This is a genomic window from Prochlorococcus marinus str. MIT 1013 (assembly GCF_027359395.1).
GTDB classification, from domain to species: Bacteria; Cyanobacteriota; Cyanobacteriia; order PCC-6307; family Cyanobiaceae; genus Prochlorococcus_B; species Prochlorococcus_B marinus_E.
Map to the genome: position 1 here is coordinate 1 of NZ_CP114778.1, position 115,343 is coordinate 115,343.

110 protein-coding genes and 2 tRNA genes (1 of these 112 running past the window's edge) are annotated in these 115,343 nt (G+C 34.8%); 61 read left to right on the forward strand and 51 right to left on the reverse strand.

Features of this window, described 5'->3' with window-relative positions:
• Positions 1 to 165 precede the first annotated feature (165 nt).
• Positions 166 to 1,560: a chromosomal replication initiator protein DnaA gene (gene dnaA, locus O5633_RS00005; protein WP_269609944.1), complete on the forward strand. Its 1,395-nt coding sequence runs from the start codon at positions 166 to 168 to the stop codon at positions 1,558 to 1,560.
• Between the two features lie 34 nt (positions 1,561 to 1,594).
• Here dnaA and O5633_RS00010 read toward each other — a convergent pair whose 3' ends face one another.
• Positions 1,595 to 2,836, reverse strand: coding sequence for a glutathione S-transferase family protein (locus O5633_RS00010; protein WP_269609945.1), 1,242 nt, complete (start codon positions 2,834 to 2,836; stop codon positions 1,595 to 1,597).
• A gap of 41 nt (positions 2,837 to 2,877) precedes the next feature.
• Between O5633_RS00010 and gorA the strand changes: the two genes are divergently transcribed.
• Positions 2,878 to 4,239 carry a glutathione-disulfide reductase gene (gorA, locus tag O5633_RS00015; protein WP_269609946.1) on the forward strand — a complete coding sequence of 454 codons (1,362 nt, stop codon included), beginning with the start codon at positions 2,878 to 2,880 and terminating at the stop codon, positions 4,237 to 4,239.
• Between the two features lie 13 nt (positions 4,240 to 4,252).
• On the opposite strand, the gene O5633_RS00020 is transcribed toward gorA, so the two are convergent.
• Positions 4,253 to 5,347 carry a calcium/sodium antiporter gene (locus O5633_RS00020; protein WP_269609947.1) on the reverse strand — a complete coding sequence of 365 codons (1,095 nt, stop codon included), beginning with the start codon at positions 5,345 to 5,347 and terminating at the stop codon, positions 4,253 to 4,255.
• Between the two features lie 148 nt (positions 5,348 to 5,495).
• On the opposite strand from O5633_RS00020, the gene pyrC reads away from it, so the two are divergent.
• The 6 genes from pyrC (at position 5,496) to O5633_RS00050 (ending at position 8,642) form a co-directional block, all read left to right on the forward strand.
• Positions 5,496 to 6,560: a dihydroorotase gene (gene pyrC, locus O5633_RS00025; RefSeq protein WP_269609948.1), complete on the forward strand. Its 1,065-nt coding sequence runs from the start codon at positions 5,496 to 5,498 to the stop codon at positions 6,558 to 6,560.
• A 141-nt stretch (positions 6,561 to 6,701) separates the two neighbouring features.
• A tRNA-Leu gene (locus tag O5633_RS00030) sits at positions 6,702 to 6,788 on the forward strand.
• Entirely contained in the window at positions 6,788 to 7,060 is a 273-nt protein-coding gene (gene ndhL, locus O5633_RS00035; RefSeq protein ID WP_269609949.1) for an NAD(P)H-quinone oxidoreductase subunit L, read from the forward strand. Before O5633_RS00030 ends, ndhL begins: the two co-directional genes overlap by 1 nt.
• A gap of 3 nt (positions 7,061 to 7,063) precedes the next feature.
• Positions 7,064 to 7,396, forward strand: coding sequence for a DUF3007 family protein (locus tag O5633_RS00040; RefSeq protein WP_269609950.1), 333 nt, complete (start codon positions 7,064 to 7,066; stop codon positions 7,394 to 7,396).
• An 83-nt stretch (positions 7,397 to 7,479) separates the two neighbouring features.
• On the forward strand, positions 7,480 to 8,280 hold the full coding sequence (gene trpA, locus O5633_RS00045) for a tryptophan synthase subunit alpha (protein ID WP_269609951.1): 801 nt from the start codon (positions 7,480 to 7,482) through the stop codon (positions 8,278 to 8,280).
• A 92-nt stretch (positions 8,281 to 8,372) separates the two neighbouring features.
• Entirely contained in the window at positions 8,373 to 8,642 is a 270-nt protein-coding gene (locus tag O5633_RS00050; RefSeq protein WP_269609952.1) for a YciI family protein, read from the forward strand.
• Here the strand turns inward: O5633_RS00050 and O5633_RS00055 are convergent.
• From O5633_RS00055 to hisIE, 5 genes are all read right to left on the reverse strand, one after another.
• Entirely contained in the window at positions 8,618 to 8,989 is a 372-nt protein-coding gene (locus O5633_RS00055) for a c-type cytochrome (RefSeq protein ID WP_269611360.1), read from the reverse strand. The genes O5633_RS00050 and O5633_RS00055 overlap by 25 nt on opposite strands.
• Positions 8,990 to 9,002: 13 nt before the next feature.
• Positions 9,003 to 9,335: a hypothetical protein gene (locus O5633_RS00060; RefSeq protein ID WP_269609953.1), complete on the reverse strand. Its 333-nt coding sequence runs from the start codon at positions 9,333 to 9,335 to the stop codon at positions 9,003 to 9,005.
• Positions 9,332 to 9,697, reverse strand: a complete 366-nt coding sequence (locus O5633_RS00065) for a YkvA family protein (RefSeq protein WP_269609954.1) — start codon at positions 9,695 to 9,697, stop codon at positions 9,332 to 9,334. The genes O5633_RS00060 and O5633_RS00065 overlap by 4 nt, the downstream gene beginning before the upstream one ends.
• A 2-nt stretch (positions 9,698 to 9,699) precedes the next feature.
• Positions 9,700 to 10,623: a sigma-70 family RNA polymerase sigma factor gene (locus tag O5633_RS00070; protein WP_269609956.1), complete on the reverse strand. Its 924-nt coding sequence runs from the start codon at positions 10,621 to 10,623 to the stop codon at positions 9,700 to 9,702.
• 457 nt (positions 10,624 to 11,080) lie between these two features.
• Positions 11,081 to 11,725, reverse strand: a complete 645-nt coding sequence (gene hisIE, locus O5633_RS00075) for a bifunctional phosphoribosyl-AMP cyclohydrolase/phosphoribosyl-ATP diphosphatase HisIE (protein WP_269609957.1) — start codon at positions 11,723 to 11,725, stop codon at positions 11,081 to 11,083.
• 77 nt (positions 11,726 to 11,802) lie between these two features.
• Between hisIE and O5633_RS00080 the strand changes: the two genes are divergently transcribed.
• The gene (locus tag O5633_RS00080) at positions 11,803 to 12,273 is read left to right on the forward strand and encodes a 6-carboxytetrahydropterin synthase (protein WP_269609958.1); all 471 of its coding nucleotides are present in this window, start codon (positions 11,803 to 11,805) and stop codon (positions 12,271 to 12,273) included.
• 45 nt (positions 12,274 to 12,318) lie between these two features.
• On the opposite strand, the gene clpB is transcribed toward O5633_RS00080, so the two are convergent.
• From clpB to O5633_RS00125, 9 genes are all read right to left on the reverse strand, one after another.
• A complete protein-coding gene (gene clpB, locus O5633_RS00085) occupies positions 12,319 to 14,910 on the reverse strand; it encodes an ATP-dependent chaperone ClpB (RefSeq protein ID WP_269609959.1) in 2,592 nt (863 codons plus the stop codon).
• 383 nt (positions 14,911 to 15,293) lie between these two features.
• The gene (petE, locus tag O5633_RS00090) at positions 15,294 to 15,644 is read right to left on the reverse strand and encodes a plastocyanin (RefSeq protein WP_269609960.1); all 351 of its coding nucleotides are present in this window, start codon (positions 15,642 to 15,644) and stop codon (positions 15,294 to 15,296) included.
• Between the two features lie 54 nt (positions 15,645 to 15,698).
• Positions 15,699 to 16,685, reverse strand: a complete 987-nt coding sequence (locus O5633_RS00095) for an NAD-dependent epimerase/dehydratase family protein (protein WP_269609961.1) — start codon at positions 16,683 to 16,685, stop codon at positions 15,699 to 15,701.
• Complete coding sequence (gene hemE, locus O5633_RS00100) at positions 16,682 to 17,740, reverse strand: uroporphyrinogen decarboxylase (RefSeq protein ID WP_269609963.1); 1,059 nt, start codon at positions 17,738 to 17,740, stop codon at positions 16,682 to 16,684. Before hemE ends, O5633_RS00095 begins: the two co-directional genes overlap by 4 nt.
• Before the next feature lie 161 nt (positions 17,741 to 17,901).
• On the reverse strand, positions 17,902 to 20,169 hold the full coding sequence (gene glgB, locus O5633_RS00105) for a 1,4-alpha-glucan branching protein GlgB (protein WP_269609964.1): 2,268 nt from the start codon (positions 20,167 to 20,169) through the stop codon (positions 17,902 to 17,904).
• 56 nt (positions 20,170 to 20,225) lie between these two features.
• On the reverse strand, positions 20,226 to 21,803 hold the full coding sequence (locus O5633_RS00110; protein WP_269609966.1) for a CocE/NonD family hydrolase: 1,578 nt from the start codon (positions 21,801 to 21,803) through the stop codon (positions 20,226 to 20,228).
• Positions 21,804 to 21,812: 9 nt separating this feature from the next.
• Positions 21,813 to 22,082, reverse strand: coding sequence for a hypothetical protein (locus tag O5633_RS00115; RefSeq protein WP_269609967.1), 270 nt, complete (start codon positions 22,080 to 22,082; stop codon positions 21,813 to 21,815).
• A gap of 62 nt (positions 22,083 to 22,144) precedes the next feature.
• Entirely contained in the window at positions 22,145 to 22,543 is a 399-nt protein-coding gene (locus O5633_RS00120; protein ID WP_269609968.1) for a DUF4332 domain-containing protein, read from the reverse strand.
• Positions 22,536 to 23,075: a Ycf51 family protein gene (locus O5633_RS00125; RefSeq protein ID WP_269609969.1), complete on the reverse strand. Its 540-nt coding sequence runs from the start codon at positions 23,073 to 23,075 to the stop codon at positions 22,536 to 22,538. The genes O5633_RS00120 and O5633_RS00125 overlap by 8 nt, the downstream gene beginning before the upstream one ends.
• Positions 23,076 to 23,142: 67 nt before the next feature.
• Here O5633_RS00125 and O5633_RS00130 point away from each other — a divergent pair, with 67 nt between their 5' ends.
• The 4 genes from O5633_RS00130 (at position 23,143) to O5633_RS00145 (ending at position 29,543) form a co-directional block, all read left to right on the forward strand.
• Complete coding sequence (locus O5633_RS00130) at positions 23,143 to 27,090, forward strand: translocation/assembly module TamB (protein WP_269609970.1); 3,948 nt, start codon at positions 23,143 to 23,145, stop codon at positions 27,088 to 27,090.
• 147 nt (positions 27,091 to 27,237) lie between these two features.
• Positions 27,238 to 28,554 (forward strand): glutamate-5-semialdehyde dehydrogenase, encoded by a 1,317-nt coding sequence (locus O5633_RS00135; RefSeq protein WP_269609971.1) that lies wholly within the window; start codon positions 27,238 to 27,240, stop codon positions 28,552 to 28,554.
• Entirely contained in the window at positions 28,551 to 28,940 is a 390-nt protein-coding gene (locus O5633_RS00140; RefSeq protein WP_269609972.1) for a dihydroneopterin aldolase, read from the forward strand. Before O5633_RS00135 ends, O5633_RS00140 begins: the two co-directional genes overlap by 4 nt.
• Positions 28,941 to 29,543 (forward strand): esterase/lipase family protein, encoded by a 603-nt coding sequence (locus O5633_RS00145; RefSeq protein ID WP_269609973.1) that lies wholly within the window; start codon positions 28,941 to 28,943, stop codon positions 29,541 to 29,543. It abuts the gene before it with no gap.
• On the opposite strand, the gene O5633_RS00150 is transcribed toward O5633_RS00145, so the two are convergent.
• Genes O5633_RS00150 through O5633_RS00180 form a run of 7 tightly spaced genes read right to left on the reverse strand, consistent with a single transcriptional unit; the run spans position 29,540 to position 38,781 of the window.
• On the reverse strand, positions 29,540 to 31,651 hold the full coding sequence (locus O5633_RS00150; RefSeq protein WP_269609974.1) for a M3 family metallopeptidase: 2,112 nt from the start codon (positions 31,649 to 31,651) through the stop codon (positions 29,540 to 29,542). The genes O5633_RS00145 and O5633_RS00150 overlap by 4 nt on opposite strands.
• Positions 31,652 to 31,667: 16 nt before the next feature.
• Positions 31,668 to 33,221 (reverse strand): NAD(P)H-quinone oxidoreductase subunit 4, encoded by a 1,554-nt coding sequence (locus O5633_RS00155; protein ID WP_420063639.1) that lies wholly within the window; start codon positions 33,219 to 33,221, stop codon positions 31,668 to 31,670.
• 57 nt (positions 33,222 to 33,278) lie between these two features.
• Positions 33,279 to 34,226 carry a homoserine kinase gene (gene thrB / locus O5633_RS00160; protein ID WP_269609975.1) on the reverse strand — a complete coding sequence of 316 codons (948 nt, stop codon included), beginning with the start codon at positions 34,224 to 34,226 and terminating at the stop codon, positions 33,279 to 33,281.
• A gap of 11 nt (positions 34,227 to 34,237) precedes the next feature.
• Positions 34,238 to 35,281: a glucokinase gene (locus tag O5633_RS00165; RefSeq protein ID WP_269609976.1), complete on the reverse strand. Its 1,044-nt coding sequence runs from the start codon at positions 35,279 to 35,281 to the stop codon at positions 34,238 to 34,240.
• 23 nt (positions 35,282 to 35,304) lie between these two features.
• Positions 35,305 to 37,230, reverse strand: coding sequence for a threonine--tRNA ligase (gene thrS / locus O5633_RS00170; RefSeq protein WP_269609977.1), 1,926 nt, complete (start codon positions 37,228 to 37,230; stop codon positions 35,305 to 35,307).
• A 6-nt stretch (positions 37,231 to 37,236) separates the two neighbouring features.
• Positions 37,237 to 38,250 carry a tryptophan--tRNA ligase gene (gene trpS, locus O5633_RS00175; RefSeq protein WP_269609978.1) on the reverse strand — a complete coding sequence of 338 codons (1,014 nt, stop codon included), beginning with the start codon at positions 38,248 to 38,250 and terminating at the stop codon, positions 37,237 to 37,239.
• Positions 38,251 to 38,781, reverse strand: coding sequence for a hypothetical protein (locus tag O5633_RS00180; RefSeq protein WP_269611362.1), 531 nt, complete (start codon positions 38,779 to 38,781; stop codon positions 38,251 to 38,253).
• Between the two features lie 230 nt (positions 38,782 to 39,011).
• On the opposite strand from O5633_RS00180, the gene O5633_RS00185 reads away from it, so the two are divergent.
• The 5 genes from O5633_RS00185 to O5633_RS00205 all read left to right on the forward strand — a co-directional run bounded on the left by O5633_RS00185 (position 39,012) and on the right by O5633_RS00205 (position 44,278).
• Entirely contained in the window at positions 39,012 to 40,379 is a 1,368-nt protein-coding gene (locus tag O5633_RS00185; RefSeq protein ID WP_269609980.1) for a YcjF family protein, read from the forward strand.
• Positions 40,380 to 40,453: 74 nt separating this feature from the next.
• Positions 40,454 to 41,425, forward strand: coding sequence for a metal ABC transporter substrate-binding protein (locus O5633_RS00190; protein WP_269609981.1), 972 nt, complete (start codon positions 40,454 to 40,456; stop codon positions 41,423 to 41,425).
• 35 nt (positions 41,426 to 41,460) lie between these two features.
• A complete protein-coding gene (locus O5633_RS00195; protein WP_269611363.1) occupies positions 41,461 to 42,222 on the forward strand; it encodes a metal ABC transporter ATP-binding protein in 762 nt (253 codons plus the stop codon).
• On the forward strand, positions 42,215 to 43,087 hold the full coding sequence (locus tag O5633_RS00200; protein WP_269605073.1) for a metal ABC transporter permease: 873 nt from the start codon (positions 42,215 to 42,217) through the stop codon (positions 43,085 to 43,087). The genes O5633_RS00195 and O5633_RS00200 overlap by 8 nt, the downstream gene beginning before the upstream one ends.
• 12 nt (positions 43,088 to 43,099) lie before the next feature.
• Positions 43,100 to 44,278 (forward strand): DUF4336 domain-containing protein, encoded by a 1,179-nt coding sequence (locus O5633_RS00205; protein WP_269609982.1) that lies wholly within the window; start codon positions 43,100 to 43,102, stop codon positions 44,276 to 44,278.
• Here O5633_RS00205 and O5633_RS00210 read toward each other — a convergent pair.
• The gene (locus tag O5633_RS00210; protein WP_269609983.1) at positions 44,275 to 44,619 is read right to left on the reverse strand and encodes a DUF760 domain-containing protein; all 345 of its coding nucleotides are present in this window, start codon (positions 44,617 to 44,619) and stop codon (positions 44,275 to 44,277) included. The two genes, O5633_RS00205 and O5633_RS00210, sit on opposite strands and share 4 nt — an antisense overlap.
• A gap of 63 nt (positions 44,620 to 44,682) precedes the next feature.
• Positions 44,683 to 45,249, reverse strand: coding sequence for a signal peptidase I (gene lepB / locus O5633_RS00215; protein WP_269609985.1), 567 nt, complete (start codon positions 45,247 to 45,249; stop codon positions 44,683 to 44,685).
• Between the two features lie 63 nt (positions 45,250 to 45,312).
• Here lepB and menD point away from each other — a divergent pair, with 63 nt between their 5' ends.
• From menD to O5633_RS00235, 4 genes are read left to right on the forward strand one after another with little or no spacing between them, the layout of a single operon-like run.
• Positions 45,313 to 47,109, forward strand: a complete 1,797-nt coding sequence (menD, locus tag O5633_RS00220) for a 2-succinyl-5-enolpyruvyl-6-hydroxy-3-cyclohexene-1-carboxylic-acid synthase (protein WP_269609986.1) — start codon at positions 45,313 to 45,315, stop codon at positions 47,107 to 47,109.
• A 13-nt stretch (positions 47,110 to 47,122) separates the two neighbouring features.
• Positions 47,123 to 48,016, forward strand: a complete 894-nt coding sequence (menB, locus tag O5633_RS00225; RefSeq protein WP_269609988.1) for a 1,4-dihydroxy-2-naphthoyl-CoA synthase — start codon at positions 47,123 to 47,125, stop codon at positions 48,014 to 48,016.
• A gap of 48 nt (positions 48,017 to 48,064) precedes the next feature.
• Positions 48,065 to 49,528 (forward strand): glycogen synthase GlgA, encoded by a 1,464-nt coding sequence (glgA, locus tag O5633_RS00230; protein ID WP_269609989.1) that lies wholly within the window; start codon positions 48,065 to 48,067, stop codon positions 49,526 to 49,528.
• Positions 49,529 to 49,572: 44 nt separating this feature from the next.
• Positions 49,573 to 50,970 (forward strand): UDP-N-acetylmuramoyl-tripeptide--D-alanyl-D-alanine ligase, encoded by a 1,398-nt coding sequence (locus tag O5633_RS00235; protein WP_269609990.1) that lies wholly within the window; start codon positions 49,573 to 49,575, stop codon positions 50,968 to 50,970.
• 14 nt (positions 50,971 to 50,984) lie between these two features.
• Here O5633_RS00235 and glmU read toward each other — a convergent pair whose 3' ends face one another.
• Genes glmU through O5633_RS00255 form a run of 4 tightly spaced genes read right to left on the reverse strand, consistent with a single transcriptional unit; the run spans position 50,985 to position 56,227 of the window.
• Positions 50,985 to 52,325: a bifunctional UDP-N-acetylglucosamine diphosphorylase/glucosamine-1-phosphate N-acetyltransferase GlmU gene (glmU, locus tag O5633_RS00240; protein WP_269609991.1), complete on the reverse strand. Its 1,341-nt coding sequence runs from the start codon at positions 52,323 to 52,325 to the stop codon at positions 50,985 to 50,987.
• Positions 52,326 to 52,361: 36 nt separating this feature from the next.
• Positions 52,362 to 53,261 carry an MnmC family methyltransferase gene (locus O5633_RS00245; RefSeq protein ID WP_269609993.1) on the reverse strand — a complete coding sequence of 300 codons (900 nt, stop codon included), beginning with the start codon at positions 53,259 to 53,261 and terminating at the stop codon, positions 52,362 to 52,364.
• 12 nt (positions 53,262 to 53,273) lie between these two features.
• Complete coding sequence (gene aroA / locus O5633_RS00250) at positions 53,274 to 54,608, reverse strand: 3-phosphoshikimate 1-carboxyvinyltransferase (protein WP_269609994.1); 1,335 nt, start codon at positions 54,606 to 54,608, stop codon at positions 53,274 to 53,276.
• Positions 54,609 to 54,661: 53 nt separating this feature from the next.
• Positions 54,662 to 56,227: a UbiD family decarboxylase gene (locus O5633_RS00255; RefSeq protein ID WP_269609995.1), complete on the reverse strand. Its 1,566-nt coding sequence runs from the start codon at positions 56,225 to 56,227 to the stop codon at positions 54,662 to 54,664.
• Positions 56,228 to 56,291: 64 nt separating this feature from the next.
• On the opposite strand from O5633_RS00255, the gene O5633_RS00260 reads away from it, so the two are divergent.
• From O5633_RS00260 to sds, 5 genes are read left to right on the forward strand one after another with little or no spacing between them, the layout of a single operon-like run.
• The gene (locus O5633_RS00260) at positions 56,292 to 57,020 is read left to right on the forward strand and encodes a 2-phosphosulfolactate phosphatase family protein (RefSeq protein ID WP_269609996.1); all 729 of its coding nucleotides are present in this window, start codon (positions 56,292 to 56,294) and stop codon (positions 57,018 to 57,020) included.
• Positions 57,021 to 57,049: 29 nt separating this feature from the next.
• Positions 57,050 to 57,874 (forward strand): carbon-nitrogen hydrolase family protein, encoded by an 825-nt coding sequence (locus O5633_RS00265; RefSeq protein ID WP_269609997.1) that lies wholly within the window; start codon positions 57,050 to 57,052, stop codon positions 57,872 to 57,874.
• Entirely contained in the window at positions 57,874 to 58,959 is a 1,086-nt protein-coding gene (locus O5633_RS00270; protein ID WP_269609998.1) for an N-acetylmuramoyl-L-alanine amidase, read from the forward strand. The genes O5633_RS00265 and O5633_RS00270 overlap by 1 nt, the downstream gene beginning before the upstream one ends.
• A gap of 2 nt (positions 58,960 to 58,961) precedes the next feature.
• Entirely contained in the window at positions 58,962 to 59,759 is a 798-nt protein-coding gene (murI, locus tag O5633_RS00275; protein ID WP_269609999.1) for a glutamate racemase, read from the forward strand.
• A 22-nt stretch (positions 59,760 to 59,781) separates the two neighbouring features.
• Positions 59,782 to 60,753, forward strand: coding sequence for a solanesyl diphosphate synthase (sds, locus tag O5633_RS00280; RefSeq protein ID WP_269610000.1), 972 nt, complete (start codon positions 59,782 to 59,784; stop codon positions 60,751 to 60,753).
• A 1-nt stretch (position 60,754) separates the two neighbouring features.
• Here the strand turns inward: sds and O5633_RS00285 are convergent, their stop codons facing one another.
• Positions 60,755 to 61,435, reverse strand: coding sequence for an HAD family hydrolase (locus tag O5633_RS00285; protein ID WP_269610001.1), 681 nt, complete (start codon positions 61,433 to 61,435; stop codon positions 60,755 to 60,757).
• Positions 61,436 to 61,527: 92 nt separating this feature from the next.
• On the opposite strand from O5633_RS00285, the gene acs reads away from it, so the two are divergent.
• Positions 61,528 to 63,504, forward strand: coding sequence for an acetate--CoA ligase (gene acs, locus O5633_RS00290; RefSeq protein WP_269610002.1), 1,977 nt, complete (start codon positions 61,528 to 61,530; stop codon positions 63,502 to 63,504).
• A 2-nt stretch (positions 63,505 to 63,506) separates the two neighbouring features.
• Here the strand turns inward: acs and O5633_RS00295 are convergent, their stop codons facing one another.
• Positions 63,507 to 64,232, reverse strand: coding sequence for a DUF1350 family protein (locus O5633_RS00295; protein WP_269610003.1), 726 nt, complete (start codon positions 64,230 to 64,232; stop codon positions 63,507 to 63,509).
• A 139-nt stretch (positions 64,233 to 64,371) separates the two neighbouring features.
• On the opposite strand from O5633_RS00295, the gene O5633_RS00300 reads away from it, so the two are divergent.
• The 10 genes from O5633_RS00300 to O5633_RS00345 all read left to right on the forward strand — a co-directional run bounded on the left by O5633_RS00300 (position 64,372) and on the right by O5633_RS00345 (position 73,290).
• A complete protein-coding gene (locus O5633_RS00300) occupies positions 64,372 to 65,217 on the forward strand; it encodes a 3'-5' exonuclease (RefSeq protein WP_269610004.1) in 846 nt (281 codons plus the stop codon).
• Positions 65,218 to 65,326: 109 nt separating this feature from the next.
• The gene (locus O5633_RS00305; RefSeq protein WP_269610005.1) at positions 65,327 to 65,614 is read left to right on the forward strand and encodes a hypothetical protein; all 288 of its coding nucleotides are present in this window, start codon (positions 65,327 to 65,329) and stop codon (positions 65,612 to 65,614) included.
• Positions 65,615 to 65,742: 128 nt separating this feature from the next.
• Positions 65,743 to 67,014 carry a histidine--tRNA ligase gene (gene hisS, locus O5633_RS00310; RefSeq protein ID WP_269610006.1) on the forward strand — a complete coding sequence of 424 codons (1,272 nt, stop codon included), beginning with the start codon at positions 65,743 to 65,745 and terminating at the stop codon, positions 67,012 to 67,014.
• A gap of 21 nt (positions 67,015 to 67,035) precedes the next feature.
• Positions 67,036 to 68,439 (forward strand): nucleotide sugar dehydrogenase, encoded by a 1,404-nt coding sequence (locus tag O5633_RS00315; protein WP_269610007.1) that lies wholly within the window; start codon positions 67,036 to 67,038, stop codon positions 68,437 to 68,439.
• 92 nt (positions 68,440 to 68,531) lie between these two features.
• On the forward strand, positions 68,532 to 68,759 hold the full coding sequence (locus tag O5633_RS00320) for a hypothetical protein (RefSeq protein WP_269610008.1): 228 nt from the start codon (positions 68,532 to 68,534) through the stop codon (positions 68,757 to 68,759).
• Positions 68,760 to 68,809: 50 nt separating this feature from the next.
• Positions 68,810 to 69,148 carry a TIGR02450 family Trp-rich protein gene (locus O5633_RS00325; RefSeq protein WP_269610010.1) on the forward strand — a complete coding sequence of 113 codons (339 nt, stop codon included), beginning with the start codon at positions 68,810 to 68,812 and terminating at the stop codon, positions 69,146 to 69,148.
• A gap of 101 nt (positions 69,149 to 69,249) precedes the next feature.
• Positions 69,250 to 69,492, forward strand: a complete 243-nt coding sequence (locus O5633_RS00330; protein WP_269610012.1) for a hypothetical protein — start codon at positions 69,250 to 69,252, stop codon at positions 69,490 to 69,492.
• 586 nt (positions 69,493 to 70,078) lie between these two features.
• Positions 70,079 to 71,131 (forward strand): chlorophyll a/b binding light-harvesting protein, encoded by a 1,053-nt coding sequence (locus O5633_RS00335; protein WP_269610013.1) that lies wholly within the window; start codon positions 70,079 to 70,081, stop codon positions 71,129 to 71,131.
• A gap of 447 nt (positions 71,132 to 71,578) precedes the next feature.
• Complete coding sequence (locus tag O5633_RS00340) at positions 71,579 to 72,970, forward strand: sodium/glutamate symporter (protein ID WP_269610014.1); 1,392 nt, start codon at positions 71,579 to 71,581, stop codon at positions 72,968 to 72,970.
• A gap of 62 nt (positions 72,971 to 73,032) precedes the next feature.
• Entirely contained in the window at positions 73,033 to 73,290 is a 258-nt protein-coding gene (locus O5633_RS00345; protein WP_269610015.1) for a hypothetical protein, read from the forward strand.
• A gap of 25 nt (positions 73,291 to 73,315) precedes the next feature.
• Here the strand turns inward: O5633_RS00345 and O5633_RS00350 are convergent, their stop codons facing one another.
• Positions 73,316 to 74,023, reverse strand: coding sequence for a glutathione S-transferase (locus tag O5633_RS00350; protein ID WP_269610016.1), 708 nt, complete (start codon positions 74,021 to 74,023; stop codon positions 73,316 to 73,318).
• A gap of 149 nt (positions 74,024 to 74,172) precedes the next feature.
• Here O5633_RS00350 and O5633_RS00355 point away from each other — a divergent pair, with 149 nt between their 5' ends.
• Positions 74,173 to 74,733, forward strand: coding sequence for a GIY-YIG nuclease family protein (locus O5633_RS00355; RefSeq protein ID WP_269610017.1), 561 nt, complete (start codon positions 74,173 to 74,175; stop codon positions 74,731 to 74,733).
• Positions 74,734 to 75,110: 377 nt separating this feature from the next.
• On the opposite strand, the gene O5633_RS00360 is transcribed toward O5633_RS00355, so the two are convergent.
• The gene (locus O5633_RS00360; protein WP_269610018.1) at positions 75,111 to 75,824 is read right to left on the reverse strand and encodes an SDR family NAD(P)-dependent oxidoreductase; all 714 of its coding nucleotides are present in this window, start codon (positions 75,822 to 75,824) and stop codon (positions 75,111 to 75,113) included.
• Positions 75,821 to 77,107: a lycopene beta cyclase gene (gene crtL, locus O5633_RS00365; RefSeq protein WP_269610023.1), complete on the reverse strand. Its 1,287-nt coding sequence runs from the start codon at positions 77,105 to 77,107 to the stop codon at positions 75,821 to 75,823. The genes O5633_RS00360 and crtL overlap by 4 nt, the downstream gene beginning before the upstream one ends.
• A gap of 298 nt (positions 77,108 to 77,405) precedes the next feature.
• Here crtL and O5633_RS00370 point away from each other — a divergent pair, with 298 nt between their 5' ends.
• Complete coding sequence (locus O5633_RS00370) at positions 77,406 to 78,428, forward strand: SDR family NAD(P)-dependent oxidoreductase (protein WP_269610025.1); 1,023 nt, start codon at positions 77,406 to 77,408, stop codon at positions 78,426 to 78,428.
• 7 nt (positions 78,429 to 78,435) lie between these two features.
• Here O5633_RS00370 and O5633_RS00375 read toward each other — a convergent pair whose 3' ends face one another.
• The gene (locus O5633_RS00375; RefSeq protein ID WP_269610026.1) at positions 78,436 to 79,452 is read right to left on the reverse strand and encodes a mechanosensitive ion channel family protein; all 1,017 of its coding nucleotides are present in this window, start codon (positions 79,450 to 79,452) and stop codon (positions 78,436 to 78,438) included.
• A 65-nt stretch (positions 79,453 to 79,517) separates the two neighbouring features.
• The gene (locus O5633_RS00380; protein WP_269610027.1) at positions 79,518 to 80,126 is read right to left on the reverse strand and encodes an isochorismatase family protein; all 609 of its coding nucleotides are present in this window, start codon (positions 80,124 to 80,126) and stop codon (positions 79,518 to 79,520) included.
• Positions 80,127 to 80,263: 137 nt separating this feature from the next.
• On the opposite strand from O5633_RS00380, the gene O5633_RS00385 reads away from it, so the two are divergent.
• Positions 80,264 to 80,728: a Fur family transcriptional regulator gene (locus O5633_RS00385; protein ID WP_269611365.1), complete on the forward strand. Its 465-nt coding sequence runs from the start codon at positions 80,264 to 80,266 to the stop codon at positions 80,726 to 80,728.
• Between the two features lie 10 nt (positions 80,729 to 80,738).
• Here the strand turns inward: O5633_RS00385 and arsS are convergent, their stop codons facing one another.
• Positions 80,739 to 81,683, reverse strand: coding sequence for an arsenosugar biosynthesis radical SAM (seleno)protein ArsS (arsS, locus tag O5633_RS00390; protein WP_269610028.1), 945 nt, complete (start codon positions 81,681 to 81,683; stop codon positions 80,739 to 80,741).
• A gap of 88 nt (positions 81,684 to 81,771) precedes the next feature.
• The gene (stpA, locus tag O5633_RS00395) at positions 81,772 to 82,965 is read right to left on the reverse strand and encodes a glucosylglycerol 3-phosphatase (RefSeq protein WP_269610029.1); all 1,194 of its coding nucleotides are present in this window, start codon (positions 82,963 to 82,965) and stop codon (positions 81,772 to 81,774) included.
• A gap of 169 nt (positions 82,966 to 83,134) precedes the next feature.
• Here stpA and O5633_RS00400 point away from each other — a divergent pair, with 169 nt between their 5' ends.
• From O5633_RS00400 to O5633_RS00420, 5 genes are read left to right on the forward strand one after another with little or no spacing between them, the layout of a single operon-like run.
• Positions 83,135 to 84,676 (forward strand): hypothetical protein, encoded by a 1,542-nt coding sequence (locus O5633_RS00400; protein WP_269610030.1) that lies wholly within the window; start codon positions 83,135 to 83,137, stop codon positions 84,674 to 84,676.
• Positions 84,677 to 84,686: 10 nt separating this feature from the next.
• Entirely contained in the window at positions 84,687 to 85,850 is a 1,164-nt protein-coding gene (locus tag O5633_RS00405) for a phosphotransferase enzyme family protein (RefSeq protein WP_269610031.1), read from the forward strand.
• A 55-nt stretch (positions 85,851 to 85,905) separates the two neighbouring features.
• Complete coding sequence (locus O5633_RS00410; protein WP_269610032.1) at positions 85,906 to 86,601, forward strand: hypothetical protein; 696 nt, start codon at positions 85,906 to 85,908, stop codon at positions 86,599 to 86,601.
• 53 nt (positions 86,602 to 86,654) lie between these two features.
• Positions 86,655 to 87,980 carry an O-acetylhomoserine aminocarboxypropyltransferase/cysteine synthase family protein gene (locus tag O5633_RS00415; protein WP_269611366.1) on the forward strand — a complete coding sequence of 442 codons (1,326 nt, stop codon included), beginning with the start codon at positions 86,655 to 86,657 and terminating at the stop codon, positions 87,978 to 87,980.
• 22 nt (positions 87,981 to 88,002) lie between these two features.
• On the forward strand, positions 88,003 to 88,896 hold the full coding sequence (locus tag O5633_RS00420; protein WP_269610033.1) for a homoserine O-succinyltransferase: 894 nt from the start codon (positions 88,003 to 88,005) through the stop codon (positions 88,894 to 88,896).
• Between the two features lie 46 nt (positions 88,897 to 88,942).
• Here O5633_RS00420 and O5633_RS00425 read toward each other — a convergent pair whose 3' ends face one another.
• Positions 88,943 to 90,214 (reverse strand): FAD-binding protein, encoded by a 1,272-nt coding sequence (locus O5633_RS00425; protein WP_332299687.1) that lies wholly within the window; start codon positions 90,212 to 90,214, stop codon positions 88,943 to 88,945.
• An 85-nt stretch (positions 90,215 to 90,299) separates the two neighbouring features.
• On the opposite strand from O5633_RS00425, the gene O5633_RS00430 reads away from it, so the two are divergent.
• Together O5633_RS00430 and O5633_RS00435 are read left to right on the forward strand one after the other, a co-directional pair.
• Positions 90,300 to 91,313 carry a sirohydrochlorin chelatase gene (locus O5633_RS00430; protein WP_269611368.1) on the forward strand — a complete coding sequence of 338 codons (1,014 nt, stop codon included), beginning with the start codon at positions 90,300 to 90,302 and terminating at the stop codon, positions 91,311 to 91,313.
• 387 nt (positions 91,314 to 91,700) lie between these two features.
• Positions 91,701 to 91,973 carry a DUF2811 domain-containing protein gene (locus O5633_RS00435; RefSeq protein ID WP_269610034.1) on the forward strand — a complete coding sequence of 91 codons (273 nt, stop codon included), beginning with the start codon at positions 91,701 to 91,703 and terminating at the stop codon, positions 91,971 to 91,973.
• Here the strand turns inward: O5633_RS00435 and O5633_RS00440 are convergent.
• A complete protein-coding gene (locus O5633_RS00440; RefSeq protein ID WP_269610035.1) occupies positions 91,963 to 93,606 on the reverse strand; it encodes a GMC oxidoreductase in 1,644 nt (547 codons plus the stop codon). The two genes, O5633_RS00435 and O5633_RS00440, sit on opposite strands and share 11 nt — an antisense overlap.
• A gap of 342 nt (positions 93,607 to 93,948) precedes the next feature.
• Here O5633_RS00440 and O5633_RS00445 point away from each other — a divergent pair, with 342 nt between their 5' ends.
• Both O5633_RS00445 and O5633_RS00450 read left to right on the forward strand, forming a co-directional pair.
• The gene (locus O5633_RS00445) at positions 93,949 to 94,422 is read left to right on the forward strand and encodes a pentapeptide repeat-containing protein (RefSeq protein WP_269610036.1); all 474 of its coding nucleotides are present in this window, start codon (positions 93,949 to 93,951) and stop codon (positions 94,420 to 94,422) included.
• Between the two features lie 5 nt (positions 94,423 to 94,427).
• Positions 94,428 to 96,524 carry a hypothetical protein gene (locus O5633_RS00450; protein ID WP_269610037.1) on the forward strand — a complete coding sequence of 699 codons (2,097 nt, stop codon included), beginning with the start codon at positions 94,428 to 94,430 and terminating at the stop codon, positions 96,522 to 96,524.
• Between the two features lie 37 nt (positions 96,525 to 96,561).
• Here the strand turns inward: O5633_RS00450 and O5633_RS00455 are convergent, their stop codons facing one another.
• Together O5633_RS00455 and O5633_RS00460 are read right to left on the reverse strand one after the other, a co-directional pair.
• Entirely contained in the window at positions 96,562 to 96,732 is a 171-nt protein-coding gene (locus O5633_RS00455) for a hypothetical protein (protein WP_011295219.1), read from the reverse strand.
• A 335-nt stretch (positions 96,733 to 97,067) separates the two neighbouring features.
• Positions 97,068 to 97,154, reverse strand: a tRNA-Ser gene (locus tag O5633_RS00460).
• Between the two features lie 200 nt (positions 97,155 to 97,354).
• Here O5633_RS00460 and O5633_RS00465 point away from each other — a divergent pair.
• A complete protein-coding gene (locus O5633_RS00465) occupies positions 97,355 to 97,549 on the forward strand; it encodes a hypothetical protein (RefSeq protein WP_011293625.1) in 195 nt (64 codons plus the stop codon).
• 52 nt (positions 97,550 to 97,601) lie between these two features.
• On the opposite strand, the gene O5633_RS00470 is transcribed toward O5633_RS00465, so the two are convergent.
• Together O5633_RS00470 and nrdJ are read right to left on the reverse strand one after the other, a co-directional pair.
• Positions 97,602 to 97,865, reverse strand: a complete 264-nt coding sequence (locus O5633_RS00470) for an RNA recognition motif-containing protein (RefSeq protein ID WP_269610039.1) — start codon at positions 97,863 to 97,865, stop codon at positions 97,602 to 97,604.
• A 160-nt stretch (positions 97,866 to 98,025) separates the two neighbouring features.
• Positions 98,026 to 100,362 (reverse strand): ribonucleoside-triphosphate reductase, adenosylcobalamin-dependent, encoded by a 2,337-nt coding sequence (gene nrdJ, locus O5633_RS00475; RefSeq protein WP_269611369.1) that lies wholly within the window; start codon positions 100,360 to 100,362, stop codon positions 98,026 to 98,028.
• Between the two features lie 112 nt (positions 100,363 to 100,474).
• On the opposite strand from nrdJ, the gene O5633_RS00480 reads away from it, so the two are divergent.
• Genes O5633_RS00480 through O5633_RS00490 form a run of 3 tightly spaced genes read left to right on the forward strand, consistent with a single transcriptional unit; the run spans position 100,475 to position 103,606 of the window.
• A complete protein-coding gene (locus O5633_RS00480) occupies positions 100,475 to 101,158 on the forward strand; it encodes a class I SAM-dependent methyltransferase (RefSeq protein ID WP_269610040.1) in 684 nt (227 codons plus the stop codon).
• 36 nt (positions 101,159 to 101,194) lie between these two features.
• The gene (locus O5633_RS00485) at positions 101,195 to 102,862 is read left to right on the forward strand and encodes a peptide chain release factor 3 (protein ID WP_269610041.1); all 1,668 of its coding nucleotides are present in this window, start codon (positions 101,195 to 101,197) and stop codon (positions 102,860 to 102,862) included.
• Between the two features lie 54 nt (positions 102,863 to 102,916).
• Entirely contained in the window at positions 102,917 to 103,606 is a 690-nt protein-coding gene (locus O5633_RS00490; protein WP_269610042.1) for a CPP1-like family protein, read from the forward strand.
• Positions 103,607 to 103,610: 4 nt separating this feature from the next.
• Here the strand turns inward: O5633_RS00490 and hslO are convergent, their stop codons facing one another.
• Positions 103,611 to 104,510 (reverse strand): Hsp33 family molecular chaperone HslO, encoded by a 900-nt coding sequence (gene hslO / locus O5633_RS00495; protein ID WP_269610044.1) that lies wholly within the window; start codon positions 104,508 to 104,510, stop codon positions 103,611 to 103,613.
• A 16-nt stretch (positions 104,511 to 104,526) separates the two neighbouring features.
• A complete protein-coding gene (locus O5633_RS00500) occupies positions 104,527 to 105,153 on the reverse strand; it encodes an ABC transporter ATP-binding protein (RefSeq protein ID WP_269610045.1) in 627 nt (208 codons plus the stop codon).
• 115 nt (positions 105,154 to 105,268) lie between these two features.
• On the opposite strand from O5633_RS00500, the gene O5633_RS00505 reads away from it, so the two are divergent.
• The 3 genes from O5633_RS00505 (at position 105,269) to O5633_RS00515 (ending at position 107,296) form a co-directional block, all read left to right on the forward strand.
• Positions 105,269 to 105,718 carry a DUF3531 family protein gene (locus O5633_RS00505; RefSeq protein WP_269610046.1) on the forward strand — a complete coding sequence of 150 codons (450 nt, stop codon included), beginning with the start codon at positions 105,269 to 105,271 and terminating at the stop codon, positions 105,716 to 105,718.
• A gap of 6 nt (positions 105,719 to 105,724) precedes the next feature.
• The gene (locus tag O5633_RS00510; protein ID WP_269610048.1) at positions 105,725 to 106,489 is read left to right on the forward strand and encodes a 16S rRNA (uracil(1498)-N(3))-methyltransferase; all 765 of its coding nucleotides are present in this window, start codon (positions 105,725 to 105,727) and stop codon (positions 106,487 to 106,489) included.
• Positions 106,490 to 106,552: 63 nt separating this feature from the next.
• On the forward strand, positions 106,553 to 107,296 hold the full coding sequence (locus O5633_RS00515) for a TIGR00297 family protein (RefSeq protein ID WP_269610050.1): 744 nt from the start codon (positions 106,553 to 106,555) through the stop codon (positions 107,294 to 107,296).
• 5 nt (positions 107,297 to 107,301) lie between these two features.
• Here O5633_RS00515 and O5633_RS00520 read toward each other — a convergent pair whose 3' ends face one another.
• Genes O5633_RS00520 through O5633_RS00540 form a run of 5 tightly spaced genes read right to left on the reverse strand, consistent with a single transcriptional unit; the run spans position 107,302 to position 112,380 of the window.
• Entirely contained in the window at positions 107,302 to 107,949 is a 648-nt protein-coding gene (locus O5633_RS00520; RefSeq protein WP_269610051.1) for a GDSL-type esterase/lipase family protein, read from the reverse strand.
• Positions 107,950 to 107,973: 24 nt separating this feature from the next.
• Positions 107,974 to 109,524: a PhnE/PtxC family ABC transporter permease gene (locus O5633_RS00525; RefSeq protein WP_269610052.1), complete on the reverse strand. Its 1,551-nt coding sequence runs from the start codon at positions 109,522 to 109,524 to the stop codon at positions 107,974 to 107,976.
• Positions 109,525 to 109,530: 6 nt separating this feature from the next.
• A complete protein-coding gene (locus O5633_RS00530; RefSeq protein ID WP_269610053.1) occupies positions 109,531 to 110,265 on the reverse strand; it encodes an ATP-binding cassette domain-containing protein in 735 nt (244 codons plus the stop codon).
• Complete coding sequence (locus O5633_RS00535; RefSeq protein WP_269610054.1) at positions 110,262 to 111,173, reverse strand: putative selenate ABC transporter substrate-binding protein; 912 nt, start codon at positions 111,171 to 111,173, stop codon at positions 110,262 to 110,264. The genes O5633_RS00530 and O5633_RS00535 overlap by 4 nt, the downstream gene beginning before the upstream one ends.
• 28 nt (positions 111,174 to 111,201) lie before the next feature.
• Complete coding sequence (locus O5633_RS00540; protein ID WP_269610055.1) at positions 111,202 to 112,380, reverse strand: pyridoxal phosphate-dependent aminotransferase; 1,179 nt, start codon at positions 112,378 to 112,380, stop codon at positions 111,202 to 111,204.
• Between the two features lie 91 nt (positions 112,381 to 112,471).
• Here O5633_RS00540 and O5633_RS00545 point away from each other — a divergent pair, with 91 nt between their 5' ends.
• The 4 genes in view from O5633_RS00545 to O5633_RS00560 are tightly spaced (at most 53 nt apart) and all read left to right on the forward strand, a layout consistent with a single transcriptional unit that may run on beyond the window.
• On the forward strand, positions 112,472 to 112,885 hold the full coding sequence (locus O5633_RS00545; protein ID WP_269610056.1) for a lactoylglutathione lyase: 414 nt from the start codon (positions 112,472 to 112,474) through the stop codon (positions 112,883 to 112,885).
• Positions 112,882 to 113,448, forward strand: a complete 567-nt coding sequence (locus O5633_RS00550) for a uracil-DNA glycosylase (RefSeq protein WP_269610057.1) — start codon at positions 112,882 to 112,884, stop codon at positions 113,446 to 113,448. The genes O5633_RS00545 and O5633_RS00550 overlap by 4 nt, the downstream gene beginning before the upstream one ends.
• A 49-nt stretch (positions 113,449 to 113,497) precedes the next feature.
• On the forward strand, positions 113,498 to 114,721 hold the full coding sequence (gene ispG, locus O5633_RS00555) for a (E)-4-hydroxy-3-methylbut-2-enyl-diphosphate synthase (RefSeq protein ID WP_269610058.1): 1,224 nt from the start codon (positions 113,498 to 113,500) through the stop codon (positions 114,719 to 114,721).
• 53 nt (positions 114,722 to 114,774) lie between these two features.
• A protein-coding gene (locus tag O5633_RS00560) for a S41 family peptidase (protein ID WP_269610060.1) crosses the window boundary here: on the forward strand, positions 114,775 to 115,343 show its 5' portion. It continues 736 nt past the right edge of the window; only the first 569 of its 1,305 coding nucleotides appear in the window; it begins with the start codon at positions 114,775 to 114,777; its stop codon lies off the right edge, out of view.

Below are 115,343 nucleotides of genomic sequence, written 5' to 3' on the forward strand. Positions count from 1 at the left end.
ATTTTTCTCTTTAAAAAATAAATCTATATTTGCTTTCATTTTTCTAATCCATAGCGGCAATTGCTTTTTGGGCTATTACGACTGGATTTTTACAATTGGATTCCCAAATTTTACAATGACTGATTAACGTTTTTAGGTAAAATCATATTCCATCAGTTAACGCCTGTGCCAACTCGGAATGAGCTATGGAATAAGGTGCAGCAATTACTGCAAGAGAATTTAAGTAAGCCTTCTTATGAAACATGGATACGCCCAGCTGAATTTTTTGATTTCAAAGATGGCTGCTTAACATTGCTTGCTCCAAATAGCTTTTCAAGTGATTGGTTAAGGAAAAATTATTCTCATACAATTGAAGAGATTGCATCAGAAATATGTGGCAATAAAGTTAAAGTTTATATAAAAGTTAAAGAAGAATTCTCATCAAACAAAAGCAATAAGAAAAAGCCTTTTTCAAATCTAGAAAATAATTCGATTGTTGCTAGAGATAATTCAGAGGTGAAATCAAAGCAAGCCCCATTAAAAAAGATTTTACCTGGTTTGAATCTTAGATATGTTTTTAATAGATTTGTTGTAGGTCCCAATAGTCGAATGGCGCATGCTGCAGCAATGGCAGTAGCCGAGTCTCCTGGCCGTGAGTTTAATCCATTATTTATTTGCGGTGGAGTCGGCTTAGGTAAGACTCATCTCATGCAATCTATTGGTCATTACAGATTAGAAATAGATCCAGGTGCAAAGGTTGCATATGTTTCTACCGAGACTTTTACGAATGATTTAATAGTTGCGATCAGAAAAGATGGAATGCAAGCTTTTAGAAATAGGTATAGAGAAGCTGATTTGATATTGGTTGACGATATTCAATTTATAGAGGGGAAAGAATATACACAGGAGGAATTCTTTCATACTTTCAATGCTTTACATGAGGCAGGGAGGCAAATTGTTCTTACAAGTGACAGACCTCCAAGTCAAATACCTCGTTTGCAAGAACGATTGATTTCAAGATTCTCTATGGGACTAATTGCAGATATCCAAGCCCCCGATTTAGAAACGAGAATGGCAATATTACAAAAGAAAGCTGAACATGAAAGGATGCGGCTGCCAAGAGATTTGATTCAGTTTATAGCTGGAAGATTCACTTCTAATATTAGAGAGTTAGAGGGAGCGTTTACTCGTGCTGTCGCATTTGCTTCTATAACTGGGTTGCCAATGACAGTCGAATCAGTAGCACCTATGTTGGATCCTACAGGACAAGGAGTTGAAGTTAAACCTAAACAAGTCTTGGAAAAAGTAGCCGAGGTTTTTGGAGTCACAGAGGAAGAAATGCGTAGTCCTAGTAGACGTAGACCTGTTAGCCAGGCAAGACAGGTTGGCATGTATCTAATGCGACATGGTACTGATTTAAGTCTTCCTCGTATTGGAGAATCTTTTGGTGGTAAAGATCATACAACTGTTATGTATGCCATTGAACAAGTAGAAAAGAAACTTTCAAGTGATCCACAATTAGCAAGTCAAGTTCAAAAAGTAAAGGATCTTCTTCAAATCGATTCAAGGAAACGTCGTTGAATTTGAATATTATAGTGAGAGAAATTTTATTTTTTTAATTAAATTGTATAGGATTTTGATCTAGTCTATTTCTCGTAGGTATTATAGGACCTTGATCACTACCATCAAGACTAGCTGTGCGTTCAAGAGCTTGCCTAAGCAATCTCCCTGATAATAAAGGCATATCTCTAGGGACTGAAATTCTATCTCGGAGATATCGTAAAGCAGAGGCACTATTCTCCTCTGGAGGACAATTTTCTTTTGAAATTAAAGAAGTTAAGGCTGCTCTCAATGGCTGATCAAAAAATTTATTTTTCATTGGACTAACAGCAATGATTCTTTCTTTATGTTTAATTACTCTTTCTAAAGCTAGTGCTTCAAATCTTTGTTCTGATCTTTCAGCAACTTTGAAATCTATTAACTCTAATTCTCCTAATCCAGAACCGATGTCAATTTCATGAGCAAATAATTTTTGGTTTGTATTTGAATAAGTAAAGCAACCTCCCATTTGAGGAGGTAAATCATGGGCATGAGTGTGAAAATCTCCTTGAGTTCCTCTGTATTCCTCAAGTCTTTCAAGATTTTTAAGCCATGTATTTATTGAAGGGTGCTCCTCTCTTAATGAATATCCTTTGTAGTAAGCCAATGAGGCATTCATTCTTTCAACATATGGAATAAAAATAACATCTGCTGACCCAGGCTTTTCACCATTTTCTGTTGAGATTGGTGTGAGCCATCCTGAAGCATTCTTTTGTAGTTCTTCTTCAAATTTTTTTGCAACATTTTTGAAATTCTCTTTCTTTTGTTCTTCTTGGGCTTGGAAAAGAGAGTTACGACATAACCAATTACACCATGATGCGAATAATTCTCTTTCTAGTCTTCTATGTTCTAAAACTTTCTTTTCATTTAGCGATTGACCTAAAGGTCCATATATTTCCTCTAACACAAATAAGATTTCATCGCTTTCTGTGATTACGTGATTTTCAATTTCTATTGCAGGGAGCATTCCTGAGGGTACTTTTTTTAAATACCATCTTTCTTTGTCTCCATAGCAACGCATTGTGACTTTTTTAATCCGGTAAGGAATTTTCTTAAGCTCTAACCAAAGCCATACTTTTTGGCAATAAGGACACCAAGCATGATTATCTCTGTAAAGAGTAACAATTGCCTCGGATGTATTTTTATTAAAAAGACGAAATGAGGCATATGGATTATTCAACCCGTTGATTTGATCAATTGGATCAGACGCATATATTGCTAATTCTTCCCAACTCATTGCATTTCTGGTTGGATTCATTTATTTCAACGAGAATAAGGGAATAATACTAGGTTGCAAAATTGAAAAGGTCTTTTGATTTAATTGTCATTGGGGCAGGATCCGGTGGATTGGCTGCAGCAAAGAAAGCAGCCAGTTATGGAGCATCCGTAGCGATCGTCGAAGGTGATCTTGTTGGAGGAACATGTGTGATAAGAGGTTGTGTTCCTAAAAAATTATTAGTGTGTGGGTCTTCTCTCTTAGAGAGTTTGTTTGCCGCACCATCTTATGGCTTTGATTTTGATAATTTAAAGATCAAGTCAGAGGTTTTGTTAGCGAATGTTCGAAAGGAAGTGCGAAGGCTGAATGAATTACATGAGAATTTTTTAAATAAGGCTAATGTTGAGCTTTTTAAAGGATGGGGTGAGTTTAGAAATTCAAATTGTATTTCTATAAAAAATCGAAAAAATGGAGAGACTCTAAATGAACTTTATGGCGAAAGAATTCTTATTGCAGTAGGGGGGAGACCTAAACGACCAAGTATCGATGGAGCATCTCTAGGTTGGACAAGTGATGATATGTTTCTTCTTAAAAGCTTTCCGAAAAAAATTACAATTGTTGGCGCAGGCTATATTGCTTGCGAATTTTCATGCATATTGAAGGGATTAGGTGTTGAAGTTATTCAATTAGTAAGAGGTGATCGAATTTTGAGAGGATTTGACTTCGAACTTTCTTCAGCATTAACCGAGGCAATGAAAAATAAAGGAATCAACCTAAGATTTGGTGAGAATGCTTCTTCAGTAAAAGGAACTCCTGGATTTTTAACTATAAAAACAAATACAGGTAAAGAGCTTGACTCGAATGGATTGCTTTTTGCTACTGGTAGAGAGCCATTCTTAGAGGGGTTGAAGCTAGAACAAGCGGGCATAGAAATTCTTGAAAATAAAATTAAAGTTGATAGTGAAAGTAAAACAAATATTTCTAATATATTTGCTATTGGAGATGTAACTGACAGGATCAACTTGACACCTGTCGCAATTGATGAGGGTAGAAAGTTTGCTGATAGGAATTATGGCGCATCGGATCGTAAGGTTAACTATGATTTTGTTCCTTATGCTGTATTTAGTCAGCCTGAGATAGCTTCTGTGGGCATAACTGAAGAGAAGGCTATCCAATCGATTGGTAAAAATAACATTAAAGTATATAGATCAATATTTAGACCCTTATCTAAATCATTGCCAAAGACTGGCTCTAAATGTATTTTAAAGCTAATAGTTGATAAAAATAATAATAAGGTTTTAGGATGTCATATGATTGGTGAAAATGCATCTGAGATTATTCAGATGGCATCAATCTCACTAATGCTAGGAGCTAAAAAATCTGATTTTGATAATACAATGGCATTGCATCCTACAATAGCCGAGGAATTCGTGACAATGAGATAATTTTATACAGGCATTAGTTATTAGAACTTTTTCTTAGCCTTAACCAGTAAGCAATTGTCTTATATATAATTATTAATATTGATAATGAGATAGCTATAAAAACTAATTCTTTGAATTCTGAATGTAAAGTTGGTAGAGTTAGAGGTATTATTTTATCTGCAATGTAAAGCATATACAATCCTACTAAAACTCCACCTTCTCCTCTACTTATTATTCCTTTTGTCCAGAAAATTGGCATGCACGCAAGTGTAGTAATTACCATGATAGGAATATCCTTAGTTATTAGTAAATTCTCAACCACTAAACCACTGCCTCCAGATAATATAGAACAGCTACCTAAAACTAGTAATTGATTTAATAAACAGCTTCCAATTACGTTGCCTATTGCTAGATCAGTTTGACCACGAATAGCGGCCACTAATGAAGTGATTAACTCAGGTAAAGAGGTGCCCAGCGAAACTACCGTTAACCCAATGATAGCTTCGCTTACCCCTAATAATCCTGCAATTGTAGTTGCGCCTTCTATTAACAGCCGTGATCCAAGAGTTAGCAAGAAAATACCACCTAATAATTTCATGCCTGCATTTAATAAACTTGTTGAGTCTTTTTCTATATTGATTTCTGGCTCTGCTTCTTGGGTCTTTTGAGGTTCCTCTCTTGCTGTGCGAATTTCCCAAGTGGTATTAATTACTAGCGCAACTATCAAAGCTATTCCAAATTGCCAAGTTATCAGCTCTGAAGCGGCCATCCCCCAAACGGCAGTTGAGACTGCTAAAAGAAGAGGAATGTCTCTCCTTACAAGACGACTTTCAACTCTTAAAGGTCGTAAAAGTGCACTTCCTCCGAGAACCACCATCACATTGAAAATATTGCTGCCAACAATGTTGCTCAAAGCTAGACTATCTGATCCAGAGAGGGAGGAGTTAACACTCACAAATAGTTCAGGTGCACTTGTCCCGAGAGATACTATCGTTAAACCAATAACTAGTTGAGGGATCCGAAGGATTAAGGCTAAAGCTACAGATCCTTGAATAAAGAACTCTCCACCGCTAAAAAGTAAAAGTATCCCAGTAATAAGCTCTAAAAATGACAATAATATTGATGACATAATTGAGTAATTTATTGAAAAACTAAATTAGTGAATTAATTTATATTATTTCCATTTGGTATTATCCTAATATCTTAGCCCTTTATCGATACTTGAAGACTTATAGATCAAGGTTGCATAAGATATACATTGAAAAAGCTTTAATCCTGTGATTGCTTCTGTTAATCAAATCTCATTATTAAAGCCGGATGATTGGCATCTGCATTTGAGAGATGGAAAGATTCTTAAAGGTGTTTTAAGTCATACAGCAGCTGTGTTTTGCCGTGCAATAATCATGCCTAATCTTGATCCGCCAATAACTACTTTAAACCAAGCACAAGAGTATAAAAAAAGAATTATCCAGTCTATTCCTGAAGGTGTTTCTTTTACCCCATTAATGACAGCATATCTTACAGATGATATGTCTGCGGAGGTCTTAGAGAGAGGCTTTAGAGAAGGTGTCTTCCATGGGGCAAAGCTCTATCCAGCTAATGTGACAACTAATTCCTCTTATGGAGTTACAGATATAAGTAAAATCGACAATTTATTTGAGACGATGGAAAGAATTGGTATGCCATTATTGATTCATGGAGAAGTGACCGATTTCAATGTTGATGTATTTGATAGAGAGGCTGTTTTTATTGAACGTCACCTTGAACCATTATTACGAAGATTTTCATCACTTAAAGTAGTTTTAGAACACATCACGACCATCGATGCAGTTGACTTTGTAGAAAACAGTGAGTTTGATATAGCCGCTACAATCACACCTCATCATCTACATATTAATCGAAACGCAATGTTCAATGGTGGGTTAAGGAGTGATTTTTATTGCTTACCCACAGCTAAACGTGAAATTCATCGTATTGCACTAAGACAAGCGGCTACTAGCGGTAAACCTTGCTTTTTCCTTGGAACTGATTCAGCACCTCATACCCGTAGATTTAAGGAAAGCTCATGTGGATGTGCAGGAATCTTTAATGCCCCTTTCGCTTTGGAAAGCTATTTAAAAGTTTTCGAAGAAGAAAATGCGCTAGATAGGTTTGAAGCCTTTTCAAGTATTAATGGAGCAACTTTTTACGGATTACCTTTAAACACAGAGAGAATAACTTTAGTTAAAAAAAATATTTCCGTACCTCAAATGATTGACGTTGGACTAAGGGGTGACCCCAATGATTTTGTAAAACCATTTCATTCAGGAGAAACTCTTAAATGGGCAATAGGAGATGCTTAGTGAGATTGGTGAATGATTCCTCCAATAATTATTTAACTCTAGATATTCTTAAGAGTACTGATTTAAGCACATACGTTTACGCTAATATATAAATGGCTTAGAGTTGAATCTCTAGCATTGTGACAATCCTTGCTATCACTGGGGAGTGTGGCGGAATTGGTAGACGCACCAGACTTAAAATCTGTTGGCCGCTTTTTGGCCGTGGGGGTTCAAGTCCCCCCACTCCCATGATGTTATCTATCTTGATTGTGTGCTTAATCCCTTTTGGATTAATGGGAGCTGTTAATCCGATAATTACATTATCTGCCTATGCGGTATTAGGAGGGATGTATTTATTGGTGGCTCCTTTATTTCTTTTTTATTGGATGAATAATCGTTGGAATGTTATGGGAAAGTTAGAACGACTTTTTATATATGGACTTGTGTTTCTTTTCTTTCCAGGAATGGTTTTGTTTGCACCGTTTCTTAATTTAAGAATGAATGGAAAAGAGGAGTCTTGAACTTTGACAAGAGCACAGGTTTTTCAAATAGGTTTGATTGTTTTTGTTTTAGGCGGCTTGGGATATGAAGTGTTTCAGTTACTTGGATTTGAATCAATATCAGCTGGTATTGCTGCACAGTCAATATTAATTTTAATTATCTTTGCATGGACAGCTTCTTACCTTTTCAGGGTTTTTTCTGGAAATATGACTTTTATGGAGCAACGTAAAAGATATAGAGAGGCTTATGAAAAATTGACTGATGAAAAAATCAGAGAAAAGTTTGAGGCTATGACGGATGAAGAAAAAATTGAATTACTAAAAACTGTTGAGGAAGAAAGTATTGAACAAACTTAAGTTTTAATTACTAAATCTCAATAATTTCTTACTCTTAGGGATACAAAAATGATAAAAAAGATAGATACCCAAGACTTAGAACATTGAAAAGTACAAATATCAGTAGGTCTTTTACCAAAATTAAAAAGGAGAAAAGAATTGCATTAATGCCTTTCCTTATGGCAGGTGACCCTGATTTGGAAACTACAGCAAAGATTTTGTTAGAACTTCAGGCAAATGGTGCTGACATGATTGAGCTAGGCATTCCATACAGTGATCCTTTAGCAGATGGACCGATTATTCAATTAGCAGCTTCTCGAGCTCTATCTACAGGAACTTCTCCTGACAGGGTTTTTAAAATGTTGTCTGAATTGAGAGATCAATTGACAATACCAATAATTTTATTTACTTACTCAAATCCACTTATTAATAAAGGTATGGAAGAATTTTGCTTGCAAGCTTCGAAAGTAGGTGTTTCAGGACTTGTCGTACCAGATCTTCCTTTTGAGGAAGCAGAAAAACTTTCTGATATAGCTGAATCTAAGGAAATTGATTTGGTTTTACTTGTTGCTCCTACAACCCCCAAGGATCGAATGAAAAAAATAGCAGAGACTTCTAATGGATTTACTTATCTTGTAAGTGTTACTGGGGTAACTGGAGAAAGGTCGTCATTAGAGGATAATGTAGGATCTCTTGTGCAACAACTAAAAGATTCTTCATCCAGTCCAATTGCTGTGGGTTTTGGAATTTCAGAAGTAAAACATATTGAACAAGTTAAGGAATGGGGCGCTGATGGCGCAATTGTTGGTAGTGCTTTAGTTAAAAGAATTGCTAATGCCTCGATCGAAATGAAAGTCGAAGAAGCTGGTTCTTTTTGTAGAGAACTAAGAGCCGCAACTAATTAATATTTTTTTAAATAGCAACAGATCAAGCTGAATATTGAATTTTTTTCTATGTTTTATCTTTAGAAGTATTGTCTTTATTTAACTTGAAAGCCATGGATCAATTTGTCCTTTGGGGGTCTTACTGTGAAGATGCTCTAATAAAGAGAACACCTTTTAGGGAAGAGCATCTTCAAAGGCTCTCATTACTTAAGGAAAAAGGTATATTAATAACTTTAGGACCGACAAAATGTAATAGATATGTTTTTGGCATATTTAAATCTGGGGACGTTGAATATATAAGAAGTCTTATCAAAGAGGACGTTTACTGGAGAGAGGGGATATGGACTGATTTCGAAATTTACTCCTGGACCCAAGCTTTTTGAGCTTGGTCCCAGATCCAATTGGCTACAATTTTATCGCCATTATCTCCTAGCACATCTTCATAACCACTCATTATTCCTACCCCTTGTCTTGCTATCTTCGCTATAGCTTCTGGATTGTTAATTCCATTACGCTTTAATGATGAAATCTTCAAATTCTTTGATCTTCTGATTATGTTCCCGCCATTAATGTGACATCCAGCACAGTTGTGTTTAAAAAGATTTCCCCCTAAATCTGCTTCAATAGCATTGAGCTCTTTTGGCAAACTTAAATATAAAAATGTGCAACAAAAAGTAATTAAAAAAAACGCTCTTAATTTTATGAAAAAAAAATTCAAATTTTTTTTAATAGTTTTGTAAAAATCATTTATTGAAATTAATTTTTGAAAGATCCTCACAAATTTCGTCAAGAAGATCAAGTTGTCCAGAAGAATTTAATTCAAAGCTCTTCTTTGTTTTCCGTTCTTCACCGTTTGTCCATAACTCTTCAACTTCACAAAGTCGATTAGCAATTTTTGGAATTCCACCAGAGTTAAAATCTTTTTTTAAAGATTCAATTAAAGTTGGCATTCTTGCTGAAGAGAGATTAAGAGTTTGGCAAAGTTCTGATTGTGTTCTACCAGTCTGCTTCAACCAATCTTTGATAAGAAGTATAAGATCTTTTTCAATGTCTTTTGACCAGCGCTCTTTGCTCATAGAGGAAACCATTTATCTAGCTTATATCTTGCTCTGTATTTCATCTCTGGAGTGATGTGATGTCGCCAAAGACTAATTACAGCGGTTAGAGCGACAAGATCATCGCTAAAACCTGAGGCAGGAATGAAGTCGGGAATTAAATCAACAGGAACAATTAAATAAGTAAGTGCTCCCATTATGGATATTCTCACTTGGGGAGGAGTTGAGTTGTCAAGGATGAGTTCAAATCCTTCTAAAGCAGGCTGTGCAATGACTCTGCCTGCTCTTAATAAGATTTTTTTAAGTACTCCCTCATCGATGACAGAACTTTCAAGTACTTCTGCTTCAAATACTTCTTTGTTTGAGTTTCTTGAACTAACCACAATTAAATACTTGTCTCTAAAAGCCCACTTTGAATCCCTGTCTTTCTCAATTTCCTTAATGCGCGTTGTACAACTTGTCTGCAATATTCCCTGCTGCAATTCATTTGTCTTGCTACTTCTGCTAACGTCCTCCATTGGTTAGATCCATCTAGGCCAAATCTAAGACTTAGTATCGTTCTCTCCTTAGGCGTGAGATTTGATTTATCCAATAAGGACCAAGCAGAAGCACTTCTTTCTGCTAATTCGGCTAGTTCCATAGGAGGAACTTCCTCACTTGGAAGAATATCAACGAGCTCTGATGGATCTGCTTTTGATTTGACTGCACCTTGCAAACTTACTGTGATACTTCTCAATTCGCATGCAAGTAATTCTTCTACTTCCTCTATAGGGATTTTCATTTGTATTGCTATTTGGTTAGTTGAGGGATGAACTCCAAGTTCTTGCATTAGTCGAGACTTGGCAGCACGAAGTTTTGTTAGCTTTTCATTTATGTTTACAGGAATTCTTATAGTTCTACTTTGTGTTGACAGCGCTCTATTTAATCCTTGCCTAATCCACCAGTAAGCGTAAGTTGAAAATCGATGACCTCTTTTGGGATCGTATTTCTCAACAGCTCTTGTTAAACCTAAGGTACCTTCTTGAATCAAATCAAGAAGGTCAAGACCTTTACCTTGATATCGTTTAGCCAGGTTCACAACAAGCCTCAAATTTGCTGTGATCATTTGATTCTTGGCACGCTCACCTGATTTAAGTTTTTTCTTTTCTGCGCTTGAATATTCGCATGCGGGCCCATTACCTCCTGCTCGTTGGCAGCGTTCATTAAGTGCAACCATTGCTTGCACTTCTCTACCCATGGTGAGCTCTTGCTCTGGTGTGAGCAATTCGTGTCTTCCTATCTCTCCAAGAAAGTCGCTTAATGAACTCACGATTTTTTCCTCCTTGTATTAACAACCTAGAGAGAAATTGTTTACTTTCAATAGGCGTAATAAAGTGTTCGGAATTTATTATTTATCCTTTATATATTCTTAATGCCTTTACTAGGTCAATTAAGTCAAAAGAAGTTTTTTTATTTTTCACTGGCCACCATTAAAATGCGTTTAAATAAATTATTTTTTAATAAAAAAATCTAAAAACCCACTGATGTCAATAAGATCTTTAAAGTAGTTTCGTGATCTATAAAACGCTTTGAGGATTTTTTAGTCTTGTAAAATTATTTTTAAGCACTACTCCTGATTTTAGGTAAACGATAAATTACAAAAGATTTAAGAAAATCGGTTGATTTGTTTTTTTCTCTTTCAAGACTTTTTATTAATTTAATCCTTTGTCTTTTACTAAAGAAACTTATTTATAAGTAAAAAAATAATATGAGCGTTGGTTCTTTTTCTATTGATTTCTTCTGGGAGCGCCTCTTCTTTTTACTAAAACTTTCAGAACGTCTTCCCAGGAAACATTTTGATGGGCTAAAGAAACTTGCATATGGAAAAGTAGATCTGCAGCCTCATTAGCAACTGAAATAGGATTTTTATCTTTACAAGCCATAATAAATTCGGCTGTTTCTTCGCCTATCTTTTTTAGGATTTTATTATCGCCTTCCTTTAGAAGAGTATTTGTATAGCTTCCCTCCTCAGGATTACTCTTCCGACTTTCTATGACTTTGAATAATTCACTACAAGCATCAGATGGAGGGTAAAGAACGTTTTCATTTGTTTCTAAATCTTTAAAGAAACAACTTCTTTTTCCTGTATGGCATGCGATTGAACCAATTTGCTCAATTGATAAAAGTATTGTATCTGAATCGCAATCAGTCCTGATTCCTTTCAATTTTTGAAAATGTCCGCTCGTTTTCCCTTTGTGCCAAAGTTCTTTCCTTGAACGACTCCAATAGTGAACTTCACCCGATTCTAATGTTTTTGTAATGGATTCTTTGTTCATCCATGCCATCATTAAAATTGAGCCATCGACCCAATCTTGCGCTATAGCTGGGATCAAGCCGTTTTGATCAAAATGAAGATTATCTACAAAAAGCATTTTTAATTAAGCTAATTAGGCTTTTTAACTCTAATTATTTAAATTTAATCCTCTATTGGTTTTTTATTCATCTTTTTATGACGATTAAAGATATTCCATTTAATTGTTCAAAGCATTTTAAAGACTATCCATGCTCTCATCGTCAATGGAAGCATAAAGGACACTGTCGTTATGTTCATGGATACAGTCGAAGCTTTACCTTTTGCTTTGCTTCAAAAAAACTTGATAAAAATGGCTTCGTTGTCGATTTTTCAAGTCTGAGAGCTTTGGAAGAGCAGTTAAAAGATCATTTTGATCATACTTTCCTAGTTAATTTTGATGATCCTCTTCTTGAAACATGGAAAGATCTTCACTCTAAAGAAGTACTAGATCTTAGAGTTATGAATAATGTTGGTATGGAATCAACTGCTGAATTAGTGTGGGGATGGGCTAATGATTTATTATTTTCAAGAGAGAAAGGTAGATCTTGCTGTTGGAAAGCAATAGCACATGAAAATGATGTTAATTCAGCTAGTTATACCTTCCTTCCTGAGTGGTTCAATCCTTAATTCGGTAAGACTTCTTGTTGAAATAAATCTGATGTTTCTAGTTTTTTAGTTGAAAATTAATTTTGATTCTTTTTTTTCAATCTTTATAGTGCTTCCTTCTTTATATTTGCCTTTAAGAATATATTTTGCTATTTCACTTTCTAATTCTTTTTGAATAACTCTTTTTAAGGGCCTAGCACCATAGCTTGGGTTGTATCCAATTTCAATAATCAATGATAGGACATTATCATCAATTTCAAGCTCGATTCCTTTATCTTCTAACCTTTCTCTTAAACGGTTTAATTGTAAATCGACTACTTTAAGTAGAGTTTCTTTTTTAAGTGGTTCAAAATTAATTATTTCATCAAGCCTGTTTAGGAACTCAGGCCTGAAATTCGATTTCAGTTCTTGATTAATAAGTTCATCAATATTTGTCGACGGATTATTAGTTACATCATTTTCAGAGATTAATTCGCTTCCTAAATTACTTGTGAGAATAATAATAGTGTTTTTGAAATTTGTTGTTCTTCCTTGTCCATCAGTTACTCGACCTTCGTCAAGTATCTGTAGCAATACATTGAAAACATCTTTATGTGCTTTTTCAATTTCATCGAAGAGCAAAACGCAATAAGGTTTTCTTCTGATTGCTTCTGTTAATTGTCCGCCTGCTTCGTAACCAACGTAACCAGGAGGAGCACCAATTAAGCGACTTATCGAGTGTTTTTCCATATATTCAGACATGTCTATTCTAATTAGTGCATTTTCACTATCAAAAAGTTGAGAAGCCATAGCCTTAGATAATTCAGTTTTACCGACGCCTGTCGGTCCTAAAAATAAAAAACTTGCTATTGGTTTATTTGGATCACTAAGTCCTGTTCTTGACCTTTGTATGGCAGATGATATGGATTGGACGGCTTTATTTTGACCAATAACTTTTTTATGAAGCTCAGATTCAAGATTGAGTAATTTTTCAATTTCAGTTTGAGCAAGTCTTTTAACTGGGATAGATGTCCACTTTGCAATTATTTCAGCTACATCATCGGCTACAACCTCCTCTCTCAAAAGTGATTTCTCGGCATTTTGAGAGGAATTTTTTAAATTAAGTTCTTTAGATTTTAAATTTTGTTGATAATTCACAAGGGTGCCGTATTCAAGTTCAGCAGCCTTATTGAGGTCATAATTCCTCTTTGCTTTTTCTATTTCTAGTTGTACTTTCTCTATCTCTTCTTTAATTTTTGAAATTTCTTCGATTGATTCTTTTTCTTGTTCCCATTTCTTGTTTACTTCAATTTGATTTTTTGTTAATAATGTTAGTTCTCTAGTAATTAATTCGAGTCTCTCCTTACTTGCATTGTCTGACTCACCTTCCAAAGATAATTTCTCCATCTCAAGTTGGATGATTTTTCTATCAATCTCATCAATTTCTTCTGGTTTTGATGTTATTTCCATCTTTAAACGTGAGGCTGATTCATCTATTAGATCAATAGCTTTATCAGGTAAAAACCTTTCGGGTATATACCTATCACTCAAAATCGCCGCAGCTATTAGAGCATTATCAGATATACGAACACCATGATGGACTTCATATCTTTCTTTTAGTCCACGTAAGATCGAAATCGTATCTTGGACTGAGGGTTGTTTTACAAGTATTTGTTGAAATCTTCTTTCCAGCGCAGGATCTTTCTCAAAATTTTCTCTATGTTCAATAATGGTTGTTGCTCCAATACATCTCAGTTCACCTCTAGCAAGCATTGGTTTTAGGAGATTACTAGCGTCCATTGCACCACCACTCGCTCCTGCTCCGACGACAGTATGTATTTCATCGATGAACAAAATTATTTTTCCTTCTGAGTCGGTTACATTTTTTAGAACTGACTTAAGTCTCTCTTCAAATTCACCACGTAATTTTGCACCTGCTATTAGTGCTCCCATGTCTAGGGAAATTAGTTGACGGTCTTCAAGGGAGGTAGGAACATCTCCGTTGATAATTCTTTGTGCTAGACCTTCAATAATTGCTGTTTTACCCACGCCAGCTTCCCCAATTAATACTGGATTATTTTTAGTTCTACGGCTAAGTATTTGAATAGTTCTTCGGATTTCCTCATCTCTTCCAATTACAGGATCTAATTTCCCCTCTCTGGCGGCAGAAGTAAGGTCTAGGCCGTACTTTTGCAGTGCTTCGTAGCTATTTTCAGCATTTTTCTGGGTCACTTTTTTGTCACCTCTAATAGCATTTATAGCCTCAAGAAGGCTTTTTTTGTGTATTTGATTTTGTTCAAATAACCTATAACAAACCCTCTCGTCATCAAATAGGGAAATCACTAAATGTTCGCTTGAAATGAAATCATCTTTGAATGATTGTTTAATATTTTTTGCTCTTGAAATTGATAAAGATATGTTTTTGCCAAAGAAAATTGATTCTTGGGCCTTCAGCATTTTTGGTTGGTTCTTTATAAAATCTTCTATTTCTGTGAGTAGAATTTTTATTTTTCCGCCCGATCTTTCTATTACTTTTATTGCAATTTCGTTTTTCTTTAGAAGAGACCAAAGAAGATGTTCAGTTTCTAAAGTCTGATGTTTTTTAGTTAATGCGAAATCTTTTGCATCAATGATTCCTTGCCAAGCGCAGTTAGTAAATTCATCAGGATTTACCTTCATCCTTAAAAATAATTGCCTTTTTAATACTATTCAAGTCTGTTGATTATATAAATATAAGAAAACCGACCTTTTTACTTGGTAAAATAAATTAGTCAGATCACTTTAAGTTTTTGTAACTAATAAGTTGAATTTTAATATCTAAGTTTGATCTGCTTTAGACCTATTATTTATATTGATTAGCGGCTTTCTCTAAATTAAAATGCTCACTCTGATTGCTAATCAATACTTTTTCGCAAATAAGAATAAATCCTTTGATGTTTAAAATTGCTATAATTTCTCTTCAGAAAAAGATTATGCTAAAAGCTTTTGATTGAATTCTTAAATATATTTTTTCAAAAAAAAAGATGGGGAAATCCCATCTTTAATAAATTCCTTTTGGAGATTTAGTTGACTACGACTTTTCCAACCATTCCTGCACCCCTGTGAGGCTCGCAGTAAAAGTCGTATGTTCCAGCTGTGCTAAAAGTTCTTTCCCAAGACTCTCCAGGAGCAAAAGCTAAATCTGGATGACTTAGAGCATCATTTCCGTCAAAAACGGCATTATGAGGAGCAAGTTTGTTGTTTACAAACTTTACGGTGTCACCAGCGCTTATGTTTAGGGTGCTTGGTTCGAAAGCAAGCATTCCTGCATCGGTGCCAAGCTTAACTTCAACAGTTGAAGCATTCACATTTGATACACCAATTACAAGGAATGCAAAGAAAGCAAATAAAGCTGTTGAAATAGAACGAATCATGAAATTAATTCTTCTCTTTTTTTAATTTTACTACTTTAGCTTCTGTTTGCCATTTTAGTGTTTAGTTAAACCAGAATTATGTAAAACTTGACTTAGAGTTTTGGCATAGCTGATACCTCCAAAGGTTTCAGGAGAGGTTACGGGCTCATGTATAAAGTGTTTTTGTCTAAGACTAAATCTATCCCAGTTTGTAATTTGAATTGGGAGTAATGTAGTTAAAAGTTCAACAAGCCAAGTCCAAAGTGGGATTTGAGGGACTTTACTCATCCCTTTCCATCTTAGAAGCGTCTGAATTACTACATCGATACTTATATAAGGTTGCCCTAAAACGAATTTTTTTATTTTAGTGCCAGTAACAAGTTGTGTAGGTTTGAAATTAGAGGTTGCTAGATGCCCGCAAATGAAAGCAATATCTGCTGCGTGAATAAAATGAAACCTTGAGAATAATTTTATCCATCTTGCTAGCCATATCCATTTCAATGCATCTCTAAGGCCTTTGGTCAGATAACTAGTTGGAAATTTACTTTTACCGTCTAAACGACCGCCAAAAACTAGTGTTGGGAAAACAGCTATGATCTTCGTTGCAAGCTGATGAGATTCAAGCTCTTTGAGGCATTGTGCTTTCGTTTGTATGTACTCTGTTCCATAGGTAAAAGCTTCGGGTAACAAATTTAAGTTTCTATCAAGAACACTTGCAGTTGAGAAATAAATAATTTGTTTGATATTGGAAGGATTTAGTAAGTCGAGCAAATTTTTTACTGCATCAATGTTTACTTCTTTCGCTCTTTTAGGATCACCCCAAGCAGTTGCAGTATGAATAACTCTGTTGACTTCTGAAAGTTCTTTCTTGAACTTATTTGATTGTCTCAAATCTCCAACTAAAATTTTAATCCTTGGGTTTTCTAAATTTATTGAAGTTATTTTTTTTGGATCTCTAACCCATAAAAATAATTCTGAACTTGAGTTTTCGATTAGCCAATTTACTATGTATTGTCCAACACATCCACTTGCACCAGTGATCAGAATTATTTCGTTTTTCAAGATGAAACTTTTATAAGTTCATTGACATTTTTACCAGCCTCGAAAAATACTCTTGCATTGTCTTCTGGCGTCCCAGGAAGTATTCCATGACCAAGGTTAAGAATATGTTTTCTACCTTTAGCTTTTTTGACGACATCAACAATTCTTGATCTAATCGCATCAGGAGTACCAAACAAAAGTCCTGGATCAACATTTCCTTGAACTCCTACTGCTTGAGGCAGCCTTTTTAGTCCATCCGCCATGTCAACAGTCCAATCTAAAGAGACTATATCTACTCCAGTTTGTCCCATCCTTTCAAGCACTCCAGCACTGCCAGAGATATATAAAATCATGGGTGTATCTGGATGTTTTTCTTTTACTAAATTGACTACCTTTTGTTGATAAGGTGCGGCAAACTCGTCATAATCTTGTGGACTTAATTGTCCTGCCCATGAATCAAACATTTGAACTACTTGGGCCCCAGATTCAATTTGATAGGACAAATAGTTTGCAATTGATTCCGCAAAGTGATTTAAAAGTTGATGCAGTAGTTCTGGTTCTTGGAATGCCATTGACTTAATAACTGCATAATTTTTGCTGCTTTTCCCTTCTACAACATATGCAGCAAGAGTCCAGGGAGCTCCTACAAAACCGAGAACTGCAGCTTTATTTCCAACGCTTTCTCTTAGCCTCCCAAGAACTTCACCAACAAAAGACATGCTTTCTTCTGGTTGCAGAGGCTTTAGGTCTTTAACCTGCTTTAGGCTTCTTATTGGGTCATTTATCAAGGGTCCTTTACTTTCAACGATGTCAAAGTTAATTCCCATTCCAGGAAGAGGAGTCAAGATATCTGAAAAAAGTATTACTCCATCTGGTTGAAAAGCTTTGAAAGGTTGCATTGAAATTTCATAAGAAAGATCGGGGTTTTCGGATCTTTCCCTGAAACTTGGATGGTTATCACGCAGGTCGCGATATACCTTCATGTATCTTCCCGCTTGGCGCATCATCCAAACAGGGGGCCTTTCAACATTCTCTCCGCGAGCGGCACGAAGTAGTAAAGGAGTAGTTTCGTTCATTATTTTGTCCTTTTATTCGAAAAACTTACATGAAGCAGTAACTTGAAAATCATGAAATACGTTCTCTGCAAAAGTTCGTCATACCTTTTGAATTTTTACATCCAGACGACAGTTGAAATTAGGTTATGAGGCAAGGTTGAAACATTTCTATTCGAGGAAGCTTAATTCTTCTTGGATTTATGCTTTAGAATCAGAACACTTAGAGGAGGAAGGCAAAGATCTATAGAATTTTCATAGCCATGTATGGTGTATAAATCTGTTGATTTTCCTCCCATATTACCTAGATTTGAACCTCCATATTGACTCGCATCTGTATTAAAAATTTCTTCATAGAATCCATCAACAGGCACGCCTATTCTGTAATTTGAATGGTCTTGAGGGGTAAAGTTTGCCACTATTACTAACCACTCTCCATCAGTTTTTTCTCTTCTCATAAAACTGATTACTGAATTTTTATTATCATCGCAATCAATCCACTGGAATCCGTATTCGTCAAAATCATTTCTCCATAAAGCAGGTTCTTTTTTGTATAAGGTATTTAAATCATCTACTAATTTCTGTATTCCTTTGTGAGGTTCATGATTTAAGAGATCCCATTGCAAATCATCCCAAACATTCCATTCTTGACGCTGCCCAAATTCCATTCCCATAAATATTGTTTTTTTACCTGGATGTGTCCACATATATGCAAGTAAGGCTCGTGTATTAGCATACTTCTGCCAGTCGTCACCTGGCATCTTATGTAGGAGATGACTTTTTCCGTGAACAACTTCATCATGGCTTAAAGCAAGCATAAAGTTTTCGGTAAAGTTATAACAAATGGAGAAAGTAATGTTGTTTTGATTGAATTGTCTAAACCAGGGGTCAATTTCAAAATAATCGAGCATATCGTGCATCCAACCCATGTTCCACTTGAGATTGAAACCAAGTCCATCTATGTCAGTTGGTTTAGTTACCCCAGTCCATGTAGTTGATTCTTCTGCAATGGAAAGTGCACCTGGAAAATGTTGAAACAGAACGTGATTAGCCTGTTGTAGAAATCTGACTGCTTCAAAATTTTCATTCCCTCCATTTTCATTAGGTATCCATTCACCCTCAGGACGAAGATAGTCTTTGTAAAGCATTGAGGCAACTGCATCAACACGTATTCCATCTATATGAAATTGATCAAACCAGAAAATTAGATTTGCAACTAGAAAATTACGAACTTCATTTCGACTGTAATTGAAGATTAAGGTTCCCCATTCTTTATGCTCTCCAATTCTGGGATCTGAATGCTCGTAAAGATGGCTGCCATCAAAATAAGCAAGTCCATGCTGATCTTTAGGGAAGTGGCCCGGAACCCAATCGAGAATGATTCCTATTCCTTCTTTGTGGCATGAATCAACGAAGGCTCGAAACTCATCTGGTGATCCATATCTACTAGTAGGTGCATACCAACCAGTTACTTGATACCCCCATGAGCCATCAAAAGGGTGCTCTGAAATTGGCATAAGCTCGATATGAGTGAAGCCTCTCTCTTTGACATAGGGAATGACCTTATTTGCTAACTCTTTATAAGTAAGCAATCTTGAGCCAGGCTTCATATCTGCGGCTGGAACAGGGGCTCTATGATCTCCGTTTGAGTTGATAAATGGATCGTCTGAGGAAGCATGCATCCAGCTTCCTAAATGCATTTCATAAACCGATATTGGTTGCGCTAAAGGATCTCTATTGTCGCGATTGGATATCCAAGACTGATCATTCCATTGAAATGAATCGATTTTTGATATGACTGAGCTTTTTGCAGGCCTTACTTCATGTTGAAAACCATAAGGGTCGGCTTTCTCATAGCAATGTCCTTTTTCAGTCCTGATTTCATATTTGTATAAATCTCCCTCACTTAGACCAGGTATGAATAGTTCCCAAATTCCCCCTAGACGTTTTTGCATAGGGTGATGTCGGCCATCCCATGAATTGAGATCACCAATAAGGGAAACGCTTCTTGCATTAGGCGCCCATAAGCAAAACATAACTCCTTGCTTATTATCTATTTCAGTGAGGTGAGCACCCATTTTTCGCCAGATGTGATGGTGATTTCCCTCCGCGAAAAGATGTCTATCAATTTCACCCATCCACTCTTTTCGGAAGCTCCAAGGATCATTTTGAACATGTTCAATGCCTCCTCTCTGTACTTTTACTTGATAATCAGTACCGGGATCTTTTTCGGTAACTCCTTCAAAGATCCATTCGTGATTTGGATTTTGTAGCTGGATTTTTGTTCCTTGTATTATCAGTTCAACTGCACTTGCCTCAGGCATCCATATTCGAATTATCCATTTATCTTTAAACGGTTGAGGACCAAGAATAGAAAAAGGATTTTCATGTCTGCATTCAGAAAGTCTTTGTCCGTCATCTTTCAAAGAATCTAGAAGAATAGAGACGGTCATGACTTATCGCTTAAATAGCTAGTAAGCTTAATCCTATGCAAGTAAATATTGAACCCCTAAGAGGAAATAAGTGATTCAAATTTAAGTTTTGAATTTAAAAGTAATAGTGAAATTGTAGTCACTAGGCAGTTAGGGCTAGGTTCTGCGCACAAATATTGACTCTGACCAGGATTTATTCCAATTGCTGGCCATCCTGATCCTGAGATTGAAATTCTTAAGCGATCTCCTTCTTTAAATGTTGCCAGAATCGGTTGAAGTCTGATTTGTTTAGCGCTTTTTATGCCTTTATCACAATTAGCAATTCTGAGAACACCAGTAGAAAGTTGAGTGGCAGTATTCTCAACCGCAGTAGGAATTATTGATAATGCAACAAACAGATCAAAACTTTCTCTGTCGCACTTGGTTTCTAAAAAAAGATTTGGAATACCTTCCAGCCTGAGATTATTCAAAATAGGATCTGATGTAAATACTGCGACATCAGGTCGAATATCAAGATTATACCTGTTCGCTTCACCCGCAGTATCACTGAGATGTCCTCCGATTGCTGGTATTGGTCTCCATGGGTCGTGAACTAAATTCACTTCACTATCGGATTCTAAATCAGAATAAGGGACTAGGCGTCCTTCAAGATGACTTGTTGCGGCTAAACCTTCGCTAAGAAGATTCCATGTAGGAGCTTTATTTTGAACCGAAAGTTCCCAACTCTTAGTGGTTAGATTCCATAGATTGATTTGAGGGAAATCAATCTCTTTGTTTTTTTCTTTTAAATGAGAATCAAAAAAATCTAACTGGGTACGTTGTACACCCTCCCACCATTGAAGATGAGTAGCAGGACCAATTAGTAATTTAGGATTGCCTCCTGTCTTTTTAGATTTCTCAAAAATATCTAAAATCCCTTTCAAATGAGGATCCCACCAACCCCCAATTAGGAGCAAAGGTTTTTTTAACCAGCTATCTAATGGCTCATGGGTTTTCCATTGAGGAGTTTTGCTAGACGAAAGATTTAGCCATTTATATGCCATCCCTTCTGGATCATTCTTTTTGAGTAAATAATGACCGTTATATAAGTATTTTTTCGATTCAAGATTTTCACGGATTTCGTGCCAAGCTGTCCAATTTTTCTCTCTTTGTGCTTTTTGGGCGGCTAATTGCAAACCCCATCCAATTCCCAAGTGCCACCAAAACGCTCCTCCTTCACAACTCCAATGTTCATTCTCTGAAAGACCTGTCATTGCAGGAATAATGCAATCAGGTGGAGGAGTACCTTCCTCCGCAATGAGTTGTGTTAAGCCTTGATATGAAAAACCGTATGTGCCTAGTAGGCCATTGCATTCAGGCAAGGATCGAACCCAATTGTGAGTTTGACTAGTGTCTGAAGCTTCTTGACTGAAACCTGAAAACTCTCCTTCAGACCCACCTTGACCTCGTACATCTTGTATGACGACTAGATAGCCCTTACTAGCCCACCAAGATGGATGAGCATACGTAATTGTAGAAGCAATTTCTCTTCCATATGGCTGGCGCATAAGTAAGACAGGCCATGGACCTTTTCCCTGAGGCGACCAGATTCGAGATTTTAGTAATGTTCCGTCTCTAAGTTTTAAGCCTTCGTCCCTGTATCTTATAGAATTCATTACTTTGTCTTAAAAAGTTTCTGGGCAATAAAGACCTCTTACGTACATAGAAAGGATCTCAGCATCAACTTCGCTTATATTTTTTTGAATTGAAATTTTCTGAATAGATTGTTGTGAACCAGCTGAAATATTTTCTTTATTTAATTCTCTGAAACTTTCGCAAATAGACTTTGCTTCATCGGGATTCCTTTTTACAACCTCAAGAAGTCTTGATTGAGCCATTGCACCTTGACTAATTCCAAATGATGTAAATATTAAAGTGATTAGTAAACCATTCATTTTCGTTAGTTTACCTAGTTTTTTTTTAATTATATTCTATTACCTAATTGTTCTTGGGTAAATTAAATAATGCTTTTTTTCGCTTTCTCTATTAAAAAGTGGGCTTTTTTTAGATCTATTATTGGAATTCTTCCTGTTCGAAGAATTCTTTCAAAGCGTCCAGTCTTTTGAACTAGCTCTTGAGGAGTAAGTCGTGAAATGGCCTTGTTGGTAATTAATCCTGAGTGCATCAGCAAGGCTGCTTCGTTGAGTTGAATATCTAAAGTACATATAAAATACGCTATACATTTAAGTCTTTTTAGATTGCGAACACTACCTAGACTTCCATAGATTAGATGATTTATTTCTTCATCGCTGATAGATAATAAAGAATCCCATGTTTTTATATTATTTGATAAAAGTATTTTTTCTTCTTGATAAAATGTTTTAGGAAGATCTTTCAATAATGAGTTATTATTCATCAGTCTCTAATAAAGTGATTTCTTCAATTTCAGCATTATTTGATAAATATTCACTTGCAGAATAATTCCTGTCTGGTAATTCTATTATCTTTGATTCTTTTAAATCATTTATTAATTCACCTAGAACAATTGGTTTACTTATTCCATCACCAGCTGATTCTATCTTTCTTAGCCTGACTTTGACCTGAGCGCCATTTCTTCCTCCCCCTTTCAAATTACCAGCTATTTGTAACAATGTTGGTTTTACAGCTTCTTTAGGGAAATCATTTGATGCTTGAGCAACAACTAAATCAAATCCATTGTCATAAACAATAGGAGCATATTTGTAACCTTCGACATTAAGCGGAGGAGAATAACTTTGCTCAAAGGCCCAGCAACTAGCAGATAGTAAAAGTGTGAAAATTGTTGTCCCAGTTAGTCGGAATTTAATTCCCCAATTAAATAAATAAGCCAAAACAGTCAAGACGCCAAGTCCTGAGCCTCCCCAGGCTAGCCATTTTGTAACATCTTGGATAACTTCAATAATAGACATAGGCTGGTTTCTCCTGAATTGATTCTTTATAGTTTGTTAGCTCCCCCAAGTTTGAGAAACAATTTTCATGGGAGATGAGTGGAGTTCTAAAAGATTAAAGCAGTGGGGACTTGCTGGAACCTTTGCGGCATTGGGTGGTGTTTTGATTTGGAGTGGCGCAGACCTACTATTAAGTAGGACTATAAGCCGTTTTTCTCCACAAATAGAGAAAACATTATCTAATTCATTAGGTCACCCTTTAAAAATAGGTTCATACAGAGGTCTTAAACCATGGGGAGTTGAGTTGGGGCCAACAATTCTACTTCCAGGTATTAAAGATTCTTCCTCAGTTAATATTTCAAATTTAACAATTAAATTTGCTCCTTTTGCGAGTTTATTTAATTGGCAACCAGTTGCAATATTTAATCCAAAAGGAACAGAAATTTTATTAAGCAAAAATGATACTGGTTCGTTTTGGATTCTTCCCCATAATGATAATCCTAAGAAAATCAACCTTCAACTAAAATTTAATTTAAAAGAACCAACCAAAATTGTATTTAATTCTGGAGATACGACATTATTAGCGAAAGGTGATCTATCTCTCAATCTTGGTAAGAAAAAGATTTATGGTGCGATTAATCTAGACTCTAAAAAACAAGGAAGCCTTTTTATTGCGGGAAATGGGTATTGGGATGGAATAGAATTTAAAACTAAAGTAAAAATTAATAAATTAAGTCTTAGTATCTTTGAGGGGATTTTAGGAAATAAGACTAATATTATCACTAGAGGAAATATAAATGGAAGTCTAAATTTGGGAGTCAAGAAAGGTTTAATCAGATGTAAGGGTGATTTACTGTTTAATGATTTAACTCTAAAAGGAGGACCTCTAAGGGAGACCTTGTCTACAAATAATTCAAAAATAAAGTGTGATAATAATAAATTTATGTTAATTGATTCTAACTGGAATTATGGATATTGGGATATATCTAACTCATCTGAAATACCATTTTATAAAAAAGATAAAACTTATATAAATTCTGTAACTTCTATTAAGATTAAAGATTTCGAACATAAACCACTTTCTTTAAAATTAAAATTACCAATTTCAATAGTTGATCGGCAATTTATTCCTGGTGAATTAAATGCTAATTTTAATTTAGAATCTTTTCCTTTAGGCGCGTTAAATCCAATACTAAATGCCTCATTATCAGGAAAATTAAATACAAAAGGTGATTTTCGTGGCCCCTTATCTTCTCTGAACTCTGCTATTAACCTTTCTTTAAACAATCCACAGATTAATGGTATCCGATTAAGAGAAAAATGGAGAGGTTCTTTTACTCGAATTCCAGGTGAACAGAAATGGGGTAGTTTGAGAATGGTATCGGAAGGTGCTTCTATCCCTGGTGATCTTCAAATTAACTTTAATAAGGATGGAAGTTTTAATGATTTAAATCTAAATAGATTAGGAGGTAAAATAAGTCTAAATCCTAAATTAAATGCATTTGAATGGGATGCTAATAAATTTAGATTAGATCGAGTAGAAGTGGCTTTCCCGCCAGAGAAAAGTTTTAAACGAATCTTTGGGGAAGTTTCAGGTAATGGACAATTTTCTCTTGATCCATTATTTCTTAATGGTGATTTAAATTTAGATTATTTTAGATTGTTAGGTTTCAAAGTAAATAAGGCAAGCATTAAAGGTCAGATTAAAAATTCAGAAACCAATTTAACAGGTGAATTAATACCAACTGAAAAGGGAAAGATTAAGTTTGACATTAATAATGGGTCCGAATTTTCTTTGTTAGCTCAAGTTAAGGATGTAAGCTCTAGTTGGATTACAGCTACAGCTTTAGAGTTGCCTAAATTAGGATTGAAGTATTCAGATGCAATGGGTAAGGCTGAAGACTTAGAAAAATTTATAATTGGTTATTCAAATAGTTCTATAGATAGTCAGTTTGACGCTTTAACTAGGTCTCAGGATTCATATAGAGATGAGATATCTAGGATAAATAATCAGAGCATTATTAACCCTTATGATCTTAATGGGAATATTAATGCTGATATTAAATTAAGTGGTCCAACTCTATCTGATTTAAATGTAGAAGCAAAAGCCTTTGGTAAGGTTTGGACAGACAAAATAAAGATTCTAAGTCCCAATGATATAAAACCTTTTAAAGCAACTTTTAATGGGAATCTATCTTCAGGTATGGGAGATTTTTCTTTACTTGATTTTAATTTTTCATTATTATCTTTATTTGCACCAATACCTTCTGCAGTTGATGGGTATTTTGGTCTAAAGGGTAAATATATTTTAGGCAATTCCACCCCACAAGTTACAGCAGATTTAATTATTAAGAATACAGTAATTTATAACAGAAATATTATTTTAGATAATGGAAATATTAAATTTAAAGATAATTATCTAGAATTTGATATTGCTCTAAGGGATAAATCTTCGGCAAATCCTGTTAAGTTAGGTGGAACCTACCCATTAATTAGTTCTTACCCTATTGATCTAAAGGTCGAAAGTCATGGTGATGGGTTGGCGTTTTTGACTGGACTAACGAAAGGGAATGTTTCTTGGACCTCAGGGACAGCTGATCTAAGCTTGTTGATTAGAGGAACCCCTGCAAAACCTCTTGCGAATGGGTTTTTGGTTTTGAAAAACAGTGAGCTACTTTTTCAAGATAAAAAGATTCATAATTTGAATAGCACAATAGTTTTTGATTTCAATAGACTTGAAGTCCGTACTCTAAAAGCAAATACAGGAGCAAACGGCATCATTAACAGTCAAGGTGGAATTTCATTATTTGATTCTCAATTAAGTGAAAGCGAGCCATTGGCTATTTCTATAGAAAAAACACGAATCAAGACCGCATTTACTGACATCAGCGCTTCGTCTAACATTGTTGTTAAGGGATCTATTTTTAAACCTCAATTAGCAGGTGAAGTATTTATTTTAGAAGGTTCAATTTTTGCTAAAAGAGCTAATAATTCAGGTAAGACTTCATCTGAAAAAAGAGATTCTATGGTGAAAATAAGTCGTAGATTACCAGAACAAAAATGGAACCAGAGAGAACCCCTGGTTTTATTTATTCAAGATGAAGATGCACCTGCAAGTCGTATAATTAGTTCTGGCTTGCCTAAAGGGTTTGAGTCAATAATCTTTGATAATTTAAAGCTTGTACTGGGCCCTTCATTGCGATTGGTTTCACAACCCTTGGCAAGCTTCGAAACAAATGGATTCCTTTTCTTAAATGGTACTTTTGACGAAACACTTGATGTTAGTGGAGTTATTAAGCTTGTAAGTGGTTACGTTAATCTCTTTACGACTACCTTTAATTTAGATCAAAGTGAACCTAATGTAGCCGTATTTGTACCGTCTATGGGCTTGGTTCCATATGTTGACGTGACTTTGAAAAGCCGTGTTCCAGATAATGTTAGAGACGTCAGTAACTTTTCCTCTAATGGTATGGCATCATTTGGTATTGGAGGATCTCGTTTTGTAAATGTCGAAGTAACGGCCTCTGGGCCTGCAGATCGTATTAGTGAAAACTTTCAATTAAGAAGTACTCCAACTTTGGGAAGAAGTGAGTTGTTAGGACTTATAGGAGGTAATTCTCTTGCAAATCTAATAAGTAGTGGAGGAAATAGTGATGTGCTTGCTAGCTTTTTGAATAGATCTTTTGCTTCGTATCTTCAAGGCAATATTAATGGTTTTTTAAGTGATAGGCTTCAAATATCTTTGTATCCTGCATATATAAATGGATCAGATTCAGACGATGATGCTAGTGATAGTAGTTCTTCAAGTACTGATCAGGAAGATACGAATTTGCCAGGTCAACAGGCATGGGTGACAGAAATAGGAGTTGACCTTAACGATAAAATTAATTTTTCAGTTCAGGCTGCTCCTAACAGACAAGATATTCCACCGAAAGGAAATATTACTTTTCAAATGAATCCCAACGTAGGTCTACTAGGCTCGTTTGATAAGAATGGGAATTGGCAAAGTCAGCTTCAACTCTATTTTAGATATTAAATAAATGAATAGTTGAATAAAATGACTTAATAAAAAATTGCTTAGTTAGATAGATTTTTATCTTCTTTTATTGCTTGATTCGCCATTAAAGGAATATTTTAAAGATAGTACAAAATTATCTTTGATTAAATAGTTGATCTAAATCAAATGAGTACAAACTTTTCAGTTCCTGATCCTACGCCCCAGCTAATAAAAGTAGCAGAGAGTGCAAAAGAAGCTTCTGTTTTGCTTGGTCAATCCACTAATGAACAAAGGTGTGAGGCTTTGATCGAAATGGCAAATGCTTTGAATGATAACGCCGATGAGATATTGAAAGCAAATATTCAAGATCTTGAAAGATCAGAAAAAGAAGGGTTGAATAAATCACTTTTATCAAGACTTCAGTTAACAAAAACTAAACTCAAAGGATGCATTGACGGGGTTCTAAAAGTTTCAAATCTTGTAGATCCAATAGGTAATAGACAACTTCATAGGAAATTGGATGAAAACCTTATCCTTGAGAGAGTGACAGTTCCATTAGGAGTATTAGGAGTCATATTTGAATCGAGACCAGATGCATTGATACAAATAGCATCTCTTGCTGTTCGTTCTGGTAATGGAGCTTTATTAAAAGGAGGAAGTGAAGCAAAAGCTACAAATCAAGCAATAATGGATTCTCTTGATAAGGGTTTAAGCAAATCCAATGTGGGTTCAGGAGCTTTGTCTTTGCTCACTACACGTCAAGAAAGTTTAGGCTTACTTCATTTAGATCGGTTTGTGAATTTGATAATACCTAGAGGTAGTAATGAGTTAGTTCAATTTATTCAAGAAAATACACGTATCCCTGTCTTAGGGCATGCTGATGGAATTTGTCATTTATATGTAGATAATTCTGTAGATATTACTAAAGCTATAAACATAGCTTTAGATAGTAAGATTCAATATCCTGCTGCTTGTAATGCTATTGAGACATTATTAATTCATGAAGATGTTGCAGAGATGTTTTTGAAAAAAGGTTTGCCAATTTTTTCAAGTGCTGGAGTTACTCTTAAGGGAGATGCAAAGAGTCAATCTTTAGGGGTGAAAAATAGGGCTGATGAAGCTGACTGGTCTACAGAATATCTTGATCTAATTCTTTCGATCAAAATCGTTCGTAATGCAGACGAAGCTCTTGAACATATTCGTAAATATAGCTCTCGTCATACTGAGGCGATAGTTACTGATGACAAGAAAGTTGCTGAAAAGTTTTTAAGTTCGGTTGATAGTGCAGGTGTTTACCATAATTGCTCTACTCGTTTTGCTGATGGTTTCCGGTATGGGTTTGGAGCTGAAGTTGGGATAAGTACTCAGACTCTTCCACCAAGAGGCCCAGTAGGATTGGAAGGGTTAGTTACCTATCGCTATTATCTCAGAGGTGATGGTGATCTCGTTAAGGATTTCGCTTCTGGAGATAGGAGCTTTTCTCATATTGATTTACCATTATGAGTCAGTTTCATAATTTAAGCGCAATTCATATAAAAGATATAAATTTATGGGCCCACGTAGGTGTTTTAGAAAGTGAGCGAATACATGGTCAAAGCTTTCTTCTTGACATCAGTTTTTGGTTGGATTTGGATGAGTCATCCAAGCTTGATCAATTAGATAAATCATTAGACTATAGTGAAGCAATTAGAGCAGTTAAAAAACTTTCATTTGAAATCAAATGCTTAACGATTGAATATTTTAGTGATCAAATTTTGAATCTTCTTGAGTCTCTATATGGTCCAGTTCCAATTCATATTCTGCTGACAAAATGCTCGCCACCAATATGTGGATTCACTGGAACTGTTTTAATCGAAAAAAAAAGGAATTTCTTCTTTCCTATTAATTAATTGGATACATACAAAAGACCAATTTTTCTTGTTCATGGTTTGTGGAACAATCCTAAATTATTTGAAAAACTAATAAAAAAAACAAAAGAAAACGATTATGAATTGTACAGACCACATTTGCCACACAAATATGGGAAAACATCTCTTAGGCGTTTAGCTCGAGATCTTGATTCTAAGATTGAGGAGTTAGTGGGGACTGAAATTAAAATTGATATTGTTGGCTTTTCAATGGGTGGATTAATTAGTAGGTGTTGGTTGCAAAATCATAATGGTTTTTTAAGAACTAAACGTTTTTTTAGTATTGGTACGCCTCATTTTGGTACTTACACAGCTCAACTGATCCCTTCATTTTTGATGCCAGGTATTGCAGAGATGAAAAGAGGAAGTAGTTTATTATCTCAATTAAATAATGACTTAACTTCCTTAGAAAAGGTTGAATGTACTAGCTTTTTTACAAAATGGGACTTGATGTCATTCCCAGGCTGGCAAGCAAAACTTTCTATTGGTAATTCCTATCATTTACCTGTGTTGACACATAAAGAATTGATCACAAACTCTAGTTCTCTAGATATTTTAGCCAAAAAGATTTTTAATAATAGCTAAATAAGACCACTATGTCTTATTAGAGCTTCAGTAGAGGGAAGTCTTCCTCTAAATTGTTTGAAAACCTTATTGGGTGAACGACTACCACCAAGACTAAGAATTGAATCGCGATATTTTTTACCAATCTTTCGGACTTTATCCTGATTAGAAAGGCCTGCCTCTTCAAATGCGGCAAAGGCATCAGCACTGAGCACCTCAGCCCATTTATAAGAGTAGTATCCAGCAGCATAGCCACCAGCAAAAATATGACTGAAAGCACAGAGAAATTGATCTTCTGGAATGGGATCCATCACTGTTGTACTTTTTGCGATTTCTCTTCGTAACTCATCTGGGGAAATTTCTAAATCTTCATTCCATCGACTATGGAGTTTTAGATCAGTAAGAGCAAAATGTATTTGCCTTAAAGTCGCAAGCCCAGAATTAAATGTTCTGCTCAGCCTTAATTTATTGATTTCCGACTCTGGTAATGGCTCTTTCGTCTTCCAATGTATTGCTATTTCAGAAATCGTTTGATCCTCTAAGCACCAATTTTCCATGAATTGGCTTGCTAATTCGACAGCATCCCATTCAACATTATTAATACCGGCTGCTTGAGGGTAATTTACAGTTGTCAGCATGTGCTGTAGTCCATGACCAAATTCATGGAAGAGAGTTTCTACTTCTTCGAAACTCATCAGACTGGGTTTGTCCGAAATAGGAGGCGTTTGATTGCAGATTAAATAGGCTACTGGAAGAACAATCTCATTTTTGTTCTTTTGATTTCGACATAAGCATTCATCCATCCATGCGCCACCTCTTTTTGTAGCAGGACGACTGAAAGGATCTAGATAGAATGATGCAATTTTCTGGCCATCTAAATTTTTAACATTAAAGAAACGGACATCCTCATGCCATAAAGGTGCTGTATTATTTACTTCATCAATTTCAATTTCAAAAAGTCGTTTGCATAAATTAAATAGACCATTAAGAACTTGATCCAAAGGGAACCATGATCTGAGTTTTTCTTGGTCAAGATCGTATTTCTCTTTACGTAGAACTTCAGACCAAAAACTTATATCCCATGGAGATAGCTCGAAATCGTCGCTTTCTCCATGGCTTTTGGCACACTCACGAAGTTGTGCAAGTTCTTTTTCAGCATGAGGCATTGCCGCTAATCGTAATTCTTCGAGTAACATCTCAACTGCTTCTTCATTGTCAGCCATCTTTGTAGCCAAACTAATTTCACACCAGTTTTTATATCCCAATGATTTGGCTTGCTTATTTCTGAGATCTAAAATTTCTTCAATTATTTTTTTATTGTTAATTTTTCCATCGCTAGCTCTACTTACAAAAGCTCTATATACTTTTTCTCTAACTTGTCGATCTTTTGCATACGTCTGAAAAGGTATATAGCTAGGTAAATCCAAGCCAACTCTCCATGGGCCACTTGAGGCTGTAGGTTCATTCCCCTCTCCATTCTTGTCACCAGCTTCCTTCGCGGCAAGAGCCAATGTTTCAATAGCTCTCTCAGGAAGCCCCTCAACTTCTGAGATGTTTTTTAATAAAAGACTCCAATTTTTAGTTGCATCCAATACATTGTTGCTAAATGTAGTTGATAACTCAGCTAATCGCTCACTGCGAGAGTTAAATAGTCTTTTCTCATCAACCTCTAGACCAATTCCTTTATTTTTCATAGTTACTAGCTCTGTCTCAATTATTCTTATTTGTGTTTCATCCTTTATGTTTCCATTCTCTTTTAAATTTGAGAGCGCCTTGAAAATCACTTCGTTTTGAGCAAGCTGATTACTAAATCTAACGATCGTAGGTTGCTGATTTGAATGAACTTCACGTAGTTCGGAGGAATTGCAAACAGCATTCAGGTGACTTACAACTCCCCAACTCCATCTAAGTTTTTCACCTATTTCATAAAGCTGAGGCATTACATCTTCCCAGCTTATAAAGCTTTTGGTTGATAATTTTTCTTTGAGTTGTTCTTCGAGGTTGTTTAATTTTTTATTTAGATCTTTTATCAGTTTGGGTATATTTTCAGTGATCTCTTTAGGGGTGATTTTATCGTAATCAGGAAGACCTTCACCTTTTAATAGTGCTGTTGGCTTACTTGAAGTCATTTTTTGAAATCAATAACTAACTAATTGGTACAAGGTTATTGGTAATTAATGATTGTGCGAGAGCATTCGTTGATACCTCATACAAATCAATTGCTATTCTTGGCCAAAAACCTATTACTAATGTAGGAACTAAGAGGCTTAAACCTATTGAAAGCTCTCTAGCATCCATTTCTTTGACTATTGATAACGCTGGTATCCTAGGTCCAAAGAATACTCTTCTACACATTGAGAGAAGGTATATAGGAGTTAGAACTAGTCCAATAGCTGCTAGAAGGATTGTTATTGCTCTGAATAGAGATGTGAATCCCTCTTGGCTTGTTATGCCTAGGAAAACTGTGATTTCACTTATAAATCCACTCATTCCTGGTAAGGCAAGTGATGCTAAAGAACTGGCCAAGAAGAATGCAAAAGTGATTGGTAAAGCCTTGGCTAGACCGCCCATGTTGGGGATTGAAAGAGTGTTGGTTCTTTCATAAAAACTTCCGGTAACAAAAAACATTGCCGCAGCAATTAGTCCATGGCTGATCATTTGGAGCATCGCTCCACTGATTCCAAGGGCATTAACTGCGCCAATTCCAACAAGAACAAAACCCATATGACTAACAGAACTGCAGGCTATGCGCCTTTTTACATTGTTTTGAGCAAAAGCATTAAGAGCACCATAAATAATATTTACTATTCCAATGATGATTAGAGCTGGAGCGAGTATTAAATGAGTATCAGGTAAAATTTGTACATTAAATCTTAAGAGAGCATAACCTCCCATTTTTAATAAAATACCAGCTAATAGCATTGAAACAGGTGCATTTGCCTCCCCATGAGCATCGGGCAGCCAGGTATGAAGTGGAAAGATAGGAAGCTTCACTCCAAAACCAATTAAAAACCCTAAATAACAAAATATCCCAAAATTCCCAGTAAAAGATTTGGATGCGATTTCACTTAAATTAAAGGTAAATTGATCTCCAGAGAGAGCTAAAGCAAGCCCACTAATTAATATCAGAAGGGAAGCAAGTGCTGTGTAAAGAATGAATTTTGTGGCTGCATAAAGTTTTCTTTTGCCTCCCCAAATAGCAATTAATAAATAGACAGGAACAAGTTCGAGTTCCCAAGCTAAAAAGAATAGTAGGAAATCTTGTGATAGGAAAACTAAAGCTTGGGCTGAAGCTTGTATCAGTAATAAAGCAAAGTAAAGTCGTGTTTTTTCTTTTACTTTCCAACTGGCTGCTGCCGATAAAAAAGTTATTAGCCCGCTTAGGACTACCAGCGGTGCGGATATCCCGTCTACTCCTAATGACCATTCGAGTCCTATTGAAGGAAGCCATTGAAGCCTTTCAACCAACTGCAGACTTTCGCTACTTGGATCAAACAAATTGGCAAAAGCCAATAGAATTATGAGAAAATCGGCAAGTAAAATAACTAGAGCTATATTTCTTGGAAGGTTTGAATTTTTACTTTCTTGCGTTGGAAGGAAAGGCATTATCAATGCTCCAACTAAAGGGAGGAGCACAATAAGTGAAAGCCATGGAAATACTGTCTGAGAATCAATACTCATAGGCAGATTGGCATCCATAATTTGGGGCAACTCAGCCATAAAGCTATCAGTTTTTGTTCGTTTTCATGAGTAGAACTACCCAAAGGTGTTTGAAATGCATTCGCTGCCTCTGAGTTGAAGGCTCATTAAAGGAGCACGACTTGCTACACCAGCAGCTTCCCAGGCTTTGACCATTGCGACACTGACTTCTCGGCCTTTAGTCGCTTTGCACAATGCAAGAATGCTTGGTCCTGCTCCACTAATTGCACATCCTAAAGCTCCGGCAGCCTTTGCTGCTTCTCTTACCTCTAAGCCACCTTTTATCAATCCCCATCTGTAAGGTTCATGAAGCTTATCGTGCATGCCATCTGCAATTAGATCCTCATTCCCTGTTCTTAGTCCTTGAAGTAGAAGAGTAAGCGCACCTAAATTTATTACTGCATCATTAACGGGGATATTTTCAGGCATTACACGTCTCGCTTCGCTGGTGCTAAGTCGAATAGATGGGATTGCAACCACTGCTTTTATTGATTGATCCCAATCACAGCGGACTACGCGCCATCTATCGCTTGCAGTTTTAGCTGTCACGCAAAGACCTCCTATTAATGATGGAACAACATTGTCTGGATGACCTTCTATATCTATTGCTAGTTCCAATAATTTTTCTTTAGGCAAAGGATATCCAGCAAGTGCATTCGCTCCAACTAATCCTGCCACGATTGCTGTAGCACTGCTTCCAAGCCCTCTTGCAGGAGGCACAGCTAATTTTACTCTTGCTTCAAGAGCGACAGGCTCTACACCTGCAGTTCTCCAAACTCTCTGCGCGGCTCGATAGAAAAGGTTTTCAGGACCGCCTCTTAAATGATTGCCTTCAGTACTTTCCATTATTAATTCAAACCTTTCAGCATTACCCTCAATTCTTTTAATGGTGAATTGATTGGAAAGATCCAATGCTGCTCCAAGGCAATCAAACCCTGGTCCAATATTGGCTGTAGTAGAAGGAACTTCTACTACGACAGTTTGTCCTATTTTTGGCGGCCCCATGTTTTTATTCTTTAGCTAAGTCTCCCATTTGATTCGGCACTTAAGCGTGCTCTGCAAGCCGAACTGAATAATGTCGCTTCTGGATCTTTAAGAACAATCAATGGGATTTCCTTTAAATAAGATTGAAAGCGACCTTTATTACTAAATGCATTAAGGAAGTTAGAAGAGTTTATTCCATCGAGGTTTTTTGCTGCTGTTCCACCTGAAATCCATAACCCTGAGGAGCAAAGTTCTTGTAAGGCCAGGTCTCCAGCTGCAGCTCCATAAGCATTTAGCCATAATCGCAAAGCTTCAGACATTAATTTGTCTCCGCTATTTGCTTTTTCCCAAACAAGTGCGGGTAAATCTTTGAAAGCTGATTTGTCACTATCCATTTTTTTTAAAGTTTCCTGAAGTGGGTGGTTTTCATTTATTGGATCATCCAATTTCCATCTGGCAATCATTCCAAGGCCAGTCCCACTAACTATTCTTTCAATCGATACTCTTTGAATATTCAGCTTCTTTTTTATCCATTTGACTAATTCCCATTCGTTCTCTGTTCTTGGGGAAAATTCCCGATGACCCCCTTCACTTGGAAATATGAAAATGCTTTTAGGTGTAATTAATCCTCTGGACATTCCTAAGCCAGTCCCAGCTCCGATAATTGCAACTAATTTTTGATTGTTTTTGTAATCAGAATTTAATGTTCCTTGGATCACCTCATATTGAGATTTGTTGAAAAATGGTATTCCATATATTAAAACTGAGAAATCATTTATTAATTCAATATTATTTATTTTTGAAAGATGAGATAATTCTTCTGTTTCAATATTCCATTCTAAATTTGTAATCTTAACTTTCTGGCCTTTTATTGGGCCTGCTACTCCAATGCAAACATATTCTGGGAGTGATATATTATCTGGTAAATGTTTAATAAAATCTTCAAATATTGAGTAAAAAGATTTCCATTTTGATGAAATATAGTACTTTTCAAATAATTTCTTTGGATAGTTCGCGTTTGAATAAACAGCTAATATTGTTTTTGTCCCTCCAACGTCTCCAGAAAGTAAATTCATTAGTTATTAAAATCGTTTTTGATTTAGGATTGATTAACTTGTATACCTTTTTTGCTAATTGATTCGTCAATTATTAATTTAAACTTGTCTATACTCATATTCCCAAGATCTTTACCTTCTCTTGTCCTTACTGAGATTTCATTATTCTCTTCTTCCTTGTCTCCAATAATTATCAAGAAAGGTATCCTTTGCATAGTATGTTCTCGTATTTTAAAACCGACTTTTTCATTTCTGATATCAATTTCAGCTCTGAACCCAAAGTCCACTAATTTATCTTTAGCACTAAAACATGCTTCATTATTTCTATCAGTTATTCCCATAATCATTATTTGAACAGGTGATAACCATGTAGGAAAATTCCCTGAATAATTCTCAATTAAAATCCCAATAAATCTTTCAAAAGAACCTAAAATAGCTCTGTGAAGCATTACAGGTGTTTGTTTCCTTCCTGTAATATCTATATAACTTGCATTGAGCCTTTGAGGCATGGAGAAATCTACTTGAATTGTTCCGCACTGCCATACTCTGTTGAGACAATCTTTTAAGGAGAATTCTATTTTTGGACCATAGAAGGCACCTTCTCCAGGGAGTAGCGACCAATCTAATCCTTTTGAATCAAGTGCCTCAGATAAGGCTTTTTCTGATTTGTCCCAGATATCATCACTCCCAACCCTTTTCTCTGGTCTTGTTGAGAGCTTAATAAGAATTGAATTAAAGCCAAAGGTTTTATAAACCTCAAATACCAAATCAATAAAATTTTGGACTTCTTCTTGGATTTGTTCATCGGTACAAAATATGTGTGCATCATCTTGAACAAAATTTCTTACCCTCATTAAGCCATGAAGTGCACCAGAAGGCTCATTGCGATGACAAGAACCAAATTCAGAAAGTCTAATAGGAAGATCTCGATAGCTTTTTAAACCTTGATTGAATATTTGTATGTGGCATGGACAATTCATAGGTTTTATTGCATATTCCCTGTTCTCTGAAGTTGTAGTAAACATATCTTCTTTGAATTTATCCCAATGGCCTGATTTCTCCCAAAGACTTCTATCAACTACTTGCGGAGATTTAACTTCTTGATAATCATATTTTGTAATAGTTTCCCGAATAAAATCTTCTAAAATCCTATAAATAGTCCACCCTTTAGGGTGCCAAAAAACCATACCGGGTGCTTCTTCTTGTGAGTGAAAAAGTGAATACTTTTTTCCTAATTTTCTATGATCTCTTTTCTCAGCTTCTTCAATGCTAGAGATATATTCTTTTAATTCTTTAGAGCTTTTCCAGGCTGTTCCATATATTCTTTGTAGCATTTCATTATTAGAGTCTCCGCGCCAATAAGCCCCGGATACTTTCATTAGCTTAAATACTCTTAGATGCCTTGTATTTGGCACATGAGGACCTCTGCACATATCAATATATTCTTGATGTCTGTATAACTTTATGATTTCATTTTTAGGGATATTTTTAACTATGTCTAGCTTGAAAATTTCACCTCTATCAGTAAAAACTTCTGTTGCTTTCTCTGGACTAACTATTTCAACACCTACATTATAATCTCTATTAACTAACTCTTTCATTCTTTTCTCAATTTTGAGAAGATCATCAGGAGTAAAGGTATCTTTATAAGAAATATCATAATAAAAACCATCTTCAATTACTGGCCCTATTGCCATTTTTGCTTCGGGGTATAATTGCTTTACAGCATGTCCAAGAAGATGAGCGAATGAATGTCTAATAATTTCTAGTCCTTCATTATCTTTAGATGTAATAATCTTTATATGAGAATTTTGAGTTATAGGAATACAAGTATCAATTAATTCCCCATTCACTTTTCCGGCTAGCGCTGCTTTTGCTAAACCAGGACCAATTTCTGATGCTATTTGGTCAATTGTGACAGCGGAATCATATTTTTTTTCAGTTCCATCAGGTAATGTAATTATTGGCATAATTTTCTACAAATTCGAAGTAAATCCTAGAGCTTCTTTGACTCTATTTAATGTTAACTTAGAAACCTCCTCGGCAGTAAATTTGCCTTTATTTAGTATTCTTTTTAACTCTTCTGGGTCATTCATTAATTCTTTATATTTTTCTTGAATAGGTTTAAGAACGTTAATCATTGCCTCTGTAAATTCTGGTTTGAATTTACCCCAGCCTATTTCTGCGCAATACTCAGCTGCTTTTTCTCTGCCTAGGCCGGAAATTATAGAATAAATTGTTAAAAGATTATCAGCTTCAGGTCTTGAAGGATTTCCGAATTCTAATCCTAATTCTGAGTCGGTTTTTGCACGTTTTATTTTTTTAGTAATTACATCTGGACTGTCTAATAAAGTAATCCTACTATTTTCATTTGGGTCGCTTTTACTCATTTTCTTTGTTCCGTCTGTCAGACTCATGACTTTGGAGCACTCTTTCAAAATTAAGGGATTTGGAACTTTAAGTATTGGATTTTCTTTTGTTCCGAATTTTGAATTAACTCGTTGAGAAGCAATATCTCTCGCAAGCTCTAGATGCTGCTTTTGATCTTCTCCAACAGGAACCAAATCAGCGTCATAGAGAAGAATATCCGCTGCCATAAGGACTGGATAATCTAATAATCCAATAGATACATTGTCGCCTTGTTTAATTGACTTTTCCTTGAACTGAATCATTCTCTCCATCCAGTTCAAAGGAGTTAAGCAATTTAATATCCAGCAAAGCTCGCTATGTGCGCTTATCTGACTTTGAATGAATATTGAGCATTTATCAGGATTCATCCCACAAGCGATATACAAAGCCGCTGTAGATAAAGAATTTTGATGAAGAGATTTTGGGTCATGCGGAATAGTTATCGCATGAAGATCAACAACGCAGACAAATGTTTCATAATTTTCTTGTAATTCAACCCAATTTCTTATTGCTCCAAGCCAATTACCAATATGAACATCTCCTGTGGGTTGAACACCAGATAAGACTCGCTTCTGATTCACTTATCCTTGCTCGCTTGTATTTGTGGAATCATCTTCATTTGAACTTGCTTCTGTTGCTTGATCATTATCTTTTTCTGCAGGATCTTGAGCAACATTGTTTGCCTGATCAGTATCAGCCACCTCTTGTTCTTTAACTGGTTTTTCTGGTCGTGCAAAAGGGTTGGGCTTTGTGTTGGCTGAGTTGTTATTTTCACCATTATAGTTTCCCCTGTTACCCCTGCCTCTTCTTTGGTCATTGGCGGGCGCTTGAGACCTATATTCGTTGACTAAATTTTCAAGATTTCCATCTTCAAGCATTTGGGCAAGAGTTCTTACTGCGAAACCTAAAACAGCAACAGTAGAACGAAGATTAAAGGCTTCTTGTAATGATCTAGCTGCTCGCATTTCATTATCACTTAAGCGAATACGAAAGCCTCCCTCTCTATTGTTAGGACCTCGGCCACCTCTGAAATTACTACGACCATTTTGTCTTTGGTTTTGGAAATCGCCACCACCTGACTGATTATTGGTGTAAGAGTCACCCATGAACATATTTGCCAATAGGGGCAAGTGTGACGCATAGCCGGTACTTTTGCGACATATTTGAATATCTTGATTAGCACTTTCACATCTAATGATATTGATCCCAGCTGAATGATTTGATTTCTTTAGGCATAAATGTTTCTTCTTAAAAACGTAAAACCTTCTTTCTTTGCGGTTATTAAGGGAAAATTTGCTTTAAAATGAAAGTTAGCTAAGAAGAAACTGTATCTATTGAAATCGTGGAAAATCATTCATTAACAAAATCTCCTCTCTCCTTACCTTCTTTTTCGATTCCGAAAATTAGTCTTTTTATTGGGCTAACTATTACAGGTCAATGGGTTTTAAGTGATGTGGCCCATATCCCTGGGGGTGGACTTGGATTGCTATTAGGACTTGGCTGTATCTTTTATTTTTTAAAACCAGGAAAGGTTTCATTTGAGGCTCCCTCTACTGTTCAAGGATGGGTAAGAAGATGTCATGACGTTTTAGAGAATTTTGAGTACTTACTTGAGGATGGAGAGCAAAGTGAAAGAAAAAAAGAAAGAATTAATTCCTTGCAAAAAATTATTGATAGAACCGAAGATCAAAGCATTGGTTTCTTGAAAACAAAAGGCGTAAAATTACCTGATAAAGAGCAATTGGAAAAAGTTTTAGGAATAAATAATCAAATCAAAAATCAAATCAAAGTTTCTTTTCCACCAGCTCTTCCTGTGAGAGATCGAAATTGGATTTTGCCAGATTTAATCCAAGAGCAAGATTTTATTGTTTATTCTTTGGCACTTCCAATGAGCGCAGCTGATCTGTTGTGGATAAAAAATATCCCTACAGATCAACCAGCCTGGCTAATGGTTGCCAGCAAAGAATCTACTGATTGGTCTGACGAGCGAAATGCATTAGAGGCTCAATTACCAGATAGATGGACTAACAGAGTGTTGAAATGGGATGGATCTCAAACAGAAATGGCAACGGTTCTTTCTCCAATTAAGAAACTTCTTGAAAATCCAAAGAAGAATACAGACATTACTAAGCAAAGACTTTTGTCTCGATTGCATACTTCTTGGCAAAAAGATTTAGAAAAATTAAGAAGAGAAAAATTCAAGGTTATTCAAACAAGATCTCAGTGGATAGTTGCTGGTATCGTTTTCGCCTCCCCTGTCGCCTCAACTGATTTGCTTGCAGTTGCAGTGGTTAATGGCTTGATGATCAAAGAAATGTCGAAAATATGGTCTTCCAAAATGAAGCCAGAATTACTTGAGGCAGTCTCACGACAATTAGCAATGGCTGCAATTGCTCAAGGAGTGGTCGAATGGAGTGGACAATCCTTGTTGAGCTTGGCAAAGCTTGATGGCTCCTCTTGGGTTGCTGCTGGAACAATTCAGGCCTTGAGTGCTGCTTATTTAACAAGAGTGGTTGGGAGATCGATGGCTGATTGGATGGCTCTCAATAATGGAGTAACTCAACCTGATTTAGAACTTATTAAGCAACAAGCTCCTCAACTAGTATCAAAAGCTGCTGAGCTAGAAAGAGTTGATTGGGTGGCTTTTTTAAAGCAATCAAAAGAATGGATTCAGTCACAATCTATTAATTACAAAGTTAAACCAGTTTAAGTTTATAACTTTTCTTCTGGTATATCTTTGACTTATATTTAGATAAGATATTAATATTTTATAATTTCAAATATATGTTTAATAAGAAGGTTGTTTCTGAGTATGAGTATATTTATAAGAAAAACAAGATACTTAGTTTATCTGTTTTACTTTCTTTAAATATTTTATTCCTGACAGGATGTGTAAATAAAAACACTTATAGATTAGGAAATGATAAGCCTTTAGTTTTAACTACTTTTACAATTTTGGCCGACCTTGCTAGAAATGTTTCTGGGGATAGACTTCAAGTTAAATCAATAACGAAACCAGGAGCTGAAATCCATAGTTATCAATTTACACCCAGTGATATTGTAAAAACTAAAGGAGCAAAACTGATTATTAAAAATGGTTTAGGTCTTGAATCATGGTTTTCAAAATTTATGACTAGCACGGGCGATATTCCCAATGTGAAATTAACCGAAGGGATTAAGCCATTATTGATAGAGGGCGATGCTTATTCAGGGAAGCCAAATCCTCATGCCTGGATGTCGCCCAAAAGAGCTATGAATTATGTTGATAAAATAGTCGATGCTTTTATCAAAATCGATCCTGATGGAGCGCTTGAATACTCATCTAACGCTTCAACCTATAAAGCTAAACTTGAATCCCTTGATAAAGAGCTAAGAGATTCTTTATCCTCTATTCCTAAAGAAAGAAGGTTTTTGGTGACATGCGAAGGAGCCTTTACTTATTTGGCCCGTGATTACGGAATGAATGAGGCATATTTGTGGCCAGTTAATTCTGAAAGTCAAGTAACCCCTAAGAGAATGGTGAATCTCATAACAAAAATTAAAGAAAATGAAGTCCCAACAATTTTTTGTGAAAGCACTGTGAGCGCAGAAGCACAAAAGGAAGTTGCAAAATCTAGTGGAGCTGTATTTGGTGGTACCTTCTACGTTGATTCACTCTCAGATCTAAATGGTCCTGCTCCTACCTATATAGATTTACTAAGGCATAATGTTCGTTTGATTACTGAGGGCCTATCCATTGAAGAAGTGAAAAAATAATGAACCCAATTTTTAAAAATCACGAGAAAGATTTTATGCGTATTGAGGCAGACCAAGTTTGTGTGGACTACAACGGCACAGTTGCCCTCTATGACGCAAGTTTAAATTTAAAAGCGGGATCTATATGTGGCCTTGTGGGAATGAATGGGGCAGGAAAATCAACCTTTTTTAAAGCTCTAATGGGCTTCGTTAGACCATCAAGGGGGAAAATAAGGATCAATGGTATAAAGGTTAATCAAGCGCAGAAGGAGCAATCGGTTGCATATGTTCCACAAAACGAAGGAATAGACTATTCATTCCCCATAAGTGTTTGGGATGTCGTGATGATGGGGAGATATGGCGCTATGAATATTTTCAGAATACCAAGAGAGTCAGATAGAAGAGCAGTTGTTCACGCCCTTGAGAGAGTTGATCTTTTGGATCTCAGGGAAAGACCAATAGGATCTTTATCTGGAGGGCAACGTAAAAGAGCTTTTCTTGCAAGAGCAATTTCTCAACGGGCTTCAGTACTTCTTTTAGATGAGCCTTTTTCCGGAGTTGATGTACCCACTGAAAAACTTATGGCTCAGCTATTTCTTCAGTTTCGACAAGAAGGACATACTATTTTGATATCTACTCATGATTTGAATCATGTGCGAGATTTTTGTGATTTTGTTGTCCTTATCAATAAGACAGTTCTTGCATATGGTGAAACCTCAGAAGTTTTTACTTCAGAAAATCTAAATAAAACATTTGGAGGAATTCCACCAAATCCTTTATCAGGTCCAACGTCAAGCAAAGATTTTATAAATGAGTGAATTTCTAATTTCAATTACGCCAATAGATTGGCTATTGGATCCATTAACTCATGACTTCATGAGAAGAGCTTTAATGGTTAGCGCATTAGTAGGAGGGGTTTGTGGACTTTTATCTTGTTATATGACATTAAAAGGTTGGGCATTAATGGGTGACGCGGTTTCTCATGCGGTTATGCCAGGAGTTGTGGTTGCTTATGCATTAGGGCTCCCTTTTTCCTTAGGTGCTTTTGTTTTTGGAGTTGGTTCAGTTGCTTTGATTGGATTTGTTAAACAGAAATCTAGAATAAAAGAAGATACAGTAATAGGCCTTGTTTTTACTGGCTTTTTTGCATTAGGCCTTGTATTGGTTTCAAAAATTAAAAGTAATATTGATTTAATGCAAATACTTTTTGGAAGCCCCCTAGGGATTTCTCGTTCAGATGTTAACCAGACTTTAATAATTTCGTTTATAGTTATATCTATTTTGCTTATATTTAGAAAAGACTTAATGCTTTATTGTTTTGATGCTAAGCATGCCAGATCTATAGGAATAAATACAGGGATACTTCATTACTTGTTGTTAACTTTATTATCCTTATCCGCAGTAGTAGGTTTGCAAACTGTTGGTATTATTCTAGTAGTAGCAATGCTTATCACGCCTGGTGCTACAGCATACTTGCTCACTGATCGTTTTGATCAAATGACTTTATTAGCAGTTATTAGCAGCTCATTTTCAAGCATTCTGGGAGTTTATATAAGTTATTGGTCAGATATTGAAACAGGTGGATCTATCGTTTTAGTTCAAACATTAATATTTCTAATAGCATTTTTATTTGCCCCAAGATATGGAATATTTAAAAACCAAACTTTTATAAATAATAATTAAATTAAGCAAACAATGAGTAATCTTTCTTCTCAACAAAAATGGAGTTGGTGGCCACTTTTACCTCTCTATCCTTATGGCAGAAAAAGAACAATATTCCGTGAATTAGTTCCTAATCAGATTTGGAGTTTTGAACAACTTCAAGGAATTTATTATGTTGCTGTCCCAGTGAGGCTTTTAGTCGTCAGAGTTAAGAATGAATTGATGATAATTAACCCTCTCCCTCCAACTGATGAATTGCTAAGGGATATAGATGTACTTGTAAAAAAAATTGGTCCTGTAAAAACTATTGTTTTACCAACGGCCTCTGGTTTGGAACATAAAATTGCTCTTCCTGCTTTGGCTAGATCTTTTCCTGATTCAAAAATATGGCTTTGCCCAGGGCAGTGGAGTTTTCCATTTCAATTGCCTTTTGATTGGTTGGGAATTCCATCTAAAAGAACAAATATTTTATTGGCTGACGGATTTCCTCATAGTGAATATTGTGACTGGATTTCATTAGGACCAATTGATATTGGACTAGGACGCTTTCAAGAAATATCTTGTTTTCATAAACCATCAAAATCTTTGTTGGTTACTGATGCAATTGTTGGTATTGAAGATACTCCTCCAGAGCTTTTTGATTTAGACCCTACCCCTTTATTATTTCACGCAAGAGAGAAGGGCTCTGAAGAACTTATTGATACGCCAATTGCAAGAAGAAAAGGATGGTTACGCTTGGTTCTTTTTGCTTCCTACTTAAGACCTGAAAAGTTGGTGATACCAAAAATAAAAGAAATTTTTGGAAACTCTTTTAAACCAAATTTAAGAAATAAAAGAGCACATTTTGGAATATATCCTTTTTCTTGGCAGAAAGGCTGGGAATTGTCTGCTAAAAAACTTGTTGGAAAAAACACTCCTCTAATACAAATCGCTCCTGTAATAGAAAGGCTTGTATTTCCTAGAGGACGAAAAGCTTTAATAACTTGGTTGAATAAAGTTGAATCCATACAGGGTATTTCATGGCTAATTTCTGCTCATTACAGTGGGAAAGTTAGATTTTCAAAGTATGAAATAAAAGCGTTAAAAAATAAAATTTATAAATCAGATTGGGCTAATAATAAAGGGGACTTTGGATTTTTAAGTTGGCTAGATCAAAAATTATTAAAAATCGGCGTAGTCCCTAGTGACCCTCTGAAAAAATTTAGTGATTAAATTTTATCTGGATCGACAGACATCTCTTCATCAGCCAAAAGTGTCTCTTCTAACTGTTTTCTCTGTTCCATTTGTCTTAAAAAATAACCCGTCATCATTGCAGAGGCTAATAAGCTAGCTAAATTATCTTTACTCGAAGTTATCTTTACTTCAAATTGCTCACCTGGAAGCATTCCAATCAAGCCCTGAACATTGTGTTTGATTATTTCTTGAATTTCGGGGCTTGCAGATTTTGCAACTCTCTGCAAAACGTCTGCGGGTTGATCTTGCAAATATTGAATCAGAGCATTTGCCTCATGTCCTTCATTATTGTCTGTAGCTAAAAATTCAGGATTAAACATCCAGTTTTTCTCTATGTATAAATAGAATATCGCAAAATGTACACTAATAAAATTTAATTTAGGTTATGGGAACCGAATAGGTCCTATCTTTCTAATTGGCCAGTATCTTGCGAGTGCCGTACCTATTAGATTTTTTTCTGGGAGAGGTCCCCATACATGTGAGTCTAAACTGTTGTTTCGGTTGTCTCCTAAAACCCACAAGGAAAAGTCAGGTACTTTTATTTCGTCCATTTCATACTGAATTGATTCTTTAATCCAAGGTTCATTTATTTCCTTATCATTTCTATATAGTTTTCCATTTGAAACTTTGATTTTGTCTCCAGGTAATCCAACAATTCGTTTGATAAGTGCTGAACCATCACTGTATCCAGCCTCTATAAGTATTTTTGGAGGTTTAAAAACTACAATAGTATTCAAATTTAAATGTTTATCTAGTTTTTGATTAATTCTTGGGGTTATCTTCTCTATCAATATGCGATCTTGAATTTGCAAAGTTGGAATCATTGATCCAGATGGTATCCATCTAGGTTCAACTGCTTGCCATCTTAATAAAAGCGCAATTAATATCCAAATTAATAATCCTTTCCAGCTATTTTGGTTTTGATTTTTTTTTGATCCAGTAGATGTCATGAAATGTTTTTGTTTTAGTTTCCTGTTAAATAGTTTTTTACAAAATTTGAATTAGTTGTTCTTTTGGCAATTTCAATAGCACGTTACAATTTTTTTATTAGCTTAGAGCTCCTTAAAGCCCTTGTGGCAAAGGGAATGAAATATATTGTTCTATGCCCTGGAAGCAGGTCAGGTCCTCTTGCATTAGCAGCAGCAAGTCTCTTTAAAAGAAAGGAATTAACTCTCATAACATCTATTGATGAAAGATCTGCTGCATTTCTTGCCTTGGGAATAAGTGCTGCAAGCGGACAATTAACGGGTGTTATTACAACTTCTGGAACAGCTGTAGCAAATCTTTTACCTGCTGCTGTTGAGGCGGATAGGTCATGTCATCCTCTTTTGTTTCTAACAGCAGATAGGCCTTTGAGATTAAAAGAATGTGGAGCGAATCAAGCAGTTAATCAGCAGGATTTTTTGAAATCAGTTTGTAGATATTTTGATGAATCTCCAAGAGAAGGAATTCATTTGATTTCTAAAGAAAGACTTAGTTCTTTAGTAGAAAAGTCATACGAAATGACCATTAATATGCCTGGTCCAATTCATATAAACCTTGCTTATGAAGAACCTTTACATCCTTGCGAGTTTGATCAGAAAAAAGTTCTTGATGGATGGGAAATTGATGGATTTTTAAAGAATAAAATTACTTCAAGGAACAATCAGTTTATTAAGAATGACCTTTCGCCAAACTTACCCGAATTAGATCCATGGTCATTAGGCATAATTATTGTTGGCCCTTGGAGGGGCAAAGCAAAAGAACTTGTTTCTTTTAGGATTGCATTAAAGAAATGGCAAAATTTAACTGGATGGCCAATACTTGCTGATCCACTCTCTGGAGTCGAAAATAAACAAAAAGGTTTAATAAATCATTGGGATCTTATTTTCTCAATAGGTTTTTTTGAAAGAATTAATGAAATCCAAGTTTTACGCTTGGGCCCACTACCACCAAGTAAAGAATTAAAATTTTGGCTTGAGAAACCTGGGAAAAGTCAATTACTAATCACAGAGGGAGATTACAGAAATCTTGATCCTATTGGTGGCTCAATTCAATTTAGTGAAGGATTTTCTAATTGGTTGAATAAATTCTCTAACAGTATTTCAAAAAATCCTGCAAGCGATAATAAAAATTTTAGTAAAAGATTAACTTCAAATCTTATAAACTATGATTTATTCATTAATGATTGGCTTGATAAAAAGTTATTTGGAAAAGGCTTAATTACAGAACCTGCTTTAGCTAGATTGCTTCCTCGCTTGCTTCCAAATTCTATTCCTGTGATGCTTGCTTCAAGTAGTCCAATAAGAGATTGGTTAAGTTATTCAGGTCGGGGAGCTTTTATAAGAAGGTGTTTTGGATTTAGGGGCTCTTCAGGAATTGATGGAACACTTTCAATGGGGATGGGATTATCAATAATCATGGGAAGGATGATATTAGTAACAGGTGATTTGGCTTTTCTTCATGATACAAATGGTTGGTTATTTTCAAAAGATAGAAATACTAGTCTTATAGTAATCTTGATAGATAATGGAGGCGGAGGTATTTTTAATCAATTAAACATAGATAGACTTCAAGAAGGAGATTTTGAAGAAATTTTTCTTATGCCTCAGCAAGTTTGTCCTCTTTCACTTGCAAAAGCTTATGGAGTGAAATATAAGCAAGTTTCATGCTTAGATGATTTAGAACATGCAATTGAATGGAGCTTTTCTTTATCAACAAATGTATTAATAAGAGTTTGTACTAACTCCTTTGAAGATCATAAATTGAGACTAAGTTTACGCGATGATCTCAAAAGAAGATTATCTGAGAATTTATCAAGCTGTGACTAATTTAATTTGAACAATGGCCTTAAAACCTATTAACCCTAAAAACATCCCTAGAAGAGTTCTCCCTGGAGAAATCATTACTTCATGGGTTGCTGTTGGTGAATACAAAGATATTCTCTTTGATGTTAGCCCTGAGGGTATTGCTCGCGTTGCGATAAATCGTCCTGAAAAAAGAAATGCTTTTCGACCTCAAACAATTTCAGAACTCTGTGATGCTTTTATCCGAATCAGAGAAGATCCTGATATTGGAGTGGTTTTATTTACAGGGGTTGGCCCTTCCAAAGATGGAAAGTTCGCTTTTTGTTCAGGCGGAGATCAGACAATTCGTGGTAATGGAGGATACCTCGGTGATGATGGGATCCCGCGTTTAAATGTTCTAGATTTGCAACGTATAATTCGAAGCCTTCCAAAAGTAGTTATTGCGCTTGTTTCAGGTTTCGCAATCGGAGGAGGACACGTTTTGCATTTGATTTGTGATTTGAGCTTGGCTGCTGATAATGCAGTTTTTGGGCAAACGGGGCCTAAGGTAGGGAGCTTTGATGCTGGATTTGGTTCAAGTTATTTAGCAAGGGTTGTAGGTCAAAAAAAGGCCAGAGAAATTTGGTTTCTATGTAGAAAATATGGAGCAAAGGAAGCATTAGGTATGGGGCTGATAAATGCAATCTCATCAATTAATTTACTCGAGTCTGAAGGGGTTAAATGGGCTAGAGAAATACTTCAAAACAGTCCAACAGCTATAAAATGTTTGAAATTTTCTTTTAATGCTGATACTGATGGATTGGCAGGTATACAAGAGCTCGCTGGACAGGCAACACATCTTTTTTATACGACTGATGAGTCAAAGGAGGGAAGAAATGCTTTCATGGAGAAAAGGGATCCTGATTTCTCTGAATCAAAATGGCTTCCATGATCTTATTTAGTTTATCCAAAAGATAAACCTTTCTTTTTTATGAATTAAATGCGAATACTTTTTGCTGCTGCTGAATGTGCCCCAATGATAAAAGTTGGAGGTATGGGTGATGTTGTTGGATCATTACCTCCCGCGCTTAAAAAGCTTGGACATGACGTTCGATTAATAATTCCAGGTTATGGAAAACTATGGACCTTGATGGATATCGCGCCTGAGCCTATTTTTCGAGGCAACACCATGGGGGTTGATTTTTCAGTTTTTGAAACAAGGCATCCCTCTAATGGGTTGCCAATTTATTTGGTAGGACACCCTTGCTTTGATTCAGAGCGTATATATGGAGGAGAAGATGAAGACTGGAGATTTACTTTTTTTGCTAGTGCAGTCTCTGAATTTGCATGGAACTCATGGAAGCCACAAGTCCTTCATTGTCATGATTGGCATACTGGAATGATCCCAGTTTGGATGCATCAAGACCCTGAAATCAGCACAGTATTTACTATTCATAATCTCAAGTATCAAGGTCCATGGAGATGGAAACTTGATCAGATAACTTGGTGTCCATGGTATATGCATGGTGATCACACCATGGCATCAGCAATGTTGTACGCCGATAGAGTGAATGCAGTATCACCTACATATTCAAGGGAAATCAGGACATCTGAATATGGAGAAAAATTAGAAGGACTTTTAAATTATATTTCAGGTAAATTACGTGGAATATTAAATGGAGTTGATCTAGAAGAGTGGAACCCAGCAACTGATAATTCGTTGCCAGCTAAATTTAGTGCAGATAATATTTCCGGTAGAGCAATTAATAAAAGAGTTCTTCAAGAACGAATGGGACTTGAAGTTAATCCAGACAAATATTTAATGGGTATGGTTGGCAGGCTTGTTGACCAAAAAGGGATTGATCTTTTACTACAGGTAGCTAATAGACTTCTTTCTTACACTGACTCTCAAGTCGTTGTTCTTGGTACTGGAGATCGCTATCTAGAGTCATCTTTATGGCAACTTGCAATTGAGTACCCTGGTCGTTTTTCAGTTTTTCTTACTTATGATGACGCTTTGTCTAGGCTCATTTATGGAGGGGCTGATGCATTCCTAATGCCTAGTCGTTTTGAGCCATGTGGAATCAGTCAGCTATTAGCTATGCGTTATGGTTCTATTCCCATAGTTAGAAAAGTAGGTGGACTAGTTGATACTGTAGAGCCTTATAATCCTATGAATGAAACAGGTTCTGGATTCTGCTTTGATCGGTATGAACCAATTGATTTTTATACAGCACTTGTTCGTTCATGGGAAGCATATAGACATCAAAAAAGTTGGAGGCAATTACAGATAAGAGCAATGTCAAATAAATATAGTTGGGATAGATCAGCTAAGGAATATGAATTGATGTATAAAGATGTTTGTGGAATTAAGGAGCCTTCTCCAGACGCTGCAGAGGTTGAAAAATTTTCTTACGGACAAGAAGCAGATCCTTCAAGGAAAGGAAAAAAGATAAAATCGTAGGGTTTTGAGTATTTAGATTACTTTGCTGCTATTCAAAGAGTTGTATGGATATTATTTTTAAGGATTTAATCAAACTTTGGGGGAAACCAGTTAATCAAGAGAAAATTGACTTTGATTTATCTATAGGTTTTATTTCTACTGATACAAGGACAATTGAAAAAGGAAACTTCTTTGTCCCTTTAGTAGGCAATAGATTTGATGGCCATGATTACTTGGATATTGCTTTTGATATTGGTATACAAGCAGCAATAGTTTCTGAAAAATTTAATGGCTTGGTGCCAAAAGGTCTACCTCATTGGGTGGTACCAGATACTCTGTATGCTTATCAACAGATCGCATTGCTTCACAGGAAAAAATTAAATCTTCCTGTTGTGGCTGTTACCGGATCTGTTGGAAAAACAACTACAAGAGAACTGATTCGCGAAGTACTATCTTCTCTTGGTGAGATTGTTTCAAGCAGAGAAAATGAAAATAATGATGTTGGAGTTACAAAAACTCTGCTTAGAGGGACGAAAAAAGATGCTGCCTATGTTATCGAAATGGGTATGCGTGGCTTAGGTCAAATTGAACGTCTTTCTTGGGTCGCCGAGCCTGATGTTGCTGTAATTACAAATGTAGGACAAGCTCATATTGGTATTCTTGGGAGTAGAGAAAATATCGCAAAAGCGAAGTCAGAAATTACTTCGAATTTAAGATCTGATGGTGTTGTGATTATACCTTTTGGGGATCACCTCTTAGAAAAAGCTTTAAGAAAAAAATGGTCGGGACGAATTGTTCGGGTAGCTATAGAGGATTTTTCATTGAACTGGATAGGATCTAAAGATGATTATCTTGGTGTTAAAGATGTAGAACCAGATTATATATCTCAAATTGACATGCAAAATAATTTCATGTTTTTTGAGGAAAGGAAATTTAAATTGCCCCTTGAAGGAAGACATAATGCTATGAATTTTCTTATGGCATTGACAGTCGCGACAGAATTAGGACTATCAATAAAGAATCTTGATCACTTGAAAATAAATATGCCAATGGGAAGAAATAGATTGGTTGATTGTGGACAATATTTAGTTTTAGATGAGACTTACAATGCCTCTCCTGAATCTGTTATTGCATCTTTAGAGTTATTGGTAAGTAAGCCTGGCAGACATTTTGCAGTTTTAGGAACGATGCTTGAGTTGGGTTCTGAGAGTATTTCACTTCATCAGAAAGTTCTTAAAAAAGCGGTTGAATTAGGTCTTACTGGAATTGTTTTTGTCTCTTGTGGTGAGGAATCTAATATTATAAAAAAGACAATCAAAGAATTACCAAATCATGATGTAGTAAGAACACCAAGAGATGCAGCTGTTACATTATTGTCATGGCTTTCACCTGGAGATAATATTTTAATTAAAGGTAGTCGTAAGTTGGAATTAGAAAAAGTATTGCCTTATTTACAGCAATAACTTAGTTGTTGTAGTTAATCAGCCTTGGTTCTAATCATTGCTTTTGATCTTTCAACTACTAAACTCTTATCTGGAATATCCTTACTTATCGTTGAGCCTGCGCCAATAGTTACATGTGAGCCAATTTTTATGGGTGCAACAAGGACTGAATTTGCACCAGTTTTTGAAAAATCATCAATAATTGTTCTATATTTATTTTTGCCATCAAAATTAGCTGTAATTGTCCCTGCTCCAATATTGATATTTTTCCCTAGAGTTGAATCACCTACATAACTTAAATGATTAATTTTTGTTTTTTCACCGATAAAACTTTTTTTGATTTCTACAAAGTTACCTATTTTAGAATTTTTACTTATGTTTGATTCTGGCCTTATGTGAGCAAATGGACCAATTGATGTATTATTTCCAATTGTTGCTTCATTGATGAATGAATGAATGGCTAAAACATTTTCTGCAAGTGTTGAATTTGTTATGATACAACCTGGTCCTATATGACATCCATTTCCAATATTGCATTTACCACGAAGATGTGTTTGTGGCTCAATAATTACGTCTGTACCAAAGTTCGAATCCTCACTTAGCGAACAACTAATAGGATCAACAAATGAAACTCCTTTACTCATCCATAAGGATTTTAGCTTTTTTTGGATGTAGTGTTCGCATTCAGATAGTTGAAATCTATCGTTAATTCCCTTAATCTCAAATGGATTATCTACCTTGAAATGTAATGCCTTTTTGAGTAAACTTATAGTATCTGTTATATAAAGTTCGTTTTGACTATTTTGGTTAGATAATAAGTTTAAAATGTCTGATAATTGTTGCCAATCAAAACAATAAATGCCTGCATTTATTAATGTATTTTTTCTCTGTGCATTAGTGCAATCTCTCTCTTCAATAATTTCTTTTACTAGTCCTGATTCATCTGTAAATACTCGTCCATATCCTATTGGTGAGTCTAAACTTGCTGATAAAAAAGTTACACTCGCTTTGGACTCTTTATGGAATTTTATAAGTGAACATAGAGTTTCCTCCTTTAATAGTGGTACATCCCCATTCAAGACTAAAAGCTCTCCTTTAAACCCTTTTAACTTTGGTATTAATTGCTGTATCGCATGTCCAGTTCCATTTTGAGGTTGCTGAAGAACAAAATCTAAGTCTTTATGATTCTTTAGGGAATCCTCTACTAACTTAGCTTGATGACCTACAACTACTAATCTTAAGTTTGGCTTAAGCCCCTGAGTACAAGATAAAACTCTATCAATAAGTGATTTTCCTGCCAAAGAGTGAAGAACCTTAGGCAGTTTACTATTCATTCGCGTACCTTTTCCAGCCGCTAAAATTGCGATGGCAAGCATTAGATTAGTTTTTTAGGAAATCTAATTGCTTTATTACTATTGCGCAGTATTCCATCGTTTTCTCCATGATGAAGTGTTTATTAAGTGACTTTTAGATTGCTCTAGTTCTCTTGTCGAAATAATTTCTTTAGATTTTCCTCTCCCTGTTGGATCTCTGTAAGGAATTGATGAACGTGTAGCAAGGTGTTCTACTTCCCTAGTGCTCAAGCCTTTAAGCTGATAATTATTTTTTGAAATGAGCTGTTGTTCTAATTTTTTTTTCATGGCAACTGTACCTGAACTCCATTTTCTTTGATAATCGTTTGATGGAACTATTGAATAGACTTTTAAACCAGCTCTTTTTAAGCTTGCTCTAATTGAGGCAGCAGTTGAATATGTAATCAAGCGCCCGTCGAATGAAAGTCTTTCTGTTAATAAAGAGATGAATTCCTCACTCCATAGCTCAGGACACTTTTGTGGAGAAAAAGGATCAAGAAGAATTAAATCAAACAGTAGAGAATCTTGTATTTCGTATATTTTTTGTCTCGCATCTCCCCAGTGAATAGTTCCTTCGTTAAAACCTTCAGTCCATTTCCCTGATTTGTTTAAGCAATTAAAAAAATCTAATACTTTTGGAGACCAAATCTCCTGAAATATTTTTTCATTAAGACCAAGGCTTAAAGGCCTTTGATCAATCTCTAGTCCATGCCATTCAATTTTAATATTACTTTGAAGTAACTCTCCGAGAATACATCCAGTGTTATACCCTAAGCCCATACAAACATCTAAAACAACTATTTTTTTAGCGTTAGAAAAACGTTCTAATTGAGCTGGTAATAGATATTTATCAATTGATTCTCTGAGTGCTCCGTTTTTATCATGAAATCCTTCTTCATAGTTCAAGCTGTAAAGACTTAAACTCCCGTCTTTTGTCGTATGTTTTTTATAGTCATCCAATTGTAAGAAAAGTTAATTTTTCTGATGAAGTCTCTTAAGATCATTCCAAAAATCAGGATATGAGATTGCTGCAGCCTCACTACGTCGTAATGTCGAATTAGAATTAGCCATTATTGATGCAATAGCTAAACTCATGGCTATGCGGTGATCATCTTCGCTATCAAGTTCGCATCCTTTTAAATTATTTCCTCCATAAATAGTTAAACCGTCTTGATGCTCATCTAATTTTGCTCCCATTCTTATTAATTGCCTGGCCATTACAGCTAATCGATCAGTTTCTTTGACTCTCAATTCACTTGCTCCTTTTATTTTACTGATACCATTACAAAAACATGCTGCTACAGATAATATAGGTATCTCGTCTACAAGCCGAGGCATTATCTCACCATCAATTTTAAATGGTTTCAAGTTCTCTTTGTAGAAAACTTGAATGTCTCCGACAGGCTCACCGGCTACATCCCTTTTGTTTATTATGTTGATATTTGCATCCATTGCTTCTAATACATCAAGTATTCCGGTTCTTGTTGGATTTAAACCAACATTTTCTACAACTAATTCTGATCCGGGTACGATGCTAGCTGCAACGAGCCAAAAAGCAGCGGAACTAATATCACCCGGAACAATAATTGATTGACCTTTTAGCTCTTTACCCGGGGAAACAGTTATATGTCTACCCATTTCACCACCAACTTTTAGATTAGCTCCGAATGCTTTTAACATTCTCTCGCTATGATCTCTCGATCTGGCGGGTTCAATAACAGTTGTTGAGCCTTCTGCATTAAGAGCAGCTAGTAGGATTGCAGATTTTATCTGAGCACTTGCTACTGGAGTACCAATTACGGCACCTCTTAATTTGTTCCCAATAATTGATAGAGGAGCCAAGTCTCCTCCGCATCTTCCAGAAACATTAGCCCCCATCATTTTTAACGGCTGCCCTACTCTTTTCATTGGCCTATTTCGGAGTGATTTGTCTCCTGTAAGGATAAAATGATGATCTTTTTGACCGGCTAATAATCCCATTATTAATCTCATAGTTGTTCCTGAATTTCCGCAGTTCAAAATATCTTCAGGCTCTTGGAGGCCATTTAATCCAACGCCTTCAATTTCAATAATGTCTCCTTTCTTAATAGGACTAATATTTACGCCCATTGACCTGAGGCATTCAGCAGTACTTAATGGATCTTCAGCAGGTAAAAGGCCCTCAATTATTGTTTTCCCTTTGGCAATAGCCCCAAAAAGTAGTGCGCGGTGTGAGATTGATTTATCTCCAGGTACTTTCACTTTCCCACAGAGCTCTCCTCCTTTTTGAAGGTCTCTTAAAGACTGATCTCTAGTGGGAACTTTCAATGAAAAAACAATATATTTTTATATTTTATTTATTGATAAGCTTTATTGCTTATTTATGAATTGTTTATTTGTTTTTGACGCATTAGTTCATCGATAACATACCCAAATAATTCTGGACTTGGTTGGTCGTTTTTCAGCTCCGATAACCCTAGTTCTGCCCATCTTTCATCGACTTTATCTTCAAGCTCTTTAGACCTTGTTAATGGTTTGCCCCAATCATGATTTTTCTCTGGGCCAACTTTTGTTGTTGCATCAATAGCTAATCTGCCTCCTAAACCAATATGTTCACTCGCGAAGTCAAGGGTATCAAAAGGAGTATTTTCAAGGATAAACAAATCTCTTTGAGGGTCAACTTGGCTAGATAAGACCCAAACTACTTGTCTAGGATCTCTTACATTAATGTTGGAGTCGACGACTACGACAAATTTTGTATAGGTAAATTGAGGTAAAGCACTCCAAAAAGCCATTGCAGCTCTTTTAGCTTGACCTGGATACGCTTTATCAATAGAAATGACGGCTAATTTATAACTCAAAGCTTCCATTGGAAGGAAAAAATCAATAATTTCAGGTATTTGTTGTTTAAGTATTGGTGTGTAAATTCGATTTAATGCTATGGCCAGCATGGCCTCTTCTTTTGGAGGCCTACCGCTGAAGGTTGTTAAAAATATTGGTTTTTTCCTTTGAGTCATGCAGTGAAATCTAATCAAAGGAGAGGACTCAGCACCCCCATAAAACCCCATATGGTCTCCAAAAGGACCATCCATCATTTCTTCCCCAGGAGATATTGAGCCTTCTATTACAATTTCACTGTGACTAGGCACCTGAAGATCGATAGTTTTGCATTTGGTTAATCGAACACCTTCTCCTGCATACAAACCTGCAAAAAGCCATTCGCTGAGCTGTACTGGAATAGGTGTTGCTGCAGCCATGACAAGAAGTGGATGAACTCCAATAGCGACAGCAACTTCTAGTTTTTTATTCATGGCAGCTGCTTTGCGAAGATGTCTGGCTCCTCCTCTGACACTTAACCAATGGACTGTCATGCTCTTGGCAGATTGTCTTTGGAGTCTATAAACACCAACATTTGGCACTCCTGTCTCAGGATCTTTTGTTATTACTAGGCCTAAAGTAATGGCACCTCCAGCATCCTCTGGCCAGGGACGTAAGAGTGGTAAATGATTTAAATTTAAATCTTTTTCACCAATTACTTTTTGATGGCATGGTGGTAAAAGATCTATATCTGGACGAGCTTTAAGTAGATCCCATGCAACTGAAGCAAAAGCTTTGGTTTCTTTAAATCCTTTCGGTGGTCGTGGCTGTTGAAGAAGGGCTAATTTTTTCCCTAAATCTTCCAATTCTTCTTGCTTCTCTAAGCCCATACTCCAAACCACACGTTCCATTGTCCCAAGTAAATTCACTGCAACAGGCATTGATGATCCTTTTACATTTTCAAAAAGTAGAGCAGGACCTCCCATTCCAAGGACTCGGTCGCTTATTGCCGCAATTTCTAAGTCACTATCAACTTGACTGCTTATTCTTTTTAATTGACCTTTCTTTTCTAGAAGAGTAAGAAAATCTCTAATGTCCCGTGTAAGAGGTTCTTGACGAAATAATTTCATGAAGGTCTGCACGATTAACCTATTTATCTAGTTACTGTGACGCAAGTTATCAGCCTTTGTGGAAATGAAACTTTCTTATTTTTATGTAGCGGCAGATGTCCCGAGTGGAATTACTCCTGAATCATCAGTAGTGATTGATGTTCTGAGAGCTACAACAACTATTGCCTGGGCTCTTGAAAATGGAGCTGATTCAGTTCAAGTGTTTGCAGATGTTGATGAACTTAAAAATCAGGCAAAGACTTTTGATCCTAAAGATAAAGTACTTGTTGGAGAGAGAGGAGGAAAAAAATTAGATGGATTTGACTTGGGGAATTCTCCATTAGGAGTATCAACTGAGAAAGTAAAAGGGAAAAGAGTTTTCATGAGTACTACCAACGGAACAAGGTCACTCCATCGTGTTAGAGAATCCAAAAGTTTGTATACTATGGCATTGCCAAATAGAAAAGCTATTGCTGAACGATTGAAAAGTGATAATCCCGAAGAAGTTTGGATTGTTGGTAGTGGATGGGAAGGCTCCTACTCTTTAGAGGATTCTTTAGCTGCTGGGGCTTTAGCCTCTCTTTTGATGGATCAATTAGAGTCGGTTCAGATATTAAATGATGAATTGATGGCCTCCATAGCTCTATGGAAAAATTGGGAGAATGATGTTGAAGGATGTTTACGTATTGCAAGTCATGGACAAAGACTTGCAGGAATAGGTAATCATGATGATGATTTCGCTTGTTGCGCTTCTTTGGACAATCTTTCTATTATTCCAAAACAGATTGAAATGGGCGTACTTCGCTCAAACTAACTTTTAAATTATTTTTCTTTTTTAACTCAGTGTCAGATTTTTTGGCTGCGGCCTTACAGCTAACAAGTACCTCAGACATAGAGGCAAATCTCAATGCTGCAGAAGAACAAATTGAGTTAGCGTCAAGGCGCGGGGCTGATCTTGTTGGACTTCCTGAAAACTTTGCATTTTTGGGTGAAGATCAGAAAAAATTAAAAATTGCATCTTCAATCTATGAAAAATGCAATAGTTTTTTAGTAACAATGGCAAGGAGATATCAAGTCGTTTTACTTGGAGGTGGTTTCCCTGTACCTGCTGGCGATGGAGTTAGAACTTTAAATAGAGCCGAGTTGTTTGGAAAGGACGGTCAATCTCTAGCAAGATATGACAAGATTCATCTTTTCGACGTTGATCTACCCGAAGGAAATACCTATAGAGAATCTGAAACAATTGTTTCCGGTAGTGAATCTCCACCTGTTGTTGATGTACCAGGTCTTTGCAAAATCGGATTATCTATTTGTTACGACGTAAGATTCCCAGAACTTTATCGGGATTTGGTTGATAAAGGCGCGGATTTATTAATGATTCCAGCTGCTTTTACCGCTTTTACGGGAAAGGATCATTGGCAAGTTTTACTTCAAGCAAGAGCTATTGAAAATACCGCTTATGTTGTAGCTCCAGCCCAAACTGGTCGCCATTATGGCAGAAGACAAAGTCATGGACATGCGATGGTTATTGATCCATGGGGGACGGTTCTAGCAGATGCAGGGGTTGTTCAAGGGGCCGCAATAGCTCCCGCTGATAAAGAAAGAGTGGAGAGAATAAGAGGACAAATGCCCAGCCTTAAACATAGAAAAACAGAGCTTTTTAGTTGATGTTTCAAGATCAATCTTTAAAGTCAAAATTAGTACTTTTAGCGGGATTTATTTTTTGTTCTAATCTTTTTATTTCTTTGCCGCTCAGATCTGCTAGTGCTCTTGCAGCTTGGGCTTTAACTAATAACGGCAGTCTTAAACTACGAACTTCCTCTGGGGCTAAATTAGATGCTTTTTACCAATCTTCAACCGCTGATAAAGGTGAGAGGGTTTGGATAGATTTCCCTGGAGAATTAAGCCAACCAAGAACTATTAAAGGTAATGGATCAGTTAAGGAAATCAGACTAGGTAAACCTTCCAAGGGTAGAACAAGGCTCGTTATTGAGTTCCTACCATCAGTTGAATTAGAACCCAAAAAACTAAAATTAATTGGCCTATCACCAAACACTTGGGAGTTGGAGCTTATTGGTCTAGAAAGTAATTCTTTTCGTTCTATTGAAGAAGGCAATATCATAAGAAACTCAACCAAAAGAACTTTTGAAAAAATTAAGATTCAAGATTTAGATGTTTCTTCTTTACCCAATGTACCTAATGGAAAGTATAAAGTTGTTATTGATCCAGGACATGGTGGTTCAGACCCTGGTGCTGTTGGAATAAATGGATTAAGAGAGACTGATATTGTTTTAGAAGTATCAAAGAGTGTTTCGAAATTTCTTACAAATAAAGGCGTTAAAACTCTTTTAACTCGGAATTATGAGAGAACATTAGACTTGCAGCCAAGAGTTGCCAAGGCTAATAATTCAAAAGCAGATGTTTTTGTGAGTATTCATGCAAATGCAACAAGAGGAAAGCGAAAAGATGTTAACGGTTTAGAGACATATTATTACTCTGGTTATAAAGGATATTCTTTAGCTAAAAATATTCAAAAACAAATTTTAATTGTTTCTCCACAAAGTCCTGATAGGGGTGTTCGTAGATCACGCTTTTACGTAATTAGAAAAACATCCATGCCCGCAGCTTTAGTAGAGATTGGATTTGTTACTGGCATGTATGATGCAGACTTATTACGACAAAAAGGTTATAGGGATAAAATATCTTTGGCTATCGCTAGGGGCATACTGAATTATCTAAAAGTTTCAAATTAGATATGCGTATTGGATTATTTGATAGTGGTATTGGAGGCTTCACTGTTCTAAAAAAAGTTATTGAGTTATGTCCTAATAATTCATTTATATATTTGGCTGATACAGCAAGACTTCCTTATGGAATAAAGACAACTAATGAGATCAGAAAAATTGCTGAAGAAATATCTTCTTGGTTTAGTTATCAAAATATTGATGCTTTTTTGGTTGCCTGCAACACAACAAATGCCATTGCCTTGGAGGTACTTAAAAAAAATTTAGATGTCCCTGTTTTTGACTTGATTGGGTCTGCTGCTTCAACCATTCAAGAATCTAGGGTAGGTGTTCTCGCAACTCCTTCTACAGTGAAAACTAAGGCTTATACGAATGCTATTTTAGAATCTAAGCCAAAAACTTTTGTAATTGAGCAACCATGCCCTGAATTTGTTCCAATGATTGAAATGGATAATATTAATTCAGAGGAGATTACTGATGTTGCGACTAGATATTTACAACCTATTTTAAAACAAAAAATTCATTCTTTAATTCTTGGCTGTAGTCACTACCCTCTCATAACTCCTTTGCTGACTGGGATCTTACCCTCTAGTGTTAAATTGATTGACCCCGCAGATGCTCTTTCTTTAAAATTAAAGTTGTTTATGGATTCAAAAACAAGCAATTATTCAAAGAAAAAAAATTTAGTTGATTTAAAGTTTTACGTAACTTCCAATTTTGAAAATTTCCCCAATAAAGCTAAGCATTGGTTAAATGTGTTTCCTGAAGTTAATCTCGTTTCACTGCAGAAGAAGGGCTGGGTCTCTTAATATCAAAAAGTAGAGCGGTTTTATGACCACAGCAACGGAAATTCTTCAACCTGTAGAACTTGATCTAGAAGCTTTGCTTTTGGATCTTCGCAGCCTCATAGGTGCTGGACACCCTATTTTGCAAGCTGCTGCGGAACATCTTTTTAGTGCAGGCGGCAAACGTTTAAGACCTGGAATTGTTTTATTGATTTCAAGAGCTTTGACATCTGAGAAGGACCTTCCTTTGAAGCATCGAAAATTGGCCCAGATTACTGAAATGATTCATACCGCTTCTCTCGTGCATGATGATGTTGTTGATGAAGCTGATACACGAAGAGGTGTTGAAACTGTTCATAGTAGATTTGATCCCAAGATAGCTGTTCTTGCAGGAGATTTTCTATTTGCTCAAGCAAGTTGGCATTTGGCAAATCTTGAGAATTTAGATGTTGTTAAATTGTTAAGTAGGGTGATTATGGATTTAGCTGAAGGTGAAATAAAGCAAGGTCTTAATAGATTTGATTCAAGTCAATCCTTTGAGAGTTATTTAGAAAAAAGTTATTGTAAAACTGCTTCTCTAATTGCCAACAGTTCCAAGGCTATTGGTGTTTTATCTGATGTGGATCAAGAGAGCTTAAATTCACTTTATTTTTTTGGAAGACAGTTAGGATTAGCTTTTCAGGTAGTTGATGATATTCTCGACTTCACTGGAAATGATGAACAATTAGGTAAACCAGCAGCTAGTGATCTTCAAAGTGGCTATCTTACTGCACCTGTTTTCTATGCTTTGGAAGAGAATCCTGCTCTTAGTAAACTTATTAATGATAAATTTGCCCAAAAAGATGATCTTGAAAAGGCTCTATTTCTCGTAAGAGATTCAAGTGCGATCAAAAAATCAAGAGAATTAGCCGAAAAATTTGCTTCTGAATCAAAAGATTCAATTTCATGGTTGCCAGATTCACCATCAAAGAAAGCATTACTTGAATTGCCAGAATTTGTAATTAGCAGACTTTATTAATTCAATACGCATTTAATATTTGTTCAATTTCTTCTAAATGATTGATTTGTATTAAATTATCGTGTTGATCAAAAACTTCTTTTTTTGGAAGTTCATCACGTTTTTCTTTTAAAAAGAAAACAAAACATCCGGCCTCCAATGCTGAAGATACTCCAGAAATTGAATCTTCAACAGCCCAACATTCTTGAGGAGAAATATTTAATTTTTTAGCGGCTAATAGATATGGATCTGGAGCTGGTTTCCCTTTGGCTAGTAATTTGTCATCGCCAAGAACCATTACAGAAAATAGATTCATCCATTGATGAGGAGCAGTTTTTATTTGAAAAGATTCAGAGCTGCTACTGGTCACTAACGCCATTGGGATATTGTTTTCATTACACATTTTGACCAAACTCTCTCCACCTTGCATTGCTTGTGCATTGAGGATAAGTTTTCTTGAGATGGGCTTATGTAGGTTTAGTAATTCTTTCACCTTGACTGCCTTTGGAATTAATTTAACCAGTTCATTAGCACAATCAATTCTTCTTTTTCCTCTTAATAATTTTAGTTGGTTATGAGTTAGATTTAGATTAAAAAGTGCGGCTGTTTCTCTCCATGCTTGTCCATGTAAGGGTTCTGAATCAATTAGAACTCCATCAAGATCAAATAAAAATGCTTTAGGAAAATTCCAATTTTTCTTCATTATGAATTTGTTTTAAATAAGAGTTTCACTATTAAAGCCTTTTGATCAGAAATGGCTTGAATGCAATAAATCAAAAGTTGTTTTTATCTTTCATGAATTCAGACAATTCTAACTCTATTGAGTCTGTTCTTCAGGAGCAGAGAGTTTTCCCTCCTTCTGATGACTTTTCTAGTAAAAGTAGAATCTCATCTTTTTCTAAGTATTTGGAAATGTCGGAGATGGCTAAATCAGATCCCAATAGGTTTTGGGGTGATGCAGCTCGAGAAGAATTACATTGGTTTAAATCTTTTGATAATGTACTTGACTGGTCCAATCCACCATTCGCTAAATGGTTCGATGGTGGAAAAACTAATATTTCTTTTAACTGTCTAGATCGACATTTAAATAGTACAACGGCTGACAAAGTCGCCTTGATTTGGGAAGGGGAGCCAGGTGAACAAAAAAAATATACCTACAAACAACTACACAAAGAAGTTTGCAAAGCCGCTAATGCACTTAAGTCTTTAGGTATAGGCAAAGGAGATCTTGTCGCTTTGTATATGCCTATGGTGCCTGAGGCTGCAATTGCAATGCTTGCTTGTGCAAGGATTGGAGCACCACATTCAGTCGTGTTTGGAGGTTTTTCCTCTGAGGCTTTAAGGGACCGATTAATTAATGGAGAAGCGAAAGCAGTAATTACAGCTGATGGGGGTTTTAGAAAAGATAAAATAATTCCTCTTAAAGATGCTGTTGATCAAGCCTTGGAGGGTGGTGGTTGCCCAAAGGTCGAATCAGTTTTAGTTGTTCAAAGGACAAAAAAGCTTATTGCTATGGACGATGGTAGAGATTATTGGTGGCATGAAATTGTAGATAGTCAATCAGAAGAATGTTTGCCAGAACAAATGGATAGTGAGGATTGCTTATTTGTTTTATATACTTCTGGTTCTACAGGCAAACCAAAGGGAGTAGTTCATTCAACTGCTGGGTATAACCTTTGGTCTCATTTAACTTTTAAATGGATTTTTGATATTCGTGAAAATGATGTTTATTGGTGCACGGCTGATGTGGGTTGGATAACGGGACATAGTTATATCGTCTATGGCCCACTATCTAATGGTGCAACTACTGTTATGTACGAAGGAGTTCCAAGGCCATCAAATCCAGGCGCTTTTTGGGACGTAATTCAGAGGCATAAAATTTCGATTTTTTATACTGCTCCAACTGCTATAAGGGCCTTTATGAAAGGAGGAGAAAAGATTCCTAAGCAATACGATTTATCAAGTTTAAGACTTTTAGGAACTGTGGGAGAGCCAATTAATCCAGAGGCTTGGATCTGGTATCGAGACGTTATTGGAGGAGGTAGATGCCCAATAGTTGATACATGGTGGCAAACAGAAACTGGAGGAGTAATGATTAGTCCTCTTCCAGGAGCGACTCCAACAAAACCTGGATCAGCAACTTTCCCTTTGCCTGGGATCGAAGCCGACGTGGTCAATTCAGATGGCGTCTCTGTATCTAATAATGAGGGTGGATATTTGGTAGTTAAAAGACCATGGCCTGGAATGATGAGAAATGTTTATGGAGATGAAAAAAGATTTAGAGAGAGTTACTGGGAGTATTTAAAACCTTCAGACAATAGCTATATATATTTTGCCGGAGATGGGGCTCGAAGAGATGAGGAAGGTTATTTTTGGGTTATGGGACGAGTTGATGATGTTATCAATGTCTCTGGTCATAGACTTGGAACAATGGAAATAGAATCAGCTTTAGTTAGTCATGAGCTCATCTCAGAAGCTGCCGTAGTGGGTAGACCTGATGATTTAAAAGGGGAATCAATAGTAGCCTTTGTCACGTTAATAACTGGTACAGATGCAAATGAAAATATTGATGCACAATTAAAAAAACACGTCGTTAATGAAATAGGACCAATTGCTAAACCTGATGAAATTAAATTTACTGATTCTCTTCCTAAAACAAGAAGTGGAAAAATAATGCGCAGAATTTTGAGGGCACTGGCTTCGGGCGATGAAATAAGCGGAGATACAAGTACTCTTGAAGACAGATCGGTTTTAGATAAATTAAGAAGTTAATACTAGATTTTCCAATGAGATACTTGATCGACTATTAAATCAATTTTCTCGTATTTTAAAGAGCTTTGTAAATTTGACTTTAGTAACTTCTCTCTTATACCTAAACTTACTGGTGTTAGATGATTACCATCTAACACCATGATTTTAGATTTATCAGAAGATCGTTCCTTTAATGATTTAAGCAAAAAATCATTTTGATCCAGATTATCATTTTTAAATTTTATTAATAGATTATTTACTTGTAAATAGTGTTCTCTAACAAGATTTAATGTTTCGTTAGGACTTGGACTAAATTCAGTTTGGAAGTTAAGCTTTTGAGACATTTTTCTAAGCAAAGGTATAGATTTATCTGCCTTAAAATTATTAAAGCTTATAGCTACTAAGCCATCGCAATTCCTACCCCCATCGGGTGCTAGTAAATGTAATTTACATCCAAGGCTATGACCTAGTCTTATTGACTTTGGAACTAAGCCAACTCTTTTTTTAAGACTTTTTCGAGATTGACGGAATTGTTTCCACGCATGATTGGCTTGAAGTTGATGATCAAAATTAGGGATATAGCCCCATGAATGTACTGCAAAATTTCTTTTTAAAAGACCAGAAATAAGTCTTTTGTATGTAACTTCTGGCTTGATTGAAACATAGCTACCTCCAATTAGTTCTATAAGACCAACTGGTCTTGAGGGCCATTGACAGAAAACATCATTTATACGTCTAAAGGTACACATTGATGAAAAATCACTCGTTAAGAGAAATAGAAAACAATTATAAATTAAAAATAAGTATCTTTTATTTCTAATGTTCTACTAAGTTTTTCTTCAACTCTGTTTTTTGATAATAATAGAAGTATGACTAATTAATTTTGAAGTGAGAGAAGAGCAGAATCATCAGAAAGTGAGTGAGCAGCTTGACTTTCTAAATGAAACAACTAAAGAAATTGCCAATGAAAAAGAAAAAGATTTAGGAGTAAAAAGTTCTCTCAAATCAAGAGAAGAACGTGTTGGAATTTTAGGGGAAGAACTACCACCTGAGAATATCTTGATATTAGATACAGAAACCACAGGTCTTGACAATGTAAATGATGATTGTATTGAAGTAGGTTCGATCCTTTTTAATGTCAAAAGTAGATCGGTGTTAGCGCAGCAATCTTTTCTTTTACCAGTTGAAATTAATAAGGCAGAAAAAATAAACAAAATTCCTGCTGAAATAACCCGATTGCCTCAACCTCTATCTGAAGCAATTAAATATTTTGAATCTTTAGTTAGAGTATCTGATCTGATTGTTGCTCACAATGCAGAATTTGATATGAAATGGTTTGGTCTGAACAAATTGCCTCAGATCGAAAAACAATGGATATGTTCTATGGATGATATAACTTGGCCAGCTGATAGACAATTGAAGACGCGCCCCTCTGTTAGAGATCTTGCATTGGCTTATGGTATTCCAGTCTGGGATGCACATAGAGCTTTGACAGATTGCATATATTTGGCAGAGGTTTTTAAAAGATGTAGTGAACTTGAAAAACTATTAATTAGAGCGTTAGAACCAAAAGTTCTGTTTCGTGCTGAGATTTCCTATGAAGATAGGCTTTTAGCGAAAAATGCTGGCTTTAGGTGGAATGATGCAATTAAAGGTGCTTGGTCTAGAAAGATGAGTCGTAGGGATATGGAAAAATTAGAATTCCCTGTATGTGAGGTCGACTTTAATGCTTGAGTTGGACTTTTGATAAAGTACTCATTTCAAATCTTTGCTATATGTTTAATGTAATGAGTAATGAGTAATGAGTAATGAGTTTTTCTAGAGTTTTCTCCATGATTGATTTATGAGAAAATATTTCACTAAGAAAAATATAGTTGGCCAGTGTTCTTTTGTTAAAAGTAAGACTGATGGTAAAGAATTGAAGAAGCGTCTCAGACAATGGCAGCACTCAAGAAGTTGGGCTCGTTTAATTTGTGAAGCGGAAAGAATGTGGAGTCTTGAATCAAGAGAACTTAAGAGGCTCGGAGCGATTGAACTAATTCAACTCCAAAATGAAATGCCTTTTAATGTGAGAAGAAGAGTTAATTTTTGGTTGGTTAAATACTCAGGTGCTACTCGACTAGAGGATTAAGCTTAATGACCATTCTAAAATGTGTCTCAGTTATTTGGGATGGCAAAACTCATCTATAAAATATTATTTTTCAGTTTACGTAAACAACTACTATTAAACAAACAATAAATAATTTTGCTGAATCTACTTTGACCAATCTCAAGAATTTAAGAGGAATGGTAGATCTTTTACCTGCTCAGAGTTACGGCTGGCAAAAGGTCGAATCAATTGCACTTGAACATTTTAGTCGAGCTGGGCTTCAAGAAATTAGAACACCGATTATTGAACAAACTGAATTATTTTCGAGAAGCATTGGAGAAAATACCGATGTTGTGGGCAAAGAAATGTACACTTTCGACGATAGAGGAGGTCGTTCTTGCACTTTGAGGCCTGAGGGTACGGCTTCTGTCGCGAGATCAATTGTCCAGCATGGATTATTAAATAATGGGCCTCAAAGACTCTGGTACAGAGGACCAATGTTTAGATACGAGCGTCCTCAAGCAGGAAGACAAAGACAGTTCCATCAAATTGGGGTTGAATTTGTTGGATTAGCCTCTGTCATGAGTGACGCTGAGGTTATTTCAATAGCTTGGAATTTTTTAAAAGATATTGGTCTGAATGATTTGAATTTAGAAATTAATAGTCTTGGAAGTAATGAAGATCGAAATATTTTCAAAGAAGAGTTGAAAAATTGGCTTAATCAGAGATTTGATTTGTTAGATGAAGATTCTCAGAAAAGAATTAATGTTAATCCCTTGAGAATATTAGATAGTAAGAATAACTCCATAAAAGAACTTTTATTTGAGGCTCCTTCTTTAAATGACTTTTTATCAAATGAGAGTAAAACTAGATTTGATTATTTGCAGAAGTTACTCGATAATCTAAATATCCCATATAAAATCAATAATAATTTGGTAAGGGGACTTGATTATTATTCTCATACAGCTTTTGAAATAACAAGTGAGCACTTGGGTTCTCAAGCAACTGTATGTGGTGGAGGGCGTTATGATGGCCTGATAAGCGAACTGGGGGGAGCTCAAGCTCCATCAATCGGCTGGGCTATTGGTATGGAAAGACTAATGATTCTTGCTGCAGATAAAATTTTACAATCAAAATCTCCAGATGTTTATGTGATTCATAAAGGTGAAAAAGCTGAGCAACTTGCTCTGGAAATTACTTGTAAGCTAAGGTCATCAAACTTAAAGATTGAATTGGACTACTCAGGTTCATCTTTTTCAAAACAATTTAAGCGAGCAGATAAAAGTAGGGCTAAATGGGCCTTAGTTATAGGAGAGGATGAGGCATCTAAAGGTCAATTATTGATTAAGAACTTAAGGTATAAACAAAAGGATGAGGAGAGTAACGAATATATTTTTTCAAAGGAGGATCTTGATCAGTTAATTAAAAAATTGATTGCTTAAGAAAATGATGAGTTGTTTTAAATGAGCTCTATTAAAATCCAAAGAATATGTTGTATTGGCGCAGGTTATGTTGGTGGACCAACCATGTCTGTTATTGCAGATAAATGTCCCGATATAGAAGTTAGGGTTGTTGACATCAATAAAGAACGAATTGATGCATGGAATAATTCAGATCTCAATAAATTGCCAATATTTGAACCTGGATTAGATCGGATAATTTCAAGAACAAGAGGTCGCAACCTTTTCTTTAGTACAGAAATGGAAAAGTCAATATCTGATGCTGATATGATTTTTATATCAGTTAATACCCCAACAAAAACAAAAGGTCTTGGAGCTGGACAAGCAAGTGATCTTAGTTGGGTTGAAGCTAGTGCAAGGCAAGTAGCTAAATATGCAGAAGGACATACAATAGTAATTGAAAAAAGTACTCTTCCAGTTCGTACTGCACAAGCAATAAAAGAGATACTTAAGACAGCAAATAGAGAGAATCAAAAAAATGAAATTTCAAAAACTTTTTCTGTTTTATCTAATCCTGAATTCTTGGCGGAAGGTACCGCAATTAATGACTTGGAAACACCTGATAGGGTTTTAATTGGCGGAGAGGATCCTGACGCTATAGATGCACTGGTTAAGATTTATTTGAATTGGGTTCCTAGTGAACAGATAATTTGTACTAATTTATGGAGTAGCGAGCTTTCGAAATTAGCTGCTAATGCATTTCTGGCTCAGAGAATTAGTTCGATAAATTCTATTTCAGCGTTTTGTGAAGCTACTGGGGCTGATGTTCAGGAAGTTGCCAAAGCAATAGGAACAGATAAAAGGATAGGTAATCAATTTCTTAGTGCAGGGCCTGGGTTTGGAGGGAGCTGCTTTAAAAAGGATATTTTGAATTTGGTTTATTTAAGTGGATATTTTGGTTTGCCAGAGGTCGCTGATTACTGGAATCAAGTTGTGGTTCTCAATACTTGGCAGCAAGATAGGATTTATAAAATTGTCCTTGAGAAGCTTTTTGGAACAGTTAATGGAAAAAATATAGCAATATTAGGTTTTTCTTTTAAAGCAAACACAAACGATACTCGAGAATCTCCTGCAATAAGAATTTCCAGTGACTTGCTCGAAGAAGGAGCAATCTTATCAATTTATGACCCTAAGGTCTCATCTGAGAGAATAGAAGAAGATTTCGAAAAATTCGCAATCAATAATCAAGGGATTTGGAAAATGGCCAATTCCATTCCAGAAGCTTTAGAAAATGTTGATGCAGTTTTAATTCTTACTGCATGGGATGAATTCTTTGGACTTGATTGGAATTATTTAGCTTCTTTGATGAGATCACCAGCTTGGGTTTTTGATACAAGATCAGTTGTTAATCGAAATGAAATAGAAAATACAGGCCTAAATTTATGGAAGTTGGGCGAGGGGAGCTAAAATATAGTCAAAAAAAATTATATTGCTATTATGTTCGCTTAGATAATAAAGTCTAATTTAAGTGTTTATTTTATTTAATCTTTAGAAAGATAATGATCTTTAAATTTATTTTCAAAAGACAGGCAAAAAAACCTCAGAAAAAATATGAACAAAAATTCGACATGAATAATTGGATGAGCTTAACAAAGGAAGAGAGATTTGAAATAGACTTTAAGGATAAGAATGAAATAATGAAAAAGAAAAAGGCGTTGTTAAGATCCATCAGAGAAGAATATAATAAAATAAAAAATAAAAATTTTGATAAAGAATATAAAAAATAATGCATAAAAAGATATTAATTATGAATAGTATTTTAACTTATTGATTTTCTATGATTTGGCCTCCAATAAAAGCATGGTCTAGTAAGGTAGCAATTCGAGGAAACTTTCATTTCGTTGCAATAAACTATGGTGGTAAATTATTAAAGAGATGGGTTGTTTTGATGTCTGTAGTTGATTCGGATTTAGTTTTCAAGGTTTCTTGGTCTCAATTAGTTGAGTCATCTAATTGGGAATGTGGATGGAATGAAAGTAAGGATTTAAATTCTTCTGAAATAGTTAATAATAGAGATGGTATACAAATTACTAATTGTATTCATCCATCTACTGATTCTGGATTAACTATACCTATATCTAAAAAGACTATTAGACCTTGGTTTGACAATAGTTGAATATTATTTAAAGAAGATTTAACGAAATTAAGAAAAATTTTACTTAGTTACTTTCTTTCGTTTGGATTTTACGTTAAAAAAAGATAGTGGCTTGTCTAAGAATGATAGAACCAACTACCTGGTTATCAGAAAAAGAAGCTAGTGAGGTTTTAAGAGTAGATGAGCAATCTTTAGAGTTATTGAGAGAAAGAGGGTATTTAAAACCAGGATCTCATTGGAAGAGTTCAAATGATCCTAAGCAATTACCTTGGAAACCCAAAGTTTTCTATTGTATAAGTGGATGTAAAGAAGCTATTGAATATTGGCAGCAATGTGATGCTTGTTTTGATCAAAAAGCAGCTTAAGTAAAAAAAGACTGTAAATGTCTGCTTATTTTAGAATAAATTTTTTAGGCCACTAGCTTTTCACCTTTACAATCTTCTATAGACGTCTCCAGAATTGGATAAAGAGAAATCATTTTTCCATATTCGGCTGATGTTCTATAAAAACTTGCTTTTTTTCTATAGTGGTCTTCCGTTCCCATCTCTAGACTATTGATTCTGTGGATATCCATGAAGAGTTATTCAAATGTATTTAATTACTTAATAGTTGTAAATAAAGAATCCAAATTAATCTTTTATATTAATTACATATTTGAGTGTATTTATATTGATTTATAGACTTTATCGGTTTCGAATGCCTGATATTTTTTGTTTTTATGTATCAATTAATTCTTTAATTAAAGATTATTAGTTTGTATGTATGCATACTTTATATTCGTAATTAATCCGTTGTATTCTATTTTTTCTATTTAAAAACCTATTTTTCTGATAATTTTTTTGTTGTATAAGAATTAAAATAATAAAAAAAATTTACAGATTCTTTCTCTTGGATGATTATTTCGTGAATTTGCTGTAACCTCCGATCGGTTTTGAAAAAATTGCACTTCTAATGCAGACCTATGGAAATCCAGGTGTCACCTACGGGTGGTGGGCTGGTAACTCAGGGGTCACCAACCGTTCAGGCAAATTTATTGCTGCACATGCCGCTCATACCGGTTTGATTGCTTTCTGGGCTGGTGCCTTCACGTTATTTGAATTGGCTCGTTTTGACCCTTCCGTACCAATGGGTCATCAGCCTTTAATTGCGCTTCCTCATTTAGCAGCTCTAGGCTTAGGTTTTGATGAGACTGGAACTTTTGTGGGTGGTACTGCAGTCGTATCAATTGCAGTAGTCCACTTAGTTTTGTCCATGGTTTATGGCGCTGGTGGATTAATGCACTCATTGCTTTTCTCTAGCGATATGCAGGACTCTTCAGTAGTTCAAGCCAGGAAATTTAAACTTGAATGGGACAACCCTGACAACCAGACTTTCATCCTTGGACATCATTTGATTTTCTTTGGTGTCGCTTGTATATGGTTTGTTGAATGGGCCAGAATTCATGGAATTTATGATCCTGCTGTAGGTGCTATTCGTCAGGTTGAATATGACCTTAACTTGAGTCATATTTGGGATCACCAGTTCGACTTCCTTACAATTGATAGTTTGGAAGATGTTATGGGAGGTCATGCTTTCTTGGCTTTCTTGGAAATTACTGGTGGAGCATTCCATATAGCTACTAAACAAGTTGGAGAATATACAAAGTTCAAAGGAGCTGGTCTTCTTTCTGCAGAAGCTATTCTTTCTTGGTCTTTGGCTGGTATTGGCTGGATGGCAGTTGTCGCAGCATTCTGGTGCGCGCAAAATACTACTGTTTACCCTATCGAATGGTTTGGTGAACCATTGGCACTTAAGTTTGGCATTTCTCCTTATTGGATAGATACTGTTGATCTGCCTAACGGAGCGCATACTTCTCGTGCTTGGCTATCTAATGTGCATTATTACTTTGGGTTCTTCTTTATCCAAGGTCATTTATGGCATGCTCTAAGGGCTATGGGATTCGATTTCAAACGAGTAACAAATGCTTTGAGTAATCTTGATACTGCTTCTGTATCATTAAAGTAGTTAAATAAAATTAACTCACTCAATAAAAAAGCCCCTCTTTATGAGGGGCTTTTTTATTGAGTGTTAGTCTTTTCTATTACTTTATGCTTAATTAAATGGGTGTGTTAAGTTAATGAGATATTAGAATTCAGAATTTTTCTAATTGCTAATAATCTCACAAATAATAGTAATAAATAAAGGTTAATATTAAAAATGAGCTTGGTTGAGTTGATTTAAAATGTGGTAATTTTTTAAATATTCTAGTTTTCATATAACTTCCTTTTCTATCTTTAATAAATTTATCTAATAAATAGCTAATTCTTGGTTGATCTTTTATTTACTTATATTTAGAGGTAAATAAATTAGTTGATTGAGATATAATAAGAAGCAAATTTGCTTTGGATATCAATTATTAATATGGGATATTATTTTTTAGGGGTTTTGTTGATTTCGTTAGCGAATTAATAGATGAGTCAATTGATTTTTGGTTTTGAAGACCTATATAAAATTAATGCAATTCCTACCTTGGTTTTGTCTATAGGTTTGCTTGGAATTATAGGGATTTTACTAACGCTTGGAAGAAGATTAGATTCGGCTATGAAGTTGGAGAGATTTGGTATCCCCATCGCCCTTTTAGTTGGAGCAATAGGTTTTTTGATTGGTCCTTATGGACCTTTCTCATTGCTACCAGAGAGAGTTCTGGATACTTGGATGAAGCTGCCAACCCCTTTGCTTACGTTGGTCTTTGCAACCTTAATGCTAGGTAGACCCATCCCCAGAGTTGGTGGGTTATGGAAACCAGTAGCATCCCAAGCGTTATTGGGGCTTTTATTAGGCTTTGGTCAATATGTTGTTGGGGGGGTAATTGTGCTGTCATTTTTGCTTCCCCACTTAGGAGTTGACCCGCTCATGGGATGCATTATTGAAGTTGGTTTTGAAGGGGGCCATGGAGCTGCTGCAATTATGGGTGACAGTTTTAGAAAATTAGGCTTTCCTGAAGGATTAGATCTTGGATTCGCAATGGCAACAGTAGGGTTACTCGCTTCTACATTGCTAGGAAGTGGTTTGGTTGTTATTGGTAGGTTTTTGGGATGGCTAGTCCCAGCTGATAAATTGATAAATAATGATTTGAATGATGTTGATATGGAATTTAAACCGCTTGAACAATTTAGACTGCTTTTATGTAATTTTGCACTAGCTGGATTTGCTGTATTGATTGGTATCTTCCTGCTCTATTGCTTTAGATTGTCTTCTATATATGTGGGTGATATAAGTAAACAAGTGATATTAGCTTTTCCTGTTTTCCCATTAGCTTTAATGGGATCATTCTTTGTTAGATTTATAATAGAAAAAACTGAAAATACACAATTAGTTTCATCACTATTTCAGCGTGAGATAGGAATACTTTCAACAGATTTACTTATAATTACTGCAATGGCTGGGTTGAATTTACCATTATTGGTTAACTATTGGGTCCCAATTAGTATATTAGCTATTGGTGGATTGGTTTGGAACCTTGCAGGCATGTTGATTTTTTCTAGATTATTTTTTAGTGAGGAGTGGTTTGAAAGAGCAATTGCAGAGTTTGGCAATTCAACAGGTGTTGCAGCTAGTGGACTATTACTTTTGAGATTGGCAGATCCAAGAAACTCCACTAATACTTTACCTGTGTTTTCTGTTAAGCAATTATTTCTTCAGCCACTTCTTTCAGGAGGCTTAATTACTGTAATTGCCCCTTTATTTATTAGTAATTTTGGTCTTAAAGGGTGGACAGTATTTTGTGGATTAATCTCCTTGTTTTTATGTGTACTTGCAATATCCTTGCAGTCAAAATATACAAAAGCTTTTAATACCAATTAATACACTTAAGAAAAGTTATAATTGATTTGAATATTGTTTATAAACCATTTTTCCTCTTGTATATGAACCGACAAATTCACCAAGAAATCCCCCCTCAAGAGTTAAAAGAAAAATGGTTTAAAAGTCATCTTTTAGGAAAAGAGGTTGAGTTAAGAGAACTCTATGAATTACCTCAGGGGCAGTTGGATTTAGTCATGGCAGAAACTGCTGAGTTTAGAAGCGATATAGGAAATAGAGATAGGAATCTAGGTAAGTTTTGTACAGCTGGCTATTTTTTAGAGTTATCCAGAATAATTGATAAAAGAAGAGCTTCAGAATAATTTTTAATATTTAATATTTAATATTTTATTGTCCAAAAATCAGTGGCTGGTTTTTCTTATTCCAAGGTTCATTTTTTCTCATAACTATTGGATAATTCTTATGAGTAAAAAAATAATTTAACCAACTTCTTAAAAATCTGATTTCATTATTTTGATCAAATTTTGTAATATCCGCTATTCTAAATTGCCTTACAAATGGCCAGATTGCCCAATCAGCAAGGGTTTCTTTTTCATCAACAAGAAAGAGAGGTTTTCCTTTTTCAAAACATTCTTTTAATCTATTGTTTAAAGATAAAAGTATTTCCATCCCAGCATCTCGATGAGTTTCTGATTCATCAGCATTGAATCTAGATGAATACTTAAATCGATCTAAATGATATTTAAATATTTTATCATTTGTTTCTATAAGATTAAATATTTCTTGTGATTTTTCGTTGTTATTATAGCTTAGTAATGTATACATATTAGATCTTTTAATACTCCAGATCATAATGTCTATACTCTCATCAATTACTTTATTTAAGCTAGTCTTTAATACAGGTACTGTTGCTTTCTTGGAAATTTGAATTAATTCAATAGGCTTGTTCTTAAGATCGACCTCTCTTAACTCAACTATCTGATTTGTATTTAACAAAGCCCATCTAGCTCTGATGGCATATGGACATCTTCTAAAACTATATAGAATATTGTTCTTCATAACTTTCCTGTTAAAATCATCTTGTGACCAATTCATAAATATGATTATTCAATCATATAAATCGTAAATAGAATGTTTTCTACAAATGTATCCTTTACGATTCTTTTTGGAAATTATATTTTATTATAAAATATAATCCATTATCTTTATATTCCTCACGCTTCATTTCTCAAGAAAATTAAATTATGTCAGGATTTGTTTATTTAATGAAAAATGGTGATTTATATAAGCTTGGATGTACCAGTGATTTGAAAAGTGAGGCTAATAAAATGAAGCCAGGTGAAATAATTTCTTCTTTCAAAACAAATGATCCAAAATCGTTTGAGGTGAGACTGTTAAGACTTTACAAGAAAAAAAGAATTCCGGATACTAACTATTTTCGTTTATCTGAATCAGAGGTGAATAATTGCATAAAACACTTAGAAGGTAAAAGTAATTTACCAAAAAGCATAGATGATGAGTTGAAAATTGGATTTAATGGATCTTTGCTGTTTGCATCTATAACTTTTTTGGTCTCATTTCTTATTAATAAAATGTTTATATTTAGTTTTTTCCTTTCAATGCTATTGGCATCTTTACCTATGTGGACACTTGCTATTCTAGGCAGCTTTGGAGGTTACGATACAGATGACCTTAAACTTTTCTCGACAGTTTCTAATAGGATAAAAGGTCTTTTGATAGGAATCTCTTTCACTTCTTTCGCTTATGTTCTATATACATTCTACCGTTCTTCCTTTGCTTTTTAAAATAAACAATCATTTATTATTTTTATACATATAATTTATGATTTCTTGCTTAATTATGAAAATATAGCTATAAAGTCTTTAAGGCTAATTTTTTAGCGACCATGAACATTTCTGATTATCTTCAATTTTTAGAACCAATACAAGAACAGCTTAACAAGGTTTATTCTATAGCTTCTTTAGCCCTTACAGTATTGATTTGTTTGTGGCTTTTTAACTTTATAGTTGGTCTAATACAACGTACGTATTCAGTGGGGAGAGCTATAGGAAGTTTTTATAGGAATTACTTTCACAAGTATATTAGGAAGGCTATTCTTGGGGTCTTGAATACATTCAACAAGACAACTAATCCTATTTAGAAAATAAAATAATCCTTTCTTCTAGTTTGTTGTTTCAAGTATACAGTTAAGTGCAATTTCAAAAGGAACTGAACTGTTAGGTAATACAAGTAAATTTGAACAAATATTTGCAATATCATTAGTCTGGATCATATCTTTTTTGGGAAATTTATTTATTTCTTTTGCCATATCCGTATTTACCCAACCAGGACAAATGGCTGTAACTCTGATTCCTTTACTCCATCCTTCATTTCGCATGGTTTGGCATAAGCTCATTAAGGCGAATTTGCTCATTGAGTAGCTGGCCAAGTTTCCTTTTGATCGTTTTCCACTCATCGATACTAATACAATAATTCTAGCTGAATTACTCATCGATAAATACTTCCATGCATCTTTTGTTAATATCCATGGGCCCATAACATTAACTCTCCAGATATCTTCTATTTCCTGCATTTCATTATCATTAAATATGAGATTTGTTTTCTTTAATATTCCAGCACAATGAATAATAGTATCAATATTTTTAAAAGTTTTGACTGTATTTTCTACCCATCTTTTTGATGACTTTCTATCAGTTGCGTCATAAGTATGTACAACGAATTTTTCTGGACTATGCGATTTCGGATCTAAAGGTGTATTTATTAATTTATCTTTTTTTCTGATTCCTAAGCTTAAACAATGTCCTTCTTCAATTAGTTTTAATGCTATCGCTTTACCTATACCTCTGCTTGCTCCACTTATAAGAATCTTTCTCATTTATTATTAACTAATAATGCTTTAAACAATAAATTTAATTCTCTACCTTGCATTAGCATTAGACCTTGTTTGATAGCCCAAGGTGATTTCTTAAACATTTTCCACATAGCTGATATTAATTCTTTAATGCTGAGGGTATTTGTAAGAAATCCATACCATTGTTTGTTAGGTAAGCTAAAAAATTCGATAAAAAAACCTCTAAGCAACTTTTCTTCGAATCTCATCAATTTTTCTAATCCAAATTTATAAATAGCTTGTTTTCTTCTAAGTTCTGATGGCCATAAGACTTGCCAACCCTTTTTCGCTAGTGAAGCTGATGATGCTTTTTTGTCTTTCATTGCTAGTGAAAGAGCTTTAGCAACTTTAGGGGCCCTTCTTAATAGGCTTCCAACCATGTATCCAGATGCGGGGTGAACCATCCCAGCAGAACCTCCAAAGCCAAGGACCGGTTGAGATAGATCAGGAATAGGCATGTTCATAGGCAAATATGAACCGTGTTCTTCATGCTCAAGGCTCTTTATTTCTAAACCCCGAGTCTCCAACCTTTTTTCCAGTCTTCTTTTTAACTCATCAAGAGAGACTGGTGGAAATAAACCCAAGGATGTTTCTTCTAAGAAAAACTTTCCATCACCCATATCCATAGCGTATAAAAACGTTGGAGCTTCTTTTCTTTCCTCTGGATTCAAGTGGTCGCAGCGATAATCCATTAGAACAAATTGCCCTTTCTCGACGGGAGGTTCGTTGAACTCTCCTACGATTCCATAACAAGTTTGAACGGCTACAGGTCCTTGGTTAGGAGCTTTGATGAAAACAGGTTTGTAACCAGTTGCGTCAATTACTAACCGAGCATTAAGTTCTTTACCGTTAGTAGTTTTAACTGTACTGATTAATTGATTAGTTTCTAAGTTGATTGCTGATCCTTTATGCCATTTTATTTCAGCTTTATTGCATTGCTCTAACCAATAAGCTTGTAATTTATTTTTATCAAAAAGACCATAATCTCTATTATGTTTAGTAATTTCATTCTTTTTAGAATTTGGATCCTTGTCTCCCTCACCAAAATAACTAATGGTGTTTATCCATCTATGTTCAAGCAAATGACTTAGACCAAGTTCGTCAACCTCTTCACCCCAAATACCATAAGTGAAGGGCCAAGGTTCCTCTGGCGATTGCTCCGATAAGATTTCAATATTTAAGTTTTCAATTGCTAATGCTGCCGCTATTGATAAAGCGCCTGGGCCTGAGCCAAGTACTAGAGCATCTTTTAATGCACTAGTACTCATGGCTCACCTTGAAGAAAAATTCCGTTTCCGTTTACTTGGAATCGAAAAATAGGATTTAATTTCTTAGGGTAAAATTTAGTTATTTGAGCGACTCCCTGGATTACCACTTTAAACACCTATGTCTATAGAATCAAGAATAGCTCGTGATGGCATTAACAATGAATTGTATTAATGTTTTTTATCAACTTAATGAGTTTATTTTATTTTTAAGTATGTATGAAGACTTTTTGATTGAAAACTGAAATAATAAAAAACTTAATTTAATTCCAAAATCATTTATTATTGAAATTAAAAATTTATGACAGAAAAATCAAATAGTTATAAAAAAAATAAACCTTTAACTATTTTTATAACAGGTGGTTCATCAGGTATTGGCTATAAGGCTTGTTTAGAATTAATTTCCCTAGGTCATAATATAATTTTACCATGTAAAAATATATACAGGGCGAATGAAGTATTGACTAATTTATTTAATCAATTGCCAGTTAAGTTATATACGAAAGGGGATATTTATACTCCAATAATGGATCTTTCTGATTTGAAAAGTATTGATTCTCTTTGTTCTGAAGTTAAAAAGAGATGCTTGAAAATTGATATTTTAATTTTGAATGCTGGACTTCAATATACAGGCTCAAAAATACCTAGAAGGTCAGCTCAGGGAATTGAATTAACTTTTGCGGTTAATCATTTAGCACATTTCTATTTGACACAAAAGATCTTACCTTTTTTAGATAGAAGTGATGATTCGAAAATAATTATCACCTCTTCAGAAGTTCATAATCCTAAAAGTGGTGGAGGGAAAGTAGGAGCTAAGGCCAACTTAGGAAACCTAAAAGGATTAGAATCTTGTAAAGGATTTGAGATGATTGATGGAAATAAATTTAATGCTGATAAAGCATATAAAGATAGTAAATTGTGTAATATTCTTTTTGCAAGAAAGTTAAGTAATTATTTAATTAGAAAAAACTTATCAATTCCAGTTATTGCATGGGCACCAGGCTTAGTTATCTCTAGAGATAATCAAGGGTTTTTTAGGTATAGTAGTCAATATAATCAATTAGGACAATTATTATTCTCTTTTCTAGCTAGAGATCTGTTAAGAATAACTACATCAAATAAAGATGCGGGGTTACTTTTAACTAATTTAGCCTGTTTGTCTAAATATAATAAGCCAGGTTTCAATTATTATAGTAATAAAATCATTTCATCAGGTAATTTTATTTTTGAAAAATCTGATATCAGTAATGATGCCCGTAGAGAAGATTTAGCTGATAATTTATGGGAATTATCTAAATCTTTAATAGATAAGGTACTTAGATGAATTTAGCTTATTTATTCACATGAATTGTTTGAGTAGGATATGCGAAACTAATATTTTCATTTTGGAACTTCTTCATTATTTCTAGATTAATTTCTTGTTGAGCTGACATTGCTTGAAGATAATCACTTGTGGGAATGTAATAGACAAGTTCAAAATCAAGACTACTATTTGCAAATTCGATAAAATGACATCTGTCGAAGATGGCGTTTTCAGTTTTGTCAACGATATTTTTGATCATAATAGGTATGTTTTTTGTTTGTTCATATGTAGTTTCATAGACCACACCTAATTTATGAACTAGTCTTCTTTTCTTCATCTCAGCATAATTTGAGATTACTCCATTTGTTAGTCTGCTATTACTCATTACTATTGCTTCTCCGTTAATACTTCTTAAGCGTGTGGATCTAACACCTACACTCTCAACTTTTGCCCAGATTCCTTCAATATGAATAAACTGACCACTCTGAAATGGTTTATCAAGGAGGATTGTTATGTATTCGAAGAATTCTTGAACTGGTTCCTTTAAAGCGAGGCCAGCTCCTATACCTCCTGCACTTAATAAAGCCCAAATAGCTGCCATTTGGACACCCATATTTTGAAGATAAAAAATTACTCCCAAACTCCATACAGATGCCCCAACCATTGGACTAAGTGAACGGATCATTTCGCTGATCGATTGATCATTGATTTTGCTTGCCCATCTTTGTATTATTTTCAAAAACACTCTATTTACAAATCTGACTATATAAATAAGGCATAGAAACTTACTAATACCAATTAATGTCTTATCCACCATTCCACCAATTAGTAAAACTTTCCATGCAACTATGAAACTTAAGATAAAACCTAAAGGTTTAATAGTCTCAATTAAAAGAGAAGCTACATAGTCATCTGTTTTGCTTTGTGTGGCAGAGGTTATTCTCCTTAAAACCTTTTTTAGGATTTTTGGACTTACTAGGGAGATAATGCAACCTACACTAAAAGTAAGTAATGAAATAATTATGTTTTTATAAAAATCATCCATGATGTCAGATTACTTTTCTTCAGACTGCCTGAAAAAAATCATTTGTCTAGAGATTTTCTGATTATTTAATTTGAAAATGAATTTTTTAAAATTTTACTAATCTCTCTAAATTCTTTTCTACTAGAGGTCTTACATAATTCACATATTAGACTTTCAGTTGTGGACGCAACGGCTCCAGATAATATAAGCCTTAGAAAAGCGGTATCATTATCTATTTCATTCCTACTTCCTATCGCATCTCTTGGAATTAGTATGTTGAATCCTTTTTGTAAAAGCCCAATAGATGTTTGAAGAATGCAGATATGACTCTCAATTCCACAAACTATTATATTTTTAAAATTATATTTATCTATAAAACTTATGAAGTTTTTATTTTCGCTGCAACTAAATTCCATTTTTTCAAATTTAGTGTATTCATTATTGTCTAAAATTGATTCTAAAGTTGTACCAAGTTTCAATGGATTTTGTTCAGTAAGAGCGATTCGAACATTGAGCAAATTGCATGTATCAATAAGCCTTTTTATGTTAAATATTAATAGTTGATTACCCTTGATATTACTTATAAGCTTTTGTTGAACATCTACAATAAGTAGTAATGTCTCATTCTCTAATAATGTTTTACTAGTATTACTTACTTTGATTAGGTTAGGGTTCTTACTTAAAAATTGATTCATTTAAGAATTTCTTTTTATATGATTTAAATATAAATCATATACTCAATTTAGACATCATTTCTAACTAAAACATGTCGATGAAAGCATCTTTCTCTTGCAAGCAGTTCTCATTACGCTAGTCTATTGAGAAAATAAGGCTGCTATTGGTTTCTCCCACTTCTTATCGTACGCATCCCTCTCCTTTCGAGTCTGGTCTGCATTCAGATGGTAAAAGAATGACTCCTCAAAGGAAAAAGGTTCTATCTTTGTTTGAAGAGATCGGTTCAGGCATCCATCTCAGTGCGGAGGAGGTACATTCCAAATTGACAAGTGCTGGTGAGAAGGTTTCTCTTGCAACTATTTACAGAACGTTAAGACTCTTAGTCAAGATGACTTTTCTTAATGAACTTGATTTAAGTGAAGGGGGGAATAGGTTTGAATTGCTTAGTCATGATCATCCAGATCATCATCATTTGATTTGTATTCGCTGCGGTAGAACTGAAGAGTTTGAAAATAACGAAGTTATCAATGCTGGTAAAGCAGCAGCTGAAAATTTCGGATTTAAACTATTGGAATCATCGTTAAATGTAAGAGCATTATGTCCGATGTGTCTTAACGAATAAATCTTTGTTTTTAAGTTAACTCTCCTCCACAACTAGAGCCAGATCCAGCAGTACAGCCAAAACAATGATTCCCTATTGAAATAGGATTATTCTTTAAAGATGTAGGTGGAATTAATAGATCATCCAAATGCTTAATTTCACCATTTTTCCTTATTCCAAGTTGTTGGTTGAAATCACAATCATATAAATAACCTTTCCAATCAACACTCAGGGTGTTTCTACACATTACTGAATTAAGATTTTCAGGGTTGTGATTATCTTTAAGTAATTTATTATATTCTTTTAGTTTACCAATTATCTTTAAATATTTTTCATATCTATTAATTGGCATATTCGCTAAAACAAATAAATTCGAGAAGAAAATACCATATCTTTCTTTTAGCTCTAGTCTATAAGTATCTTCTAATTCTTTTTGCGATGGTGGAAGTTGCGGACTACTGGGATTATAAACTAAATTCAAAATTAGACCTCTATCTTTTATCCCATAGCCATGGAAATTAAGTTGTTTAAGAGCTAATATACTTTTTTCGAAAACACCTTTACCTCTTTGTTTGTCCACATTACCTTCTAGATAACAGGGAAGAGATGCTGTTATTTGTACTTCATTTGATGCTAAAAAACTTGCTAAATGTTCATAACCTGGTTCAGTAAGTATCGTTAGATTACATCTGTCCATGACTTCAACATTAAGACTACGTACTTCTTTTACTAATTGTTTAAAATTAGGATGAAGTTCGGGTGCACCACCAGTAATATCTAGTAGCTTAATATTATTAGACTTAATAACTTTAGGTATGATTTTTATAATATCTTCGCTCATCATTTCTGTTCTGCTTGGACTAGCATCAACGTGACAATGGCTACAGGCCTGATTGCATTTATACCCTATATTTATTTGCAAAGTATCAAGATAGTCTCTTCTTATTTTTGGGAAGTTTGTTTTATTTATCTCCATAAAGGTCTATACAATTAATAGTATAATAATTATTATACTTAGAAATATTAATTCGCGTGCATATTTTATAAAATTTTTTATTAACATGTTAAAAGTTACTAGCTAATTGTTTAAACCAAGCTATATATTCTTGTGGACCTTCGTTGATAATCATATTGAATTTTAAATCATCATTAGAATCGCTAATGCCTTTCATGTCAGTACTTGTAATTCTTGGCCTTAAAACCTGATCGTTGCAACTGTTAACAAATATAATCTGATTTTCTTTTTTGTATGATTCTCCCAGCTTTTGGATCAACGTTAAGAAACCTCTGTCACTTCCTCCTCTTAGCCAGGAATTAGTTTTACGATCATTGACTGAGGTTACAGTATCACCAACACCTATTAGCAATGGCATTTGATCACTAGGAATTTTATTTCTACATAGCTCTATTAATTTATTAATTGTTTTTGGGGCATTTCTAACATTGAAGTTTTCACCGAAAGGTTGAAAGCCAGTTTTATTTGATATGTATTTATTTAATAGCAATAAAAGACCTGCTTCTTTTACTGCACCTTTGATAATAAACTGAATATCTGTAGTTCCGAAATCATTTTGAGTTGCATATTTCATTATTTCTCTGCCATCATTTAATCCTAAATTTGGCATCAAATGTAGATAAAAAGAGTTTTCCAAGCCAAAATTTATAGAATCATTAAGTAAATTATTCATTATTTTCTCCATAATCATTTGTAAACCTTTTACTTTTTTAATGTCATTTTTTACGTAGTTAAAAATTTCATTAAAGTTTAGAGTAGGAGTAAAGCGAGTATCACATACTGCTACATCTATTAATTTATTTCTTAAGTCATTTGATAGATTTGGTAAGAATTTTGTTAATTCATTAGTTAACATTGATCGCATTATCTTTGGTACTTTTGCTAAAAAGTTAATCTCATTATTTTTTAAGCCTGGATGGTATAAATTACTAAATCTATCTTGAAATTCAACTCCACATGCCGCAAGTCCAGGTAAGTACAACCCATTTTCTTTTGCTTCAGTTTTTGAATTAAGTGCATTTTCAACTAAACGATTAACGCCTCTTCTTCCTTCATGTTCCCCACAGGTTAGGACTGCAAATTTCTCTTTTAATTTTGAAACGTCTTCTACATATTCTTTGTTGATCTTTCTCTTAAGTGGGTCTTGAACTAGTGGGATACATACGCCGTCAAGATCTTGTACTATTAGGAAATTTCGCTCATTTATTATTGTTTTAATAACTTCTTCTTTTGTCTTAAACATTTTCATAAAAGAAGCCTTCTAATTTTAGCTTACTCTAGTTCAAATAAATATACACTTTTTTGTTAGTTCTTATTCTTAAATTAGTATATAGATATATATTCAGTATTATAAAAACTATTTTTAAAAGTTTCTTATTATTGTATATAATGCAATTTAATGCAAATAAACTGTGTTTGAAAAGAATTTAAGAAATAGCTTTTTTACTAAGCCTTATACAAGGGAGTCTATAGCTGTAAGAATTAGAGAGGTTTTGAATGGAAAAGTAGGATTTTATAGCGTTGGCTTATATCCTGCCTCTCTTGCCTATAATTGTGCAATGCAAAATGAAAGGTTAAACATTCTTTTAGCCCCTAGAGATGGAAGAGAACTTTTTGGGGCTTTTTCAGATATAGATCTTGCTGATATGGATAACGGTATCAAAAATAAAATTGAATCTATATCGACTACAAATGTTGAGAAATCGGGAAGATATAATACGCTCGAGGATTTAATAATTAACTGTGAATTAGTTGTTTTAAGTTCCAATAGTAAACATATAATAAATGACGTTAACTTAGCATTTAAACTCAGAAAAAAACTTAATAGAGATAATGTATTAATTGCCTGTTTGGTTGGATCATTTTGTCATGACTACAATTTGAATGAATCCTTTGTATTGTGCGAAAAATTAAACAATCTAGCTTTCTTTTCAGGGTTTCATAGACATGGAGCACTTCGAAATCCATTAGATAGCTTTACTGCTAATTTTTGTCATCCTGATGCTATGAATGCAATGTTAGGTGCAAAGCTATTAAATAAAATTTCACCAAATATTCAAGTTTCTGCAGGTATACATAATGTTGAAGGTCAATATATAAAAGCTGCTAAAAATATATCTTCAATTTTTGCTGGTTTCGGTCATACTTTTCATAAGAATAATCCTGGCTTACTACCGACTTTATTAACTTTATTATTAGATCAATGTCTAGATCAGGCCGCCTACGTTTCAATGAGTCGATCAGATAGAGAGGATTTATATACTAAACAACCTTTCCCTATTACTGAACTTGGATATGGTGTCCAAAGTATAGTGGCATCCTTCCTGAAAGATGGAGATTTTGTTCAGGTAAGAGACCATACTTTTAGTCAGTTGACAGCTATGGTTGCCGATGTTAGAGGGAGCATGATGTTACCTGTAAGTGGTAACCCAACAAGGAATTTCCAAGCGGGTGAAGTCCTCGCTAAAAAAATGATTGATTATAAAAGATGTCCAAAAGGGGTAGATGAATTTATAGAATGGTGCGAAAAATCTGGTCTAAAACGAGGAGCTTTAGAAGGAATAAATTCGTTAAATTATTGGCCATATATCTTGAGAAGATATTCAATACCTTTGAATAATTCTTCAATGATAAATCTTTTATATATGTGTATTATGGGTCCAAACAGAATTAAAAAAGACGTTTATAGTGTTATGACCACTAGTCGTGAACTAGCAAATTATTGTCAAGACTCTGTCAAGTCAATTCATAGTAAAAAAATATCTTATTCGCTAAATAATATTCATTTACAAAGTTCTATTGATTTTTTAACAAATTCATTAACTGATAAAGATCGATCGTTTTCTGAATTGAATGAGATTGATTTTGATAATCCATTAGAATTAGAAGATAAGCCTATTTATAATAAAGTTATAGATTTTATAGAAACTTATATATTAGAATCTAATAAATAAAATAAACCCTATGGATTATGAAAAAGTTAAGTATATTACAAAACAATTTTTTAATAAGAGTGAAGTTTTAAAGATAGATTTAATAGATTCTGGTCTTATTAATAAGACGTATATAATTGAACATTTAATTTATGAAGAAAAGTCTAGATTTGTTTTACAGTGTCTTAGTAATATATTTGAATCCATTGATAGTGTTAATTATAATCATAAATTAATAACAGATCATATTGAGAAAGAAATAAAAATAAATTATCTTAATCTCTTCAATCTTAGATGGGAGGTTCCAAGTTTAATTAGGTGCAAATCTAACAATCTTTTTTTGTTTCCTTATGGTTCTGAATTTTGGCGAGCAATGGTATATATAGATAATACTTTTAGCCTTGATTCTTTAGAAGATAATATTATGGCTTATCAAACAGGCCTTGGTCTTGCAAAGTTTCATCTAACCTCTTCCAATCTAGATTTCAGAAAGTTAAAAAATAGTATAAAAGACTTTCATAATACGAAGAAATATATAGACCAATTTAATCAGATTCTAAAGGACTATGATTTTGTAAAATTAGATAATAATGTTAATCAAAGGGTTCGAAATTTGATTTTTAGTTTATCTAAGCACATTGCATATGTTAACTCTATATTAGAATCTTTAAATCAAAAAAGTATAGAAAATAGTGTTATACATGGTGATCCTAAACTGAGTAATTTTCTTTTTGATATTCAATATAAATATGTTGTTTCTTTGATTGACCTAGATACTGTGTCTTCTGGTTATTTACTTACGGATTTGGCTGATTGTATTCGTTCGATTTGTAATAAAGCAGGGGAAGAACCAGATAATATAGATAGTGTTCATTTTGATGTTAACTTTTGCAAGCATTTTCTCAATGGCTATTTCTCAATAGAAAACCAAAAGTGTGATTACTGTTTTGGTTTCCTTCCCGAATTCATTTATCTCATAATAGTCGAATTAACTATTAGATTCCTGAATGACTATTTACAATCAAATAGGTACTTCAAAATCAAATATCATACTGAGAATCTATATAGAGCAGAGGTTCAAAACCGTTTACTTACTAGTTTCCTTACCCAAATTCCTAAGCTGTCAAATTCACTTCATGAAATTGGGATTTTTTCAAACCCAACTTTTGTCTCAGATGTACAAAAAATTGTTTAGGGTTTTCATAACTACCAACTTGTCACTAGAGTGAATTTGATATTTATTTTTTCTTGTGGCAAAGGAATTAACCCATAGGGCCGATGAGCTTAAACAATTAGGTTGGAATCAAGACGATTTGTACAAATATATTGAGTTATGGGATTACAGGCAAAGGTGGGGCTCAATAAATTTAGAGAGAGAAGATAGATTGTTCCTAAGAAAAGCAGAATCTTTGTTGCCTGAAATTTCTAAAAATAAAGCTTCAGTTAAAAAACCTCTCAAGGAAAAGTCATATTATTGCTGGATTCAGTTTTTTCTGAATGAAATGAATAATTTCGAGTCAAATGAAAATTTAGAGGATGGTATGAGAGGAGTTTGGCCTATTTTTTTAGAGGAAGAACTTCGCGTTATTGATTATTTTGAACCAGTTCTAGGCTTGCCGGATACGATTAAAGCTAAATTAATTGGTCCTATTAGAGAGGACTTAGTTAAAACAGCTTTGGAGATCTATAAAGAATCAGTAATTACAAAGCAATTTGATTTCCAAGGGGCTTTGGCTAATTCGAAATCAAGTGGAGAAAACTCTAGTTGGCGATCTCTCAGAGATAGTGATTATGAAACCAATCAAGACTACCCAATTATTGATAAAGCAAACGTTCTAGAATTCCGTAAAAAAGTTAATGAAAAGCTTTTAACATTCATAAAAGAAAATTTGCCATCTTTAGTTGAGTCAGATAAATCTTTACCTCCTAATGATTGGATAAATTAAGTAGCCAATTCTCGACTTATGTGGCTAAAAAGAAAATAGAGATAATTAATTTTTTGACTTCCCAACGTTTTGAAACTCTTCAATTACATGCAGGCCAAGTACCAGATCCTGCCACCAACTCTAGGGCGGTCCCTATTTATCAGACAAGTTCATATGTTTTTAACGATGTAGATCATGGGGCGAACTTATTTGGCTTGAAGGAATTTGGAAATATCTATACTCGCTTGATGAATCCTACAACGGATGTTTTTGAAAAAAGAATTGCGGCTCTTGAAGGAGGAGTAGCTGCTTTGGCTACAGCATCAGGACAGTCTGCACAATTTATTGCGATTACCAACTTTCTAACTGCTGGAGATAGCTTTGTATCAACCTCTTTTTTGTATGGAGGCAGCTATAACCAATTCAAAGTTCAATTTCCACGTTTAGGAATCAATGTAAAGTTTGCTGATGGTGATGATGCAGATAGCTTTGAACAACAAATTGATTCATCTACAAAAGCAATTTATGTAGAATCCATGGGGAATCCTAGGTTTAATATCCCTGATTTTGATGGACTCTCGAAATTAGCCAAATCGAAAAATATCCCTTTAATTGTCGATAATACTCTTGGCGCTGCTGGAGCTTTGATTCGTCCTATTGAGCATGGTGCCGATGTAGTTGTTCAAAGCGCTACAAAATGGATAGGAGGTCATGGCACTAGTCTTGGAGGGGTAATTGTTGATGCAGGAACTTTTGACTGGGGAAATGGAAAATATCCTTTAATGAGTCAACCCAGCGCTGCTTATCATGGTTTAGTTCATTGGGATGCTTTTGGATTTGGCAGTGATATTTGTGGAATGCTTGGAGTCCCTGCAGATCGAAATATTGCTTTTGCTTTAAGAGCTAGGCTAGAGGGGTTAAGAGATTGGGGCCCAGCAATTAGTCCATTTAATTCATTTTTATTACTTCAAGGATTAGAAACTTTAAGTTTAAGAATAGAAAGGCATTGCTCTAATGCTCTTTCATTAGCCAAATGGTTAGACGATCATTCAAAAGTTGATAATGTTAGTTATCCAGGATTACCTAAGGATAAATACAATTCAAGAGCCTCTTCGTTTATGACCAATAGAGGAAAAGGATCAATGTTGATTTTCTCTCTGAAAGGTGGCTTTGATGATGCTGTAACTTTTATAAACTCTTTGAAACTTTCTAGTCATCTAGCTAATGTAGGAGATGCGAAAACATTAGTAATTCATCCTGCTTCAACAACTCATCAACAGTTATCTCCCGAAGAACAGTTGTCGGCAGGTGTTACTCCGACCATGGTAAGAGTGTCTGTTGGTATAGAGCACATTGATGATATTTTAGAGGATTTTGAGCAGGCCCTAAATTTAATTTAATTTTCCAAGGAGGTATATAGATATGGCTTTAATACTTCCTCGTAGTTATCATAAAATTTCATCAATTGAAAAAAATCATATTTCATGGATTGAGCCTGAATTAGCAGAAAGGCAGGATATTAGACCTCTTCGGATTGGGATATTAAATATTATGCCTTTAGGAAAACAATATGAATTTAATTTATTGCACCCTTTAGGACTTTCACCTCTACAAATAGAACCTATATGGATAAGACTAAAATCCCATTCATATAGAACCTGGGATTTAGAACATCTAAAAAATTTATACGTTCATTGGGAGGAGGCGATGTCTCCAACGCCTCTAGATGGGTTGATAATTACTGGAGCACCTGTGGAGCATCTCCCATTTGAAGAAGTCAATTACTGGAAAGAATTAGTAAATTTAATTGAGGAAGCAAAATTAAAATGTGCAAGTACCCTAGGACTCTGTTGGGCTGGTTTTGCAATGGCATATATGGCTGGTGTTGAGAAAAATAATTTCAATAAAAAGCTTTTTGGTGTATATCCAATGAGAAGTCTTGTTCCTGGTCATTCTTTAATGGGAACACAAGATGATGAGTTCCTTTGCCCACAAAGTCGGCATGCTGGTTTACCTGATATTGAAATGGAAAAAGCTGAAAAGAAAGGCAAGCTAAGACTATTGGCTCACGGAGAAAAAGTAGGTTATACAATTTTTGAAACTCCAGACCAAAGGCAATTAATGCACTTAGGACATCCCGAATATAATGTTGATCGATTGAAATCAGAGATGGAAAGGGATAAGAAAAGAGGCGACGTACCGCCTCCTGAAAATTTTGATTTGAACAAATCAAATACTTCATGGAGATCACATAGAAACTTATTATTTCAACAATGGTTATGGTTCTGTTATCAACGCGTGAGCCTAAGTATTTAACTTTTCTTATATTTATTCTGATTTAAATTTCTTGCATAAAACAAATTTAATTATTCAAAGGTGGCATTACATTGCTTGGGTCATAAATGGCTTTAATTTCTCGTAATTTTGGAAGCCAATTTTTGAATGCTGATGATAATTCTTTTTCGTGCCACTCTAAATGTGGATGTATTTGCGCAAGATGCACGCCAGGGCATATGAACTCTAGATTATTCCAACACTCCTTCATCCATTCAAGGGATCTTTTTCTCTTCGTTTGATCGTTAGCTTCCCAAGCCCCATTAATCCAAGGTTTCCATATCGCATCACGATGAATAAATGAAGTATCAAGATCATTTAAATTTGTTACCCCCCCTAATTGTTGAGAAGCTACATAACAATATTTGTTAGGTCTTTTATTGATTAAATCTTTAAGGATTTTTAAAACTTGTGAATTACTCTCTTGCCATGCAGGGCCAAGTAAACCAAGAACTTCCGAATGGTGTGAATTATTATTTTTATTGTTTCCTAAGCTTAAGTTTGGTAAAGAGTTCATATCGTTGAATTTATTAATGATTCGATTCCGCGAGAAAGGCAGTCTTTCTAATAAATTAATCAAGATTGACTCATCACCAGTATCTTTAACTTCACCAATTGCATGAGCAAAAATATCTTCTCCACATATCCATTGAAAGCTAAGTGAGTTAGGCCAGCTTTCTGCTTGATTAATGCATTCAGATAGCTGAGAAAATGTAAGATTCGCTGTCCAACTTATTAGTGGTCTTAGTGGCTGAGTTTTTAACTTTACTTTTGTGATTATGCCAAGAAATATAGCTGCACCGCAAAGGGCTTTCCATTCAGAAGTTGATTCTTCTTTTGTATTTGGTCGTAATAAATGAAATTCTTTTCCGTTACCCCAAAAACCTTTAATTTCAATTATTTGATCAATTGCTAGCCCTCTGCTTTTACTAAGTGGACTTATTCCACCGGTCAAGATATATCCCATTCCTGTCTTCCCTGACAAACCAATTGGAAAACTTCTTTGATGCTTTTTTAAAAAAGATGATAACTCTCCCATCGTTACACCAGCTTCAATCTCTACATGCTTTTTGTCTAAATCGAAAGATATGTTTTGGTAGTTTTTTCTCAGGTCTAAAATCAAATGTTTATCTGCGGCTGCTCTACTTGTAGTTCCTCCACTAGATACTAAAAATGGTTTGTAAGTTTGTTGGGATGATTTGAGTAATTGGAATAATTCTGTGTTGACAGTTTCGAAAACCCCAAGGACATCACTATCATTGGAATTTTGATTTATTAGTGACAGTGAATTTTTAATAATTTGCTCCTTTTACTATAATGAATTTCTTAAGTTGATATTTTATAAAACTTTCTTCAATTAAAGTAGATTATTGGCTAAAAGTATTTTGATTTCTTCGGCATCAATCAATTATCAATATCCATCTAATATTGGAATTGTTTTATGCGGACATGGGAGTAGAGATACTAGAGCAGTAGAGGAGTTTATAAATGTAGTAAATAAAATAAAATCTAGAGTACCCAATATTCCACTTGCATTCGGATTCCTAGAATTCAATCGACCAATAATCAGTGAGGCCTTAGACGAACTTAGAAATAAGAAAGTAGAGAGAGTAATTGCTTTACCCGCTATGTTATTTGCTGCGGGACATACTAAAAATGACATCCCTGCGCTTTTGAATAAATACTCTGCTGGAAATGGACTTCCCATTCAATATGGCAGGGAGCTTGGCATAAATTCTTTAATGATTGGTGCAGCAGGAGCAAGAATCAAAGAAATAATTGATAGTAATCCAGCATTTCCTCTTTCAGAAACATTACTTGTTGTAGCAGGTAGGGGATCGTCAGATCCAGATGCTAATTCAAATGTTTGTAAGATTACAAGGATGCTTGTTGAGGGATTTGGTTTTGGATGGGGAGAAACCGTTTTTTCAGGAGTAACCTTCCCTCTCGTTGAGCCTGGCCTAAGAAATGCTCTTAAATTAGGCTTCAAAAGAGTGATTATCTTACCTTATTTTCTTTTCTCTGGAGTTTTGGTAAGTCGTGTTAGGAATCATTCTATGAAAGTTGCAAATGATAATCCTGATGTGAATTTTTTACACGCAGGTTACTTATCAGACCAAGATTTAGTTATTGATACTTTTATGGAAAGAATTCAAGAAGTTTTTCATGGAGAGAATTTTATGAATTGTGCTTTATGTAAATATCGCTCTAATTTATTAGGTTTTGAAAGTGAGGTTGGATATGAGCAGATCAGTCACCATAATCATGTAGAAGGTTGTCTAGATATTTGCGCAGAAAATAATGCACACGAACACTCTCATGAACATTTTCCTTATCCACATGCTGAGCATCCTTTAGGACCTGTCACGCTTCGCTCTTTAAATAAAAGCCAAATATAAAAAAAATAGGTTTAAATTAAAGAATCATTTGTCTCTTTCTTGCATGCGACGCAAGGGACTCGTTATTTATACATTTTTTTAATGTTTAGTTTCCGCTCTTTTCCCCAGGTGATTTCCACAACTGGTGAAGAGTTTTCCACTACAAAAAACTAAAAACCTAGTTTTCGTGAAGGGCTTGTGGGATTCAATAGATTTTTTAATAGTAATTTACACTTATATACGTTAGTAGAACAAAATCATTCTCTTTGAGATGCTTCCTCCAAAACTCAAGTTATAGAATGAGTCTAGTTCTGTCTCAGATTCTTGGTAAAGCTTTTCTTTATCTTTGACGTTTTATTGAAAATTTAAGATCCTTATCTCATAGATTTCGAACTTTTAAAAAAGGAAATGGAGCTTAATCAAATTGAAACTCGTTTTGATGAGATAAAAATTGAAGAGGTCAAATGTTGTGAAAAAGATGACTTGGACCTTATGTCTATAAGTCTTGAAGCTGAGGTACCCGAAGCTCTTTATGTTGGCATGAAAGATTTTATAAGTGGAAACGAGAATTGGGATCAATCAAAACTTATTAGCTCAGCTATCGCAAATTTTCTTTTTCAAAATGGTTCTGATGATAGGGCCGTAACAGAGAAATACTTAAATGATATTTTTAACCTCTGAAATCCATAATCGCCTTTTCGCAGGCTCGTTTAGTTATTGCCATCATTGTTAAGGTTGGGCTTTGCCAAGATGATGTTGGCCAGCAAGCTCCATCAACTACCAATACATTAGTGCATTCCCATAGACGATTCCAATTGTCTAAAACGCTCTTTTCTTTATTATTTCCCATTGGCGCTCCTCCTACCTCATGTATGTAATAGCCAGGGGGTGGAGCATCGTTTTTAATAGCAACAGATTTATTTAGAATTTGTTTGGTAAATGGAATATTTACGATTTCATTTGCTGGGATAAGAGTTCCATTTCCAGAATTGATAATAAGTTCGATCATGTTGTTCATTTCTTTAACCATTCGTTTTTCATTTTCGCGCCAAACTATTGATATGTGTGGGATAGCAATATCATATAGATCTTTGCTTTTTGAAAGAGAAACACTGTTTTTATGATTCGGTAATACTTCTCCATGACCAATAAGGAATCCTGTTTTTGTGTATTTATATTTTTTTAAAAAATATGGTGGTTCGAATCTATCAATTCCTCCCCAGATTCCATATCCTCCAACAAAGTTATTTTTAGTAGATTGGTCTCTACCTATTGGAATAAAGAAGCTGCCAGCTCCTGTTAAAAGATTATGATTAGTTTTATTTGAATAATTTGTCAAATGCTTATCGATTGGAACAGTGAAAAACCTGCAGGTTGATATATGATCCATTAAGTTTTTTCCTAATGAGTTGGAGGGATCAATTAGGCCATTTGAATTATTACTTTCTTCGGAACTTAATAGAATTCTAATTGTTTGGATTGTTGATGAACATAATATTATTAAATTACTTTCTAATTCACTTCTCTCTCCATTTTTTTGATTTACTATAACAACACTTTTAGCAGACTTTCTATCCTTATTTAATACTAATTTCTCTACAATATGATCTGAAAGTATTTCTACTTTGCCTAGCCTAGTTGCTTCTTTTAATGTGCTGCCTAAACTGCTGTATCTTGGCCATTTCCCTTTGTCTTTATTGGCTCCAAAGCCTCTAGAATGTATAAAGGGAAGATTTAGTTTTTCTTTTATATTGGATGCGAATATTTCTTCACTTTCTGTGAATGGAAGTTTGCCAATATATTTACCATTAGGTAGTTGATCGAGATCATCTTTGTTGCCATATATCTTTAGAAAATTTTCTATTTCTGAATAATGTGACTCAAGATCTTTATAGCTAATAGGCCATTCAAGGTTGTATTCTTTCCCTTTTGAGACTTCAAAATCTTCGTGGGCTAATCTTAAGGTTATTCCTCCCCAAGTAAGGCTTCTTCCACCAACTTGATTGCCTTGCGTCCACATAAACGGAGCTTCTGGTGGGTGGGTGTAAGGATTTGCTTGTTTGTTTGCGTATAGTAAAGGATTTGATTTCCAGAAGCCTGGATGCTGAGGTTGATTTTGATAATTTCCAGTTGTTACGCCTATCAGTCTCCGAATCATATTGCAAGGCTCTGTTCCTGTCGCTTGCTTAATTTCTAGTTCAGGCCCCCTTTCAATTACTAATGCTCTTACGCCTGCCTTGGCCATTGTGAGAGCAGCCATTCCTCCTGTTGCGCCAGAACCGATGATAATGACTTCATATGGTTTGTTAATCATTTTTAGGAACTTGTATATTTAAAATTTGTAAGATTTAGAGAATTATTTTTTTGATATATAAAATATATAATAAATCATAGGCTTAGGGTTTAGGTATTTAGAAAATCTGATTAATTTGTATCGCGTTTATTCTTTTTTATTAAAGCTTTATCATGGAATATTTTATAAGATAATATTTAAATCAATTTATTTAAGTATTAAGATCAATATATTGATTTATTTTATATGATTTAGGAGAGATTATATTAGTGATATTATTACTCTAATATATATTAAATTCAATATTTAACTGTTAGCCCCTTTTTGAATTAAAATATAATTATTGGTAGCTATTAGAAAGTTATGTTTAAAGGTCTTCTTTTTTTTGTAAGCTCGTTTCTGTTTTTCTTTTATTCGCTTCCAGCTTATTCAGCCTTGGACTATGGAAAGCAAACCTTGATAGGCGCTGATTTCTCTAATACCGATTTGAAAGGTGCGACTTTCTATTTAAGTGATCTCCAAGATGCTGATTTTTCAGGTAGTGATCTTCAAGGAGCTAGTTTTTTTGATGCAAAGCTTGAAAACGCTAACCTAAGTAATACAAATATGAGAGATGTAACAATGGATGCGGCCATACTTAACGGTGCTAACCTTTCAAATAGCATATTAGAAGGCGCTTTTGCTTATAATGCTAAATTTGAAAACGTTATTATTAAAGGTGCCGATTTTACTGATGTATTAATCGCAAATGATGTTAAAAAAAAGCTATGTATTATTGCCGATGGAATAAATAGTGTCACTAATAAAAAAACAAGTGAGACATTAGAATGTTATTGAATAGTATGCTTATTAAGAAAAATATTAATCACTCTAAATATATTTTTTGGATTTCAGTTTTATTTATATGGATCATAGCCACCTTCTCTGACCGGATTTGGTGGAATTTTTATAGCAATACGCCTTCATGGGATCAGGCTGATTATTTGAATAGTGCCCTTGACCATGCACGTGCACTTTCTTTTTTTGGTGGAGATGGTGCCTCAGACTTTAGTTCTTTATTAGATAAATCTCCAAAGATTCCTCCTTTGGCTTCAATAATCAATGGAGCCTTAATTGCCTTGGCTGGCGATGCCCCTCATGAAGCTGCATGGTCCTTAAGTTTTTGGAATGGATTTTTGCTCTTTAATATTGCTTCATGGGGACTTTATTTGAGAGGAAAAAAATTTGCACTTTTTTGTGTTCTTATTAGTGCATTTTCTCCTTTCTTGTTTCATCTAAGAACTGATTATGTGTTGGAGTTACCTTTAATCTCCTCTATTACATTTTATTTGTTTCATCTAGGAAGGTGGAGTGATAAATCAATTGGAGGTAAATGGATTCAATTGATAATCGCTGCTTTTGCATGCGCTTCTTCTTTATTGATTAAGCAAAGCTCTCTATTAATTGTCATACCTTCTTTATTATTCATTTTTATTCTTTGTTTTAAAAGAGATGAAAAATTTAGATTACAATTTTTATGTTTAATCTTTCTCAATCTTTTAGCAATTTTACCATGGTTTTATCACAATTGGATAATGATATTAAGTGGAACTTACAGAGCCGTTTTTGAATCAGCTGCGATAGAAGGTGATCCATTTGTTTTGGGATTTAAAAGTATTTTCTGGTACTTTCCGTATTTAGAGAATCAGTTTGGAAGTATCATTTTCTTTTTTGGCTTATCAGGAATAATATTTTCCTTTTTAACCTATATAAGATCTTTTAAATCTTCAGCAAAATTAGTGGATATTTTTGATCAAAATAATTATAAATGGACATGGATCTATTATAATTTAATTACATCCTGGACTTTTACAACTTTAATTCCTAATAAGGATCAAAGATATATTGCATGTAGTATCCCATTAATTATTATACTTTTAGCGCTAGGATTCAGCAAGTGGGTTAATTGGCTAGATACTTATTTTAGATTCAAATATTATTGTTTATTATTGATTGCTCCTATAAGCTTTTTATTTTCCAATTCTATTAATAAGTATAAAAATTTAGAAAATAATTCAAGTAAATATTATCCCGTTAAAGATATTATATCGATCGTTAAAGCAGATCTATCCTTCGATGAAAAAGAGACAGTTATTGTTGTTCCCAGCACTCCTGATCTTAATCAGCATAATGTAAGTTATTTTGGGAGAATGCAAGGTGGAAATATTTTAGGCAGACAACTTGGGCAATCTCTTTTGCATATAGAACCTGTTATTAAATATTCTAATTGGATTATTTTAGCTGAGGGAGATCAAGGCTCAGTTTCAAGTAATTCAATAGCTCTAGATAAAGCGATTAGAGATAGTTCTCTTTTCAAAAAAGTTCGAGAATTTCCAAGAAAAAAAGAAGGAAGTTATTCTTTATGGAAAAGAGATGCAAATTCACTTAAGCAAAATGAATTTCATAATAGATTTATTGAACTAGCAAATGGAATGGAGCAAGGTCCATTAGGCATTAAATTGATTTTTGATGAAATAGAAATAGAACATATGCTTGATGGGCATTTTAAATATCAAAATATTGTTAGAGATAAGGCGTTATCCAAAATAAGTTCAGACCCAGAAAATGTTGAATCTTTATGGTCCCTATCGCTTTTGAATATATTATTGAATAGACCCTCAAAAGCAGATGTTTATCTAAGAAATTTAGAAATTCTGTTGCCCAATAATCCTTGGCCAAGTGCTTACAGAACTATGGTTAACGTTGCCTCTTGGAATCCTTGGAAGGCATCCTTAATAGCCGATAGAGCTTATAAGAGAAATCCAAATTATATGCTAAAAGGCTTGGGTGATGTTAGTGCTCTCTTTCGAGGAGCCTTTTGGCGATTGGAGTCTGCCTCTAATAGTGTTCCAAATGCAGTAAAAAGTATTGATGATGCTTTAAAACCAATAGAAAAATAGAAGCTAAAGATAAAATCTCAATCTAGATATGCAGGATTCAGAGTTGGTCTCTTTCAAATGTTTTTGTTATTTCTTTTAGAAATTCAACTATTTGGATATTTGTATACCCAAGCTCAGTTCTAAGCCCTTTGCATGAAGAGGTAATCTCTTTCCAAATATCAGCTCTTACGATAGCTTCTCTGTCTTTTAAGTAACGCTCTTCTTTCATTTTAATTTAATTATGTAAGGTATGGGTTCCTGAGTTTTTTAAGAAAACCAACCTAGTAAAGCTTAAAGATTTACTAGGTTGGTTCGATTGATATCAGATCGGTGTCTTAAAAATCTAAAAAAACCTACAATTCGAAATACATTAACGAAAAAATAGATAAATCATGAGAATTATGGAATTCTAATAGGTATTAAATATTTGATTTACTTATATATGTATTCACGAAAATAAATCGTTTTTAAGGTTCGTTGATTGATTTACCTTATATATGGGTTCTTTTTAAATTAGTAGGGACAAGTATTTAATTAAATACCTCCAAACTCCCCGACAAGGAACGGAGAGTGGGGGATTCGAACCCCCGATGGAGTTGCCCCCATGCTAGTTTTCAAGACTAGAGCCATAAACCACTCGACCAACTCTCCACTAGAAATCTTACCTTATTAAGTTCTGAAATCTTAAAAAAATTGCTCAAACAATAATTTCATCCCTATTTGCTATTAACTCAGTTTTAAGGAGCATCCTTGTAGACCTTTAAAAATTTCAGAACCTATAGATTCTCTGTATGGATAAATGTCAATGAGATTATTTGTGCAATAATTTCAGACATTGGTAAAACACATTCATGGCAAGCAACAAGAGCCCACAATCTCGTTTCCTTGGAGACCTCCCTATGGAGGGGGGTATTAGTCAAAAAGAGAAATATCGTTATGTAGCTCATTTGATGTTTTTTATAGGATGCGCGCTGTTTTCTTTTGGGATTTGGGCTCTCTCAGGCTTTACTGCTTCAAGCGGAGCATCAGGACCATTTCCTTTCTAAAAATGAGAGGAAGATATAATTGATTATGGATTAGTAGATCTAAATAAAAAAATTATTGAACAGATAACTTATTTATAGTATTTTCTCTGTCTTCAATAAGTGTTAGCAGCCACTTAGATCCTAAGGCTCTGGAAATACTTCTGTTTTTTAATAGTTCACAAATTCTTTTATAAAGTTTTTCAGATTCAATATTGGAATTGAACCATTTCTCGAATTTGAGAATTTCATCTGGGTTTTGACAAGCTCTCAGTTGATCAATAAGTGCATCATTAGTACTTGTTCCTCTTAGCTTTAATGGTTTATTAGTCGTAGTCATTTAAATTTTAAGGACACAAGACATATTTAATAGTTAGCTAAATTTTCTAATTTGGACAATTATCTTTAAAACTTCTTTGAAAAAGTAAACTTATTTGATTAGTTCAGTAACTTCTTTAGGTTGGTACTAAAATACCCTACTCAAGCTTGAATGGCTTCTCTTAAGATGGTTTAGCTAGTGGGAGTAAGCATTTATCAGAATCGCAACCTGCTGGACCTGCTTCAGTAAGCTCCCCTTGATCATATCGACTAAGAGCATCAAAGAAATCACAATTTTCTCTTCTTTTTATGACCTCTGATTGCAGTTTTGTGTAGCATTCTTCGTCAATAGGTTCAAAAGGAAGTCTGGGGAAGGTTGCATTTGCATCAAACCTTGCAAGCAAGGCAGCTGAAATATAACCTTTATTTTCATTAATTGAGCTATGAAGAGCTTTAGCTAACTCCTCTATCTCATTCTCTCTGAATTCAATTGTGGCAGAGGTGTTGTGGTCTGTGTAGTTTGTTTGAACTTGCATATAAAAATCAAATTGTGCAAGAGCTGAGAAGTTATTGATATCTATTTCATCAGCACCAGGGATGTTTGCCCAACTTACCTCGGTCGGTATTTCAACTAGCCACTCAGTACATTTTGGATCAAATGGATTGTCTAGTAACTTTCCATTTTCATCTTTATCTGATTGAGAAGGAACGATTGTGTATCCATAATCCATGCAAGCTAATGCAACTGGATCGTTCTTCCTAAAAGTAATTCTTCTAATAAAACGCTGAGCTTTTGGCGGATGCCAACCTGGTGAAGCCCCTGTTAGAAGACTCTTTGTACCAGCAGGCTGAACTGTTGTACAACGACTTGGACGGCGGATATTATGTCTATCACAATAATCAAATACTGTATCGTTGACGATCTTCCTCCATCGACTCAAAAAAGTAGCTTCTTTGAGTTTGAAATCCTTTCCTTCTTTTGTGTCAGGTCGTCCGGCTTCCCACCATTTTAACCAGGGTGTCCCAAATGCATGAACAAAAAAGTCAAAAAGTCCTGTGAAGCTAACCCCAACAATGGGATCCCATTCCCGACTTTTTCTGTATCGCTCTACTTCAAATCGATGGTTAAGGAGACAAGCAACTGACAAAGCTGCTGCTTTAAAGGCATCTTCTTGTTGATTTATGTCTAATGGATCAATTTGATTAAGATGGATTTCTGCAAGATTACAGTGAAAATCTGAGCCTAAAATTTCACCGCAAGGATTAAGACCATATCTACTTAGTCTGTGAAAAAGTTCTTTATCATCAAATGGACCGTAATTTGATTGAATCCATTTGGAGGCCTCCTCTTTTCCTTGATCACAGTAGATATCTATAAATTCATTCCTTAGTTCTACTGTTGATAGTATGTCTGCATTAGAGCGAGCAATTGCTTCTGGTGCAAATTGAATGGCTCCTTCTCCTGAATGAAATTGCTTAATAACGGCTTCGACAAGAACTTTTAATTCAGGCTTGGTATGGTAAACACGAGTATGGTTGGCCATTCTTAAGGCATCCTTTTCTGGGTCAATACTCCAATTCCCATCTGAGTCTTGCTTCCATAAATTTTCTTTAGCGCCAGCAGCTTCTAAATCTTGCGAAGAAAATTGACGCATACCTGCACTTCTTCTGATATTGCCAGCAACGATTGTGACGGCTGCCTCGTCTATTAAAAGACAACATTCAATAGAGGTTAGTTTTCTTCCAATTGCTTTATTTAAAAGTTTTGTAACACGAGGATATAAATCTTTGAGTTTGACTGGGTTTGCCATTCCTCCGAACCCTTTTAGCGATTCACCTGCTGGCCTTACATCTTTTAAATCAATGGATACATTAATTACTTTAGAATTAAAACTATCGTCACTACTTAATTCAAGAATTTTTTGATAGCTATCAACCCATCCACGTCTACTATCTCCAACTTTTATAAGTACATTGTTTTCTTGAATAGAGAATGTCGTTTTTTCATTTCTCTCTTTAGAGGGTGTTAATCCAATATCGGAAACACTTTGAATATTTATTGTATTAAGAACCTCTGGGAGTTGATCAATAAAGTGAGGTTCGATTATTGCTCCTGTTCCACAACCCATCATGGCTAAATCCATCATGAGTCCAAAGGCTTGCCAATCAACAAGATTTGTTGAGGTGCAATTGTAGGCTCCAGAAAAATTCTTTTCTTTCTCAATCCATTCTGTTCCGCCTATCCAAAGCCATCTTCCTGAGGGAAGAGCTTTTTTCTCCTGTTGCATTCTTTTCATTAAATTTATTTCTGTTTCGTTTAATCCACCAAGCTCTTTTAGACCATCAAGGTTTCTTTTATTTACTTGTTCCCAGCTTTCACGACCTGCTGGAAGTTTTCTACTATATGTTCTGTAAAAGACAGGATTAGCTGCAGGTGCAGTTATTGGAAAATCAGTCGAAACATTTTTTTTCCCCGATGCTGAATTATTGGTTTCGGGCTGGCTTGTTGCGATTGTCAAAATCTTTGTATCCCTTGGTAAGTACCACGGTAACGCCATGTATAGCGTTAGCAAGTTTTTTTAACACCATCTACAGGGCTCCAAGGGAGAAAACAAATTTTTTCTTTTATTTATGAAGAGAACACCTGAACCTGAACTCATGCAAAGCCCTTCGCAGGTAAGGGCTTATGCAGATGCGGATTTCTCTAGAAGCGATTCAATGGTTGTTAAATCTCTTGAAAAATATTTAACAAAAATAGGAAGAACTCTTAATAATAATGATTTGATTTTTGATATTGGATGTGGACCTGGGAATATTGCGGAGAGAATTGCTGAAAATTGGCCCTTTGTAAAAGTTGTGGGGATTGATGGCTCAAAGGGAATGTTACATGAAGCAGAAAAAAAACTTTCTAACAACCTTACTAAGAATCTTACTTATGAATTGATTGAAATTAATTCATTGGCCACAGGTGAAATAGATTTTCCTCTTAAGGCTGATGTCCTAGTAAGTAATAGCGCCTTACATCATTTTCATGATCCTTCTAGGTTTTGGGGTGCATTAAAAAAACTAGGTAAAACTAAGTGTATTCATATTCATCGTGATTTAATAAGGCCTCCTTCTCTAGAAAAAGCATTTGATATAAAAGAAAAACATCTTTTAAATTCTCCAGAAATTCTAAAAAAGGATTTTTATGCATCTCTTAAAGCATCATTTACAGTTAATGAAGTAACTCAACAAATACTTGATGCAGGGTTATCTCAATTAGAGGTTTTTCAAATTGATGAGCTTTATTTTGAGATTATTGGGTGTATTTAATCTTTTTCCTGAACAATTGAACAACCAAAAAAAATAATGAAATCAACTCCTCAAGACAAGACTAATTTAGATCTTAATCAAGAAGAAGAATTAACTGTATCTTTAAGTAAGGAGGTTGGTAAAAGAAGAAATTTTGCAATTATTTCCCACCCTGATGCAGGGAAAACTACTCTGACAGAAAAACTTTTACTTTATGGTGGAGCTATTCAACAAGCAGGAGCAGTAAAAGCAAGAGGAGAACAGAGAAAAGTTACTTCTGATTGGATGGAGCTTGAAAAACAAAGAGGCATATCAATTACATCAACTGTTTTACAATTTGCTTATAAAGATAAGACGATAAATCTATTAGACACTCCTGGTCACCAAGACTTCTCGGAAGATACTTATAGGACACTTGCAGCTGCTGATAATGCTGTAATGCTTGAAGATGCGGCAAAAGGTCTTGAACCTCAAACAAGGAAGCTTTTTGAGGTTTGCAGAATGCGTCAAATCCCAATATTTACATTCATCAATAAGATGGATAGACCTGGTCAAGAACCTCTGGAATTATTAGATGAGATTGAGTCTGAATTAGGATTATCAACTTTTGCAGTAAATTGGCCAATAGGGAGTGGTGAGTTTTTTAGAGGTGTTGTTGAGCGTTCAACCAAGGAAGTTGTTTTATTTTCTAGAGCGGAACGAGGAAAGCAATCTAGTGAAATTCGTTTAAAAATTAATGATCCTGAACTTAAAAACTTAGTAGAAGAAGAACTATTGATAAAAGCACTAGAAGAGATTGAGATCCTGGATGAGGCTGGTTGTGACTTGAATCAAGAATTAATCTTATCTGGCGATTTAACCCCTGTGTTTTTTGGATCTGCAATGACCAATTTCGGGGTTAGGCCATTTTTAGATAATTTTCTTGAGCTATCTCAGGGACCCGTTGCTCGAAATAGCTTTGATGGCCCAATCGTTCCTACAAGAGAATCATTTAGTGGATTTGTATTTAAATTACAAGCAAATATGGATCCAAAACATAGGGATAGAGTTGCCTTCGTGCGGGTATGCAGTGGGACGTTTAAAAAAGATATGACAGTTCAACATGCTAGGACGGGTAAACAAATCAGGCTGTCAAGGCCCCAAAAGATTTTTGGCCAAGATAGGTCTGTTGTTGATGATGCTTACCCTGGTGATGTTATTGGTTTGAATAATCCAGGGATGTTTTCTATAGGAGATACATTATTTATCGGACCGAGAGTTGAATTCGAGGGCATCCCATGTTTTAGCCCTGAGATATTTAGTTGGTTGAGAAATCCAAATCCCTCAGCTTTTAAGAACTTTAGGAAAGGGGTTAATGAATTAAGAGAGGAGGGGGCAGTCCAAATTCTTTACGATAAAGATCAAAGCAAAAGAGATCCAATTTTGGCCGCTGTTGGTCAGCTTCAGCTTGAGGTAGTACAACATAGACTTTCTAGTGAATATGGAGTAGAAACCAGGCTTGAACCAATGGGTTATCAAGTGGCTAGATGGGTAAAAGGGGGATGGCCCGCTTTAGAGGAGGTTGGGAGAATTTTTAATTGCAAAACGGTTCAGGACGCCTGGCTTAGACCAGTACTGCTTTTTAAAAATGAATGGAATCTAAATCAGTTAAAGGAAGATCATCCTGAAATGGAATTAAACTCAGTTGCTCCTGTTGTAAGTGGTGTTGATCCTGTTTCACTCTAAAATATATTAAAATCTAATCAATAAAGAGAGCTCATAAATCTTTTTTGAAAATCTATGGATCCTGGCACTAATTCACAATCAAATTCGAACTCACAAGATCCATATTTAATACTTGGAATAAATGAGGGTGCAAGTTTTGATGCTATTCAAGAAGCAAGGGACAAAAAGTTAATTGAGGCAGGAGAAGACCAAATCACTAAAGCAAAAATAGAAGCTGCCTATGATTCGTTGCTAATGGTAAGTCTTAAGTCAAGACAACTTGGTAATGCAAGTAACGAGGCAATAACTGCATCAAAGAAAGAAAATGATGAAAAGAAAGTAGGTGAAATAAGACCTGGTTCTCTTCTCACTAAGTTGAAAAATTTAAATCTTCCTAAATATCAGGCATCAAAATCTAACTTTTTACCAAGATTAGAGTTGCCCTCTGGACAAGAATTAAATATAAGAATTTCTCTTGGAATATTGACTTTTTTACTTGTTTTAATTGTGCCTTCTGAAAGTGTTGAATTAATACTTTCATTTTCAACAATAGGCTTATTCATTAGTCAGGCTCGTAGAGGTAGGCCTTTCTTTTCCTCTATCCTCTGGTGCATTCTTCTTCTTAGTATTGGACTCCTATCTGGTGCATTGCTTCTGGGAGGTGCTCAATCATTTATCGATAACGCTGGATCATTGTCTTCAGATAAATTTGAGGCGATACCCGCAGTGTTTTTACTTTGGTTAGGAGTGATTTTTCTTGATTAATCCTTTAATCGATTAAAGATATCAATTCATCCTCGTTAACAAGATAAACATTTTTGCAGAATTGACATGTAAGTTCTGCTTTCCCATCCTCCTTTATCATTTCCTGAAGTTCTTTTTTTCCCAATATTTTCAATGCTGATAAGCTTCTTTCTTTTGAGCATCTACATTTAAAACGAACTGCTTGAGATGTGCTAATAATATCGGAATGTGATTGATCAAGATCAGGAAAAATTTCTTCAATTAGAGAAATAAGGTTAGTCCCTTTTTTCTTTAATAATTCACTAAAAGAGTTGATTTCTTTACATCGATCTTCAAGCAGGGCTATCAATGAATAGTCTCGTTCTGCTTTGGGTAGTATTTGTGCTAAAAGTCCTCCACTACAAACTATTCCACCCTGATTAATTCTTTCTCCAACAAACACAGCTGATGGAGTTTGTTCAGAATGTAATAAATAGGAAGCTATGTCTTCACCTATACCTCCATTAATTAATTCAACTGTGCTGTTGTGCGGCTCACCTTTACCATCATCTCTAATAACGTGAAGATAGCCAATACCTGTAGCTTTTTTAAAATCAAATGTATAGTGATTGGTTTTATTTTTAATTAGGTCTAATTCCAGACTTGGATCGCCAACATAACCTCTCACACTTCCATCTCTACCCGCATCAATAGTTAATCCTTTTAGTGGTCCATTTGAGCTTATCCTCAAAGTCACCCTTCCATGATTTACCTTCATTGAGCTTGCAAGCAATAGGCTTGCACTCATGGCCCTACCTACAATTGCAGAAGTTAAATATGAAAGAGAATGTCTTTCTTTTGCTTCTTTTGTTGATTCAGTTGTTGATACGGCGACTAGCCTTATCCCTCCTTTCGCAGCAGTAGCTCTAACTAGTAAATCTGTCATTGATTAGTTGAATTGTTTACTCAGGGATAAGTTGACCATTGTGCAACTCATAATTGTCGGCATTCAAATTTTTAAAAAGTTCGGGTTCATGTGTCACTATTAAAATAGTTTGCTTGTATTTAAGCTTTGAGAGTAACTCTATAATTCCGTTTCTCACTGACCAATCTAAACCTGCTGTTGGCTCGTCCAATAAAAGTACTTTTGGATTCCTTAATAGTTGAACAGCAATCGCTAGTCGTCGTTGTTGTCCTCCACTAAGAGATTCTGGCGGCTTCTTTAAATCTAAGTTGATCAACCCCACTTTTGTGAGAGCTGAAATTTGTTCTTCAGTCGTTAACCTCTTATGTCCAAGACGTAATTCTTGAGCTACCGATAATCCAAGAAAATATCTTTCTGGAAATTGAAAAACTAATCCGCATAACCACCTGCGCTGGCGTGCACTTAGAATTTTGTTGAACCATGTTATCTCTCCTTTTTGATATCCCGATAGACCGCTAATGATTTCTACCAATGTAGTTTTTCCACTTCCACTGGGCCCTCTAACTATTGTGATTTTTCCAGTATTTGATTTTAAACACAAATCTCTTAGGATTGGTTTCTCTGCTGTTGAGGGATGGTAATAAATATTTTTTAAACTAAGCATTCTTTTTTATTGAGGCTTTGATCAATTAAATAAAGATTTTTAAATTTTCTTTAATCAATTTACATTAGATTATGTTTGATATCTTTTAGTTTTTCTTTTTTAAGATCTATTGTTTATGGAAGTTCGATTTCGTGAAGTTGATCCTTTCAATTGTTGGATATGGCTTAGATATTCAGAGGTCCCAGGTAAGGGAGAAAAAGAATACGTCGATGGTATTTTTGATTCTTGGTATGTGCTAGGCAGACTTGGGGGATTTAATTCTGAAAATTTGCAAACGCATGAAATGGGTTCTGATGTCAGTTGGATGAGCTATGAAAATGACAATACATCCTCTAGTCTTTCATCATTAATGCATAATCTTGGAGAATTTGAATTTAATGAGTGTTGGGCTAGATGTTGGGTCGATTTTGGTACTTCTGACCTCATCGCAATTGATGTTTTGATAAATGTACTAAAACAAATGGATGTTGATATTGTGAAAATAGAAGAACTAATTATCGGAGGAGTCAATCAAGATTGGCCAGTAGAAGAACATCCTGATGCAATTTTTTCTTCTATAGATTAATTTTCTATGGCTGAGAAAAGAAGATTATTTATAAATCCAAATCGATTAAGTAATGAAATCGATTCAAATGGAGAGTTGATATTGACCTCTAATGAATCACATTATTTATCTAGGGTTATGAGGATGAAATCGGAAGATCTTTTAGAGGTTATTGATGGAAAAGGTCATCTTTGGTCCGCAAAAATCGTTGAAAAAAAAACTATAAGACTTACCAATGGTTTTGATAAACCTCTTCAAGTCGTTTCAAGAGAGAGACCATTAATAGGCATTGCTGTAGTTATTCCTAAAAAGGGGTTTGAAACTTTTTTGCAAATGAGTTGTGAGATAGGAGTTGACATTATTCAACCATTAATTTCAAAACGATCAGTAGTTAAAGAATGCAATAACGAAAAAATTATTAGATTTCAAAAGATTATTCATGAAGCCGTTGAGCAATCTGAAAGGCTCTGGAGTCCAGAACTAATGCAGGCATTGACATTTCCCAATTGGATAAATGATTTGCCTTCCGAAGCTCAAATAGGATTTGCCACAACACGCATTCAAAACTTGCAAGATTGTGTAAATTGGTTAAAAGAAACACCACATAAAGTCAATCAAGTTTGGGTGGTGGTTGGCCCAGAGGGAGGCTGGAATAAAGATGAAGAGGCATTAGCTTTTGACTCTGGCTTGTCTGGGGTATCTATGGGAGAAACTATTTTGAGGACATCAACAGCTGCCGTAAGTGCCTGTCAGTTAATGACTTCATGGAGAAGACTTAAATCATCCCTTTAAGATTGAATATTTTTGATCATAAAACCGTCTATTGTTTAGAAATAGGCATGCTGGTTATGAACGATGGCTAACTTCTCTTCTATAAGCGGTATTTGGATTAATGCTTTTTTGATTAATTTCTTGTTGATATTTGTAGGACATAGGCTTCCATTTTTAACTAAGAAAGGATGGATTCATGCTGGAATACTTGGAACACTTTTATTAGGATCTATTGGTTGGAATGGTTGGATATCAGTTTGTGTCTATCTCTTGTTGGGAACTTTAGTTACAAAAATTGGATACAAAAATAAGGCTTCCCGAGGGATTGCTGAAGCAAGAGGTGGTCAACGTGGCCCTGAAAATGTATGGGGGTCTGCAGCAACAGGTTGCTCACTCGCCTTATTAAGTTGTCTTTGGCCAAATTTTTTAAATTTATTCATGGTAGGTTTTGCTTCTAGTTTCAGTGCAAAACTTTCCGATACCTTTTCAAGTGAAATTGGTAAAAGATTTGGTAAAAGAACTTTTCTAATTACGACTTTAAAGTCAGTATCACCAGGAACAGAGGGGGCAATAAGTATCGAAGGTTCAATGGCTGGTTTGTTAGGAAGTTTTATTATGACTGTTTTTATGCTTAATCTATCGATTATTTCTGGACTATCTGTTGCTTTTATAGTCTTCTTCTCTGGTTATTTAGCAACATTTTTGGAAAGTTATATTGGAGCAGTAGTTCAAAATAAGATTGATTGGATGACTAATGAATTAGTTAATTCTATCCAGACATCTATAGCCGCTATTATTTCTATCTTTTTATATTTGAAGTTTGTTTGAAATGTTTATTTTAAATCAGCCCAATTCTTCAGTGCTGGCCATTCGCTAATTTGGCCATAAATCCATTTATGCCCCTTAGTATTTAGATGTATTCCATCTGATGAGAGTAATTCTTTAAATGATAATAGGTTGATCATTTTCTCATGGATAGATAAAAACGGAACATTTAATTCTAAGCAAGTTTCTTCAATTTTATTTTCATATTTAGAGCAAGCTTGATTTGAATACCAAAGACATTCTGCAAAAGGCATTGAGTCTTCATTAACAGGTGTTAACCCAAGAACCATTATATGTACTTCATTCTTAATTTCGTTTACTAATTGTTTTAAGCCAAATTTAAAAGCATCTTCGGAAAGTTGGGGCCTGCCATCTTTTCTTCCAATTCTAGCTGTATCATTTAATCCAATTGATAGCAAAATACCTTCAGGAACTTTTCTCCTTAACTCTCCCCTTGATGCCCACTCATTCTTATATCTTATAGCAACTTTCTCTAATCCATCTCCTCTTATTCCAAGAGAATAAATGATAGGTGCACCATCTAGATTTAACCAGTTTTGTCTTAATCTCTCAGACCATCCCCCTCCCTCTAGATCTCCCCATCCGTAAACCCCACTATCTCCAATTATGATTAATTTTTTCTGATATTTATTCATAAGTCAATATGTTGAATAAAATAACTAACTAATGAAATTGTTGGTTGAATTCTTTAACCAATAATTTTGAGAAGTGTTAAATAAAAATTCTCCTGACATTGTTAATAAAGAGAAAGTAGCAGTTATTATCATGACTTGTGCCCAATCGAATGAACTTAGTGATTCCTGTAATTGCCACCCTAATCCTACTCCTCCAACTGCACCTATAATTGCTGTTTCCTTTAGAATTACGTCAATTCTATATGCTCCATAAGCTAAGTAACTATTACTTTGGGGGGCTAATATTCCATAAAGTGTTGCTGATTTCTTGCTTGAACCATTGCTTTTAATTGCTCGATAAATATTTTTATCTTGATTTAGTATATTATCTGTAAGTAATCTTCCCATGACACCCATATGTGTAATTCCTAGTGATAATGCGGCTACAGATATATTAGGATTAGTAAAAAGAAGAATAAGTATAGTGGTCAATGGAGGAGGTATCAATCTAAAGAAGATCCAAATAAGATTTTGAACTTTTAGAGAGAATTTGCCTGGGAATAATACTAGTAAAAATGGAGGTGTCCCTATTGCAATCCCAGACGCGAAAAAAGTTATTAAAATTGTTGTAATGATTAGTTTAAAAAGAGGTAAGGTATTAAATCCATTTCTTATCTCTACGAATGAAGGTAAATTTAAATACGAAAAGCTTAATGGAGTAAATATCTCAAAATTTAGATTATAAAGCCAACTAATACCTAATGATAGAGATAGTGAAAATATTGAGATTGAAATTAAGAAAGAATTTTTAAAACTAATATTTTCAGATAAATAACTTCTTAAATATCTTATAAATTTCTCTAATAAAATCATAACTAACCAAAGCATCCACAAACAAGTCCACATTTCATTGAACTCAAAGGATTTTAAAGTTAGATATAGTTCTGTTCCTATACCTCCTAATCCAAATATCCCAAGTAATGTTACACCTCTAATTGCACATTCAAATCTGTAATTTCCATATGTAGATACAATAGGTATTAACTTTGGTAGTAGAATAGTTATAAATGAGCTTATAACATTAGATCCAGTTTTCTTAATTGCTATTAGAGGTTGTATGTCAAAACTATCTAGTTGCTCTGAAATTACTCTTGCTGTTAAGGCTGAATAGGGAATGACTATAGATATAATGGCCACCCAAATATTCAAACCTAAAATTTGTATAAATAGCAGGCCCCAGACTACTTCATGTATTGATCTTGGAATTGCTAATGAGTATTTTATGAATTTACCTAAATAAGAAAATTTAGGAATACTTTTCCAAAATAAATCTGTAGATAGTACACCTAAAAGAATTCCAATAAGCATACTTATAACCCAGCTGGTTAAAGCAGTAGCAATTGTTATTTGAAGTCCTTCCCATGCGCTTTTAACTACTTCTTGATTGAACGATGGTTTTATTGCTGATCTTATGAATAGAAATATGATATTTAGACCCCCAATATGAAATCCTTTGATGATTTCTATGAGAATGGGAATGTAGGCTATTGATGGGATTAATGTTAATAAAGTTGATACTGGTTTTATTAATTTCATTGTGAATTAAAATAACAAATCAAGCTCTGATTGATTGATATTATGAATTTCTCTATCTATTACAATCTCTCCATCTTTTAACCCAATAACTCTATTGAAATTATTTATTAAATTAATTTGGTGAAGACTTATAAGTATGGTCTCAGGGATTTTAATTCTAAGATAATTTTTTTGATTAATAAATAAATTTAAGATATTTTCTGATAATACAGGGTCTAAATTTGAGAAAGGTTCGTCTCCAAGAAGAATCTCTGGTTCTTGTCTTAAAAGACGTGCAATTGCTATTCTTTTTTTTTGCCCACCAGAAAGTTTATTTATATAGGAATAAATAGTTTTTTCTGGCAGAGAGACTGCTGCTAGACATTCTTGGCATAAACCTTTATCTAAGACTCCGAGGAGATTTTTTAAAGCCCATATGAAATTGTGTTTACCTAGTGCACCGCAGTTTATATTCTGAGCGACATTTAGCTCTTCTATTAAAGATAAATCCTGCCATATAGTTCCTATTTTTGACGACTGAATATTTGAAATATTGTTAATGTGAGAACCTTTCCATATTACATCCCCTTCGTTTGGGATTAGTGATCCATTCGCGATCGAGATTAATGTACTTTTGCCAGAGCCACTCTTGCCAATAAGCGCTATCTTCTCACCTTGATTTATTGTTAAATTAATATCTTTTACTCTAATACTTTCTTTACTGCTATGGCTTATATTCTTTAATTCTAGTAACTTAGTCACTTAATCTTTCCAATTTTTCTAGCTACCTTTTCTATTTTATTATAATTCTCATTTTTTGATATTATAAATTTCTTTGCGCTAAATAAGTCGAGAATTTGTTTTTGTTTTTTTGACTTTTCATTGAAACGTAAAAATATATTTGTAAGCTCTTTCGTAAAGCCTTTTTTGAACTTTTTATCTAGGTTCCCTTGAGCAAGCCAATGATAATTATGATAAGAAGGAGTCTTCCAAATCACAAAGACTTTTGAGGGGTCCACGCGTCCTCTAGCAAGATTTCTCTTCCATACTTCTTCGCTAAGAGCACCTGCCTCATATGAACCACTTTGCACAAGGATTAATGTTGAATCGTGGCTACCACTAAAGCCTGGGCTTGCACCTTTGAAATCTTTAAGTTGAACACCTGCTTTGTTTAAAAAATATTGTGGCATCAATCTTCCTGATGTTGAACTTTCAGAGCCAAAAGTAAAACGCTTGCCTTTTAGTGTTTTTAAGTCATTTATGTTATTTATTTTTTGGATTGAACTTTTCTTGTTTGCAATAAAAATACTATGGAATTTTTCATCAATATCTCTTTGAGCTATTACCTTGGATCCATTGCTTTGATGTCTTGCTTGTACACCCGTTAAAGCACCGAACCATACTAAATCTAAATTCCCGGTCCTAAAAGCTGTTACAGCTGCAGCATAATTAGTAACTGGTTTATAACGGACTTGAACATTGAGCTGCTCGCTTAATTCAGAGGATAATACTTTATATAGACGATTCAGGTGCTCTGGGTTTTGATCTGGTATCGCCCCAATACGAAGTATTTCCTCTGCTTTTAATGAACCAATATTAGATAAATTAAATATTGATAAAAGAGCAATAGTTATTTTCGTGAACTTGATTGATCTTGGCGCTTGATTCATTTTTTTTTTTTTTTTTTTTTTTTTTTTTTTAAAATTGATTTAATAGTCTTTCTAACCTATCAACTCCATCCTTGATCATTTCATTTGAAGATGCATATGAGATTCTTATGCATTTGTCATCTCCAAAAGCAATCCCTGGAACTATTGCTAGGCCAACCTTTTCTAGTGCCAATTTACAGAAACTTATTGAATCGATATCCTCTAGATTAATTTCTGGGAAAACATAGAAAGCTCCAGTGGGAGGGACAAAAGAAATATTTTTTATTTTTTTTAGTCTTTCTGTTATCAATAACCTCCTTTTGTTATAAATTTCTGCCATTTCATGAACGCAATCTTTTGAGCCCTGAAGTGCGGCAATAGCTCCTTTTTGAGCAAAACTGCATACATTGCTTGTACTTTGACTTTGTAAAGCAATGGCTTTCTTTATTACCTCTGTATTTCCTGTTAGGTATCCAATCCTCCAGCCAGTCATTGCCCAAGCCTTGGCAAAACCGTTGACTGTGAAAATTCTATTTTTTAAATCGGGTGCTATTTTTGCAAAACTGTGATGAACTTGATTTGGAGAAATAAGAAATTCATAAATCTCATCACTCATTAAAAAAATTCTTGGATGTCTTCTTAAAAACTCAGAAATAGTATTCATTTCTTGCTCGGTTAAAACGCAGCCTGTTGGATTACTTGGAGAGTTGATAATTAATAACCTTGTTTTTTCAGTTACGTTTTCTTCTAGAGAATTGATATCTATTTTGAAATTATCTTTAGTTGAAGATTTAATTTTAATTGGCTTGGCACCAGCTAAAAGGGTTATCTCTGGATAACTAAGCCAATATGGTGCAGGTATGAGGACTTCATCTCCAGGATTTAAAACTACTTGAAATAAATTGTATATTGCTTGTTTCCCTCCATTTGTTACCAAAACATTGTCTGTTTTTGTGGGAACTTTATTAATATTTGATTGCTTTTGGGCAATGGCTTCTCTTAATTCTGGATCTCCAGCAGCAGGTCCATAACGAGTTTTTCCATCTTTTAATGCTTTTAGAGTGGCATCGATAATAAATCCTGGGGTATCGAAATCAGGTTCTCCAGCGCTTAAACTACAAATGTTTTTTCCTTCAGCTTTTAAAGCCTTAGCTTTTGCGCTGATCTCAAGAGTTAGAGAAGGTTTTATTGAGAGAGCTCTTGTAGATATCTGTGATTTTTCAGTCATCTTCGAAGCATAACTTCAAAATGTATTTCTTAGATTCACTTTTAAAGTGAATTGATCCTATTACAAATTTACTACTTAATCAGATACTTGCATGCCTTTGATGAACATAAACTTTGTAATTGCCTCTAAAAACCCTAAAGAATTGTCTGGATTTTATGCCAAAATCAACTCTGACAAGGCATGCAAAGGTTTTAACGCTTCTCATTATTTTATTTCGTTAAGTAATCGATCCAAAATACATTTTTATCGACCTAATGAGAATCATGAATGGCAAAGGAAAGGAAATTCAACCTCATTATGTTTTCAAGGTGAACCTTCTGAAGATCCATCAAAAATGATTGAAACGTGGATTTCTGAGATATTAAAAATAGGAGGTAGTGTTATGGGCATAACAAAATTGGCAAACTTTGGAGCTGAACAATGGATTCTTGATCCAGAAGGTAATAAATTCTTGATTTTAGTGCCGTACCTTTCAAAAGGATCAGATTTGGATGCTCTGATGTGAAAAAAAATAGCGCTCCTGATAAAGAATTTTCTGAAGTTTGTAATTTCAGCAATTCCAAAAACAAAATTGTTGTATCTAGGGGTAACCCTTTCGCTAAGTTGATGATTGTTGGTGAGGCTCCAGGAGCAAAGGAGCAGGAGTTAGGAGAGCCTTTTGTGGGAAGGTCTGGAAAGCTACTTGATAAGTTGCTTCAAAATGCAGGAATCGATATCAGCCTAGATGTTTATTTTTGCAACGTGGTCAAATGTAGACCTCCAAAAAATAGACGCCCAACAAAGACAGAAATCCAAGAAAATCTTCCCTGGTTATATCAACAAATCAAACTTGTAAATCCAGAAATTATACTTCTTGTTGGTGCTACAGCCTTACAAGCAATTTTGAAAAATAAGTCCCCTATAAGCATTCTCAGGGGTAAATGGATTAATTGGGATGGAAGACTTGTTATGCCTATTTTTCATCCAGCTTATTTACTTAGAAATCAATCAAAAGAGGAAGGATCTCCAATGAGTTTAACTAAATTGGATTTTTTAAAAATCAAAGAAAAAATTGATACTTTAAAATAGCCCTCAAATATGTCATTCTTGTTTATTAAAGAGGCTCAATTGTTAACCCATGATTGCGACCCTGGAAAAAGATAAGAAAGAAAATAATGTTTCACAGCGTTATAGCACCAGAATTATTCGTAGAGATACTAGACCTGTAATGGTTGGAGATATTGGCATAGGAGGGGATAATCCAGTTCGTGTTCAGTCGATGATTAATGAAGATACGATGGATATTGAGGGTTCAACTGCCGCAATTAGAAGATTGCATGAAATAGGATGTGAGATTGTTAGATTAACGGTTCCCACTCTTGCAAGTGCAAAAGCTGTTGGAGAAATAAAAAAACTTCTAGCTAGTACTTATCAACCAGTTCCATTAGTAGCGGATGTTCACCACAATGGAATGAAAATAGCTTTAGAGGTTGCTAAGCATGTAGATAAAGTTCGTATCAATCCAGGATTATTTGTTTTTGAAAGACCTGATCCAAATAGAACAGAATTTACTGACGCGGAAATAAAAGCAACTAAAGATAAGATTATTCAGAAATTTGAACCAATTGTTAATACTTTAAAAGAGCAAAATAAGGCACTTAGGATAGGAGTTAATCATGGATCATTAGCAGAGAGAATGTTATTTGCATATGGAGATACACCTTTTGGGATGGTTGAATCAGCCATGGAATTTATTCGAATTTGTGATTCATTAGACTTTCACAATATTGTAGTTTCAATGAAGGCTTCTAGACCTCCTGTCATGCTCGCTGCTTACAGAATGATGGCTGATACTATGGATAAAGAGGGATTTAATTATCCTTTGCATTTGGGTGTAACTGAAGCTGGTGATGGAGATTATGGGAGAATAAAAAGTACTGCTGGAATCGGAACATTATTATCAGAGGGGATTGGAGACACAATACGAGTTTCCCTTACTGAGGCACCAGAGAAGGAAATACCGGTTGCTTATTCAATTCTGCAAGCAGTTGGACTGAGAAAAACTATGGTCGAATATATTAGTTGCCCTAGCTGCGGTAGAACATTATTTAACTTAGAAGAAGTTGTGGCAAAAGTTAGAGCAGCTACCATCCATTTGACAGGACTAGATATAGCAGTGATGGGTTGTATCGTTAATGGACCTGGAGAGATGGCAGATGCAGACTATGGTTATGTAGGTAAAGGTGTTGGAACGATTGCGCTTTATAGAAATAGAGATGAAATCAAGAGGGTACCTGAGGATGAAGGAGTTCAGGCCTTAGTTGATTTAATTAAAGAAGATGGTAAATGGGTAGACCCTTAAAAACAGAATATAAATTTTAATTGTTTTATTATTAGAAAAATTATTTGATAATTATGTTGAAGAGATTTTTAAAAATATGTTTATTAATAGCCACTTTTCCTTCGCCATCTTTTTCCTTTCAGGCTAATTCTTCTACTTTGATTACTAACAATCCAAAGGAGATAATTGATCAGGTTTGGCAAATTATATATCGTGACTTTTTGGATTATTCAGGTAAATATAAGGCAAAGGATTGGATTAAATTAAGGAAGGAAATACTGTCAACCAAATATTTTGATAATGACGATGCATACATAGCTATTAAAGATATGTTGGCAAAATTAGATGATCCTTATACAAGATTTTTAGATCCTAAAGAATTCAATGAAATGAGAATAGATACAACTGGTGAATTAATGGGAGTGGGTATTCAGATTTCTCTAGATGAAATTACTAAAAAAATTATTGTCGTATCTCCAATAGAGGGGACACCAGCCTTTATCGCGGGTATTAAACCTAATGATATTATCGTATCTATCAATGGTAAAACCATAGAGGGGTTTACCATTGATAGTACCGTTAAGCTTATTAGAGGTAAAAAAGGAACGAAGGTTGAACTAGGTATAATTAGAGACAATGAATT

What these genes read in the sequence shown, in the direction of transcription:
- O5633_RS00485 (WP_269610041.1), top strand. Translation starts at nt 101,195, where the DNA reads ATGAAATCAACTCCTCAAGACAAGACTAATTTAGATCTTAATCAAGAA.
- murI (WP_269609999.1), top strand. Translation starts at nt 58,962, where the DNA reads ATGCGTATTGGATTATTTGATAGTGGTATTGGAGGCTTCACTGTTCTA.
- O5633_RS00110 (WP_269609966.1), bottom strand. Translation starts at nt 21,803, where the DNA reads ATGAATTCTATAAGATACAGGGACGAAGGCTTAAAACTTAGAGACGGA.
- O5633_RS00450 (WP_269610037.1), top strand. Translation starts at nt 94,428, where the DNA reads ATGCTTATTAAGAAAAATATTAATCACTCTAAATATATTTTTTGGATT.
- O5633_RS00535 (WP_269610054.1), bottom strand. Translation starts at nt 111,173, where the DNA reads ATGAATCAAGCGCCAAGATCAATCAAGTTCACGAAAATAACTATTGCT.
- O5633_RS00120 (WP_269609968.1), bottom strand. Translation starts at nt 22,543, where the DNA reads ATGAATAATAACTCATTATTGAAAGATCTTCCTAAAACATTTTATCAA.
- O5633_RS00480 (WP_269610040.1), top strand. Translation starts at nt 100,475, where the DNA reads ATGAAGAGAACACCTGAACCTGAACTCATGCAAAGCCCTTCGCAGGTA.
- O5633_RS00315 (WP_269610007.1), top strand. Translation starts at nt 67,036, where the DNA reads ATGAGCTCTATTAAAATCCAAAGAATATGTTGTATTGGCGCAGGTTAT.
- O5633_RS00130 (WP_269609970.1), top strand. Translation starts at nt 23,143, where the DNA reads ATGGGAGATGAGTGGAGTTCTAAAAGATTAAAGCAGTGGGGACTTGCT.
- thrS (WP_269609977.1), bottom strand. Translation starts at nt 37,230, where the DNA reads ATGCCAATAATTACATTACCTGATGGAACTGAAAAAAAATATGATTCC.
- petE (WP_269609960.1), bottom strand. Translation starts at nt 15,644, where the DNA reads ATGATTCGTTCTATTTCAACAGCTTTATTTGCTTTCTTTGCATTCCTT.
- O5633_RS00135 (WP_269609971.1), top strand. Translation starts at nt 27,238, where the DNA reads ATGAGTACAAACTTTTCAGTTCCTGATCCTACGCCCCAGCTAATAAAA.
- O5633_RS00060 (WP_269609953.1), bottom strand. Translation starts at nt 9,335, where the DNA reads ATGAGCAAAGAGCGCTGGTCAAAAGACATTGAAAAAGATCTTATACTT.
- O5633_RS00125 (WP_269609969.1), bottom strand. Translation starts at nt 23,075, where the DNA reads ATGTCTATTATTGAAGTTATCCAAGATGTTACAAAATGGCTAGCCTGG.
- O5633_RS00510 (WP_269610048.1), top strand. Translation starts at nt 105,725, where the DNA reads ATGGCTGAGAAAAGAAGATTATTTATAAATCCAAATCGATTAAGTAAT.
- O5633_RS00380 (WP_269610027.1), bottom strand. Translation starts at nt 80,126, where the DNA reads ATGAATCAATTTTTAAGTAAGAACCCTAACCTAATCAAAGTAAGTAAT.
- O5633_RS00180 (WP_269611362.1), bottom strand. Translation starts at nt 38,781, where the DNA reads ATGTTCATGGGTGACTCTTACACCAATAATCAGTCAGGTGGTGGCGAT.
- O5633_RS00490 (WP_269610042.1), top strand. Translation starts at nt 102,917, where the DNA reads ATGGATCCTGGCACTAATTCACAATCAAATTCGAACTCACAAGATCCA.
- O5633_RS00420 (WP_269610033.1), top strand. Translation starts at nt 88,003, where the DNA reads ATGGCTTTAATACTTCCTCGTAGTTATCATAAAATTTCATCAATTGAA.
- stpA (WP_269610029.1), bottom strand. Translation starts at nt 82,965, where the DNA reads ATGTTTAAGACAAAAGAAGAAGTTATTAAAACAATAATAAATGAGCGA.
- O5633_RS00190 (WP_269609981.1), top strand. Translation starts at nt 40,454, where the DNA reads ATGTTTAATAAGAAGGTTGTTTCTGAGTATGAGTATATTTATAAGAAA.
- O5633_RS00515 (WP_269610050.1), top strand. Translation starts at nt 106,553, where the DNA reads ATGGCTAACTTCTCTTCTATAAGCGGTATTTGGATTAATGCTTTTTTG.
- O5633_RS00505 (WP_269610046.1), top strand. Translation starts at nt 105,269, where the DNA reads ATGGAAGTTCGATTTCGTGAAGTTGATCCTTTCAATTGTTGGATATGG.
- O5633_RS00325 (WP_269610010.1), top strand. Translation starts at nt 68,810, where the DNA reads ATGATTTGGCCTCCAATAAAAGCATGGTCTAGTAAGGTAGCAATTCGA.
- O5633_RS00455 (WP_011295219.1), bottom strand. Translation starts at nt 96,732, where the DNA reads ATGAAAGAAGAGCGTTACTTAAAAGACAGAGAAGCTATCGTAAGAGCT.
- lepB (WP_269609985.1), bottom strand. Translation starts at nt 45,249, where the DNA reads ATGACATCTACTGGATCAAAAAAAAATCAAAACCAAAATAGCTGGAAA.
- O5633_RS00465 (WP_011293625.1), top strand. Translation starts at nt 97,355, where the DNA reads ATGGCAAGCAACAAGAGCCCACAATCTCGTTTCCTTGGAGACCTCCCT.
- O5633_RS00470 (WP_269610039.1), bottom strand. Translation starts at nt 97,865, where the DNA reads ATGACTACGACTAATAAACCATTAAAGCTAAGAGGAACAAGTACTAAT.
- O5633_RS00200 (WP_269605073.1), top strand. Translation starts at nt 42,215, where the DNA reads ATGAGTGAATTTCTAATTTCAATTACGCCAATAGATTGGCTATTGGAT.
- O5633_RS00210 (WP_269609983.1), bottom strand. Translation starts at nt 44,619, where the DNA reads ATGTTTAATCCTGAATTTTTAGCTACAGACAATAATGAAGGACATGAG.
- O5633_RS00355 (WP_269610017.1), top strand. Translation starts at nt 74,173, where the DNA reads ATGTCAGGATTTGTTTATTTAATGAAAAATGGTGATTTATATAAGCTT.
- ispG (WP_269610058.1), top strand. Translation starts at nt 113,498, where the DNA reads ATGATTGCGACCCTGGAAAAAGATAAGAAAGAAAATAATGTTTCACAG.
- O5633_RS00010 (WP_269609945.1), bottom strand. Translation starts at nt 2,836, where the DNA reads ATGAATCCAACCAGAAATGCAATGAGTTGGGAAGAATTAGCAATATAT.
- menB (WP_269609988.1), top strand. Translation starts at nt 47,123, where the DNA reads ATGGCCTTAAAACCTATTAACCCTAAAAACATCCCTAGAAGAGTTCTC.
- O5633_RS00080 (WP_269609958.1), top strand. Translation starts at nt 11,803, where the DNA reads ATGACGATTAAAGATATTCCATTTAATTGTTCAAAGCATTTTAAAGAC.
- O5633_RS00195 (WP_269611363.1), top strand. Translation starts at nt 41,461, where the DNA reads ATGCGTATTGAGGCAGACCAAGTTTGTGTGGACTACAACGGCACAGTT.
- O5633_RS00405 (WP_269610031.1), top strand. Translation starts at nt 84,687, where the DNA reads ATGGATTATGAAAAAGTTAAGTATATTACAAAACAATTTTTTAATAAG.
- hemE (WP_269609963.1), bottom strand. Translation starts at nt 17,740, where the DNA reads ATGAACGAAACTACTCCTTTACTACTTCGTGCCGCTCGCGGAGAGAAT.
- O5633_RS00540 (WP_269610055.1), bottom strand. Translation starts at nt 112,380, where the DNA reads ATGACTGAAAAATCACAGATATCTACAAGAGCTCTCTCAATAAAACCT.
- hisIE (WP_269609957.1), bottom strand. Translation starts at nt 11,725, where the DNA reads ATGCTTTTTGTAGATAATCTTCATTTTGATCAAAACGGCTTGATCCCA.
- O5633_RS00545 (WP_269610056.1), top strand. Translation starts at nt 112,472, where the DNA reads ATGCCTTTGATGAACATAAACTTTGTAATTGCCTCTAAAAACCCTAAA.
- O5633_RS00345 (WP_269610015.1), top strand. Translation starts at nt 73,033, where the DNA reads ATGAACCGACAAATTCACCAAGAAATCCCCCCTCAAGAGTTAAAAGAA.
- sds (WP_269610000.1), top strand. Translation starts at nt 59,782, where the DNA reads ATGACCACAGCAACGGAAATTCTTCAACCTGTAGAACTTGATCTAGAA.
- clpB (WP_269609959.1), bottom strand. Translation starts at nt 14,910, where the DNA reads ATGAAGGTAAATCCTGATGAATTTACTAACTGCGCTTGGCAAGGAATC.
- glmU (WP_269609991.1), bottom strand. Translation starts at nt 52,325, where the DNA reads ATGCTTGCCATCGCAATTTTAGCGGCTGGAAAAGGTACGCGAATGAAT.
- glgB (WP_269609964.1), bottom strand. Translation starts at nt 20,169, where the DNA reads ATGACCGTCTCTATTCTTCTAGATTCTTTGAAAGATGACGGACAAAGA.
- ndhL (WP_269609949.1), top strand. Translation starts at nt 6,788, where the DNA reads ATGATGTTATCTATCTTGATTGTGTGCTTAATCCCTTTTGGATTAATG.
- O5633_RS00370 (WP_269610025.1), top strand. Translation starts at nt 77,406, where the DNA reads ATGACAGAAAAATCAAATAGTTATAAAAAAAATAAACCTTTAACTATT.
- O5633_RS00165 (WP_269609976.1), bottom strand. Translation starts at nt 35,281, where the DNA reads ATGAATTTACTTTCTGGAGACGTTGGAGGGACAAAAACAATATTAGCT.
- O5633_RS00050 (WP_269609952.1), top strand. Translation starts at nt 8,373, where the DNA reads ATGGATCAATTTGTCCTTTGGGGGTCTTACTGTGAAGATGCTCTAATA.
- O5633_RS00330 (WP_269610012.1), top strand. Translation starts at nt 69,250, where the DNA reads ATGATAGAACCAACTACCTGGTTATCAGAAAAAGAAGCTAGTGAGGTT.
- O5633_RS00435 (WP_269610034.1), top strand. Translation starts at nt 91,701, where the DNA reads ATGGAGCTTAATCAAATTGAAACTCGTTTTGATGAGATAAAAATTGAA.
- thrB (WP_269609975.1), bottom strand. Translation starts at nt 34,226, where the DNA reads ATGGGGCCGCCAAAAATAGGACAAACTGTCGTAGTAGAAGTTCCTTCT.
- O5633_RS00295 (WP_269610003.1), bottom strand. Translation starts at nt 64,232, where the DNA reads ATGTGTACCTTTAGACGTATAAATGATGTTTTCTGTCAATGGCCCTCA.
- O5633_RS00320 (WP_269610008.1), top strand. Translation starts at nt 68,532, where the DNA reads ATGATCTTTAAATTTATTTTCAAAAGACAGGCAAAAAAACCTCAGAAA.
- O5633_RS00260 (WP_269609996.1), top strand. Translation starts at nt 56,292, where the DNA reads ATGAAACTTTCTTATTTTTATGTAGCGGCAGATGTCCCGAGTGGAATT.
- crtL (WP_269610023.1), bottom strand. Translation starts at nt 77,107, where the DNA reads ATGAGTACTAGTGCATTAAAAGATGCTCTAGTACTTGGCTCAGGCCCA.
- O5633_RS00340 (WP_269610014.1), top strand. Translation starts at nt 71,579, where the DNA reads ATGAGTCAATTGATTTTTGGTTTTGAAGACCTATATAAAATTAATGCA.
- O5633_RS00235 (WP_269609990.1), top strand. Translation starts at nt 49,573, where the DNA reads ATGGATATTATTTTTAAGGATTTAATCAAACTTTGGGGGAAACCAGTT.
- O5633_RS00285 (WP_269610001.1), bottom strand. Translation starts at nt 61,435, where the DNA reads ATGAAGAAAAATTGGAATTTTCCTAAAGCATTTTTATTTGATCTTGAT.
- O5633_RS00020 (WP_269609947.1), bottom strand. Translation starts at nt 5,347, where the DNA reads ATGTCATCAATATTATTGTCATTTTTAGAGCTTATTACTGGGATACTT.
- O5633_RS00205 (WP_269609982.1), top strand. Translation starts at nt 43,100, where the DNA reads ATGAGTAATCTTTCTTCTCAACAAAAATGGAGTTGGTGGCCACTTTTA.
- glgA (WP_269609989.1), top strand. Translation starts at nt 48,065, where the DNA reads ATGCGAATACTTTTTGCTGCTGCTGAATGTGCCCCAATGATAAAAGTT.
- O5633_RS00360 (WP_269610018.1), bottom strand. Translation starts at nt 75,824, where the DNA reads ATGAGAAAGATTCTTATAAGTGGAGCAAGCAGAGGTATAGGTAAAGCG.
- O5633_RS00375 (WP_269610026.1), bottom strand. Translation starts at nt 79,452, where the DNA reads ATGGATGATTTTTATAAAAACATAATTATTTCATTACTTACTTTTAGT.
- O5633_RS00155 (WP_420063639.1), bottom strand. Translation starts at nt 33,221, where the DNA reads ATGGATGCCAATCTGCCTATGAGTATTGATTCTCAGACAGTATTTCCA.
- acs (WP_269610002.1), top strand. Translation starts at nt 61,528, where the DNA reads ATGAATTCAGACAATTCTAACTCTATTGAGTCTGTTCTTCAGGAGCAG.
- O5633_RS00150 (WP_269609974.1), bottom strand. Translation starts at nt 31,651, where the DNA reads ATGACTTCAAGTAAGCCAACAGCACTATTAAAAGGTGAAGGTCTTCCT.
- O5633_RS00520 (WP_269610051.1), bottom strand. Translation starts at nt 107,949, where the DNA reads ATGAATAAATATCAGAAAAAATTAATCATAATTGGAGATAGTGGGGTT.
- O5633_RS00115 (WP_269609967.1), bottom strand. Translation starts at nt 22,082, where the DNA reads ATGAATGGTTTACTAATCACTTTAATATTTACATCATTTGGAATTAGT.
- O5633_RS00525 (WP_269610052.1), bottom strand. Translation starts at nt 109,524, where the DNA reads ATGAAATTAATAAAACCAGTATCAACTTTATTAACATTAATCCCATCA.
- O5633_RS00255 (WP_269609995.1), bottom strand. Translation starts at nt 56,227, where the DNA reads ATGAAATTATTTCGTCAAGAACCTCTTACACGGGACATTAGAGATTTT.
- hslO (WP_269610044.1), bottom strand. Translation starts at nt 104,510, where the DNA reads ATGACAGATTTACTAGTTAGAGCTACTGCTGCGAAAGGAGGGATAAGG.
- O5633_RS00140 (WP_269609972.1), top strand. Translation starts at nt 28,551, where the DNA reads ATGAGTCAGTTTCATAATTTAAGCGCAATTCATATAAAAGATATAAAT.
- O5633_RS00350 (WP_269610016.1), bottom strand. Translation starts at nt 74,023, where the DNA reads ATGAATTGGTCACAAGATGATTTTAACAGGAAAGTTATGAAGAACAAT.
- O5633_RS00270 (WP_269609998.1), top strand. Translation starts at nt 57,874, where the DNA reads ATGTTTCAAGATCAATCTTTAAAGTCAAAATTAGTACTTTTAGCGGGA.
- O5633_RS00305 (WP_269610005.1), top strand. Translation starts at nt 65,327, where the DNA reads ATGAGAAAATATTTCACTAAGAAAAATATAGTTGGCCAGTGTTCTTTT.
- O5633_RS00500 (WP_269610045.1), bottom strand. Translation starts at nt 105,153, where the DNA reads ATGCTTAGTTTAAAAAATATTTATTACCATCCCTCAACAGCAGAGAAA.
- O5633_RS00440 (WP_269610035.1), bottom strand. Translation starts at nt 93,606, where the DNA reads ATGATTAACAAACCATATGAAGTCATTATCATCGGTTCTGGCGCAACA.
- O5633_RS00445 (WP_269610036.1), top strand. Translation starts at nt 93,949, where the DNA reads ATGTTTAAAGGTCTTCTTTTTTTTGTAAGCTCGTTTCTGTTTTTCTTT.
- arsS (WP_269610028.1), bottom strand. Translation starts at nt 81,683, where the DNA reads ATGGAGATAAATAAAACAAACTTCCCAAAAATAAGAAGAGACTATCTT.
- O5633_RS00335 (WP_269610013.1), top strand. Translation starts at nt 70,079, where the DNA reads ATGCAGACCTATGGAAATCCAGGTGTCACCTACGGGTGGTGGGCTGGT.